Source organism: Pseudomonadales bacterium (assembly GCA_024234215.1).
In the GTDB taxonomy this organism is placed as follows: Bacteria; Pseudomonadota; Gammaproteobacteria; order Pseudomonadales; family UBA5862; genus JACKOQ01.
In genome coordinates this window covers 1-114,519 of sequence record JACKOQ010000003.1, presented here as the reverse complement: position 1 = coordinate 114,519, position 114,519 = coordinate 1, and the positions used below count along the sequence as shown (strand labels likewise).

106 protein-coding genes and 4 tRNA genes (1 of these 110 only partly in view) are annotated in these 114,519 nt (G+C 61.6%); 71 read left to right on the top strand and 39 right to left on the bottom strand.

Features of this window, described 5'->3' with window-relative positions:
* The 7 genes from H7A13_07300 to hda all read left to right on the top strand — a co-directional run.
* On the top strand, window positions 1–455 hold the 3' portion of the coding sequence (locus H7A13_07300) for a L,D-transpeptidase (GenBank protein MCP5333148.1). Its footprint begins 25 nt before the window's first position; only the last 455 of its 480 coding nucleotides appear in the window; its start codon lies beyond the left edge, outside the window; it ends in the stop codon at window positions 453–455.
* A gap of 49 nt (window positions 456–504) precedes the next feature.
* The gene (nagZ, locus tag H7A13_07295) at window positions 505–1,518 is read left to right on the top strand and encodes a beta-N-acetylhexosaminidase (protein ID MCP5333147.1); all 1,014 of its coding nucleotides are present in this window, start codon (window positions 505–507) and stop codon (window positions 1,516–1,518) included.
* 25 nt (window positions 1,519–1,543) lie between these two features.
* Window positions 1,544–2,086: a hypoxanthine-guanine phosphoribosyltransferase gene (locus H7A13_07290; GenBank protein MCP5333146.1), complete on the top strand. Its 543-nt coding sequence runs from the start codon at window positions 1,544–1,546 to the stop codon at window positions 2,084–2,086.
* Window positions 2,083–3,048 (top strand): radical SAM protein, encoded by a 966-nt coding sequence (locus H7A13_07285; GenBank protein MCP5333145.1) that lies wholly within the window; start codon window positions 2,083–2,085, stop codon window positions 3,046–3,048. The genes H7A13_07290 and H7A13_07285 overlap by 4 nt, the downstream gene beginning before the upstream one ends.
* Before the next feature lie 34 nt (window positions 3,049–3,082).
* Window positions 3,083–4,222 (top strand): DUF2066 domain-containing protein, encoded by a 1,140-nt coding sequence (locus tag H7A13_07280; GenBank protein ID MCP5333144.1) that lies wholly within the window; start codon window positions 3,083–3,085, stop codon window positions 4,220–4,222.
* 99 nt (window positions 4,223–4,321) lie between these two features.
* Entirely contained in the window at window positions 4,322–4,840 is a 519-nt protein-coding gene (locus H7A13_07275; GenBank protein MCP5333143.1) for a CDP-alcohol phosphatidyltransferase family protein, read from the top strand.
* Complete coding sequence (hda, locus tag H7A13_07270) at window positions 4,818–5,537, top strand: DnaA regulatory inactivator Hda (GenBank protein ID MCP5333142.1); 720 nt, start codon at window positions 4,818–4,820, stop codon at window positions 5,535–5,537. Before H7A13_07275 ends, hda begins: the two co-directional genes overlap by 23 nt.
* A 45-nt stretch (window positions 5,538–5,582) precedes the next feature.
* On the opposite strand, the gene H7A13_07265 is transcribed toward hda, so the two are convergent.
* The 7 genes from H7A13_07265 to asnB all read right to left on the bottom strand — a co-directional run bounded on the left by H7A13_07265 (window position 5,583) and on the right by asnB (window position 14,471).
* Entirely contained in the window at window positions 5,583–6,818 is a 1,236-nt protein-coding gene (locus tag H7A13_07265) for an acyl-CoA dehydrogenase family protein (protein MCP5333141.1), read from the bottom strand.
* Window positions 6,819–6,846: 28 nt separating this feature from the next.
* Window positions 6,847–7,959 (bottom strand): acyl-CoA/acyl-ACP dehydrogenase, encoded by a 1,113-nt coding sequence (locus H7A13_07260; GenBank protein MCP5333140.1) that lies wholly within the window; start codon window positions 7,957–7,959, stop codon window positions 6,847–6,849.
* A 346-nt stretch (window positions 7,960–8,305) separates the two neighbouring features.
* Entirely contained in the window at window positions 8,306–9,415 is a 1,110-nt protein-coding gene (locus H7A13_07255; GenBank protein MCP5333139.1) for an OmpA family protein, read from the bottom strand.
* Window positions 9,416–9,550: 135 nt separating this feature from the next.
* The gene (locus tag H7A13_07250) at window positions 9,551–10,747 is read right to left on the bottom strand and encodes a hypothetical protein (GenBank protein ID MCP5333138.1); all 1,197 of its coding nucleotides are present in this window, start codon (window positions 10,745–10,747) and stop codon (window positions 9,551–9,553) included.
* A gap of 98 nt (window positions 10,748–10,845) precedes the next feature.
* Complete coding sequence (locus H7A13_07245) at window positions 10,846–11,502, bottom strand: sulfotransferase family 2 domain-containing protein (protein MCP5333137.1); 657 nt, start codon at window positions 11,500–11,502, stop codon at window positions 10,846–10,848.
* A 21-nt stretch (window positions 11,503–11,523) separates the two neighbouring features.
* Window positions 11,524–12,585 carry a glycosyltransferase gene (locus tag H7A13_07240; GenBank protein ID MCP5333136.1) on the bottom strand — a complete coding sequence of 354 codons (1,062 nt, stop codon included), beginning with the start codon at window positions 12,583–12,585 and terminating at the stop codon, window positions 11,524–11,526.
* A 68-nt stretch (window positions 12,586–12,653) separates the two neighbouring features.
* Window positions 12,654–14,471: an asparagine synthase (glutamine-hydrolyzing) gene (asnB, locus tag H7A13_07235; GenBank protein MCP5333135.1), complete on the bottom strand. Its 1,818-nt coding sequence runs from the start codon at window positions 14,469–14,471 to the stop codon at window positions 12,654–12,656.
* Window positions 14,472–14,561: 90 nt separating this feature from the next.
* Between asnB and waaC the strand changes: the two genes are divergently transcribed.
* The 9 genes from waaC to H7A13_07190 all read left to right on the top strand — a co-directional run bounded on the left by waaC (window position 14,562) and on the right by H7A13_07190 (window position 24,140).
* Window positions 14,562–15,608 carry a lipopolysaccharide heptosyltransferase I gene (waaC, locus tag H7A13_07230; protein MCP5333134.1) on the top strand — a complete coding sequence of 349 codons (1,047 nt, stop codon included), beginning with the start codon at window positions 14,562–14,564 and terminating at the stop codon, window positions 15,606–15,608.
* Window positions 15,605–16,702 (top strand): glycosyltransferase, encoded by a 1,098-nt coding sequence (locus H7A13_07225; protein MCP5333133.1) that lies wholly within the window; start codon window positions 15,605–15,607, stop codon window positions 16,700–16,702. Before waaC ends, H7A13_07225 begins: the two co-directional genes overlap by 4 nt.
* Entirely contained in the window at window positions 16,695–17,765 is a 1,071-nt protein-coding gene (locus tag H7A13_07220) for a glycosyltransferase (GenBank protein ID MCP5333132.1), read from the top strand. The genes H7A13_07225 and H7A13_07220 overlap by 8 nt, the downstream gene beginning before the upstream one ends.
* 24 nt (window positions 17,766–17,789) lie before the next feature.
* Complete coding sequence (locus tag H7A13_07215) at window positions 17,790–18,524, top strand: polysaccharide deacetylase family protein (GenBank protein ID MCP5333131.1); 735 nt, start codon at window positions 17,790–17,792, stop codon at window positions 18,522–18,524.
* Window positions 18,525–18,573: 49 nt separating this feature from the next.
* Window positions 18,574–19,095: a PaaI family thioesterase gene (locus H7A13_07210; protein MCP5333130.1), complete on the top strand. Its 522-nt coding sequence runs from the start codon at window positions 18,574–18,576 to the stop codon at window positions 19,093–19,095.
* On the top strand, window positions 19,088–19,510 hold the full coding sequence (locus H7A13_07205) for a PaaI family thioesterase (protein MCP5333129.1): 423 nt from the start codon (window positions 19,088–19,090) through the stop codon (window positions 19,508–19,510). The genes H7A13_07210 and H7A13_07205 overlap by 8 nt, the downstream gene beginning before the upstream one ends.
* Before the next feature lie 93 nt (window positions 19,511–19,603).
* Complete coding sequence (locus tag H7A13_07200; GenBank protein ID MCP5333128.1) at window positions 19,604–22,126, top strand: DNA translocase FtsK 4TM domain-containing protein; 2,523 nt, start codon at window positions 19,604–19,606, stop codon at window positions 22,124–22,126.
* Window position 22,127: 1 nt separating this feature from the next.
* Window positions 22,128–22,787, top strand: coding sequence for an outer membrane lipoprotein chaperone LolA (gene lolA / locus H7A13_07195; protein MCP5333127.1), 660 nt, complete (start codon window positions 22,128–22,130; stop codon window positions 22,785–22,787).
* Between the two features lie 36 nt (window positions 22,788–22,823).
* Window positions 22,824–24,140, top strand: a complete 1,317-nt coding sequence (locus H7A13_07190; protein MCP5333126.1) for a replication-associated recombination protein A — start codon at window positions 22,824–22,826, stop codon at window positions 24,138–24,140.
* A gap of 31 nt (window positions 24,141–24,171) precedes the next feature.
* Here the strand turns inward: H7A13_07190 and H7A13_07185 are convergent, their stop codons facing one another.
* Window positions 24,172–26,862 carry a response regulator gene (locus H7A13_07185; GenBank protein MCP5333125.1) on the bottom strand — a complete coding sequence of 897 codons (2,691 nt, stop codon included), beginning with the start codon at window positions 26,860–26,862 and terminating at the stop codon, window positions 24,172–24,174.
* A gap of 96 nt (window positions 26,863–26,958) precedes the next feature.
* On the opposite strand from H7A13_07185, the gene cysM reads away from it, so the two are divergent.
* The 13 genes from cysM (at window position 26,959) to H7A13_07120 (ending at window position 44,433) form a co-directional block, all read left to right on the top strand.
* A complete protein-coding gene (gene cysM, locus H7A13_07180) occupies window positions 26,959–27,852 on the top strand; it encodes a cysteine synthase CysM (GenBank protein MCP5333124.1) in 894 nt (297 codons plus the stop codon).
* A gap of 58 nt (window positions 27,853–27,910) precedes the next feature.
* Complete coding sequence (gene rlmD / locus H7A13_07175) at window positions 27,911–29,245, top strand: 23S rRNA (uracil(1939)-C(5))-methyltransferase RlmD (GenBank protein MCP5333123.1); 1,335 nt, start codon at window positions 27,911–27,913, stop codon at window positions 29,243–29,245.
* A gap of 65 nt (window positions 29,246–29,310) precedes the next feature.
* A complete protein-coding gene (gene relA, locus H7A13_07170) occupies window positions 29,311–31,569 on the top strand; it encodes a GTP diphosphokinase (protein ID MCP5333122.1) in 2,259 nt (752 codons plus the stop codon).
* A gap of 212 nt (window positions 31,570–31,781) precedes the next feature.
* Window positions 31,782–33,005 (top strand): acetamidase/formamidase family protein, encoded by a 1,224-nt coding sequence (locus tag H7A13_07165; GenBank protein ID MCP5333121.1) that lies wholly within the window; start codon window positions 31,782–31,784, stop codon window positions 33,003–33,005.
* Between the two features lie 13 nt (window positions 33,006–33,018).
* A complete protein-coding gene (locus H7A13_07160) occupies window positions 33,019–33,369 on the top strand; it encodes a zinc ribbon domain-containing protein (protein MCP5333120.1) in 351 nt (116 codons plus the stop codon).
* Between the two features lie 57 nt (window positions 33,370–33,426).
* Window positions 33,427–34,671, top strand: a complete 1,245-nt coding sequence (gene urtA / locus H7A13_07155) for an urea ABC transporter substrate-binding protein (GenBank protein ID MCP5333119.1) — start codon at window positions 33,427–33,429, stop codon at window positions 34,669–34,671.
* 196 nt (window positions 34,672–34,867) lie between these two features.
* On the top strand, window positions 34,868–35,785 hold the full coding sequence (urtB, locus tag H7A13_07150; GenBank protein ID MCP5333118.1) for an urea ABC transporter permease subunit UrtB: 918 nt from the start codon (window positions 34,868–34,870) through the stop codon (window positions 35,783–35,785).
* A gap of 13 nt (window positions 35,786–35,798) precedes the next feature.
* Window positions 35,799–36,956: an urea ABC transporter permease subunit UrtC gene (gene urtC / locus H7A13_07145; protein MCP5333117.1), complete on the top strand. Its 1,158-nt coding sequence runs from the start codon at window positions 35,799–35,801 to the stop codon at window positions 36,954–36,956.
* Window positions 36,953–37,696, top strand: coding sequence for an urea ABC transporter ATP-binding protein UrtD (gene urtD, locus H7A13_07140; protein MCP5333116.1), 744 nt, complete (start codon window positions 36,953–36,955; stop codon window positions 37,694–37,696). Before urtC ends, urtD begins: the two co-directional genes overlap by 4 nt.
* A gap of 46 nt (window positions 37,697–37,742) precedes the next feature.
* Window positions 37,743–38,432 (top strand): urea ABC transporter ATP-binding subunit UrtE, encoded by a 690-nt coding sequence (gene urtE / locus H7A13_07135; GenBank protein ID MCP5333115.1) that lies wholly within the window; start codon window positions 37,743–37,745, stop codon window positions 38,430–38,432.
* Window positions 38,433–38,537: 105 nt separating this feature from the next.
* Entirely contained in the window at window positions 38,538–41,960 is a 3,423-nt protein-coding gene (locus H7A13_07130) for a response regulator (GenBank protein MCP5333114.1), read from the top strand.
* 4 nt (window positions 41,961–41,964) lie between these two features.
* Window positions 41,965–42,912, top strand: a complete 948-nt coding sequence (locus H7A13_07125; protein MCP5333113.1) for a response regulator transcription factor — start codon at window positions 41,965–41,967, stop codon at window positions 42,910–42,912.
* 123 nt (window positions 42,913–43,035) lie between these two features.
* Window positions 43,036–44,433, top strand: a complete 1,398-nt coding sequence (locus H7A13_07120) for an HDOD domain-containing protein (GenBank protein ID MCP5333112.1) — start codon at window positions 43,036–43,038, stop codon at window positions 44,431–44,433.
* Between the two features lie 2 nt (window positions 44,434–44,435).
* On the opposite strand, the gene rnhB is transcribed toward H7A13_07120, so the two are convergent.
* Both rnhB and H7A13_07110 read right to left on the bottom strand, forming a co-directional pair.
* Complete coding sequence (gene rnhB, locus H7A13_07115) at window positions 44,436–45,068, bottom strand: ribonuclease HII (GenBank protein MCP5333111.1); 633 nt, start codon at window positions 45,066–45,068, stop codon at window positions 44,436–44,438.
* A complete protein-coding gene (locus H7A13_07110) occupies window positions 45,068–45,592 on the bottom strand; it encodes a TlpA family protein disulfide reductase (protein MCP5333110.1) in 525 nt (174 codons plus the stop codon). The genes rnhB and H7A13_07110 overlap by 1 nt, the downstream gene beginning before the upstream one ends.
* Here H7A13_07110 and H7A13_07105 point away from each other — a divergent pair.
* On the top strand, window positions 45,591–47,189 hold the full coding sequence (locus tag H7A13_07105; protein ID MCP5333109.1) for a hypothetical protein: 1,599 nt from the start codon (window positions 45,591–45,593) through the stop codon (window positions 47,187–47,189). The two genes, H7A13_07110 and H7A13_07105, sit on opposite strands and share 2 nt — an antisense overlap.
* A gap of 8 nt (window positions 47,190–47,197) precedes the next feature.
* On the opposite strand, the gene H7A13_07100 is transcribed toward H7A13_07105, so the two are convergent.
* Both H7A13_07100 and H7A13_07095 read right to left on the bottom strand, forming a co-directional pair.
* Window positions 47,198–48,613, bottom strand: coding sequence for a VWA domain-containing protein (locus tag H7A13_07100; protein MCP5333108.1), 1,416 nt, complete (start codon window positions 48,611–48,613; stop codon window positions 47,198–47,200).
* A 3-nt stretch (window positions 48,614–48,616) separates the two neighbouring features.
* The gene (locus H7A13_07095; GenBank protein MCP5333107.1) at window positions 48,617–49,576 is read right to left on the bottom strand and encodes a MoxR family ATPase; all 960 of its coding nucleotides are present in this window, start codon (window positions 49,574–49,576) and stop codon (window positions 48,617–48,619) included.
* 299 nt (window positions 49,577–49,875) lie between these two features.
* On the opposite strand from H7A13_07095, the gene H7A13_07090 reads away from it, so the two are divergent.
* The 11 genes from H7A13_07090 (at window position 49,876) to H7A13_07040 (ending at window position 62,038) form a co-directional block, all read left to right on the top strand.
* Window positions 49,876–51,423, top strand: a complete 1,548-nt coding sequence (locus H7A13_07090; GenBank protein ID MCP5333106.1) for an acyl-CoA synthetase — start codon at window positions 49,876–49,878, stop codon at window positions 51,421–51,423.
* Window positions 51,424–51,461: 38 nt separating this feature from the next.
* Window positions 51,462–52,154, top strand: coding sequence for an NnrU protein (locus H7A13_07085; GenBank protein ID MCP5333105.1), 693 nt, complete (start codon window positions 51,462–51,464; stop codon window positions 52,152–52,154).
* A 147-nt stretch (window positions 52,155–52,301) separates the two neighbouring features.
* On the top strand, window positions 52,302–53,063 hold the full coding sequence (locus H7A13_07080) for a complement resistance protein TraT (GenBank protein ID MCP5333104.1): 762 nt from the start codon (window positions 52,302–52,304) through the stop codon (window positions 53,061–53,063).
* 281 nt (window positions 53,064–53,344) lie between these two features.
* Window positions 53,345–53,429, top strand: a tRNA-Leu gene (locus H7A13_07075).
* Between the two features lie 43 nt (window positions 53,430–53,472).
* Complete coding sequence (locus H7A13_07070) at window positions 53,473–54,804, top strand: trigger factor (protein ID MCP5333103.1); 1,332 nt, start codon at window positions 53,473–53,475, stop codon at window positions 54,802–54,804.
* Window positions 54,805–54,892: 88 nt separating this feature from the next.
* Window positions 54,893–55,510, top strand: coding sequence for an ATP-dependent Clp endopeptidase proteolytic subunit ClpP (gene clpP / locus H7A13_07065; protein MCP5333102.1), 618 nt, complete (start codon window positions 54,893–54,895; stop codon window positions 55,508–55,510).
* A gap of 76 nt (window positions 55,511–55,586) precedes the next feature.
* Entirely contained in the window at window positions 55,587–56,873 is a 1,287-nt protein-coding gene (clpX, locus tag H7A13_07060) for an ATP-dependent Clp protease ATP-binding subunit ClpX (protein ID MCP5333101.1), read from the top strand.
* Between the two features lie 110 nt (window positions 56,874–56,983).
* Window positions 56,984–59,407, top strand: coding sequence for an endopeptidase La (gene lon, locus H7A13_07055; GenBank protein ID MCP5333100.1), 2,424 nt, complete (start codon window positions 56,984–56,986; stop codon window positions 59,405–59,407).
* A gap of 56 nt (window positions 59,408–59,463) precedes the next feature.
* On the top strand, window positions 59,464–59,742 hold the full coding sequence (locus tag H7A13_07050) for an HU family DNA-binding protein (protein MCP5333099.1): 279 nt from the start codon (window positions 59,464–59,466) through the stop codon (window positions 59,740–59,742).
* Window positions 59,743–59,788: 46 nt separating this feature from the next.
* Window positions 59,789–61,675: a SurA N-terminal domain-containing protein gene (locus H7A13_07045; GenBank protein ID MCP5333098.1), complete on the top strand. Its 1,887-nt coding sequence runs from the start codon at window positions 59,789–59,791 to the stop codon at window positions 61,673–61,675.
* Window positions 61,676–61,759: 84 nt separating this feature from the next.
* Complete coding sequence (locus tag H7A13_07040) at window positions 61,760–62,038, top strand: hypothetical protein (GenBank protein MCP5333097.1); 279 nt, start codon at window positions 61,760–61,762, stop codon at window positions 62,036–62,038.
* Between the two features lie 209 nt (window positions 62,039–62,247).
* Here the strand turns inward: H7A13_07040 and H7A13_07035 are convergent, their stop codons facing one another.
* From H7A13_07035 to H7A13_07000, 8 genes are all read right to left on the bottom strand, one after another.
* Entirely contained in the window at window positions 62,248–63,312 is a 1,065-nt protein-coding gene (locus H7A13_07035) for an alpha-hydroxy-acid oxidizing protein (protein MCP5333096.1), read from the bottom strand.
* 1 nt (window position 63,313) lies between these two features.
* Complete coding sequence (locus H7A13_07030; protein MCP5333095.1) at window positions 63,314–64,000, bottom strand: Fe2+-dependent dioxygenase; 687 nt, start codon at window positions 63,998–64,000, stop codon at window positions 63,314–63,316.
* A gap of 15 nt (window positions 64,001–64,015) precedes the next feature.
* Window positions 64,016–66,250 carry a TonB-dependent siderophore receptor gene (locus tag H7A13_07025; GenBank protein ID MCP5333094.1) on the bottom strand — a complete coding sequence of 745 codons (2,235 nt, stop codon included), beginning with the start codon at window positions 66,248–66,250 and terminating at the stop codon, window positions 64,016–64,018.
* 78 nt (window positions 66,251–66,328) lie between these two features.
* Window positions 66,329–66,748 (bottom strand): biopolymer transporter ExbD, encoded by a 420-nt coding sequence (locus H7A13_07020; protein MCP5333093.1) that lies wholly within the window; start codon window positions 66,746–66,748, stop codon window positions 66,329–66,331.
* A 9-nt stretch (window positions 66,749–66,757) separates the two neighbouring features.
* Window positions 66,758–67,519 carry a MotA/TolQ/ExbB proton channel family protein gene (locus tag H7A13_07015; GenBank protein ID MCP5333092.1) on the bottom strand — a complete coding sequence of 254 codons (762 nt, stop codon included), beginning with the start codon at window positions 67,517–67,519 and terminating at the stop codon, window positions 66,758–66,760.
* Window positions 67,520–67,521: 2 nt separating this feature from the next.
* A complete protein-coding gene (locus H7A13_07010; protein ID MCP5333091.1) occupies window positions 67,522–68,211 on the bottom strand; it encodes an energy transducer TonB in 690 nt (229 codons plus the stop codon).
* 46 nt (window positions 68,212–68,257) lie between these two features.
* The gene (locus H7A13_07005; GenBank protein MCP5333090.1) at window positions 68,258–68,446 is read right to left on the bottom strand and encodes a hemin uptake protein HemP; all 189 of its coding nucleotides are present in this window, start codon (window positions 68,444–68,446) and stop codon (window positions 68,258–68,260) included.
* A 253-nt stretch (window positions 68,447–68,699) separates the two neighbouring features.
* A complete protein-coding gene (locus tag H7A13_07000) occupies window positions 68,700–69,497 on the bottom strand; it encodes a dioxygenase (GenBank protein ID MCP5333089.1) in 798 nt (265 codons plus the stop codon).
* Between the two features lie 288 nt (window positions 69,498–69,785).
* On the opposite strand from H7A13_07000, the gene H7A13_06995 reads away from it, so the two are divergent.
* Together H7A13_06995 and H7A13_06990 are read left to right on the top strand one after the other, a co-directional pair.
* Complete coding sequence (locus tag H7A13_06995; protein ID MCP5333088.1) at window positions 69,786–70,955, top strand: thiolase domain-containing protein; 1,170 nt, start codon at window positions 69,786–69,788, stop codon at window positions 70,953–70,955.
* 2 nt (window positions 70,956–70,957) lie between these two features.
* On the top strand, window positions 70,958–71,344 hold the full coding sequence (locus H7A13_06990; GenBank protein ID MCP5333087.1) for a Zn-ribbon domain-containing OB-fold protein: 387 nt from the start codon (window positions 70,958–70,960) through the stop codon (window positions 71,342–71,344).
* A 59-nt stretch (window positions 71,345–71,403) separates the two neighbouring features.
* Here H7A13_06990 and H7A13_06985 read toward each other — a convergent pair whose 3' ends face one another.
* On the bottom strand, window positions 71,404–71,877 hold the full coding sequence (locus H7A13_06985; GenBank protein ID MCP5333086.1) for a two pore domain potassium channel family protein: 474 nt from the start codon (window positions 71,875–71,877) through the stop codon (window positions 71,404–71,406).
* A 291-nt stretch (window positions 71,878–72,168) separates the two neighbouring features.
* Window positions 72,169–72,945, bottom strand: coding sequence for a DUF4239 domain-containing protein (locus H7A13_06980; protein ID MCP5333085.1), 777 nt, complete (start codon window positions 72,943–72,945; stop codon window positions 72,169–72,171).
* A gap of 881 nt (window positions 72,946–73,826) precedes the next feature.
* Here H7A13_06980 and H7A13_06975 point away from each other — a divergent pair.
* Together H7A13_06975 and H7A13_06970 are read left to right on the top strand one after the other, a co-directional pair.
* A complete protein-coding gene (locus tag H7A13_06975; GenBank protein ID MCP5333084.1) occupies window positions 73,827–74,432 on the top strand; it encodes a hypothetical protein in 606 nt (201 codons plus the stop codon).
* 88 nt (window positions 74,433–74,520) lie between these two features.
* Window positions 74,521–75,036 carry a DUF1993 domain-containing protein gene (locus H7A13_06970; protein MCP5333083.1) on the top strand — a complete coding sequence of 172 codons (516 nt, stop codon included), beginning with the start codon at window positions 74,521–74,523 and terminating at the stop codon, window positions 75,034–75,036.
* Between the two features lie 777 nt (window positions 75,037–75,813).
* On the opposite strand, the gene H7A13_06965 is transcribed toward H7A13_06970, so the two are convergent.
* The 5 genes from H7A13_06965 to H7A13_06945 are packed head-to-tail and all read right to left on the bottom strand — an operon-like array spanning window position 75,814 to window position 80,463.
* Window positions 75,814–76,887, bottom strand: coding sequence for an MBL fold metallo-hydrolase (locus H7A13_06965; GenBank protein ID MCP5333082.1), 1,074 nt, complete (start codon window positions 76,885–76,887; stop codon window positions 75,814–75,816).
* A gap of 8 nt (window positions 76,888–76,895) precedes the next feature.
* Window positions 76,896–77,591 (bottom strand): 50S ribosomal protein L11 methyltransferase, encoded by a 696-nt coding sequence (locus H7A13_06960; GenBank protein MCP5333081.1) that lies wholly within the window; start codon window positions 77,589–77,591, stop codon window positions 76,896–76,898.
* Window positions 77,588–78,256 carry an LUD domain-containing protein gene (locus tag H7A13_06955; protein ID MCP5333080.1) on the bottom strand — a complete coding sequence of 223 codons (669 nt, stop codon included), beginning with the start codon at window positions 78,254–78,256 and terminating at the stop codon, window positions 77,588–77,590. The genes H7A13_06960 and H7A13_06955 overlap by 4 nt, the downstream gene beginning before the upstream one ends.
* A complete protein-coding gene (locus tag H7A13_06950; GenBank protein ID MCP5333079.1) occupies window positions 78,249–79,688 on the bottom strand; it encodes an iron-sulfur cluster-binding protein in 1,440 nt (479 codons plus the stop codon). Before H7A13_06950 ends, H7A13_06955 begins: the two co-directional genes overlap by 8 nt.
* A gap of 4 nt (window positions 79,689–79,692) precedes the next feature.
* A complete protein-coding gene (locus H7A13_06945; GenBank protein ID MCP5333078.1) occupies window positions 79,693–80,463 on the bottom strand; it encodes a (Fe-S)-binding protein in 771 nt (256 codons plus the stop codon).
* Between the two features lie 153 nt (window positions 80,464–80,616).
* Between H7A13_06945 and H7A13_06940 the strand changes: the two genes are divergently transcribed.
* The 4 genes from H7A13_06940 to H7A13_06925 all read left to right on the top strand — a co-directional run bounded on the left by H7A13_06940 (window position 80,617) and on the right by H7A13_06925 (window position 81,593).
* Window positions 80,617–80,693, top strand: a tRNA-Pro gene (locus H7A13_06940).
* Window positions 80,694–80,719: 26 nt separating this feature from the next.
* Window positions 80,720–80,796, top strand: a tRNA-Arg gene (locus tag H7A13_06935).
* 19 nt (window positions 80,797–80,815) lie between these two features.
* Window positions 80,816–80,891: transfer RNA gene (locus H7A13_06930), tRNA-His, on the top strand.
* Window positions 80,892–80,933: 42 nt separating this feature from the next.
* Complete coding sequence (locus H7A13_06925; GenBank protein MCP5333077.1) at window positions 80,934–81,593, top strand: tRNA-(ms[2]io[6]A)-hydroxylase; 660 nt, start codon at window positions 80,934–80,936, stop codon at window positions 81,591–81,593.
* Here the strand turns inward: H7A13_06925 and H7A13_06920 are convergent.
* Together H7A13_06920 and H7A13_06915 are read right to left on the bottom strand one after the other, a co-directional pair.
* On the bottom strand, window positions 81,560–82,288 hold the full coding sequence (locus H7A13_06920) for a UDP-2,3-diacylglucosamine diphosphatase (protein ID MCP5333076.1): 729 nt from the start codon (window positions 82,286–82,288) through the stop codon (window positions 81,560–81,562). The two genes, H7A13_06925 and H7A13_06920, sit on opposite strands and share 34 nt — an antisense overlap.
* A gap of 8 nt (window positions 82,289–82,296) precedes the next feature.
* Complete coding sequence (locus tag H7A13_06915; protein ID MCP5333075.1) at window positions 82,297–82,797, bottom strand: peptidyl-prolyl cis-trans isomerase; 501 nt, start codon at window positions 82,795–82,797, stop codon at window positions 82,297–82,299.
* A 130-nt stretch (window positions 82,798–82,927) separates the two neighbouring features.
* On the opposite strand from H7A13_06915, the gene H7A13_06910 reads away from it, so the two are divergent.
* Window positions 82,928–84,307 (top strand): cysteine--tRNA ligase, encoded by a 1,380-nt coding sequence (locus tag H7A13_06910; GenBank protein ID MCP5333074.1) that lies wholly within the window; start codon window positions 82,928–82,930, stop codon window positions 84,305–84,307.
* A 3-nt stretch (window positions 84,308–84,310) separates the two neighbouring features.
* On the opposite strand, the gene queG is transcribed toward H7A13_06910, so the two are convergent.
* Complete coding sequence (gene queG / locus H7A13_06905; protein ID MCP5333073.1) at window positions 84,311–85,399, bottom strand: tRNA epoxyqueuosine(34) reductase QueG; 1,089 nt, start codon at window positions 85,397–85,399, stop codon at window positions 84,311–84,313.
* Window positions 85,400–85,444: 45 nt separating this feature from the next.
* On the opposite strand from queG, the gene H7A13_06900 reads away from it, so the two are divergent.
* The 3 genes from H7A13_06900 to H7A13_06890 are packed head-to-tail and all read left to right on the top strand — an operon-like array spanning window position 85,445 to window position 88,884.
* Window positions 85,445–86,971, top strand: coding sequence for an NAD(P)H-hydrate dehydratase (locus H7A13_06900; GenBank protein ID MCP5333072.1), 1,527 nt, complete (start codon window positions 85,445–85,447; stop codon window positions 86,969–86,971).
* Between the two features lie 12 nt (window positions 86,972–86,983).
* Window positions 86,984–87,496, top strand: a complete 513-nt coding sequence (tsaE, locus tag H7A13_06895; GenBank protein MCP5333071.1) for a tRNA (adenosine(37)-N6)-threonylcarbamoyltransferase complex ATPase subunit type 1 TsaE — start codon at window positions 86,984–86,986, stop codon at window positions 87,494–87,496.
* Window positions 87,430–88,884: an N-acetylmuramoyl-L-alanine amidase gene (locus H7A13_06890; GenBank protein ID MCP5333070.1), complete on the top strand. Its 1,455-nt coding sequence runs from the start codon at window positions 87,430–87,432 to the stop codon at window positions 88,882–88,884. The genes tsaE and H7A13_06890 overlap by 67 nt, the downstream gene beginning before the upstream one ends.
* Before the next feature lie 34 nt (window positions 88,885–88,918).
* On the opposite strand, the gene H7A13_06885 is transcribed toward H7A13_06890, so the two are convergent.
* From H7A13_06885 to H7A13_06875, 3 genes are all read right to left on the bottom strand, one after another.
* Window positions 88,919–89,584 (bottom strand): cytochrome b/b6 domain-containing protein, encoded by a 666-nt coding sequence (locus H7A13_06885; protein MCP5333069.1) that lies wholly within the window; start codon window positions 89,582–89,584, stop codon window positions 88,919–88,921.
* Window positions 89,585–89,714: 130 nt separating this feature from the next.
* A complete protein-coding gene (locus H7A13_06880; protein ID MCP5333068.1) occupies window positions 89,715–90,314 on the bottom strand; it encodes a YIP1 family protein in 600 nt (199 codons plus the stop codon).
* Between the two features lie 126 nt (window positions 90,315–90,440).
* Window positions 90,441–91,805, bottom strand: a complete 1,365-nt coding sequence (locus H7A13_06875; protein ID MCP5333067.1) for a DedA family protein — start codon at window positions 91,803–91,805, stop codon at window positions 90,441–90,443.
* Between the two features lie 156 nt (window positions 91,806–91,961).
* On the opposite strand from H7A13_06875, the gene H7A13_06870 reads away from it, so the two are divergent.
* The 9 genes from H7A13_06870 to H7A13_06830 all read left to right on the top strand — a co-directional run bounded on the left by H7A13_06870 (window position 91,962) and on the right by H7A13_06830 (window position 101,022).
* Window positions 91,962–93,200, top strand: coding sequence for a glutamate-5-semialdehyde dehydrogenase (locus tag H7A13_06870; protein ID MCP5333066.1), 1,239 nt, complete (start codon window positions 91,962–91,964; stop codon window positions 93,198–93,200).
* Entirely contained in the window at window positions 93,197–93,901 is a 705-nt protein-coding gene (gene nadD / locus H7A13_06865) for a nicotinate-nucleotide adenylyltransferase (protein MCP5333065.1), read from the top strand. The genes H7A13_06870 and nadD overlap by 4 nt, the downstream gene beginning before the upstream one ends.
* The gene (gene rsfS, locus H7A13_06860) at window positions 93,891–94,235 is read left to right on the top strand and encodes a ribosome silencing factor (GenBank protein ID MCP5333064.1); all 345 of its coding nucleotides are present in this window, start codon (window positions 93,891–93,893) and stop codon (window positions 94,233–94,235) included. The genes nadD and rsfS overlap by 11 nt, the downstream gene beginning before the upstream one ends.
* Before the next feature lie 6 nt (window positions 94,236–94,241).
* On the top strand, window positions 94,242–94,709 hold the full coding sequence (rlmH, locus tag H7A13_06855) for a 23S rRNA (pseudouridine(1915)-N(3))-methyltransferase RlmH (GenBank protein ID MCP5333063.1): 468 nt from the start codon (window positions 94,242–94,244) through the stop codon (window positions 94,707–94,709).
* Between the two features lie 6 nt (window positions 94,710–94,715).
* A complete protein-coding gene (gene mrdA, locus H7A13_06850) occupies window positions 94,716–96,560 on the top strand; it encodes a penicillin-binding protein 2 (GenBank protein MCP5333062.1) in 1,845 nt (614 codons plus the stop codon).
* Window positions 96,557–97,684 (top strand): rod shape-determining protein RodA, encoded by a 1,128-nt coding sequence (gene rodA, locus H7A13_06845; protein ID MCP5333061.1) that lies wholly within the window; start codon window positions 96,557–96,559, stop codon window positions 97,682–97,684. Before mrdA ends, rodA begins: the two co-directional genes overlap by 4 nt.
* Before the next feature lie 82 nt (window positions 97,685–97,766).
* Window positions 97,767–98,738 carry a lytic murein transglycosylase B gene (gene mltB / locus H7A13_06840; protein MCP5333060.1) on the top strand — a complete coding sequence of 324 codons (972 nt, stop codon included), beginning with the start codon at window positions 97,767–97,769 and terminating at the stop codon, window positions 98,736–98,738.
* Window positions 98,739–99,647, top strand: coding sequence for a septal ring lytic transglycosylase RlpA family protein (locus H7A13_06835; GenBank protein ID MCP5333059.1), 909 nt, complete (start codon window positions 98,739–98,741; stop codon window positions 99,645–99,647).
* 211 nt (window positions 99,648–99,858) lie between these two features.
* Window positions 99,859–101,022, top strand: coding sequence for a D-alanyl-D-alanine carboxypeptidase (locus tag H7A13_06830; GenBank protein MCP5333058.1), 1,164 nt, complete (start codon window positions 99,859–99,861; stop codon window positions 101,020–101,022).
* A gap of 27 nt (window positions 101,023–101,049) precedes the next feature.
* Here H7A13_06830 and H7A13_06825 read toward each other — a convergent pair whose 3' ends face one another.
* Window positions 101,050–101,853 carry a dienelactone hydrolase family protein gene (locus H7A13_06825; protein ID MCP5333057.1) on the bottom strand — a complete coding sequence of 268 codons (804 nt, stop codon included), beginning with the start codon at window positions 101,851–101,853 and terminating at the stop codon, window positions 101,050–101,052.
* Between the two features lie 68 nt (window positions 101,854–101,921).
* Window positions 101,922–103,085, bottom strand: a complete 1,164-nt coding sequence (locus tag H7A13_06820) for an acyl-CoA dehydrogenase family protein (GenBank protein MCP5333056.1) — start codon at window positions 103,083–103,085, stop codon at window positions 101,922–101,924.
* A gap of 112 nt (window positions 103,086–103,197) precedes the next feature.
* Between H7A13_06820 and H7A13_06815 the strand changes: the two genes are divergently transcribed.
* The 5 genes from H7A13_06815 (at window position 103,198) to H7A13_06795 (ending at window position 107,029) form a co-directional block, all read left to right on the top strand.
* Window positions 103,198–104,748, top strand: coding sequence for a CHAD domain-containing protein (locus H7A13_06815; protein MCP5333055.1), 1,551 nt, complete (start codon window positions 103,198–103,200; stop codon window positions 104,746–104,748).
* Between the two features lie 4 nt (window positions 104,749–104,752).
* The gene (locus tag H7A13_06810; GenBank protein MCP5333054.1) at window positions 104,753–105,508 is read left to right on the top strand and encodes an AAA family ATPase; all 756 of its coding nucleotides are present in this window, start codon (window positions 104,753–104,755) and stop codon (window positions 105,506–105,508) included.
* A gap of 193 nt (window positions 105,509–105,701) precedes the next feature.
* Complete coding sequence (locus H7A13_06805; protein ID MCP5333053.1) at window positions 105,702–106,220, top strand: HNH endonuclease; 519 nt, start codon at window positions 105,702–105,704, stop codon at window positions 106,218–106,220.
* A gap of 39 nt (window positions 106,221–106,259) precedes the next feature.
* A complete protein-coding gene (locus H7A13_06800) occupies window positions 106,260–106,649 on the top strand; it encodes an STAS/SEC14 domain-containing protein (GenBank protein ID MCP5333052.1) in 390 nt (129 codons plus the stop codon).
* Window positions 106,646–107,029: a hypothetical protein gene (locus H7A13_06795; GenBank protein MCP5333051.1), complete on the top strand. Its 384-nt coding sequence runs from the start codon at window positions 106,646–106,648 to the stop codon at window positions 107,027–107,029. Before H7A13_06800 ends, H7A13_06795 begins: the two co-directional genes overlap by 4 nt.
* A gap of 46 nt (window positions 107,030–107,075) precedes the next feature.
* Here the strand turns inward: H7A13_06795 and H7A13_06790 are convergent, their stop codons facing one another.
* Together H7A13_06790 and H7A13_06785 are read right to left on the bottom strand one after the other, a co-directional pair.
* Window positions 107,076–108,254 (bottom strand): VWA domain-containing protein, encoded by a 1,179-nt coding sequence (locus H7A13_06790; GenBank protein MCP5333050.1) that lies wholly within the window; start codon window positions 108,252–108,254, stop codon window positions 107,076–107,078.
* 3 nt (window positions 108,255–108,257) lie between these two features.
* Window positions 108,258–109,106, bottom strand: coding sequence for a MoxR family ATPase (locus H7A13_06785; GenBank protein MCP5333049.1), 849 nt, complete (start codon window positions 109,104–109,106; stop codon window positions 108,258–108,260).
* Window positions 109,107–109,280: 174 nt separating this feature from the next.
* Here H7A13_06785 and H7A13_06780 point away from each other — a divergent pair, with 174 nt between their 5' ends.
* Window positions 109,281–110,336, top strand: coding sequence for an NAD(P)/FAD-dependent oxidoreductase (locus tag H7A13_06780; protein MCP5333048.1), 1,056 nt, complete (start codon window positions 109,281–109,283; stop codon window positions 110,334–110,336).
* Window positions 110,337–110,368: 32 nt separating this feature from the next.
* Here the strand turns inward: H7A13_06780 and rimK are convergent, their stop codons facing one another.
* The gene (gene rimK, locus H7A13_06775; protein MCP5333047.1) at window positions 110,369–111,274 is read right to left on the bottom strand and encodes a 30S ribosomal protein S6--L-glutamate ligase; all 906 of its coding nucleotides are present in this window, start codon (window positions 111,272–111,274) and stop codon (window positions 110,369–110,371) included.
* Between the two features lie 20 nt (window positions 111,275–111,294).
* Window positions 111,295–111,858, bottom strand: coding sequence for an ATP-dependent zinc protease (locus tag H7A13_06770; protein MCP5333046.1), 564 nt, complete (start codon window positions 111,856–111,858; stop codon window positions 111,295–111,297).
* A 123-nt stretch (window positions 111,859–111,981) separates the two neighbouring features.
* On the opposite strand from H7A13_06770, the gene H7A13_06765 reads away from it, so the two are divergent.
* From H7A13_06765 to H7A13_06755, 3 genes are all read left to right on the top strand, one after another.
* Window positions 111,982–113,136: a cation:proton antiporter gene (locus H7A13_06765; protein MCP5333045.1), complete on the top strand. Its 1,155-nt coding sequence runs from the start codon at window positions 111,982–111,984 to the stop codon at window positions 113,134–113,136.
* 11 nt (window positions 113,137–113,147) lie between these two features.
* Window positions 113,148–114,224 carry a magnesium/cobalt transporter CorA gene (gene corA, locus H7A13_06760; protein MCP5333044.1) on the top strand — a complete coding sequence of 359 codons (1,077 nt, stop codon included), beginning with the start codon at window positions 113,148–113,150 and terminating at the stop codon, window positions 114,222–114,224.
* Window positions 114,221–114,519: hypothetical protein (locus H7A13_06755; protein MCP5333043.1), on the top strand; the 299-nt coding region annotated here is incomplete at its 3' end. The genes corA and H7A13_06755, both read left to right, overlap by 4 nt.

Genomic DNA, 114,519 nt, shown 5'->3' with positions numbered 1-114,519 from the left:
GGCAGCTGCTCGATCTGCTCGATGAGCATGGCGGTGTGCAGCGCAGCTTCGCCATCTCATCGAGTGCGCGTGGCGCGGGTGAACTGGTCAACAGCCAGAAGACGCCACGCGGGTTGCACCGCATCCGTGCCAAGATCGGTACTGGCGTGCCGGTGGGTGGCGTGTTTGTCGGTCGCCGGTATACTGGCGAGATTTACACACCAAAGCTGGCGGCCCGTTTTCCTGAGCGCGACTGGATACTGAGCCGCATCCTCTGGCTGTGTGGCTGCGAGCCAGGCCGCAACCGTTTCGGCAATGTCGACAGCGCGCGCCGTTACATCTATATCCATGGCACCCCAGACAGCGAGCCGATGGGCGTCGCCCGTTCGCACGGCTGCATTCGCATGCGCAACAGTGAGTTGCTCTGGGTCTATGAGCAGGTGGCGGTGGGGAGCCGGGTTTTGATCGAGGAGTAGCAGTTTGCCCAACAGTTCTGACAACCATTCTGCGGCATTGGGCCCGGTGATGCTCGATGTGGCCGGTTCCGTGTTGAGCGACCGTGAGCGAGAGCGGCTGCGCCATCCACAGGTGGCAGGTGTGATCCTGTTCAGCAAGAATCATGTGAACAGATCACAACTCGTTGAATTGATTGATGAGATACGGTCGATTCGTGCAGATCTGCTGCTGGCGGTCGATCAGGAAGGCGGACGCATCCAGCGGTTCGGCAGCACACTGACCGATCTGCCGGCCGCCGGCTGGTTTGGCAGACACTATCTTCAGCAGCCCGCCGAGACACTGCTGCTGTTGCGTGAAAGCGCCTTTCTGACCGGCCATGAGCTGGCGGAATTGGGGTTTGATTTCAGTTTTGCGCCGGTGGTCGATCTCGACTACGGTCGCAGTGCGGTGATTGGCAGTCGAGCCTATCACCGTGATCCTGAACTGGTCACCGTGCTGGCCAGCGCCTGGATCGATGGCATGCGACAGGTCGGCATGGCGGCCGTGGGCAAGCACTTTCCCGGGCATGGCTGGGTCAGTGCCGACTCCCATCTCGAACTGCCGGAAGATGAGCGGCCGTTGTCCGACATCATCAGGCAGGACCTGTTCCCCTATGCCAGACTGATCGACCAGTTGGATGCGATCATGCCGGCGCATGTGCGCTATCCGGCGGTCGATCCATTGCCGGCGGGCTTCTCGGCGTTCTGGCTGCGGCAATTGCTGCGTGAGCGGCTCGGTTTCGAGGGTGTCATCATCAGCGATGATCTGTCGATGCAGGGTGCGGTAGGGATGGGTGACCTGATCGGTCGTGCCAACGCGGCCCTCGAGGCGGGTTGCGAGCTGCTGCTGCTCTGCAACTGCGGTGACGAGGTCGATCCACTGCTGCGGCACCTGGAGCAGCAGCGATTCCAGGGCTCCACACGTCTTGGACGGTTGCGTCGCGCCGGCATCGCTGCTGCTGCCGAACAGCAGCAGCGAGTGCTGGCAGCACGCGAAGCCCTGGACCGACTCCGATTGCAACAGCGCATCAACAACGGCGCCTGAGCGCACGTCACGAGACTCAAACTCCATGAATGCCGCAGAGCGTTATGAAGAGATCCTCGCCAGCGCGCAGTGTCTGTACAGCACTGCCGAGGTGGAGGCCGCCATCGTCGAGATGGCGCGGCAGATCACTGCACGGATCGGTGCGACCAATCCGGTGGTCTGCTCCGTTCTGACCGGAGGCATCGTGCTGACCGGCAAGCTGATCACCCAGTTGCCTTTCGCGCTGGAGCTCGACTACCTGCATCTGAGCCGTTACCAGAACCGCACCGAGGGTGGCCTGTTGCAATGGAAAGCGAGACCGACCATCGATTGCACCGGGCGGACGGTGCTGCTGGTCGATGACATCCTCGACGAAGGCACCACCCTGCAGGCGGCAGTCGAGCATTTTCGGCAGATGGGCGCGGTCGACGTGCTGACCGCCGTGCTGATCAACAAGCGCCATCAGCGCAAACATGGTCTGCAGGTGGCCGATTTCGTCGGTCTGGAGACCGAAGACCGCTATCTGTTCGGCTACGGACTCGACTACCATGGCTACTTCCGCAATGTGCCGGGTATCTATGGGCTATGATCGTTGACCGTCAGGGGCGTCGCTTTCGCAAACTGCGGCTCAGCCTGACGGCGGCCTGCAACTACACCTGCATCTACTGCGTTCCGCATGGCAAGCGGCTGATCAAACGCGCCGATGAGCTCGAATCGGCCCAGTTCATCCGCGCCGTGCGGTTGCTGCAACTCGCCACCGGCATCGAAGCGGTGCGCATCACCGGTGGTGAACCGCTGGTCTCCCCACAACTCGAACCGGTCTTGCAGGGAATTGCCCGGCTCGGTCTGACCGATCTTTCCCTGACCACCAATGGCCAACTGCTGACCGACCGGCTGCCCGTGCTGCTGGCGGCAGGCATCCGGCGGATCAACGTCAGCCTTGACACCCTCGATCCATTGGCATTTCGTACCATCAGCCGAGCGGGCGACCTGCCGGCCGTGCTGGCTGGCATCGAGGCCGCGCGCGCGGCGGGCATGGCGGTGCGGGTCAACATGGTGCCGATGCGGCGACGCAACCATGACCAGATCGTGCCGCTGCTCGATTATTGTCTCGAACGGGGCATCGAACTGCGCTACATCGAGCTGATGCGGATGGGCCATCTGCTCAACAGCCCCGACTTTGCAGCCGATTTCGTCTCGATGGACAGCCTGCTCGACCTGATCGGCAAGCGCCATCCGTTCCAGCGCACCGATGCGCCACACGATTCCACCGCCGTGCGTTTCGAAGTGCCTGGCCGCGGAACCTTTGGCATCATCCCCAATGAAAGCGAACCCTTCTGCCGCGCCTGCACCCGGTTGCGGCTCTCATCCGACGGCTGGATCTACGGCTGCCTGAGCAACAGCCGCCGCCACCGCATCAACCCCATTCTGGAACAGCCCGATCACGTCGCCCTGCCGGCGCTGCAACGGCTGCTGACCGACGCGCTGGCCGACAAACAGGATCAGGCCTTTCAGGGCGGGGTCACCATCATGAAGCTGGTCGGCGGCTAGCTGGCCGCGCTGGGCGCGATGATCAAAATCGCGGGTGAGCGCGTATAATCGGCCGATGCACGACCTTGCCCCTTCTGTTTCTGCAAGAATCATTCACCTCTGGCGTTGCCTGCTGCTTGCGCTGTTCTGTACGGTGTTCAGCCGTCATGGTGTGGCTGTCGACCTGCCTGACCCCTATCTGGCGCGAGTCGAAGTGGCGGATCAGTCCACTCAGGCGCGCGATTCGGCCTTGCAGAGGGCACTGCGCGAGGTGCTGATCCGCCTCTCGGGTGATCAGCAGGTGGTGGCACTGCCTGCGGTGAAGGAGGTGCTGAGCAAGGCCGACAGCCTGCTCGATCAGTATGGTTACGACCGGGCGCCGGCACTTGCCCCGGATGGACCGGCGCGACTGCTGCTGGAAGCACGTTTCAGGCCAGAGGCGATCATGGCGCTGCTGCGTGAGGCCAACGCCCTCTATTGGGCGCCCAACCGTCCGCAACTGTTGATCTGGAGCGTGCTGGAACAGAACCAGGAGCGTCGTCTGCTCAATGCCAGCGAGATGCAGGCGCTGTTGCCGGCACTGTTTACTGCAGCACAACAGCGTGGCGTGCCGCTGCTCTTTCCATTGAATGATCTGGAAGATGCCACAGCCCTGCCACTGGATCAGCTCTGGCTGCTCAATGGCGAGGCGATCACTGCCGCTTCGCTGCGCTACCATCCCGACGGTGTGCTGGCGGGCCGCATCGAGCAACGGCCCGATGGGCGCTGGCAGGCACGCTGGTGGTTTGACGACAACGGTGAGCGCTGGCAGCTCGATCTCGATGCCGATGCGCTCGATGCCCTGGCGGCAGGGGCCATTGATCAGGTGGCCAACAACTGGGCCAGCCGTCATGCGGTCCGGCTGGGGGCGAGTGCGGAGCAGCTCGAGCTGGAGATCACCGAGGTCAATACTCTCGCCCGCTACGCTGCGGTGATGTCGCACCTGCAAAAACTGCCGTGGGCGCGCCGGGTGACACTGGTCGGCGTCAGCGGGCCGATGTTGCGCTTCAGTCTGGTGAGCGATGTCGACCGCAGTCAGTCGCAGCAGTTGCTGCAACTGGATGGCAAACTGGAACAACAGAGCCAGCCGGTGGCCGATGCGCCGCCCGGCGTGGTGCCGACCACAGCGCTGCGCTACCGCTGGCGTGGTGGCTGATTGCTCACTGCCATATGGGCAGCGCATCGCTGCTCGCTGATCACTGAAAGCTGCGGAGATGGCTGAGTGTTGAGACAGCTTCCCAACCTGATCACCCTGATGCGCATCGTGCTGGTGCTGCCGGTGGGTGTCAGCGTGATCCGTGAACAGTACCAGCAGGCATTCTGGCTCTTCGCGTTGGCCGGTTTTTCGGATGGAGTCGATGGTCTGCTGGCGCGGCTGTTCGACTGGCGGAGCCGTTTCGGTGCCATCGCCGATCCGGTTGCCGACAAACTGCTGCTGGTCACCACCTTTGTTGCCGGTGCCGTCAGCGGCGTCTGGCCGTGGTGGTTGATGGCCGTGGTGCTGATACGCGATCTGGTGATCTTCAGCGGTTCCGTTGCCTACCATCTTCTGGTGGGCCCCTATCAGATGGCGCCCACCTGGCTGGGCAAACTTTGTACCTTCTCCCAGATCGGCGTGGTCTTGCTGCTGTTGCAGGGCCGCTTCTGGCTGCCGCTGCCGCCATGGAGTCAGAGCCTGATGGTCGCCTTCGTCGCCTTGGTGAGCATCGTCAGTGGTCTCCACTATGTGCTGGTGTGGAGTCGAAAGTACCGTGAGCAACGTTTTGGAAAGTGAACCACGACAGCTGGCGTTGGGCATTGCACCGCGTTTCGAGGCCACCTTCGACCACTATCTTCCGGGCGAAAATGGATTGATTCTGGCGCTGCTGCATGAGGCGGTGGTGGCTGAAGCGCGCTCGCCGAGGCTGGTCTACCTGTGGGGGGAGCCGGGTTGCGGACGCAGCCATCTGCTGCAGGCCAGTTGCCATCTTGCCGCCGAGTTGGGCCGCGATTTCTTCTATCTGCCCTTGACCGCCGATCTTGGCGCACCGCCGCGCAGTTTCGTCGAACTGGCGGCCGCCGAGCTGCTCTGCCTCGATGACATCGATCAGGTCGCTGGCGATCCGCAGTGGGAGGAGGCGCTCTTTCACCTGCTGAACCGCCTGCGGCAGAACGGTCACACCCTGCTGGCCACTGCGTGCAATGTACCGACCGGCATCGGACTGAAGTTGCCTGATCTCTCATCGAGGCTGGCCGCCGGCGTCACCGTACAGCTTCAGCCGCTGAACGAAGCCGACAGACGTCGGTTGATGAAGCAGCAGGCGGAGCGCAAGGGGTTGGCGCTGAGTGATGAGGCGGTCGAATTCATTCTGCGGCGCAGCCCGCGCGGGCTGAGTGATCTGACGGCGCTGCTGGAGCGGCTCGATCAGCAGGCGTGGGTCGAACAGCGTCGACTGACGATTCCCTTCATCAAACAGACGATGAACTGGTGAGCAGTCACCGCGCGCCGAGACGCGCGGTGACTGCATCAGGGCGAATCAACCTTTTCCGCTCGGGATCTGGTTGAAGGGGAGCTCCTTGTCGGTGCGCACATCCTGCGGCAATCCAAGCACCCGTTCGGCGATGATGTTGCGCAGCACCTCGTCGGAACCGCCGGCAATCCGTCCGGAGGGTGATTGCATGAAGGTCTGCTGGAACTGCGCATCGAACGGCGCGATGGTCGAGTCGGTGATGATGCCGGCCATGTCCATCAGCTCCATGCCGAAGGCGGCCAGATCCTGCGACTTGAAGGCACCGACCAGCTTGCCGATCGAATTTTCCGGTCCTGGCACCTCGCCGCGCGACATCGCCGAGATGGAGCGGAAGCGGGTGAACTTCAGTCCGCTCGACTTGCAGTACCAGTCGGCCAGCTTGGCACGGACCGCGCCATCCTCGATGGCGGGACGGCCATTGATCTGCACGCCCTTGGCCAGATCGAGCAGCTCGGCCACATCGACCCCCTGCCGTTCGCCGACTGCGACCCGTTCGTTCATCAAGGTGGTGAGGGCCACCTGCCAGCCCTGACCGATCTTGCCGAGGCGCTGGCTGTCGGGGATGCGCACGTTGGTGAAGAAGACTTCATTGAAGCCGGAGTTGCCGGTGATCTGCTTGACTGGGCGAATCTCGACACCGGGCGACTTCATGTCGACGATGAAGTAGGTGAGACCCTTGTGCTTGGCGACCGAGGGGTCGTGCCGGGTGACCAGAATGCCCCAGTCGCTGTAGTGGGCGCCGGAGGTCCAGATTTTCTGGCCGTTGATGATCCAGTCATCGCCATCGCGTTCGGCACGGGTGCGGATGCCGGCGAGGTCGGAGCCGGCGACCGGTTCGCTGAAGAGCTGGCACCAGATCTTCTCGGCCTTGACCATCTTGGGCAGGTGCTCACGCTTGATCTCTTCGCTGGCCCAGGTCATCAGCGTCGGTCCCGCCATGCCGAGGCCAATGGTGAAGAATCCCTTGGGCACCAGATATTGCGACTCCTCCTGATCCCAGATCACCCGCTCGATGGCGCTGGCATCCTGACCACCGTACTCCTTCGGCCAGTGCAGGCAGGCCCAGCCATTGTCATGCAAGGTGCGCTGCCACTTCTTGGCCAGTTCGACCGCTTCGGCTTCACTTTTCACCAGTCGCTGCCAATTGTCTCGCGGACCCTTCTTGCGTTCGGCGTGGGCGTCGAGAAAGGCGCGGGCCTTGGCACGGAATTGGGCTTCTTCTGGGCTGTCTTTGAAATCCATCTGTCTATCCTCTTGATTATTCTGTTCTTTATGCGGCTTGTCCGGCGGTCAGCGCCTGGATCAGTTTCTCTTCCCAGCGGTTCTGGCTACCAATCACCAGGCTCAGCAGCTTGGCGCGGCGGTAGAACATGTGGCAGTCGAACTCCCAGGTGAAGCCCATTCCACCATGGATCTGAATGTTTTCGCGGGCGCACTCATACATGGCCTTGGTGGCGCTGACGCGGGCGGTGGCGGCGGCCAGTGGCAGCTCCGGCGCATTGGTCGAGAGGGCCCAGGCGCCGTAGTAGCCGTTGGAACGGGCCAGTTCGAGCGCCACGTACATGTCGGCCATCTTGTGCTTGAGCGCCTGGAAGCTCGCAATCGGTCGGCCGAAGGCATAGCGGCCCATCGCATATTCGCGGGCCTGGTGCAGTGCCTGCTCGGCACCGCCGATCTGTTCGAAGGCATAGAGCACGGCGGCACGGTTGAAAACCTGATCGAGCAGTCGGGCACCAGCACCCTCCTGACCCAGCAGGGTGGCCGGAGTGTCGTTGAAGACCAGGTGGGCCTGCGAGCGGGTGGGGTCGAGGGTCTTCAGCGTGGTGCGTTTTACCGAAGGATCGGTCAGATCGACCAGGCAGAGGCTGGCACCTTGGCCACTCTTGGCGATGACGACGGCGAAGTCGGCGATGTCACCGTCGATCACCGGAATCTTTGCACCGTTGAGCTTGCCATTGCTGTAGCTGACGCTGTAGCTGGCAGGATCGGGGTTGCCCGGACCCTCCGCCACCGCGAAGGTGCCGATCAGTTCGCCAGCCGCCAGCTTGGGCAGGTAGTGCTCCTTCTGTCGCTGGGAACCGGCCAGCAGCAGCGCCTCGGTGGCGACATAGACCGAAGAGGAGAAGGGGATCGGTGCCAGCGCCCGGCCGACCTCCTCGGCGACGACGCAGAGTTCGAGATGGCCGAGCCCCAGACCGCCGAACTCCTCGGGAATGGCGGTCGAGGTCCAGCCCATCGAAGCGACCTGGTTCCACAGATCGCGGTGGAAAGGCTGATCCGATTCGAGAATCTTGCGCACATCACGCAGTGTGCAGCGGTCGGTCAGAAACTTGTTGGCCTGCTGCTTGAGCAGCTTCTGGTCGTCGGAAAATTCGAAATTCATGCTGAGAACTCCTGTGCGGACGGGAAAGGGAAGTGCCGCCAGCATCATGTGCCGAGCAGCGCCATGCACACCATTGCAGGAGTGGTGACGAAGTTCGCACGGTGATTGATCTGGATGCAACCCCTCCCGTGGCGGTTTATTGTTATCCCGGTAGGGCAGCCCATGGTACACAGTCGACGAAAAGTCTGGCAAGCATCGGCTGGATAAGCCTTGCGGGTACGGTGAACGTTCGGCACCACACCGTTTTCACCAGCCATCAAAAGAGAAAGCCCCGATCATGGATCGGGGCTTTCTCATCGCCGGCACACCCCTGGTTGGATCTCAGGGGTGGTTGTCGAGCGTGCGATCAATCCTTGATGCGCAGCTCGACGCGGCGGTTCTTGGTACGGCCTTCGTCGCTGCCATTGTCGGCCACCGGCTGCTCTTCGCCATAGCCAGCCGAGGTCAGACGCGCCGCGTCGACACCCTGAGCGATCAGATAGTCACGCACGCTCTTGGCGCGCGCCTGCGACAGCTTCATGTTGTAGGTGTTGCTGCCGACCGCATCGGTGTGACCGGCGACCTCAACCTTCTTGCCGGGGGTCTTGTTCAGAGCGGCCGCGGCCTGGTCGAGAATGATCTTCGATTCGCTGGTCAGCTTGGCGCTGTTGAATTCGAAGTTCACATCCTTCAGCAGCAGCACCTGGGCGACCAGACAGCCAGTGGAGTCGACCTTGGCGCCCGCCGGGGTACCGGGGCACTGGTCAAGGCGGTCGACGACGCCGTCACCGTCGGAGTCGGTGTCAACGACAGGAGGGGGTGGTGGCGGCGTCGGTTCGGCAACCGGCTCGGCGGCCGGTGCCGGCTTGCTGCCCAGGGGAATGGTCAGACCGATGCCGGCGAAGGTGTCCCAGCGGGTTTTGCTGCCGCGATCTCCTCCGGTAAAACTTTCGCCTTCAAGGCCGTCATCCACAGCACGGGTGCGCAACTCGGTGCGGATGGCGGTGCCGTTGTCCATCACCTGCCACAGAATGCCGGCACCGAAGTTGAAGGCAAAATCGGTGGAGGATTGGCCGACGGTCGGTGCAGCGGGATAGGCGCCGCTGCTCTTGACCGCGCCGGCACCGACCAGCAGGTAGGGGGCGATTGAAGAGCGGTTGAAGAAGTAGAGCGCATCAAGGCCGAGGCCGGTCTGCTTCAGATCCTTGCCGGTGCTGCTCTCACGGTCGAACTTGCCGTAGTCGAGATAGCCTTCGACATTGATGGAGTCGCTCAGCGCCTTGCCGATCTGGATCTGACCAGCATAGTCACTGTCATAGCTGCGCCCGCTGTCGAGCATGGCTCGGTAGATGGTGGGCGAGATATAGATGCGGTCATCGGCGGCATGGCTGGGCAGGGTGGCGAGGGCCGTGGCGGCGCACACTGCTCCGGCGCTGACCCATGCGAGTTTGCTCGTTCTGTTCTTCGTTTTGGACATTGTGGGTATCCCTGGTAGTTGTTTTGCCCTGGGGGAGTCAGGCAGGCGGCATTATAGTGTCTCAATGCGCGATCGCAAAAAACTGACTGCTGGCAAGCGGTTGAGCGGGTTGTTGAGTGACCGTCCAGCGGCTGTTCAGCGCTGCTCGACAGCGTCGGTGGGGATCTCAGCAGCGCTGGATTCGCTGGCCGAAACGGGTGGTGCGAGGCTGTTCAGGTTGCCCTCCTCGCCCTGCGTGGTTTCGATCGATTCCACATTCGTCTCGCTGCTCGTCTCAACCGGATCATAAGCCACCTTGATCCAGCTGCGCTGGCGCCAGCCCACCGAGTCGATCAGATCGAGCACGCTGAGCGTGGTGCCGGCGGGAATGACCCGAATCGCCCCGGCCAGCCGATAGAAGGGCGGTTGCGGAGGGTCGCGTCTGAGATAGGCCTCGGCTGCAAGGGTCACGGCTGCGCTGCCGGTCTGGCGGAACTGCTCGATCAGCCTCTGTTGATCCCGCCTGGGGCCCAGTGAGATCCAGCCCAGGCTGCCGCACAGCGGTGAGCGGTTCTGGGCCAATGTCAGTTGTGCGCGCTGTTCTCCGGCGGCGGCGACATGCAGCAGGCAGCGGCTCAACAGCGTGATGTCATGCTGATTGACATGGGTGCAGTTGTAGGCGGGATGGTCCACATCGACCTCTGGCTGAAACCAGAACCGGCGCTGCAGGGCAAGGATGTCGCCGCTGGCGCCCACGACCACCCGCCGGTTCATTTTGGGTATGGGTGGCGACAGCACCTTGTAGGAAGGATTGAAGGCGTAGGCGCTGACGCCGTCGAACACCATCGAGACATGCAGAGCCAGTCCACCGCCGAGCGAATGGCCGGTGGCGATCAGTTCGACGGTCGGATACTGCTGGCGGATGGCGGCAACCAGCGTATCGGCCAGCGCATACTGGCTGTTGAGCAGGTTGCCGAACAGCCAGTCATACAGCGAGGTGGTGCCGCGAAAGGCAATGACCAGTTTGTGTGGCTGACCCTGCTCTGCCCCGATGGCGTAGAGCTTGGCCTGCAGACCGCGCCCGGGGTCAAAAAAAGCACGTTCACTGACCGTTTCAGGCAGTTTGAAACGTCCCGCACCGGGCGGGTCATAGGCATTGGCAGCCAGCATCGCCTGGAGCCAGGATTCGCTGGCGGTTCGATAGTAGCCCTCGTCGTAGTCGCGACCGATGGTGAGGTAGGGTTGGGTGCCGAGCACCCCCTTGCAGCTGTTCGGGTGGCCGGCTGAGCAGCCGAACAGCATCAGCAGCAGTGCCAGCAGCGGCAGTCGGAGCAGGTTCTGGATGCGGTTCAAGGGCGTGATGGTGCGGACAATAGAACGGTTGTGACCCGCAGTGGCCGGCAAAAGTTCCCCAGCCGGTTGGGTAGACGCTTCGAGTGACCTAAAAGTGTCTATGGGTCAAAGCGATAGTGCAGGCGTTCGATGTCGAGCCGGAAATGTTCGGCCACCTGTTCCGCCAGTGCGTCGCTGTAGTAGCTGCGGTAGTCGCGGCGGTCGGTGGCCTTGCGCTTGTGTGGCAGCCGCGGCGGCGTGATGCCGATGCGTTGGCAGGCCTGTTCGAAATCGGCGTCGAACCGCTCGTAGCGGCCAATGAAGTCGACGATCAGCCGACCATGCAGGTCGACCAGGTAGTCGCTTTGCAGCTCGATCGAGGTGTCGAGGTGGTACTGGTAGGGCCGCTGCGGATCGAGCTTGAAGCGGATGAACTCCTCGAAGCTGGTGACATGGGTCAGCAACTGGGGGCGTTCGCGCTGCAGATGGTGGTAGGAGCTGACCTGCAGATCCCAGGGGTTGCGGACGAAGGCGAACTTGAACAGTCGCTGGTAGAGCTCGCGCGGCAGCATCTCCTGTGCCGCGATCGCCTTGGCGTGTCGTGGCAGCTTGCAGGCGAGTTCATGGTTGAACAGTGCACTGAGCCGGCTGCAGAGCCACATCGGGTAGTACTTCGGATCCTGCCAGCGCAGCCGGTCGAGGGCGTCGCGCACACTGGTGCCGCCGGTCTTGGCGATGTGCACGAACAGAAAGTTGTAACGGTGGCTGAGCAGCATGTCGGGTGAGTGCGTGTGGGGTCAAACCGTGGCGTCGGGCGATTCTACACCGAGCGCCTGCAGGTAACGCAGCGTGCTGAGCGCCAGGCTGTATTCGGCGACCGCCTGTTGCAGTTGTGCGGCCGGAGGTGGCTGGTCGAGCACCGTGGCCATTGCCTCGGCGAGCCGTTCGGCATCACCGACCGGCACCAGCGGGCCATGCCGGCCGCCGGCCAGAATCTCGCGGGGACCACTCTCGCAGTCGGTGGCCACCACCGGCGTGCCGAGCCCCATCGCCTCGACCAGCACATTGGGCGAGCCCTCCCAGGCCGACGAGAGCACGAAGAGTCGGGCGCGCGCCAGCGCGGCATAGGGGTTGGCGGTGAAGCCAGGCAGATCGACCCACTCGGTCAGTCCCAGCTCGCTGATCAGCGCCTGCAGTTGTGGACGATCCTTGCCCTCGCCAAAGATCAGCAGACGGCTGGGGTGGGTGGCCCGCAGCCGGGCGAAGGCGCGAATCAGCGTGGAAAAATCCTTCTGTCGGGTGAGACGGCCGATGCCGACGATCACCGGCAGGGCGGGGTCATCGAGCCAAGGGTGGCTGGCCGGTTCGGCGGCACGCTCGCTGATCTCCGGGAACAGCGTGGGGTTGCGGATCACCCGCACGCGGTCGGCGGTGAGGCCGGTGAGATGACGGGTGTCCGCGGCCACCCCCTCGGAGACCGCCACCACCCGGTCGGCATGGCGGTAGCTGCGGGCCATCTGGCGTTGCCGCCACCACAGCCGCAGAGGATGCTTGCCCTTCATCGACTGTTCGAGGTGGGTGCCGAGCCGGATCACCAGCGGAATGTCGCCACGACCGGCCAGTCGGCGGGCCAGAATCGCCACGCGGTTGGCGCGGTCCTTGGCCGCCAGCAGCGCGCGCGGCGGCGTCCGCCGCAGATAGCACAGCAGAAAGGGGATCGCCTGCCAGGTGTGACGTGCGCCGCTGTGGATGACCCGCACGCCTGCGGGTACGGCAAAGTGCTCGCCATGGCCCTTGATCACCAGCAGATCGACCGGATGGCCGCGTTCGGCGATGCCACGGGCCAGCAGCGTCATCATCCGCTCGACGCCACCGTTGCCGGAGTAGGAGAGAAAGAGCGCCACCGGACGGTCGTGATCGGTCTGACTCATTCGAGCCACTCCAGGGTGTTTTCGGCCGGGGCGGGCAGGGTGCCGGGGGCGTCGATGAAGAGCCGGTGCCAGAGGGCGAATTGCAGCAGCGAGAAGAGTTCCCGACTCACCGGCGCGCCCTGCTGGCGCGCCTTGATCAGCGCGCTCACCCCCTGCGGGTCGAACCACTCCCGCACGGCAGCGTTGCGCGGCAACCGCTCGGCCATCCGCTCCAGCAGTGCACCCTGCAGCCACTCGCCGACCGGTACATGAAAGCCGCGCTTTTTGCGTTGCAACAGCTCGGTCGGCAGGCAGCTCTCGGCCCAGCGTTTGAGAAAGCGCTTGCCGCCGCTGGCGTCGATCTTGAGTGAATCGGGCAGCATCAGGCCGAACTCCACGATGCGGTGGTCGAGAAAAGGCACCCGACCCTCGACGCCGAAGGCCATCAGCATGCGGTCGGCCTTGACCAGCAAGTTGTCGGGCAGGGCAGTGGTCAGATCGACATACTGACGGCGCATCAGGTCGCTCCAGTGGGCCGGGGTCCGTTGCCAGGCGGCAATGAAGGGGGCGCGCATGGCCGCGTGGGCCTGTTTCAGTTCGGCGCCGAACAGCCGTCGGCTCCAGCGTGCATGCCACTGACCGGTGGTGCGAAAGCCGCCGGAACCGGGACGCGCAAGCTGCTTGAGCCAGCGTTCGGCGGCCTTGGGGCGGTAGCGACCGTAGCCGGCAAAGACCTCGTCGCCCCCCTCGCCGCTGAAGATCACCTTGAGCTCGGCGCCGGCCGCCTGCGCCAGATGGGCGGTCGGCAGCGAGGCGTAGTCGCGCATCAGGTCGTCCGCGGCCCAGACGGTGTGGGGCAGGCGGGCAAAGAGTTCGGCGCCGCTCAGCCGCAAGGCGCTGTGGCGGGTGTTGAACTGCCGCGCCAATTCGCTGGCCTGATCGAGCTCATCGACACCGTTGCCTTCGCTGAAACCGACCGAGTAGGTGCGGGGCGGCTCGTCGCGCAACCGCGTGAGCATCGCCAGCAGAACCGACGAGTCGACACCGCCGGAGAGAAACAGCCCGAACGGCACATCCGAACGCATGTGCTCGACCATCACCTGACGAAAGAGCTGATCGAACTCCTCGCGGGCCTCATCGAAGCCGATCTGCCGCGGCGTCAGCGTGGTGGGTGACCAGTAGCGGTGGTGGTGCAGTTGCAGCCTGGCATCGATTTCGATCAGCTCGCCGGGCAGCACGCGCTTGATGCCTTCGACGATGGTGTCGCGGCCGCTGTTGAACTGGTTCTGCAGGAATTGCAGCAGCGCCGGGGCGTGGATGGCCGGCGCATGTGGCAGCAGCGGCAGCAGCGCCTTCAGCTCCGAGGCGAAGATGACCCGATCGGGCAGTTCGGCGTAGTAGAGCGGCTTGATGCCGAGACGGTCACGCCCCAGATAGAGGCTGCGCCGGCGGCCATCGTGGAGGGCGAAGGCGAACATGCCGTTGATCGGCGCCAGAAAGTCGCGGCCATGGCAGGCATAGCTGTGTAGCAGGGTTTCGCAGTCCGAGGCGGTGCTGAAGTGGCAGCCAGCCGCCCGCAGCGGGGCGCGCAGCTCCAGATAGTTGTAGATCTCGCCATTGGCGATCAGCGCGGTGTCGTTGCGCGGGTCGAACAGCGGTTGATGGCCGCCCCCCAGGTCGATGATCGACAGTCGCGTGTGCAGGAGGCCAAGGTTTTCCTTGATATACTGGCCTTCGTCATCCGGCCCCCGGTGTCGAAGCAACGGGGCGACCGCCGCCAGTTCGCGCTGCTCGACCCGCGCTTCCCGTTTGATGATTCCAGCGATTCCGCACATGGTCCGACTCAAGGAAAAAAAGCCCCTGATGGTAGAGAGTGCCCTTTGGCCGGTCAAGGCAACCCGTGTCGTGGGGCCCGTTGCGCCACGATGAGCCGCCGCATCCTGATCATTCGCTTGAGCGCGATCGGCGACATCGTGATGGCCTCGCCGCTGATTCCGGCACTGCGGGCAGCCCATCCCGATGGCTGGCTGGCCTGGATGGTCGAGGAGGGAATGGAGTCGCTGATCGAGGCCCATCCCCAGCTCGATGAAGTGATCATCTGGCCCCGACGGCGCTGGCAGCGGCTGTGGCGCGAGGATCGGCGGAACTGGTGGCGCGAGGTCCGCGCCTTCGTGCGCCGGTTGCGTGGCAGCCGCTTCGATCTGGTGCTCGATGCCCAGGGGTTGCTGAAGAGCGCCGCCTGGGCTTGGCTGAGCGGTGCACCGCGACGAATCGGTCTCAACTCCCGCGAGGGCAGCCGCTGGCTGATGCAGCAGGTGGTGCATGAGCTGGATGACCATCCGGGCATGTCGTCGGAGTATCGACGGCTGGCGCAGTTTCTCGGTCTGTCGACCGACGACTTTCACCCCTCGATCGCACTGACCGAAGCCGACCGGGCGCGGGTGCTCGAAATGGTGGGAAGCGAACGGGCCGCGCGCGGTTACGCGGTGGCCGCTCCCTTCACCACCCGGCCGCAAAAGCATTGGCCGCAGGCGCATTGGCGGCAGTGGATCGATCTGCTGGCCGAGCAGACTGGTTTGCCGACGCTGCTGCTGGGTGGACCGGGCGACCGGGCGGCGGCGCAGCAGATCAGTGCCGGCTGTCGCCATGCGCCGATCGATCTGGTCGGCCAGTTGACGCTGCGTCAATCGGCAGCGGCCATCGCTTCGGCGCGGTTGCTGGTCGGTGTCGACACCGGGCTCACCCACATGGGCGCTGGCTTCCGGGTGCCGACGGTGGCGCTCTTTGGTTCGACGCGCCCCTATCTCGATGCCGGCCTGCCCGGTTTTCGGGTGATCTACCATGCGCTGGCCTGTTCGCCCTGTCGTCGCCACCCCACCTGTGCCGGCCGCTTCGACTGCCTCGGCGGCATCGCGCCGGCCGAGGTCTGGGAGGTGGCGCGGCAGGTGATGGCAGAAGAGGCGGCCCGATGAAGGTGCTCCATGTCGAAACCGGCATGCAGATCTATGGTGGTGGGCGGCAGGTGCTCTATCTGCTCGAAGGGTTGCAGGCGCGCGGCGTCGACAACCTGCTGGTGACGCCGCGCGGTGCGGCCATCGCCGAAGCGGCCCGTGAGCTGGGGGTACCGGTTCGCGAACTGCCGATGCGGGGCGATCTGGACATCGCCTTCGTCTGGCGGTTGCGCCAGCTTCTGCGGCAGGCACAGCCCGACCTGCTCCATCTGCACAGCCGGCGCGGGGCCGACCTGTGGGGTGGACTGGCTGGCCGCTGGGCCGGGGTGCCGGTGGTGCTGTCAAGGCGGGTCGACAATCCGGAACCGCGCTGGTGGGTGGCCTGCAAGTACCGGCTCTACAGCCGGGTGGTGACCATCTCGCAGGGCATTGCCGAGGTGCTGAAGCGCGAGGGGGTGCCTGTCGAACAGATCAGCGTCGTGCCGAGCGCAGTCGACACCCGCCGGTTTCATCCGGGCGCCACGGCGTTGCCGGCGGAACTCGGTCTTGCGCTGCCGCAGGGGGCGCCGGTGGCCGCAATGGTGGCGCAGTTCATCGCGCGCAAGGGGCATGAACTGCTGCTGGAGGCGCTCGAGAGGTTGCCCGAGCACTGTGCGCGGTTGCAGGTTCTGCTGTTCGGTCAGGGTCCGCTGCGTGAGCAGATTGCCCAGCAGATCAGCGAACGCGGCTTGCAGCAGCGGGTCCATCTGTTGGGTTTCCATCCTGCGCTGGAGCGCATCCTGCCGGCGGTGGACTTTCTGATCCATCCGGCGCTGATGGAAGGGTTGGGGGTGTCGCTGCTCGAAGCCGGTGCTGCCGGCACGCCAGCCATCGCCTCGCGCGCCGGTGGCATGCCGGAGATGGTGATCGATGGCGAGACCGGTCTGCTGATCGAGCCGGGTGACGTCGATGGGTTGGCCGTGGCGATCACCCGATTGACCGAGAGTGACAACCTGCGTCAACGGCTGGGTCGGCGTGCGCGCGAATGGGTGGAAGAGCGCTTTTCACTGACGGCGATGATCGATGGAAATTTCAAGGTTTATCAAGAGATCATGAGTGGTTTGAAAGGTGGTTGATTCACTGCATCTGGTGGGCAGCAGCAAGCTGGGTGGTGCCGAACGCTTCGTGTTGCGGCTGGTGCGCGCGCTCTGCGATGCCGGCCATGACGCACGGTTGATCATCAAGCGCGGTTCACAACTGGCCGAGGTGGCGGCGCCGCCGGCACTGGCGGAGCTGTCGTTTCGCAATGTGCGTGATCCGCTGGCCAAGTGGGAGACCCGGCGCGCGATTCGCCGCACCGATGCCGCCATCGTCCAGACCTATCTCGGTCGCGCCACCCGGCTGACGCGATTGCCACTGGGGCGTCAGCCGCTGCACATCGCCCGTCTCGGCGGTTACTACAAGCTCGATGGCTACCGCCATGCCCACGCCTGGATCGGCAACACCCGTGGCATCTGCGACTACCTGGTGCGCAACGGCTTTCCTGCCAGCCGGGTCCATCAGATCGGCAACTTCGTCGAGTTGCCACGCGCCTCCCCGGCCGAAACCTTGCAACGGCTGCGGGCGCAGTGGAGCGGAGATCCCGCTGCGCTGCTGCTGGTCGCGGTGGGACGGCTGGTGCCGGTCAAGGGGCTCGATCAACTGCTGACGGCCTTTGCCCGGCTGCCGGCCACGCTGGCTGGGCGGCGCCTGGAGCTGCTGCTGGTGGGTGATGGTCCGCTGCGCGAGCCGTTGCAACGGCAGGCCGAGGCGCTCGGGGTGGCGGAGCGGGTGCGCTGGACCGGCTGGCAGACCCAGCCCGATCCCTTCTACGAGCTGGCCGATCTGGTGGTCTTTCCGTCGCAGGAGCGCGAGACCTTCGGCAATGTCATCATCGAGAGCTGGGCGCACGGCAAGCCGCTGGTCACCTCGCTGTCGCGCGGCGCGCAGGAGTTGACCCGGCATGGCGAGACCGCCTGGCAGGTGCCCTGCGGCGATGCCGTTGCGCTGGCCGACGGCATTCTGGAGCTGCTGCGCGACCCCGGGCTGCGTGCCGGGCTGGCCGAGCGTGGTCGAACGCAGCTGCTGGCGCATCACACCGAGGCGCAAATCATCGGCCAATACCTTGAGCTGTACAAAAAACTTGCCGGTGGAGGCTGAGTGGCCCACTCGATCACGCTGCTGATGTACCACCAGGTCGGGGCGTTCGCGCCGATGGCGCGGCACCGCTCGACCTATTGCGACCATCGGCGGTTCGCGGCGCAGATGGCCTGGCTCAAACGGTGGCGCTACCAGGTGCTGACGCTCGATCAGGCAGTCGCGGCACTGGCGGGACAGAGGCCGTTGCCAGCGCGCGCGGTGGTATTGACCTTCGACGATGGCTACCTCAACTTCTACCAATATGCCTATCCGCAGCTGCGGCGCCATGGTTTTCCGGCGACCGTCTACCTGCTTTCCGACTACATTGGTCGCACGGCGGACTGGTTCGCTGCCGACGGTCGCGACTGTCCGCCGCTGCTCGATCGGGCACGGATCATCGAGATGGGAGACCACGGCATCCAGTTCGGCTCGCACGGTGTCAGCCACCACAAACTGGCTGAACTGGATCCGCAAGAGGCAGCGCAGGAGCTGGTGCAGAGCAAGAGCGCGCTCGAGGCACTGCTCGAGAGGCCGATCGACCACTTCTGCTACCCCTATGGCAGCCACAGCCCGACGGTGGTCGAGCAGGCGCGGCAGGCGGGTTATCGCACGGCGGTCACCTGCGTGCGCGCGGCGGCGCGACCGGGTTGGGACTGGCTGCAACTGCCGCGCAAGGCGATCTCCTATGGCGACACCCTGGCCGGTTTCGCCTTCAAACTGGCGTTCAAGAATGAGCCCAAGGGACGGCTGCCGGGCTTTGCCGAGGTTGGCATCGATTAAGCCGGTATAATCATTCAGTATCCAGTCAGCAGTCAGGAGATGCACGAAGATGACAGAGCTCGACAAACTGGGAGAGCAGCTGCTCGACCCGGCCTTCATCAAGCTGGCGCAGCGGCAGTTCGCCAAAAGCCATCCCGGATTTCAGGAGCTCGGCATCGAGGTGGTGTCGATCGGTGAGGGGCGCGCCTCGATGCGGTTGCCCTATGACCCGAAGTTCATCGGTGACCGCAACAGCGGCTCGCTGCATGGCGGCATCATCACCACCTTGATGGACACCCTCTGTGGCCTCTGCGTGATGGCGACCCTGCGCACGCCGACGCCAATCGCCACCCTTGACCTGCGCATGGATTACCTGCGGCCGACCCGGCGAGGCCTCGACATCATTGCCGAGGCGGAGTGTTACAGCCGCACCAAGAGCGTCGCCTTCGTGCGCGGCTTCGCCCTGCAGGGCGACGAGCGTGAGCCGGTGGCCCACTGCAACGCCTCCTTCATGCTCAACACCAAGGGGGCGAACTTCCCGACCAGCAACTTCTCCAGCATCCACACCGATGCGGAGGCCGGCCATGGCTGACTCCTTTTCATTTCTGCTGGATCAGCACAGTGCCGATCAACTGATCAAGTCGATCCCCTATGCCGATTACCTCGGCATCCGCATCGAGCAGGACATCAACGGCCAGATCATCTATCGGCTGCCCTTTGCCGAAAAGCACATCGGCAATCCGATGATCCGGGCGATCCATGGCGGGGTGCTGGCCGGTTTCATGGAGTGTGCGGCCACGCTGGCGGTGATCGGCATCATCGCCCATGACCACCTGCCCAAGTGTGTCAACATGACGGTGGAGTATCTTAAGAGCACGCGTCCGCAGGACACCTTTGCCCGGGTCAGCATCAACAACCCGGGACGGCGGGTGGTGCATCTGACGGTCTCCTGCTGGCAGGAAGAGCGGCCGGTCAGTCAGGCCCATTTCCGTTTTCTGGCGACCTGAGGGCCTCATCAGAATTCATTTCGCTTTAATTTGTTTTTCCATTATTATGATTTAAAAGTATATTTTTAAAATTTACAGTTTCGACTTTACTCGATGCCGACACCGATCAGCAAAAAACCGACCCCAAGCCCGCAAAAGTCCGTCGGTGGCCGCGCCAAGAGGCCGTCCGGGCAGAGTGAAGTGGGTGAAGTGGATGGCGCATCCCGTACCGAGCTGATTGCCGCCCACTGGAGCAAGGGCGCACGCGAGCTGGGGGCCATCATGTTGGCCTGCGCGGCGCTCTACCTCGCCATTGCTCTGCTCAGCCACAACCAGAACGATCCGGGCTGGTCGCACACCGGCAACAGCAAAGAGGTGCTCAATGTTGCCGGTCTGGCCGGTGCGATGCTTGCCGACATCGCGCTGACCTTTCTGGGTTATCTGGCTGGCCTGTTGCCGATTCTGCTGGGAATCAAGGTGGTTTCGCTGGTCAGGCGTCCGGCACTGCAACCGCTGCGGCCGGCGCTGGTGGCGGTCAGGGCCGGCGGACTGCTGCTGACACTGCTGGCGGCGGCGCCGCTGGTGACCCTCTATGTCGCCGCGCCCAAGGCGGGCTGGACCGGCGGCAGCGGTGGCATTCTCGGCATGGCGATCGTCGAGGCAGCCCTGCCGATCTTCAGTGTCGTCGGCAGCACCCTGCTCTGGCTGATGCTGCTGGCGATCGGCATCACCCTGTTCAGTGGACTCTCCTGGTTCTGGCTGTTCGATCAGCTGGGGGCAGCTCTGATCAGATTGTCGACCGCGTTCGGCCGTGCGCTGGCCGCGCTGCCGGGCCGGTTGCGCCCGGCGCCCCGCGCGGCCACGGCAGCGGATTCGCTGAAAAATGACCCGCTGTTCGGCTCGCTCGATGAGCTGCCCGAGTTCACCTTGACGCCAAGATCCAAGGCCGAGAAACGGGCCAGAAAGCCGGTGCCACCGACTCCGACAGCTGTCAAAACCCAGTCTGCACCGCTCAACGCCGAGGTTTCCACGGTCGCCGACAATGTGGTGCAGATCAGCCAGGCGGCCGAGCGCAAGGCCAGAAAGAGTGCGGTGCTGGCCGATGTCGCCACGGCGGGCGATGAAGCGCTGCCGTCGCTGCAACTGCTCGACCCGCCCAGTGCGCAGCCGCTGACCTTCTATACGCCCGAATCGCTCGAGCGCACCTCGCGTCAGCTCGAAGAGAAGCTGCGTGACTTCGGCATCATTGTCGAGGTGGTCGGTGTCGAACCGGGCCCGGTGATCACCCGTTACGAGATCCAGCTGGCGCCCGGCATCAAGGCCAGCCGCATCACCAACCTGGCCCGGGATCTGGCCCGCTCATTGACAGTGATGAGCGTGCGCGTGGTCGAGGTGATCCCCGGCAAGGCGGTGGTCGGCATCGAGATTCCCAACGAAAAGCGCAAGGTGGTGCGGCTGCGCGAAGTGCTCGATACCTCCATCTACGCCGCCCTGGAATCACCGGTGGCGCTGGCGCTGGGCCATGACACCAGTGGTGTGCCGGTGGTGGTCGATCTGGCGCGGATGCCGCACCTGCTGGTGGCGGGCACCACCGGCTCCGGCAAGTCGGTCGGGGTCAACGCGATGCTGCTCAGCATGCTCTTCAAGGCCACGCCGCAGGAGCTGCGGATGATCATGATCGACCCGAAGATGCTGGAGCTGTCGATCTACAACGGCATTCCGCACCTGCTGGCGCCAGTGATCACCGACATGAGCGATGCCGCCAATGGCCTCACCTGGTGCGTGGCCGAGATGGAGCGACGCTATCGGCTGATGACCCAGCTCGGCGTGCGCAACCTGACCGGCTTCAACCAGAAGATCAGGGAGGCCGCCGCGGCCGGGCAACCGATCGCCGATCCGCTGTGGCAGCCCAACCCCACCGGACGGCTGTTCGACGAGGATCCGGAACAGCCGCCGGCGCTCCAGCCGCTGCCCTACATCGTGGTGGTCATCGATGAGTTCGCCGACATGATCATGATCGTCGGCAAGAAGGTCGAGCAGCTGATCGCCCGCATTGCCCAGAAGGCGCGGGCGGCCGGCATCCATCTGATTCTGGCCACCCAGCGGCCCTCGGTCGATGTGATCACCGGGCTGATCAAGGCCAACATCCCGACCCGCATCGCCTTTCAGGTCTCGTCGAAGATCGATTCGCGCACCATCATCGACCAGAGTGGCGCCGAACAGCTGCTGGGCCATGGTGACATGCTCTACCTGCCGGCCGGTACCAGCCTGCCGATGCGGGTCCATGGTGCTTTCGTTGCCGACGATGAAGTACACCGGGTGGTGGAAGAGTGGCGGCGGCGCGGCACGCCCGACTACCTTGACGAGATCATCAATGGCATTGCTGGCGGTGAGGGTGATGGCGGCGGCGAGGGGGAGCGCGAGGAGAGCGCCGAGCAGGATCCGCTCTACGACCAGGCGGTTGCCTTCGTCACCCGCAGTCGCAAGGCCTCGATCTCCGCCGTGCAGCGGCAGTTGCGCATCGGCTACAACCGTGCCGCCCGCATGATCGAAGCGATGGAGGAGGCCGGCGTGGTGAGCCGGGCCGACGTCAATCAGAACCGCAAAGTGTTGGCGCCACCGCCAGCTGGAGAGTGAAATGGAGATGTCGAGCGCAGGTTGGAGTGGTGCATGGCTGCGCTGTCTCTTCGGTTTGTGGATGTTGTGGCCGCTCTGCGCCAGCGCACAGGAGGTGGCCGATGAGCTCAGTCGACTTTTGCGTCGCAACCAGACCCTGAGCGCCGACTTCAACCAGGAGGTGACCGATGGCAAGGGGCGCCGGCTGCATGAGACCCATGGACACTTCTGGATCAAGCGGCCGCAACTGTTCCGCTGGGAGGTGGCCCCGCCCTATGCCCAGTTGATCGTCTGCGATGGCAAGACGCTCTGGCAATATGATCCTGAATTGAGCCAGGTGGTGATCAAACCCTTCGATGCCCGACTGGCGGAGACCCCGGCGCTGCTGCTCAGCGGGGACACGGCGCGAATCGTCGAGGGATTCCGCGTCACTGCCAGCGATGTGACGCTGGGATCACAATCGGGCCGCCGCTTCGAACTGACGCCCAAGGCCGCGGACAGCCTGGTGTCGCAGATCGAGCTGTTCTTTGCCGGCAACCAGCTCACCGGCATGACCCTGCGCGACAGCCTGGGGCAGAACACCCGGCTGCGCTTCTTCGCGCTCACCGTCAACGGCGTGATCGAAGCCGACAAGTTCAGCTTCGAGCCACCGGCCGGCGTTGACATCATCCGCGACCAATGAGCTGACAGCCGCCGTCGATCGGTGCAGGAGGCATTCATGTCCGAGATTCCAGCGCAGCGGGATCGGGGCTATGTACCGCTGGCCGAGCAGTTGCGGCCAGCAACGCTCGATGAAGTGATCGGCCAGAGTCACCTGCTTGCGCCGGGCAAACCGCTGCGGCTGCTGTTCGAGTCGGGCAAGCCGCACTCGATGATCCTGTGGGGACCGCCGGGTGTCGGCAAGACCACGCTGGCCCGGCTGATCGCCAGCGCCTTCGACTGTCAGTTCATCGCGCTGTCGGCAGTCTTTGCCGGCGTCAAAGAGATTCGTCAGGCCGTGGAGCAGGCGCGTGAGTCGCGGCAGCAGGAGGGGCGGCCGACGCTGCTCTTCATCGATGAGATCCACCGTTTCAACAAGGCACAGCAGGATGCGCTGCTGCCATTCATCGAGTCGGGCCTGCTCATCTTCATTGGTGCCACCACCGAGAATCCGTCGTTCGAGGTCAACGCGGCGCTGCTGTCGCGGGCCCAGGTCCATCCGCTCAAGCCGCTGACCAGCGATGAGCTGCGCCAGTTGCTGCAACGGGCATGGCAGCGGGCCCTGGCGCCGCTGCAATTCGATGAAGCCGCCAGCGAACGGCTGGTCGACAGTGCCGATGGCGACGCGCGCCGGCTGCTCAATCTGCTCGAGCAGATCAGCCATGCGGCAGCCGTGACCGGCCACGAACGGGTCGATGCCGCACTGGTCGAGGCGGCGCTGAGCACGGGACCACGGCGCTTCGACAAGGGCGGCGACCACTTCTACGACCAGATCTCGGCGCTGCACAAGTCGGTGCGCGGTTCCCATCCCGATGCCGCGCTCTACTGGCTGACCCGCATGCTCGATGGTGGCGCCGACCCCCACTATCTGGCCCGGCGCATCCTGCGCATGGCATGGGAGGACATTGGCCTGGCCGATCCGCGGGCGATCCAGATCGCCCGGGACGCCGCCGAAACCTACGCGCGACTCGGCTCGCCGGAAGGGGAGCTGGCACTGGCGCAGGCCGTGCTCTATCTGGCGCTGGCCCCCAAGAGCAATGCCGGCTATCTGGCCTACCAGCAGGCGGTGCGGTTCGTCGGTCAGGACCAGTCACGCCCGGTGCCGCTCCATCTGCGCAATGCCCCGACGCCGCTGATGAAGCAGCTCGGCCATGGCAAGGCCTACCGTTATGCGCATGACGAGCCCGATGCCTATGCAGCCGGAGAGTCCTACCTGCCCGAGGGCATGAGTGAACCGCAGTGGTACCGGCCGGTGTCGAGGGGGCTGGAGATCAAGCTGGCCGAGAAGCTGGCCTGGCTCCGGCAGAGAGACGCGGCACGGCGGGAGGAGCAGTGAGTGGTTTGGACCGGTGCCGTTGCGTGCGGGCTCAGCCGCCGCTGGCCATGGTCGGCAGCGAGGTGTGCGAGCGCTGCCAGTCGAGCAGTGCGTCGATCTCGCTGTCGATCTGTGCCATCAACCTTGGCAACTCTGCCGTGTGGCTCTGCTTGAGCGCGGCCTCGGCGGCGCGCAATGCCATCCTGAGTGCCGGCACCCCGCAGTAACAGCAGGCGCCGTGCAGCCGATGGACCGCTTCGAGCAGGGCGGTCAGGTCGCCCTGCGACAACAGCGCCGAGAAACGTTGCTGCTCGGCCGTCAGTGAATCGATCAACTGGTTCAGCAACCGTTCGGCCAGCTCTGGCTGATTGCCGGCCAGCCGGATGGCCTCTTCACGGTCGACCACCCCATTGGCGGGAGCGATCGGCAATGGCTGCTGGATCCAGCGCGACAACAATGCACGCAGCGCGCGCTCGTCGATGGGTTTGAGCAGGGCGTCGTCGATGCCGGCCTGGCTCAGGGCGTGGCGCTCCTCGTCGAGCAGGTGGGCCGAGACCACGATGATCGGCAGTCGCGGATCCTTGGCCAGCGGCAGCGTGCGCAGCTGCCGCGCGGTTTCGATGCCATCGATGCCCGGCATGCGCAGGTCGAGCAGCACCAGATCGAAGCGGGTATGGCTGACCAGTGCGATGGCTTCGGCGCCGCTGCTGGCGAGCTCCACCTCGGCGCCGAGCTGCTGCAGCAGCAGTTCGAGCAGACGCAGATTGGTCTCGTTGTCATCCACGGCCAGGATGCGCGGTGCTGCTGTCGCGGGTGGCTGGATGGGTTGACTGCCACGCAGTTGCAGCAGTGACTGGGCCAGTTTGCGGCTCTGTGCCGGCTTGTCGAGGATCAGCATGGCCGGGTCGTTGAACGGCAGGGCATCACCGCTGCGCAGTGCCTGACAGGAGAGCACCAGCAGCGGACCGGCATGGTGGCGGCGCACCTGGCTGCGCAGCGCGGCAATGGTGTCGGGGTGACAGGGCGGGGTGATGCCGAGCAGCACGGCGAACCAGTGCTGCTGCGTCAACGCGGCCATGAATGAGTCGGCCTGTTCATGCCGCTGTGGTTGCAGTCCGAGGGCTTCGAGCTGTGCGGCGATGGCCGTGCAACTGGCGGCGAGGGTGTCGAACAGCAGCACCGGTTCGCCGTTGAAAGGGAGCTGTGCGGCCTTGAAGCTGGTCGGCAAGCCATAGGTGACCGGCAGCGTGAACCAGAAGCAGCTTCCCTGCGCGGAGCTCTGCTCCAGGCCGATGGCCCCCTCCATCTGCTCGACCAGTTGCTTGGCGATGATCAGCCCGAGGCCAGCGCCGCCATGGGTCGGGCTCTGCTGCTGGAAAGCCTCGAAGATGCGCTGCTGCTGTTCGGGCTCGATGCCGATGCCGGTGTCGATCACCCGCACCCGCAGCAGTGCGCCCTGCGCATCCGACTGCTCGACCCGCACCTCGATCACCACACTGCCGGCCGGAGTGAACTTGATCGCATTGCCGACCAGGTTGGTCAGCACCTGTTTGAGCCGCAACGGGTCGCCGACCAGATGAACCGGCACATCGGCATGGATCAGCGGCACCAGTTCGAGCGGCTTGTCGAAGGTGTGGGTGGCCAGCAGCAGCAGCGTCTCTTCGATCAGCTCGCGCAGATTGAACGGCACGCGGTCCAGCACCAGCTTGTTGGCCTCGATCTTGGAGAAGTCGAGGATGTCGTTGATGATCGCCAGCAGGTCGCTGCTGGAGCGCTGGATCACCTGCAGGTAGTCGCGTTGTGCTTCGTTCAGCGGCGATTTGAGCAGCAGGTTGGCAAAGCCGATGATGCCGTTGAGCGGGGTGCGCAACTCATGGCTGGTGTCGGCCAGAAAGCGGGTCTTGGCCAGACTCGCCTTCTGCGATTCCCGCCGTGCCAGGTCGAGCTCGATGTTCTGGATCTCGACGGTCTCCAATGTCTGCCGCAGATCGCGGGTCGACTGCTCGATGGCCTGCTGGGTTTCGTCCCGCATCTGGGCGAGCCGTTCCCCCAGGTGCTCGACCTGCTGGTTGATCTGCAGGAATTCACGGGGTGCACGCCGGGAGAGCGGCTCGACCGGCTGTCCGGCAGCGAGCCGCTCGGCATTGACCATCAACTGTTGCAGCGGCCGCAACAGCCGGCGCGTCGTGACCAGCGTGATCAGCAGGCCGAGCAGCAGCGCCGCAACGGTGGTTGTCACCAGATAGAAGACCACCTGATACTGCGCCAGACGGGTCGGCAGCCGGCTGAACTCCAACACCAGCCAGCCGCTGGGCTGCTCGACATTGCCCAGCGGCAACGACAACCGCAGCAGGTCATCCTGCTGCTGCTGCTCCAGGTGGTTCGACAGCGTGAGCGGCAGGCCACTGCGGTCGGCACTCAGTGGCACGCCGGCCTGAATCCAGGGCTGGCGCTCGGCATTGAACAGATGCAGCGCGCGCAGATGGTCGTCGCTCAACGCATCGCCGGCCAACCGCTGCAACTGGGCCGGATCGGGTTGGCGCAGCAGCAGCTGATAGCGTCCGGCCAGCTCATGCAGCAGCGATTCGGCATGGCGCTGCAGATTCGTCTCCAGCTCATCGAAACGCTGTGCCAGTCCGAACAGCGCCAGCGCCACGCAGACGGTCAGGATCGGCGCGAGCACCAGGGTCAGCAGCAGTGCCTGGACAGTGACGGAGCGAGGTGGGCGGGGCGATGGGCGCATCTGTGTCGGTCACATTCTCTTACCGAGCGGTGGCAGGGAGTTTATCCTATGCGGCTGCGGGCGCGCAGTCGTTCACATTTTCAGTAAGGCAATCAGATGCAGCCAGAGATTCCCACCATCGAAAACCTGATTGGCAACACCCCGCTGATCCGTCTGCAGCGGCTGCCGGGCGCCAGCTCGAACCTGGTGCTGGCCAAGCTGGAGGGACAGAATCCGGCCGGTTCGGTGAAGGACCGGCCGGCGCTTGGCATGATCAACCGTGCCGAGGCGCGTGGCGAGATCCGCCCCGGTGACACGCTGATCGAGGCCACCAGCGGCAACACCGGCATCGCGCTGGCGATGGTGGCGGCGATCAAGGGCTACCGGATGGTGCTGATCATGCCGGACAACATGAGCGATGAGCGCAAGCAGTCGATGACCGCCTACGGTGCCGAGCTGATTCTGGTCAGTCGCGAGGCGGGCATGGAGGGCGCGCGCGACCTGGCCGAACAGATGGCCGCGGCCGGCGAAGGGGTGGTGCTCAACCAGTTTGCCAACCTCGACAACCCCGAAGCCCACTACTGTGGCACCGGGCCGGAGATCTGGCGGCAGACCGAAGGCCGCATCACCCATTTCGTCAGCGCCATGGGCACCACCGGCACCATCATGGGGGTGTCACGCTATCTGAAGGAGCGTGCCCCGGCGGTGCAGATCATTGGTCTGCAGCCGAGAGAAGGGGCCAGCATCCCCGGCATTCGCCGCTGGCCACCGGCCTATCTGCCGAAGATCTTCGACCGCCACCGCGTCGATCGGGTGATCGACATGGATGAGGAGAGCGCCCGCGACATGACTCGCCGCCTGGCACGCGAAGAGGGGCTCTGCTGTGGTGTCTCCTCCGGGGCCGCCGTGGCTGCCGCGCTGCAAATCAGTGCGGAGGTCGAGCATGCCGTGATCGTCACCATCATCTGTGACCGGGGCGACCGCTACCTGTCGACCGGTCTGTTCGGCTGACTGCCGCCGGAATACGCGACCAGACCGAAACTTCCGCCACCACGCGACCGCACACTGCATGACCCGCCGTTCCAACACCAGGGCCGCGCCCGAACTGCTCGAACTGACGATCGACTCGCTGAGCCATGAGGGGCGTGGCATTGCCCGCCACCATGGCAAGCTGCTGTTCGTCGACAACGGCCTGCCGGGCGAGCGGGTGCGGGCACGCATCCTGGCCCGCCATGCCCGCTACAACGAGGCCGTGGCCGAGGCCATCGTCGAGGCGGCGGCGGAGCGGCGTGAGCCACCCTGCCCGCACACATTGCGCTGCGGCGGATGCAGTTTGCAGCACGTTGATCCAGCGGCGCAGATCAGCTGGAAACAGCAGGTGCTGGCAGAGCAGTTGCACCATTTCGGCGGTCTGGCGCCACAGCAGTGGCTGCCGCCGCTCAGCGGTCCGACACTCGGCTACCGGCGGCGGGCGCGGCTGAGTGCCCGCTTCGTCCACAAGCGCGGCACGCTGATGCTCGGCTTTCGTGAGCGCAACAGCCATTTCGTCACCGAGATCGAACATTGCCAGGTGCTCGATCCCCGCATCGACCGGCAGTTGCCGGCGCTGACGATGCTGCTCGGGCAACTCGAGGCCCGCACCATCATTCCCCAGGTCGAGGTCTCCTGTGGCGATGACCGGGTCGCGCTGGTGCTGCGCCATCTGCAACCGCTCGGCGCGGCGGATCTCGAGGCGTTGACGCACCATGCCCGCGAGCAGGAGGTCGATCTCTATCTGCAACCGGGGGGTGTCGAGCAGCTGATCAAGCTCTGGCCGCAGGATGGAGCGCCGTGGCTCGAGTATGCGCTGCCTGACTTTGCGCTGACGCTGCGCTTTCATCCCCTGGATTTCATCCAGGTCAACCCCACCATCAACCGCGCGATGGTCGATCAGGCGCTGGCACTGCTGCAACCGACCCGCGATGATCGACTGCTCGACCTCTTCTGTGGCCTGGGCAACTTCACCCTGCCGCTGGCACGGCGGGCCGGCAGTGTCGTCGGTGTCGAGGGCAGCGCCACGCTGGTCGAGCGCGGCGAGCAGAATGCGCGGTTGAACGGACTCGACAACGTCCAGTTCCATGCGGCCAACCTCGATGATCCGGCCTGGACGCAGGCGCCATGGGCCCGGCAGACGTTCACCCAGGCACTGCTCGATCCGCCGCGCTCGGGGGCCGAGGCCGTGGTGAGTCAGATCGGCCGACTGCGGGTCGAGCGGCTACTCTATGTCTCCTGCAATCCGGCCACGCTGGCGCGCGATGCCGGCATCCTGAAGCAGCAGGGTTATCGATTGACCCATGCCGGCGTGATGGATATGTTCCCCCACACCCGTCATGTCGAGTCGATGGCACTGTTCGTGCCTGGCTGAGCCGACGCGGCACAAGAGAGTCGAACAAAGACCCATTCGTCAGCGGAAGAAGATGCCCATTCATCATGGTTAAAGTGCGAGACGACCACCCGGTCACGGCTGAAGGCGAGATCGATCTGCAATCCTGGTACAGCGGCCTCGAGCAGTTCGTGCCGCAGCTTGCCCGTGAGCCGGTGATGCGGGCGGCGCGCCGGGTGCAGCAGATCGAGCAGCTCGACCCTTCGCCACCGGAGTACCGTGCCCACAACTATGACTGCCTGCAGATGGGGCTGGAGATGGCACGGCTGGTTGCTGAGATGCATCTGGATCAGGATTCGATCATCGCCGCCATCCTCTACCGTGCCGTGCGTCGCGACAAGCTGCCGATCGCCCAACTGGAACAGGAGTTTGGCGACAAGATCGGCAAGCTGGTCAGAGGGGTGCAGAGCATGGCGGCCATCAGCGCCGCGGCCACCAGCAACGACACCGTCTTTGGCAAGAATCAGGACCAGGTCAGGAATGTCCGTGCCATGCTGGTGGCGGTCATCGATGATGTGCGGGTGCTGCTGCTGAAGCTGGCCGAACGCACCTGCGCCATTCGTGCTGTCAAGGGGTTCGATGCGGCGCGCCAGCAACGGCTGGCCCGCGAGGTGTTCGACCTCTATGTGCCGATGGCGCACCGCCTCGGGGTCGGGCACATCGAATGGGAGCTGGAGGATCTGTCGTTCCGCTACCTCGAACCCGAAGCCTACCAGTCGATCGCCCGTCTGCTCGACGAGCGGCGGCGCGACCGCGACGACTACATCCAGCTGGTCACCGAACAGCTCCGGCAAGAGATGCACAACGCCGGCGTGGCCGCGCAGATCTACGGCCGTTCGAAACACATCTACAGCATCTGGCGCAAGATGCAGAAGAAGGGGCTCGACTTCTCGCAGATCTTCGACGTGCGCGCAGTGCGGATACTGGTGCCGACGGTGCGCGACTGCTACACCACCCTCGGGGTGGTGCACAGCCTGTGGAAGCACATCCCCAACGAGTTCGACGACTACATCGCCAACCCCAAGGAGAATGGCTACCGCTCGCTGCACACCGCGGTCATCGGGCCGCAGGGACGGGTGGTCGAGGTGCAGATTCGCACCGAAGAGATGCACGAAGAGGCGGAGTACGGCGTCTGCGCCCACTGGCTGTACAAGGATCCGGGCAAGGCACGCAAGTCGAAGGACTACGAAGAGAAGATCGCCTGGCTGCAACAGGCCCTCGAATGGCACGAGGAGATGGGCGGGCTCGGCAACATCGCCGAGCACCTGCGCAGTTACGAGCGGCAGGAGCGCATCTACGTCTTCACCCCCGACGACCATGTGGTCAGCCTGCCGCACAACGCGACGCCGGTCGATTTTGCCTACCACGTCCATACCGAGGTGGGGAACAGTTGCCGGGGCGCCAAGGTCAACGGTCGCATCGTGCCGCTGAACCATCCGTTGCAGACCGGCGACCGGGTGGAGATCCTGCGCGGGCCGCACAGCCGGCCCAGCCGCGACTGGCTCAACTCCAGCCTGCAGTACATCCGCACCGCGCGCGCGCGCGCCAAGGTGCAGCAGTGGTTCCGCCAGCAGAACCGCGAGCAGAACATCCTCGATGGCCGCAACTTGCTCGAAAAGGAGTTCCAGCGGCTGGCGATCACTGGCATCGAGCCGCAGCAACTGGCCGATGAGGTCAATCTCAAGAGCATCGACGACGTCCATGCCGACCTCGGTTTGGGCCGGTTGCGGCTGAGTCAACTGCTCAACGCTGCGCAGCGGATCGAAAACCGCACTGCGCAGCGGGCGCAGATGGAGCTGCTGCCCACGACACTGGCCCGTGCCGCGCGCAGCGAGGCGACGCTGGCCAAGGATGCAGTGGCGATTCAGGGTGTCGGCAACCTGCTGACCCAGTTTGCCAGCTGCTGCAAGCCGGTGCCGGGCGATGCCATCACCGGCTTCATCACCCGCGGACGGGGCGTCAGCATTCACCGTGCCGACTGCAACAACATCCTGCAGCTCGAGGACAATGAGCCGGGACGCATCATCGCGGTGGACTGGAGTGGTCGCACTGCGCAGATCTATCCGGTCGACATCCTGATCGAAGCCTATGACCGCTCCGGGCTGCTGCGCGACATCACCACCGTGCTGGCGCGTGATTCGATCAACGTCATCGCGGTCAACACGCTGTCGCACAAGGAGAGCGGCACCGCCACCATGCGGCTGACCATCGAGGTGACCAGCTTCGATGAGCTGGGCAAGGTGCTGGCGCGCATCAATCAGCTCTCCAACGTCATCGAGGCGCGTCGCTTCACGGCCCCGGCCTGACCTTCCGCTCGGCCGCGTGACAGCGGTCGAGCGGATTTCTCCGCATCTTCCCGCCGACTGCCCTCATCCTGGCGTCACCGCGCCGCCTCGCTCTACGCAATCCGACGTATTCAGAACGGCCCTGGCGGCTTGCTAGTCTCGCGCCATGACAAATCTCGCTGACCAGCGATTTTGTCATCGACAGCAAATCGCCAACTCGAGGAGGCCGCTGCATGAAAACGCTTGTGAAGCTGGATTTGGATAAAAAGCCCTGGGAGCAGGATGGTCAGATCCACAACCGCTGGCACTGTGACCTGCCAATGATCGCCATGGTCAAGCCGGGTGATGAGTTCCGTGTCGAGTGCATGGACTGGACCGGCGGGCAGATTGGCAACAACGACAGCGCCAACGACATTCGCGATGTCGATCTGCTGCAGGTCCACTACCTGAGCGGACCCATTGGTGTCGAAGGGGCCGAGCCGGGAGATCTGATGGTGGTCGACATCCTCGATGTGGGGACCTTCGACCATTCGCAGTGGGGGTTCAATGCACTGTTCTCCAGGCAGAACGGCGGCGGGTTTCTCACCGACCACTTTCCCGAGGCGCGCAAGTCGATCTGGGATTTCCACGGCATCTACACCACCTCGCGCCATGTGCCCAATGTGAAGTTCGCCGGCATCATGCATCCGGGTCTGATCGGCTGTCTGCCCTCGCGGGCGTTGCTGGAGAACTGGAACAGACGCGAGGCCGCGCTGATCGCCACCGATCCGAACCGGGTGCCGGCGCTCGCCCTGCCGCCCGATGCGCAGGCCGCGGTGATGGGACGGATGCAGGGCGATGCCGCCAAGAGTGCTGCCGGCGAAGCAGCGCGCACCGTGCCTCCGCGTGACCATGGCGGCAACTGCGACATCAAGAATCTGACCAAGGGATCGCGGGTCTACTTTCCGGTCTACGTGAAGGATGGTGGCCTGTCGATGGGTGATCTGCACTTCTCCCAGGGCGATGGCGAGATCACCTTCTGTGGCGCGATCGAGATGGCGGGCTATCTCGACATCAAGGTGAGCCTGATCAAGGAGGGGGTGAAAAAGTACGGGATCAAGAATCCGCTGTTCCAGCCCAGTCCGCTGACCCCGGCTTACCGCGATTACCTCATCTTCGAGGGCATCTCGGTCGACGAGCACAACACCCAGCACTACCTCGACGTCACGGTCGCCTATCGGCAGGCCTGCCTGAATGCCATCGAGTACCTGAAGAAGTTCGGCTACAGCGGTGCCCAGGCGCTGTCGATTCTCGGCACGGCGCCGGTGGAGGGGCACATCAGCGGGGTGGTGGACATCCCCAACGCCTGCGCCACGCTGTGGCTGCCGACCGAGATCTTCGATTTCGATCTCAAGCCCAATGCCGATGGCCCGCAGAAGAGGGTGCTGCCCGGCATCGACATGGCCGTTGCGTCCTGAGGAGGGTGAGGCCATGCCGATCTACGAATACCGCTGCGAACAGTGTGGACCCTTTACCGCACTGCGCAGGTTGAGCGAGTTCGAACAGCCAGCCCACTGCGACGGCTGCGGCGCCCTGAGCGCGCGCATTCCATCGCTGCCGCGTCTGGCACTGGTGGGCCACGCCGTCCGGGTCGCCCATGAACGCAACGAGAGATCAGTCCATGAGCCGGCGCAGCTGCGGCGATCCGGCTGCGGTTGCAGTGGTGTGCACCACTGCCAATCGACGCGGGGCAAACCGGCTGCGGCCACCACCGTGCAGGGTGGCACGCCATTGCAGGGCCAGACCCGCAAGACGGCACGACCCTGGATGCTCGGACATTGAGTCTTGAGTGACGTGAACGATGAAACTTTTCCAATGCTCCACACGAGGATGAAGTCGATGAAAAAACTCAATCGAGGTCGATGGGTCGAGGGTGCGGCGACAGTAACCAGGAGTCTGCTCGCCGCCGGGGTGCTGATCGGATCGGCGCTGGCGTCCGCTCCGCCGACCGCGCAGGTCAACACCACTGGCCTTGCGGTGACCGACAGCAGCGTCAAGGTCGGCATTCTGCATTCGGCGACCGGCACCATGGCCATCAGTGAGACCGGTTCGATCCAGGCCGAGAAGCTGGCGATCGCGCAGATCAACGCCATGGGCGGCGTGCTCGGCCGCAAGATCGAGGTGATTCAGGAAGATGGCGCCAGTGACTGGCCGACCTTCGCCGAAAAGTCGAAGAAGCTGCTGGTCAATGACAAGGTGGCGGCCGTGTTCGGCTGCTGGACTTCGGCATCGCGCAAGGCGGCGCTGCCGGTGTTCGAGAAGGAGAATGGCCTGCTGTTCTATCCGACTTTCTATGAAGGTCTGGAGCAGTCGAAGAATGTCTTCTACACCGGCCAGGAGGCCACCCAGCAGATTCTGGCCGGCCTCGACTGGATCGCGAAGGAGAAGGGTGCCAAGAGCTTCTACCTGATCGGTTCGGACTACATCTGGCCGCGCACCTCGATGAAGATCGCCCGCAAGCACATCGAGCAGAAGCTGGGTGGCAAGGTGGTGGGCGAGGAGTACATCGCGCTGGGAGACACCCAGTTCGGCTCGGTGATCAACAAGATCAAGCTGAAGAAGCCGGATGTCATCTATGCCGCGGTGGTCGGTGGCAGCAATGTCGCCTGGTTCAAGCAGTTGAACGCGGCGGGCCTGAACTCCGGCAAACAGACCATGCTCACCATCTCGGTCACCGAGGATGAAGTGCTTGGCATCGGCGGTGAGAACCTCGCGGGTTTCTATTCGGCGATGAAGTACTTTCAGAGCCTGAAGAACCCCAACAATGAGCAGTTCGTTGCCGAATTCAAGAAGATGTGGGGTCCGAACTCGGTGATCGGCGATGTCACCCAGGCCGCCTATCTCGGTCCATGGCTGTGGAAGGCCGCGGTCGAGCGTGCCGGCAGTTTCGATGTCGACAAGGCGGCGGCGGCCTTGCCCGGCTACGAGATGACCACGGCGCCCGAGGGCTATGTGAAGGTGGAGTCCAACCACCACCTCTCCAGCAAGCTGCGCATCGGGCAGTGGCGTGCGGATGGCCAGGCCGATGTGGTCTACGAATCCGACCTGATCGCGCCCGATCCCTTCCCCAAGGGCTATCAATAGAGCCGTTCCGGGTTCACGGCGCCACTGCTGCTGCCGTGAACCCGGATTGCCGCGTGATTCAGGCGCCATTGGTGACTGCGTGATCGAGAGATGCAGGCGACAGCCGACCAGGCAACTCGATCGATTCGACCGCCGCGTCCTGCCGTCGGCCGGATGCGCATCAAAGGGCAGGGTGCACCCATCCGGAGGTTCGACCATGTTTGAGTATTCGATGGCCGAAATCGGCAACATCGTGGTGATGCAGGGTTTTTCCGGTCTCAGTCTGTTCAGCGTGCTGCTGCTGATGGCGCTGGGTCTGGCGATCATCTTTGGCCAGATGGGCGTGATCAACATGGCGCATGGCGAGTTCATGGCGCTGGGGGCCTACACCACGGTGCTCTTTTCCCGCTTCGCCGTCAGCCATGAACTGGTGAGCCACTACTTCGTCTTTGCGATCGCCGCGGCCTTCGTGGTCGCCTTCGTGGTGGGTTACCTGATCGAGTATGGAATGATCCGGCACCTCTACAAGCGGCCGCTCGACACCCTGCTCGCCACCTGGGGGCTCAGTCTGGTGATGCAGCAGTGCTTCCGTTCCGGTTTTGGCGCCAAGGAGGTGAGTGCCACCCTGCCGGAGTGGCTGCTCGGATCGTTCAAGCCGACCCCCGACATCGACATTCCGATCAACGGAGTCTTCGTCATGGTGCTGGCACTGGTGGTCACCGTGGGTGTCGGTCTGTTCATGTTTCGCTCACGCTGGGGGCTGCGGATGCGGGCCACGGTGCAGAACCGGGTCATGGCGGATGCCGTGGGCATCAACACCCGCAAGGTCGATCGGGTCACCTTCGCGCTGGGTTGCGGCATTGCCGGCGTGGCGGGTGCTGCCTTCACCACCATCGCCTCGACCGGGCCGACCACTGGCTCGCTCTACATCGTCGACAGCTTCATGGTGGTGGTGTTCGGCGGCGCCGCCAGTCTGCTCGGCACCATCACTTCGGCGTTCGGCATTGCCCAGGCGCAGTCGATCCTGCAGTTCTTCATGACCAGTTCGATGGGCAAGGTGGCCACCCTGATGGTCATCGTCGGCATTCTGATGTTGCGCCCGGAAGGGCTGTTTGCATCCAAGCTGCGCAAATAGGAGGAATCGGATCATGACATCATATTTCAGTCGATTGCTCGGTGGCCGAGAGGGGGCCATTGGCCTGGCCCTGCTGGCGGCGCTGCTGCTGATGGTGCTGCCGCTGTCACTCGATCTGTTTCGTCTTGGCCTGGTCGGCAAGTACATCACCTATGCCTTTGTCGCGGTCAGCCTGGTGCTGCTGTGGGGCAATGGCGGCATTCTCAGTCTGGGGCAGGGGGTGTTCTTCGGGCTGGGCGGCTACTGCATGGCGATGTTCCTGAAGCTGGAGGCGTCCGACCCGGTCAGCACTGCGATTCAGAGCACGCCGGGCATCCCCGACTTCATGGACTGGAACCAGTTGACCGCGCTGCCCTGGTTCTGGGAGCCGTTCAAGAGTCTGTCGTTCACGATCGTGGCGATTCTGCTGGTGCCGACGCTGTTCGCCTTTGTGATCGGCTTCGCCATGTTCAAGCGCCGGGTGGGGGGGGTCTACTTCGCCATCATCACCCAGGCGGTGGCGCTGATCCTCAGCATTCTGATCGTCGGCCAGCAGGGTTACACCGGCGGCGTCAATGGCATCACCGATCTGAAGACCCTGCATGGCTGGGACATCCGGACCGACAGTGCCAAGTACATCCTCTATTACGTCAGCGCACTGCTGCTGCTCGGCTGCATCCTGCTGTCGCGCGGCATTCTCGGCAGCAAGTTCGGCATGCTGCTGCTGGCGATGCGCGACAAGGAGGAGCGGGTGCGCTTTTCGGGCTATGACGTCTCCGATTTCAAGATCTTCATCTTCTGTGTCTCGGCGATGATCTCGGCCATCGGTGGCGCAATGTTCACGCTGCAGGTCGGATTCATGTCGCCCTCGTTCGTCGGCATCGTGCCTTCGATCGAGATGGTGATCTTCGCCGCCGTGGGTGGCCGCATGTCGTTGATCGGCGCGGTCTACGGCACGCTGCTGGTGAACTTCGGCAAGACCATGTTCTCGGAGACCTATCCCGAGCTCTGGCTGTTCCTGATGGGTGGGCTGTTCATCGCGGTGGTGATGTTCTTTCCCAACGGACTGGCGGGCATCTATCAGAAATATGCCAAAAGAAGCGGCCTGTTGCGGCGGATGATGCAGCCGGCGACGAACGGCTCCTGCGCAAGAATTTCGAGCGAATCGAAAAAAATGGGGGCAAGGACATGAGCAATACCGACTTTGTGCTGGCGGTCGAGGATCTGACGGTCTCCTTCGATGGCTTCAAGGCTGTCGACGCGCTGACGATGTATGTCGACAAGAACGAGCTGCGGGTGGTGATCGGTCCCAACGGCGCCGGCAAGACCACGCTGCTCGACCTGATCTGCGGCAAGACCCGGTCGACCTCGGGATCGATCAAGTTCAACAACCAGGAGCTGACCAAGCTGTCGGAGCATGAGATCGTCCGGTCCGGTGTCGGACGCAAATTCCAGACGCCATCGATCTACGAAAACCTGACGGTCTACCAGAACCTCGAGGTCTCCTTTCCCCAGGGGCGCACGGTGTTCGGCAGTCTGTTCTTCAGACGCAGTGCCGAGGTGGCCAGGCGGGTGCGCAGTGTGGCGGAGGAGATCTTTCTGGATGAGCAACTGGAGATGGAGGCGGCCCTGCTGAGCCATGGCCAGAAGCAGTGGCTGGAGATCGGCATGCTGTTGATGCAGGAGCCGGAGCTGCTGATGCTCGACGAGCCGGTGGCCGGCATGAGCGCCAAGGAGCGGGACCAGACTGCCGATCTGCTCAAGCGCATCTGCCGGAACCGTTCGGTGATCGTCATCGAACATGACATGGAGTTCGTCGAGAGAATCGCCCACAAGGTGACGGTGCTGCATCAGGGCCGGATTCTCGCCGAAGGCACGATGGAGAAGGTGCAGGCCGACGACAGGGTGATCGAGGTCTATCTCGGCCACTGAGGCGCGATATGTCGATGGGTTTCAGCATTCAATTCAGGAGCGTCACATGTTCGAAGTCGAAAACCTTGAGGTCAGCTACGGTCAGAGTCGTGTCATCCACGGCATCAGTTTCAGGGCGGAAAAAAACGAAACCCTCGCCATCATGGGCCGCAACGGCATGGGCAAGACCACGCTGTTCAAGTCGCTGATGGGCATTCTGCCCAGCTCCAGCAGCAAGGCAGTGGTCGATGGCGAGAATCTGCAGGGCATCGAGAGCCATCAACGTGTTGCCCGGGGGCTGGCCTATGTGCCGCAGGGTCGGATGATCTTTCCGGGGCTGACCGTCGAAGAGAACATCCAGACCGGTCTGGAGAAATCGAACAGCCGCCGGATTCCCGATGAGATCTTCGCGCTGTTTCCGGTGCTGTTCGACATGCGTCATCGCAAGGGGGGCAACCTCTCCGGCGGACAGCAGCAGCAACTGGCGATTGCCCGGGCATTGGTCACCGAACCCAAGGTTTTGCTGCTGGATGAACCAACCGAGGGCATTCAGCCGTCGATCATCAAGGAGATCGCCAGGGTGCTCAACGAGATTCGCCGGCTGCGCGAGATCACCATCATCGTTTCCGAGCAGGTGTTGAGCTTCACGCTGGAGGTCGCCGATCGCATCATCGTCATCGACAAGGGCCGCTTCATCCATGAAGACCGGCGCGATCAGGTCGATGCCGCCCGAATCAAGGGCTATCTCTCGGTCTGACTGGAGTGACGAATGTCGTCGATTGAGCTGCGCCAGCGTGACCTGCTGCATGGTTTGCGCATGAATCTTGCCTGAGCCGTGCAGGCAACGGATGAATGGGCAGCGATGTCGAGCAGTATCAATCCGATTCTTGAGGCAGAGGGTACGCAGGCGCCACTGCGCATCGTCAAGATCCGCCGTGATTACAACACCTGGGTCGCCAACGAGACGCTGGAAGATTATGCCCTGCGCTTCACACCGCATGCATTTCGCAAGTGGTCGATCTTTCGCGTCTCCAACACCGCCTTCGGCGCGATTTCGTTTCTGGTGCTCGAAGCCATCGGCGGCACCCTGGTGCTCAACTACGGCTTCACCAACACCCTGTGGGCCACGCTGGCGGTCAGCCTGATCATCTTTCTGACCGCTCTGCCGATCGGTCACTACGCGGCCCGTTACGGGCTGGACATGGATCTGCTGACCCGTGGCGCCGGTTTTGGCTACATCGGCTCGACGATCTCCTCGTTCGTCTATGCCTCCTTCACCTTCATTCTGTTCGCGCTCGAAGCCGCCATCATGGCCTACGCGCTCGAACTCGGTTTTGGACTGCCGCTTCAGCTCGGCTACCTGCTCTGCGCACTGGTGATCGTGCCACTGGTCGCCTTTGGCGTGACCTTCATCAGCCGTGTGCAGATGATCACCCAGCCGATCTGGCTGTTGCTGATGGTGCTGCCGTTCATCTTCATTCTCTATCGCCAACCCGAGGTCGTTGGCGATTTCATGAAATTCTCCGGCAGGCTGGGGGAGGGGCGTGAATTTGACCCGCAACTGTTTGGTGCGGCGATGGCGCTCGGCATGGCACTGATTCCGCAGATCGGTGAGCAGGTCGATTTTCTGCGGTTCATGCCAGAGCGAACCCGTGAGAATCGCTGGCGCTGGCACCTTGGTGTGCTGATGGCCGGACCCGGGTGGATACTCCCGGGCATGGCCAAGATGCTGGCCGGTGCGCTGCTGGCCTATATGGCGCTGCTGGCGGGTCGATCGGCCGAGGAGGCGGTCAATCCCAACCAGATGTACCTGATCGCCTTTGGCCAGATGTTTTCGAATCCCGATCTGGTGCTGGCGGTGACGGTTTTTTTCGTCGTGCTGTCGCAGATCAAGATTAACATGACCAATGCCTATGCCGGTTCGCTGGCCTGGTCGAACTTCTTTGCCCGCCTGACCCACAGTCATCCGGGACGGGTGGTCTGGCTGCTGTTCAATATCGTGATCGCCATCATGCTGATGGAGCTGAATGTGTTTCAGGCGCTCGAACAGGTGCTTGGACTCTATTCGAATGTGGCGATTTCGTGGATCACCGCCGTGGTGGCCGATCTGGTCATCAACAAGCCACTGCGGTTGAGTCCGCCGGGCATCGAATTCCGTCGTGCCTACCTGTTCGACATCAATCCGGTCGGTGTCGGCGCGATGCTGATTGCCTCCACGCTGTCGGTGCTGGCATTTCTGGGCCTGTTCGGCCTGGAGGTTCAGCCATTCTCCTCATTCATCGCACTGATCACGGCGCTGCTTGCCGCCCCGCTGCTCGCCTGGTTGACGCAAGGGCGCTATTACATCGCCCGTGAACCGGTCCGCTACGGTGCAGCGGCGCCGACCCGGCAGTGCGTGCTGTGCGAGAAGAGTTACGAAGTCGAGGACATGGCGCATTGCCCTGCCTATCAGGGGGCGATCTGCTCGCTCTGCTGTTGCCTGGATGCGCGCTGCAATGACCTCTGCAAGCCCGATGCGCGCATTGGTCGACAGTGGGAAGCAGCGATGCAGCGGCTGCTGCCCAAGTCGCTGTGGCGCTATCTCAACAGCAGCATGGGGCACTATCTGCTGCTGATGGGCATCACCCTGTCACTGTTGGCGGCCCTGTTCGGATTGATCTATCTGCATGAGTCACTGAGTCTGGCGGGCGCGGCCGAGGAGATTCTGCCCCGGCTCGGGCTGGGTTATCTCAAGGCCTTTGCCGCGCTGGTGCTGGCCAGCGGCATCATCGTCTGGTGGCTGGTGCTGACCTCACAAAGCCGCACCGTCGCCCAGCAGGAGTCGAACCGGCAGACCAGTCTGTTGCAGCGCGAAATCATGCTGCACCGTCAGACCGACGCCGAGTTGCAGCAGGCACGCTGGGTGGCCGAACAGGCCAATCAGGCCAAGAGCCGCTACATCACCGGCATCAGCCATGAGCTGCGCACACCACTCAACAGCATTCTGGGTTATGCCCAGCTGCTCGACAACGATGTGACGCTCCACGACAGCACACAGCAGGCGATCCGGGTCATCCGGCGCAGCGGTGAACATCTGCTGTCGCTGATCGAGGGCACCCTGGACATCGCACGCATCGAGGCCGGAAAACTCACCTTCGACATCAAACCTTTGAAGTTTCCGGAATTCATCCGCCAGATCGTCAGCATGTTCGAATTGCAGGCCCGCAACAAAGGGCTGACCTTCGACCATCAGATTTCCGGTGAGTTGCCGGCCGTGGTCAGAGCAGACCACAAGCGGCTCAGCCAGATTCTGATCAATATCCTCGGCAATGCCGTCAAGTTCACCCAGCAGGGCGGCGTGAGCTTCCGCGTTCGCCATGCGCGGGAGATGGTCCAGTTCGAGATCGAGGACAGTGGTCCGGGCATTCCCCCCGATGAACTGGAGCAGGTCTTCGAACCCTTTCTGCGCGGCAGCGCCGCCCATGGCATTGGCGGCACCGGACTGGGACTGACGATCAGCAAGCTGCTGACCGAATTGATGGGTGGTGAACTGCGGGTCGACAGCAGACCGAATCGGGGCACCACCTTTGGCATCCGGCTGTTCCTGCCGCAAGTCAGACAGACCCAGGAGCTGGAGTCGGTTGTCATGGCCAGGCGAACGGGCTATCAGGGCGCCCGGCGCCGGGTGCTGGTGGTCGACAACGAACCGGTCGATCGCAGACTGCTGAGCGACATCCTGCAACCTCTGGGTTTCGTGGTGGCCGAAGCAGCGACTGGCCATGATTGCCTGCGGATTCTTCCCCGGTTCAACCCCGACCTGGTGCTGATGGACCTGGCCATGCCGGCCATGGATGGCTGGGAGACCAGTTACCTGATCCGCAAGATGCATCGATCCGATCTGCACATCGGCATCGTTTCGGCCAATGCCTTCGACAAGGGCATGGAGAACATGGCTGGCATCACTGCGGCCGACTTCATTTTCAAGCCGGTCAATGTGCAGGAGTTGCTGGGATGGATCGGCGAACGCCTCGGCCTGCAGTGGATCACCGAGGGCGAACCGCCCGGAACGGTCGTCGAAACGAGCGGATTGACTCACGACGCGGTGGTTCCTGCCCAGGAGCAGCTCGATGAGCTGCTGGCTCTGGTCAGGATCGGCCATCTGCGTGGCATCACCCGCAAGCTCGACGAGCTCATGGCGGCCGACGACCGCCATGACAGCTTTGTCAGATGCTGCAAGGAGATGGTGCAGCAGTTCCAGTTGGAAGCGCTGAAGCACTTCATCAAAAAGAGACTGGCGGGTGAGTGAGTCGATGATCATGCGAAATGCCAACACGGTTCTGATCGTCGATGACGTGCCGGACAACCTTGCCGTGCTGCACGATGCGCTCGATGAGTCCGGTTTTACCGTGCTGGTGGCGGTCAATGGCGAGAGCGCACTCAGCAGCGCGGTGGAAGCCCAGCCGGACATCATTCTGCTCGATGCGCTGATGCCGAGCATGGATGGTTTCGAGGTCTGTCGACGACTGAAAGCCGATCTGCGCACCCAGCACATTCCGGTGATCTTCATGACGGGGCTGACCGAATCCGAACATGTGGTCAACGGCTTTGTTGCAGGGGGTGTCGACTATGTCACCAAGCCGATACGCATCAGCGAAGTGCTGGCGCGCATTGCCACCCATTTGCACACCGCGCACTCCATTCAACAGATGCGCGGGGTGCTGGATGCGTTCGGTCAGGCGGCCATCGCCGTGTTGCCGCACTCAGGCAGGATCATCTGGCAGACACCGCTGGCCAGAATTCTGTTGCACAAATATTTGGGTGTTTCGAGCGATGAGTGCTCGGCCACGCCTCCCGAACCGCTGCTGAAATGGTTGATGAAGCTGTCGAGACGAGGGTCGCTCAAGTGTGGGATGGATTCCACACCACAACCTTTGACCATCGTGCAACCCTGTGGGCGGCTGCGCTTCATTCCGACCGACCTGAGCAGCGACGAACAGTGGACCCTCCTGCTGCGCGAAGAGTCGGACGTGGTGCAGATCGACGCGCTGATCGCGCGTTTCCACCTGACCCGTCGGGAGTCCGAAGTGCTCTGCTGGGTCATCAAGGGCAAGACCGATCGGGATATAGGCCAGATTCTGGGAACCAGTCACAGAACGGTCAACAAACATCTGGAGCATCTCTTCATCAAATTGGGGGTCGAGACACGCACTGCCGCAGCCGCCGTCGCGGTGCAGGGACTGCATGGCGTGGGCCGCTGACGGGACGAATTTCTGCAATGGTGGAAATCGGGGCTTCGTCGGTTTTGTGCCCCGCATCACGTCTGCTTTGCATGGAGCGCTCTATACTTTGTCCATTCAGGCAATTATTACAGGGAGTTTGTGGTGATCGCGCTGCGACTGAAACAGTTTCTGGATGAGCAGGCCGTTTCCTATCGGCTGATCGAGCAGCCGCAGGGCCGTTCGATGGAAGAGGTGGCCAGGCTGGCCCTGATCGACCCGGTGCTGGTGGCACGGGCCGAGCTGTTTTTCGATGGCACGACCCTGTTGATGGTGGTCTCTCCGCTGACTTATCAGATCGACATGCAGCGACTCGACCGGCTGGTCGGACGTCCGTTGACTGCACTGTCACCGCGCAATTCCGAACGGTTCTTTCCTGACTGCGAACCGGGATGCTATCCGGCGCTGGGTGCCAGCTATGGCCTGCCCGTGGTCATGGATGCCTTTCTGGCGCGGTTTCCCAAGGTGTACATCGCCACGGGCCACCATACGGGTCTGATCGAACTCGAAGGGGATCAGTTTCGTCGGCTGCATGGTGCGGTGCTGGAAGGAGATTTCACCCTCAAGCCGGCGCGTGTGGCGCCGGAGCCGACGGAGAGTGAAGCGGCTCCGATCGATCATGAGCGACTCAAGCGCAAGATCGAACGCAGCGGACGGTTGCCAGCCATGCCGGATCTGGCACTGCGCATCCTGCAACTGGTGCGCGACCCGGAGTTCTCCACCGCCGAACTGGGGCGGCTGGTCGCTCAGGATCCCGCCATCTCCGCCCAGGTGATGAAGACCGCCTCTGCTTCGGCCTATGCCTATCAGGGCAAGATCAACAGCATCGATGTCGCCATCGTGCGGGTGTTGGGCTACCGGATGGTGACCCACATTGCGGTCGGCATGGCGGTCTCCAGAAGTTTTCGCATTCCCGAGGAGGGGCCGCTCGGGCTGAAAAGATTCTGGCTGCGGGCGATCTTCTGCGCCACCGCCTGTCAGATGATTGCACAACGATTGCCGAAGACGCTGGGTGTCGACGCCGGGCTGGCCTACCTCACGGGGCTGCTGCATCAGTTCGGCCTGCTGATGCTGGGCCATCTGTTTCTGCCTGAGCTGCGCATGCTTGGCAAACTGGCCGAAGTCTCGCCCGAGGAGCCGCTCCATCAGTTGGAACGGCGCATTCTCAGTGAAGGGCTGGGTGCCGACGCGCTGCGGCTTGGCCATGCCCGTCTGGGCGCATGGATGCTGCAAATGTGGAACATGCCCGCCGAACTGCAGGCGGTGGTCGCCCACTACGAAGCGCGTGACTATGCCGGCGAACATGCGCTCTACCATGCAACCCTGCTGCTGGCTACCGACATGTTTTCCGCGCATCTGCTGGGGCACGAGCAGCTCGGCCCGGCATCGACCGCGCCGCTGGCACGGCTCGGTCTTTCGTCGCAGCAGATCAACGACATCCACAGCTCGATGCTCGATCAGATCACGCTGATCGAAGAGCTCGGCGCGGCCCTCGCCGCCTGAATTCAGGGTGATTCAGCGCCTGTTTCAAGCAATCGCCTGACGGGTGCATAGGAGCGCCGATGGATCGGCGTGGGGCCCAACCGCTGCAGGGCGGCTAGATGGGCAGCGGTGGGATAACCCTTGTGCCGCGCCAGGCCATAACCTGGATAGTACTGATCGAGCTGGCGCATCTCGCGGTCACGCGTCACCTTGGCCAGAATCGAGGCCGCCATGATCGCCGGAATCAGACGATCTCCCTGAACGACTGCTTCACCTTGGCAACAGAGCTGCCCGGGCAGCCGGTTGCCATCGATCAGCGCCAGTGTCGGTGCGGGATCGAGCAGTGCCACCGCCCGCGCCAGACCGATCATGCGGGCGTGAAGGATGTTGTGACGATCAATCTCCTCGACCGTGACCCGTGCCACCGCGAAGGCGATGGCATGGCGCCCGATCTGTTCGGCGAGCTGTTCGCGACGCTGTTCGCTCAGTCGCTTGGAGTCATCGAGACCGGACAGTGGCTGGTCGGGGTCGAGAATCACCGCAGCGGCAAACAGGTCGCCACACAGCGGTCCGGCACCGGCTTCATCGGCGCCGGCGATCCGGGCGGCCGCATGGCCCTGCAGCAGCGTTTCGAGTCTCGATGGCGGTTGGGGCATCAGGGCGTTGCGCTGGCCTTGGCGAGGGCGGCCTCGATCGATGCCACGTTCTGTGGCCCCAGCAATTGAATGGTCTGACGGCGGTCGGGCGAGATCAGATAGGTGACCGGCAGCACGGTCGGACGCTGGTAGCCGAACTGCTGGATCGGGTCGGTGCGCAGCACGCGGAATTCGATGCCGATCGCCTGCGCCTGTTTACGCAGTTCGTCATCGGCGAGCTGGTCAAAGTTGACGGCGAAGAGCGCCAACTGGTCGCTGCGCTCTTTGGCCAACTGGTTCAGCTGAGGCATCTCTTCGCGGCAGGGCGCACACCAGCTTGCCCAGTAGTTGATCAGCAGCCACTGGCTTGCGTGATCGCTGAAACGGCCGCTGCGGCCGTTGGCGTCGACAAAATCGGGCTGCATACCGCAGCCGACGAGCAGAAGTGCGGTCAGCAGCAGAAGGCGGAGAGGCCAGCAAAGCCGCTGACGAGTGACTATAGTTGAATGACCCAATGCCTTTCGCATCCTCTTCAGACCGCCCATGAACCACATCACCCAAGCAAGCCCCACTGCCGCGCTGCAACTGACTGTTCCGCTGCTGATCTGGGGCAGCCATGATAACACGCTCGATCTGACCCAACTGATGCGCCAGCTCGATGATCCGGCCGGGCGTCAGCCAGAGCGGCTGATGAGTGATGTCTTCGATCTGGTCAGACGGTCCAACCGCATCCCGATGGAAGATCAAAGCCGTGCATTGTTGCTCGACTGCGCTGGCCGTTGTCAGCAGTTTCTGCTGGTGCAGTACCGCGCAGCCAGACGGCAGATTGGTATGGCCGCAAGCAGCAATGATGGGCAGTCCGAGCGGTTGCTGCGGCTGACTGAAGAGCTTGGTTTTGGCTACAAGCGGTTGCTGCTGTCACAGATCGAAACCTTCGCGCCGGTTGAACAGCAGGCAGTGACATTGCGCGGTGCGATCACCGCGCTGAGTCAGCAGTTTCTGCTCTGCCTCGATCTGCGCCGCGCTCGCTCCAAGAGCCTGTGGGGGGAGTTCCACCGACTGTTTCACCATGCCGAGCGGATCAAGGTCGAGAACCGTCAGTTCAGGGAGGTCGACGGTGCTGCGGGCACCAATCTGCATGGCCTTTACCTGCGCACTGTGCTGACCTTCGCCGCTGATCCCTATGCGCTGCCGGCAAATGAGCACTGGCTGCTGCAATCCTATCTGGCCCGCTGGTGCAGCCTGGTGCGCCTGGATCCTGCCATGCAGCCCCCTTCATTCAGTCAGTCCAGCCGGATGGCGGTCGATCTGCGCGGGCTGGAGATCGGCCCGCTGCTCGAGCAGGTGCAGCAGCACCGTTTTCAGCTCGCTGCCGGCGAACAGTCCGTGCAGGCGCTCGGTTTCGAGGCACAGGTTTCGACCGATCAGGCGCTGCGGCTACTCGACCACCTGCTCGAGCGCTGGACACAGAAACGGCAACGTGGCGCCGAACGGCATGCCTGCCAGACGACGGTGACGCTGACAGTTGGCTTCATGTCGATCTATCGCTGTCTGCGTGGGAGTGTGACCGGTCAGCAAGAGACTTCGACGCAGTTGCAGTTCGATGCGGTCATGGAGAATGAAAGCGACGGCGGGGCCGCATTGCGGTTGCCAACCGACTACCGGGGTACCCTGCCGGCAGTCGGCGAGCTGGTGCTGCTGGCCAAGCGCGACGGCTTTGACCCGGTGCGGCCGATGCTGGGCTGGGTGCGCTGGCAGCAACGCAGTCCGCGTGGCGAGATCAGTTTTGGCATGGAGTATCTGCACAGCACGACCCAGCCAGTCGAGCTCGATCAGTTCGATGGCAGCACACTCTCGGCCTCGCAGCGTCCGGCGCTGCTGCTGGTGCGGGCACCCGGAGAGTCACTGCCATTCAGCCTGATCGCCCAGCCGCACATCTACCGCTCTGATCGCACCGTGCGACTGGCTTTTGTGCAGCGGATCGAGACGCAGCAGGCGGTGGCCGGACGGATGATCGCCCGCAGCGGCAGTTGTGACCACTTTCAGCTGGAGGGTGATCTCGATGTCGATTCAACCTTGCCGGACGAGGTGATCGAGATTGATTACGATCCCTTTCCGTTCAACCTCGGTTCCCTCTCCTGAATGGCGTGTCAGCCAGCCAGCGAGTGCTTGAGGATGTTGTCGACCAGCCCTTCGAGCTGCTTGATGGTGTTGGCTTCCTTGACCAGGTGACAGAACGGACGGTACTTGCCGATGACTGAATCGCCCGTGTTCCAGCTTATCTGAGGTTCCGGGTTGAGCCAGATCACCCGCTTGGCGCGCTGATAGATCAGTTTCATCACATCCAGGCGCGGTTCGCCATAGTTGTTGCGGGCATCTCCCAGAATGATCACGGTGCTGCGGTGGTCGATGTTGCGCAGATTGTCGGAGTTTTCGATGCGGTTCTGCTTCAGGTCGCGCAGCATCTGACCATAGTCGGTCGAGCCGCCGCCGGCCTCCTTGAGCGCCAGTTCGATGGCCTGCTCGACCGGATGCTCCTTGAAGATGTCGTTGACATCGACCAGATGGCTCGAGAAGGCAAAACTGTCGATCTGCATCAGCACGTCGTTCAGGCTGTAGAGAAACAGCAGCAGAAAGCGCGCATAGGCGCTCACCGACCCGGAGACATCGCAGATGCAGACGATGCGCGGCCGTTCGAGGTTCTTGGTCTTCCAGTAGGTTTCGAACATCACCCCGTCGTAGGCCACGTTGCGGCGCATGGTCTTGCGAAAATCGAGCACCCCGCGCTGGGTCTGCTTGCGCTTCTTGGCATGGGTGTCGCTCAGCTTCTTCGCCAACCGGCGAACGATCTCGTGCATGCGGTGAAAGTCGCGCCGTTCGATGTTCGACAGCCGGGTGTTCATCAGGAACTCTTCGCGCAGCCGCTTGCTGGTGCCGCTGCCGTAGAGTGAAAGTTGCTGCTCGACGAAGCTGCGCACCTCTTCGAGCAGCAGTTTGCGCACCTGACGCAGCAGCGCGGCCTGCGCCTTGCCGCGCGGACAGGTGGTGTTGGCCAGCTCGGCGATCTCTTGGTTGATCTCCTGCATCCCCATCTCCTTGAGGATCTTCTGGGTGTAGATCCCCTTCTGGGTGAAGAGCCAGATGTCGGTGACGCCCACCGAGCGGGCAGCACGCTTCATCTCATTGGCAAGGGCGACCCGGTTGCGCTCCATCACCATCTTCACCAGTTCGGACTTGCCCTCGTAGTGGCTGGCAACCTGCTCTTCGGCGGATTGGCCAGGGGGTTGGCTTTCGTTCGCCGGCGCCTTGGCGGGGCTGGCGGAACTGGCGGACTCCTCACCCTGCTGAAAGCTGTTGAAGGTGAAGAACTCATCGAAGCAGTCGTTGAAACGGGCCTTCTCATCGACGCTCTTGGCCAGGGTGACCGAGAGCGCCAGCTTCAGGATTTCGCGGTCGTCAAAGCCGATCAGCTCGGCCGTGCGACTGGCCTCGATGCTTTCAGCCGCCGAGATGGTGATGTCGTGGCTGCGAACGGCCTTGAAGAAATCCTGAAGCATCTGTTGCACGGCTTATCCTCCGGTCTTGGCCATGGGTTGCTCGCTGTCGGCGATCAGTGCATCGAGCTGCTCGTTGACCGCTTCGATGTCATCCTGGAACTTGAGAATGGTGTTGAGCGTCTCCTGAACCAGCTTGGGTTCGAGCGATTCGGCATGCATCAGCACCAGCACCCGTGCCCAGTCGATGGTCTCGCTGATCGAGGGCAGCTTCTTCAGATCGAGCGCCCGCACCTGGTGAACAAAGCTGACCAAGTGCTCACGCAGCCGCTCGGAGAGGCCCGGGACCCGGCTTTCGAGAATCCGCCGCTCCAGCTCGGGTTCGGGGTAGGGGATGCTCAGGTGCAGGCAGCGCCGCTTCAGTGCATCGCTCATCTCCCGGTTGTTGTTGCTGGTCAGAAAGACGATCGGCTTGACGCGGGCCTCGATGGTGCCGATCTCGGGGATCGACACTTGGAAGTCGGAGAGCACTTCGAGCAGAAAGGCCTCGAATTCATGGTCGGACTTGTCGATCTCATCCACCAGCAGCACGCAGCCGCGCTCTTCGTGCAGCGCTTTGAACAGCGGTCGCGGTTCGAGAAACTCCTCGGAGAAGAACAGGTCGTCCTGTTGGCGCAGCTTGCCCATCGCCTCGGCCAGCGAGTGGGTGGTGCCGAGCAGTTCATTCAACTTGTCCTTCAGCAATTGCGTGTAGAGCAGTTGCTTGCCGTACTTCCACTCATAGAGTGCCTTGGACTCATCCAGCCCCTCATAGCACTGCAGGCGGATCAGCGGCACATCGAGGATCGACGCAGTGGTTTTGGCCAGCTCGGTCTTGCCGACGCCAGCGGGGCCTTCGACCAGAATCGGTTTGTGCAGATTGAAGGCGATGTAGATGGCGGTGGCGATCTCGCGGTTGCAGATGTAGCCCGCGTTGGAAAATTCACGCTCGATTTCGGCAACCGAGGTGAAGCGTTGGTCGTGCAGCTCTTTCATGAAACATCCTGTGGTTGAGGAAAGTGGCCGCAACCAGCCACCAGCAAAGTTTTTGATTGTCACCGATCCGCTTCGGTCATGGCAATGTCAAATTTGCTTTGCGTAAAGCCTGACTCTCAAACGGCGCAAGGGTCGCCTCGGGCAAGACTATTTGGTAGGCTCGGCCTGCCTGACAACAGCGATAAAAACAGGCTGATCGAGGATGCCCCCCGCGGGTGTGGCATCACACTTCCGGAAGTTGCCGGGCCGTGCTGCATGGTTCGGCAGGGAGGTGCATCATCCATCAGGGAGTGAACATGATGACTTTGCACAACTTCTGGCATTGGGCCGAGCAGACTCCTGCGCGCACCGCAGTCATCGGGCCAGACGGTCGACAACTCACCTTTGCCGAACTCGATGCCCGCGTCAACCAGCTCTCTCATGGGTTGCGGGCACTGGGTTACCGCCGTGGCGATGCGGTGGCGGTGGTGATTCCCAATGGCATCGAATGGCTGGAGATCTTTCTTGCCACGCTTCAGAGCGGACTCTACATGGTGGCGCTCAACCACCATCTGGTCGGTGCCGAACTCGCTTACATCATCGACAACTGCGATGCGCGTGCCCTGATCGGGCATCGCCGTTATGGCGAGGCGCTTGCGGCTGCCGTCGAGTCGCTCGATTTCGATCCGGCGCAGCGATTCGGCATCGGTGGGTTGCCGGGCTTTCACGACTATGAAAGCCTGTTGGCAGGGCAGCCCATCACGCCACCGGCCGAACGGACCTCTGGCGCGCTGATGCTCTACACCTCGGGCACCACCGGCAAACCCAAGGGGGTCCGGCGCAAATTGCCCGAAGAGTCGCCTGAAGAGGTGGCCTTCAAGTCATCCTTTCTCTGCCTGCTGTTCAATGGCAGCGTCGGCAGCGGTTCTCATCTGGTGCAGGGACCGCTCTACCACTCCGGACCGAGTGGCTTCGGCATGGCGGCGCTGCAGGCCGGACAGAGTCTGGTCATCATGGACAAATGGACGGCCGAAGCGGTGTTGGCGCTGATCGACCGTCACCGCATCACCGCCACCCACCTGGTGCCCACCCACTTCGAACGGTTGCTCGATCTGCCCGAAGCGGTGCGGGCGCGTTATGACCTCTCCTGTCTGACCCATGTGGTTCATGCGGCGGCACCCTGTCCGGTGGGCAGCAAGCAGCGGATGATCGACTGGTGGGGACCGGTCATCCACGAACTCTATGGCGCAACCGAAGGGGGTGGCACCTCCTGCTCCTCGCAGGAGTGGCTGCAGCGGCCAGGCACGGTTGGCAAGGCCTGGCCCGTGTCGCAGGTGAAGATTCTCGATGAGTCCGGCTGCGAGCTGCCGGCGGGTACACCGGGTCTGATCTACATGAGTACAGCCATTGCCCAGTTCGAGTACCACAAGGACAGCGAAAAGACGCAGCGCAGTCGCCGTGGAGAACTTTTCACCACCGGTGACATTGGCTATCTGGATGAGGAGGGCTACCTCTTTCTTTGCGATCGTCAATCCGACATGGTGATCTCCGGCGGGGTCAATATCTATCCAGCTGAGATCGAAGGCGCGCTGCTGCAGCACCCCAAGGTGCGCGATGTCGCTGTTTTTGGCGTGCCTGATCCGCAATGGGGCGAAGCGATCAAGGCGGTGATCGAATTGAGCGACGGGGCCGAACCGGGCGAGCGGCTCACCGATGAGTTGAAACAGTTTCTTGAAGGGCGTCTGGCCCGTTACAAATGGCCGAAGTCATTCGATTATGTGAGCACACTGCCGCGCACCGAAACCGGCAAATTGATGAAGCGCACACTGCGTGAACCCTATTGGGCCGGTCTCGAGCGCAAGGTGTAACCGCAGCGTGCGCGCCATTCATTGATGAGGAGTGCATCATGGAAAACGCCGAATTCATCCCGCTGGCGCTGGCTGGCGTTTCCTTTGTCGCTGCACATCTGCTGCCATCGAGTCTGGCGCTGCGCCCGCATCTTGTGCGGATATTGGGCGAGAACGGCTATCTTGCCGCCTACACACTGTTTGCGCTCGCCACCTTCGGCTGGCTCTGCCATGCCTACGTGCAGGCGCCGCACACGGTGATGCTGTGGAATCCCGGCGTTTTGCGGTTCTTGCCGCTGCTGTTGATGCCGGTCGCGTTGTGGTTCATCGTCTGCGGTGTCAGCGGTCCCAACCCCAGCAGCGTCAGGCAGGAGCAGAAGCTTGCCGAGGCCGAAGTGGCCAGCGGCATGTTGCGCATCACCCGCCATCCGGTGCAGTGGGGCATCGCCCTGTTCGCTCTCGGCCACCTGCTGGCCAATGCAGACCTTGCCGCGCTGCTCTTCTTTGGTGCCTTGCTGTTGCTGGCCACGCTGGGCATGTACCATATCGATCAACGCAAGGCGGCCACCCTGGGCGAGCCTTGGCAGCGGTTTGTCGCAGTGACCTCCCTGCTCCCATTGGGTGCGGTTCTGGCCGGGCGCAACCGTTTTGTGATCAGTGAGTTGGGTGGATGGCGGCTGCTGTTTGCCGGAGCACTCTATCTGATCCTGCTTCTCGCCCACCCTTGGGTGATCGGGGTTTCACCTTTTTAGCCCAAACCGGGAACAGTCGAGGAGACTGAAGGTCGAAGGCCTGTCGAGCGTCCATCCAGCGATGCGCAAGTCTCCGCAACAGGGCTGATCGGGCCGCTGCACCGCGCTCTTCGCATCGCATCTCATCCCCAGCGAGCAGCAACAGTCATGAATGCATCTCTCAGTCGATTTTCTGCCTTTTTTTCACGGGAATTGGCAGGAGCTCTGCTGATCCTCTTCACCCTGTTTCTGCAGGGCTGTGGTGCCGGCTACACCGCAGTCAAAAAGCGCGATCTGGTGACGCAGACCAAGATGAGTGACTCCATCTTTCTCGATCCGGTCGCACCCGAAAAACGGGTGGTGTTTGTCGAGATTCGCAACACCACCGATCAGCAGTTGCAGGTCGAGCAAGCGGTACGGCAACGGCTGAGCGCACGGGGTTATCGCCTGACCGACAATCCGGATGAAGCCACCTTCCTGTTGCAGGCCAACATCCTGCAGGTGGGGCGTTCCGACCTGCGCGGTTCGTCCGACGCCATCTCCTCCGGCTTCGGCGGTGCGGTGGCCGGTGCGGTATTGGCCAGCGCCACCGGCAGCAGCAACCGTGAAGCGGCAGGTGTTGGCGTGCTGGCTGGAGCAGCCAGTGTTCTGAGTGATGCGATGGTCGATGACGTGCTTTACACCATCGTCACCGATCTGCAGATTCGCCAGCGGTTGGCAGCAGGAGAGCAGGTTTCGCAGCAGCAGTCGACCACGCTGAAGCAGGGCACCAGCACCGAGCTGAAGGAGTCCGTGACCCCCGCGCCCACCCAGTGGAAGAGCTATCGTACACGCATCGTCAGCAGCGCCAACCAGGCAAACCTGAAGCTTGAGACCGCGTTGCCGGCGCTCGAGGCCGGACTGGTTCAGGCACTGGGCGGGCTCTTTTGATGAGACTCCAGATGCGGCCGTGCAAAGACGAGTCGCGCAGGAGCAGGTGTCTGCACACTTGCGGTTCGCTCTTGAAATGGTGTGTACGCGGGACCATATTCTTGTGAGCGGTCATCGATTGTGAGAGACTCAAAAAAAGCTGTCATCCGGGCGGGCAGGCCGTTCGGAGCGGCCTGATGGGTGCTGCTGATTGAACTCGCGTGCCGACCCACGCCGGACACCGTCCGGGAGTTCGACTGCCACGGTTTCCTTGCTCCATGCCATAGGCCCGGATGTCCATCGCGAAAGTGGCGGAACTGGTAGACGCGCTGGATTTAGGTTCCAGTGTCGTAAGACGTGAGAGTTCGAGTCTCTCCTTTCGCACCAAAAAATCTTTGCTACGATTCAATCTGTCACATGAGGTTTAGGTATGCAGGTTTCTGTTGAGGCTGTTTCTGTTCTGGGACGTCGACTCACCATTGATGTTCCGGTCGAGCGCATCGAGACTGAAGTCAGTGCTCGTCTGCTCAAGGCAGCCAGAACCATGCGTCTTGACGGCTTTCGGCCTGGCAAAGTACCGCTCAAACTGGTTCGCGAACGCATTGGTGAAGGGGTCCGTTCCGAAGTGCTGGGCGACGTGATCAACGACAGCCTGAACAAGGCGATCGTCGATCAGAACCTAATTCCGGCCGGGCGTCCGATGGTTGAGGCGATCGATACAGAGCAGCCGCAAGACCTGCGGTTTGTCGCGACCTTCGAGATCTACCCAACCGTTGATCTTGCCGATTTTTCAGTGCTGAATGTCCAGCGCCTCAGCGCAGAGGTGACCGAGGCCGACGTGGACAAGATGATAGAGACCATCCGCAAGAGCAATGCGGACTGGACTTCCGTCCAGCGTGCTGCGGCCAATGGTGACCAGTTGACAGTCGATTTCGAGGGTTTTGTCGATGGCGAACCGCTGGAGGGGGGCAGCGCCAGCGGTGCCAAGATCGTTCTGGGGTCACAGCGGATGATTCCCGGTTTCGAGGATGGGCTGATCGGCGCCGAAGTCGGTGCAGAGCGAACCCTTGACCTCAAGTTTCCCGAGCCCTACCACAACGCGGCCGTGGCTGGAAAGGATGCAAGGTTCAAGGTCAAGGTGCAGGAGATCGAAGAGCAGACGCTGCCAGAAATCGGCAAGGCGCTGTTCGAACGGGTCGAATTTGATGGCGACAGTGTTGAAGCGTTCCGGGCCGAAGTGCGCAGCAACATGGAGCGCGAAATGAACGCTGCGCTGCGCAGAATCACCAAACAGCGAGTGATGAAAGCACTCGAAGAGGCGCACTCATTCGACTTGCCAGGCGCCTTGGTCGGCAGCGAAATCCAGCAAATGCGGCATCAGTTGCTGGAGCAAATGGGTCATCGGCATGGGCACGACTGCGACCATGACCATGAAAGCGATTTCCCCAGCGAAATTTTTGCCGAACGCGCCCAGCAGCGGGTCAAAAGAGGGCTGATTCTGGCCGAAATCATCAAGGGCGTGCCGATCAAGAGTGATCCAAGCCGGGTGCGACTGTTTGTAGAGGAGCTGGCTTCCAGCTATCGGGAGCCAGAGCGGGTGGTTGAGTGGTACTATCAGAACCCGGAGATGATTTCATCGATCGAAGCCTTGGTTCTTGAAGATCAGGCAATCGACCATGTGTTGGCGAACACGCAGGTGTCCGATGAAGCGACAACCTACGAAGCAATCATTCGAGAGGCGTCCGAAGCCGCGAATGGCTAAAGCGCTACATGCGGTGGCCACAACGGGTAAGTGTGAGCCGCCGATATCCTGGCAATGATCACGGTTTTGCAAAGTTGAGAAACAGAAGATGATTGAAAATGTTGGCTTGGTCCCGATGGTAGTCGAGCAATCCGCGCGCGGCGAGCGGGCCTATGACATCTACTCCAGGTTGCTCAAGGAGAGGGTGATTTTTCTGGTGGGTCCCGTCGAGGACCACATGGCCAATCTCATCGTGGCGCAGTTGCTGTTTCTCGAATCAGAAAATCCGGACAAGGACATTCACCTCTACATCAACTCTCCGGGTGGATCGGTGACGGCCGGACTCTCCATCTATGACACCATGCAGTTCATCAAGCCCGATGTCAGCACCATGTGCATAGGGCAGGCTGCAAGCATGGGTGCATTGCTGCTGTCGGGCGGTGCGGAAGGAAAGCGCTACTGCCTGCCACATTCGCGCATGATGATCCATCAACCCTTGGGCGGATTCCAGGGGCAGGCTTCCGACATTGAAATCCATGCGCGCGAAATTCTTCTGGTACGAGACCGGTTGAACAAGATTCTTGCAAGGCATACCAAACAGGACCTGGAAACCATTGCAAGAGATACGGACAGAGACAATTTCATGAGCGCGATCGAAGCGGTCAGTTACGGACTCATCGACCAGGTTCTTGAGCACCGGGTCGATTCATTGAAATCAGAAAAATGAGTTTGCAAGCCAGCCATTGCATGGCGAGCAAAGAATGGATTTATATCGGCCGATTTTTTTGAGCTAGGATATACCCATGGTTGATGAGCGCAACGGCAGGGGCGATGAGGGCGGCAAGCTGCTTTATTGCTCTTTTTGCGGGAAGAGCCAGCATGAAGTTCGAAAACTGATTGCTGGACCTTCAGTTTTTATCTGCGATGAGTGCGTCGATCTTTGCAACGATATCATTCGTGAAGAGATCGAGGAGAGCAGCAATGAGTCCAGCGCTGAAAAGCTTCCAACTCCAAGAGACATCAAAAAGACCCTGGACGAATATGTAATTGGTCAGTCTTTGGCAAAGAAAATCCTTTCGGTCGCGGTCTACAATCATTACAAGCGGCTTGGCCACAACCCAAAGGGGAAAGACGATGTTGAGCTCGCAAAAAGCAATATTTTGCTGATGGGGCCAACTGGAAGCGGGAAAACGCTTCTTGCTGAGACATTGGCGCGTCTGTTGAATGTTCCATTCACGATTGCCGATGCAACGACCCTGACCGAAGCAGGTTATGTTGGAGAAGATGTAGAGAACATCATTCAGAAGCTCCTGCAAAAATGTGACTATGATGTCGAGCGGGCTCAGCGAGGCATCGTATACATCGACGAAATCGACAAAATCTCGCGAAAATCGGACAATCCATCGATTACGCGCGATGTCTCCGGTGAAGGCGTTCAGCAGGCATTGCTCAAGCTGATAGAAGGAACAGTGGCTTCGGTACCACCGCAAGGTGGGCGTAAGCATCCGCAGCAGGAATTCCTCCAGGTTGATACATCGAATATCCTGTTCATCTGCGGGGGTGCATTTTCCGGGCTCGACAAAGTCATTCGTGATCGCTCAGAGAAGAGTGGAATCGGGTTTTCAGCATCGGTAAAGAGCAAGGAAGACAAGAAAAATGTTGGAGAAACCCTCAAGAAGGTCGAGCCGGACGATCTGGTCAAGTATGGCTTGATTCCTGAGTTTGTCGGACGATTGCCGATCATTGCAACGCTCGAAGAGCTCGATGAAGCTGCCCTGATCAAGATTCTTACTGAGCCGAGAAATGCCTTGACCAAGCAGTATGCAAAACTTTTTGACATGGAGCATGTTGAACTGGACTTCCGCGAAGATGCGCTTAGAGCCGTGGCCAAAAAGGCCATGGAACGCAAGACAGGCGCAAGAGGATTGAGATCGATCCTTGAATCCATCCTGCTGGAGACCATGTATAATCTGCCGTCAATGAAAGGTGTCAAAAAAGTGGTCATCGATGAGAATGTTGTCGTTGATGAGTCCGAACCAATATTGCTTTATGAAAATCTGGAACAACAGCGTGCTGCTCCAGATCAGTAAGGGATGAATAGAGAAAAAGTGGGGACGGATGTCCCCCTTTTTTTGTTATAAAGGTCAAAAAAAGATCTGTGGTTTAATTGAGCTTGATGATTGACTGTGGGGATAGATAGATGAAATCCGACCAGGAAGATACTTTGATTCCAGTGCTGCCTTTGCGCGATGTGGTGGTCTATCCGGGAATGGTTATTCCGCTGTTTGTCGGAAGGGCGCGTTCAATCAAGGCGCTGGAGGCGGCAGCTGCTTCAGAAGACAAAAAAATTCTTCTGGTTGCGCAGAGAAACCCATCGATCGATGAGCCAGAGGAAGATGATGTTTATCGATTCGGAACAGTATCGACAGTACTGCAATCGATAAAACTCCCTGATGGAACGATGAAAGTTCTTGTTGAAGGGGAGCAGCGAAGCGAAATAAAAAGCTTCATGAAGGCTGTTGACTTTTTTTCCGCGGTCTCTTCCCAGCGCTATCCGAAAGAGATCTCTCCGCGGACTGAAGAGCTATTTCGGAAATCGCTCTTGGAGCAGTTTGATCGCTACGCACAGGTGAACAAAAAAATCCCCGCGGAGGTGACAAGTTCGTTGGCGGATATTTCGGAAGTCGGGCGTTTGTCTGACGCTATTGCCGCACATATTTCTCTGGAGCTCAATCAGAAACAGGAACTTCTTGAGCTGGTTGAATTGAGCGAAAGGATAGAACAGTTGATGGCGATCATGGAGGCAGAAATTGATCTCCAGAAGATCGACAAAAAGATAAAAACACGCGTCAAGCAGCAGATGGAGAAAAGCCAAAGAGAGTATTATCTCAATGAACAGATGAAAGCCATCCAGAAAGAGATGGGAGAGCTCGAGAATTCCGTCAGCGAGATCGAGCAGTTGGAGAAGAGAGTCTCCGCTGCAAAAATGCCTGCTTATGCGCGAGAAAAGGTTAAAAGCGAGCTGAATAAACTCAGATCGATGTCACCGATGTCGGCAGAGGCATCGGTTGTTCGTGGTTATATCGACTGGATGATAAACATTCCATGGAGCAAAAGAAGCAAGGTTACAAATGATCTGGGTGCTGCGCGTAACGTCCTGGATCACGACCATTATGGCCTCGACGAAGTCAAGCGGCGGATCCTGGAGTTTTTGGCAGTGCAAAAGCGCGTCCGCTCATTAAAAGGGCCGGTACTCTGCCTTGTTGGTCCGCCAGGCGTCGGAAAGACTTCGCTAGGAGAATCGATTGCACGAGCCACAAATCGTAAATTCGTGCGAATGGCATTGGGTGGAGTCAGAGATGAAGCAGAAATACGAGGTCATCGCCGTACCTATGTCGGCTCCATGCCGGGAAAACTATTGCAAAAGATGGTGAAGGCTGGCGTTAAGAACCCGCTCTTTATGCTGGATGAAATTGACAAGATGGGAATGGACTATCGCGGCGACCCTGCCTCGGCTCTGCTTGAGGTTCTTGACCCGGAGCAAAATCACCTTTTCAATGATCATTATATCGAAGTCGATTATGATCTTTCTGAAGTGATGTTCATATGTACCTCTAACAGCATGAATATTCCGCCGGCATTGCTGGATAGAATGGAGATTATTCAGCTTCCGGGTTACACAGAAGAAGAGAAAATCAGCATTGCTGAGCGCCATCTGTTGCCGAAACAGATGAAGGCGAGTGGGCTCAAAGCGAATGAATTGACGATTACAACGGCAGGATTAAAGGAGATCATTCGCCACTATACGCGTGAAGCGGGCGTAAGGAGCCTTGAGCGGCAGATCGCGAAAATTTGTCGCAAGGTCATTTATGAGAGTGCAATTTCAACAGAGAAGAGAGATCCAACCAAGCTTGATGCTGACGGCGTGGAGCATTTTCTTGGGGTGCAAAAATTCCGTTTTGGTCGAGCTGAAGAAAAGGATCAAATTGGCCAAGTGAGCGGTCTGGCCTGGACCCAAGTGGGTGGAGAAATTCTGACCATTGAAGCTGCGTCTGTTCCTGGGAAGGGAAAACAGCTCTATACAGGCTCTTTGGGCGATGTCATGCAAGAGTCGATACAGGCTGCTTTCACCGTTGTCAGAAGCAGAGCCAAGGCATTTGGAATTTCCGAAGATTTCTACGAAAAGTGCGATGTGCATATCCACGTTCCGGAAGGGGCAACACCCAAAGATGGTCCCAGTGCGGGAATAGGGATGTGTGTGGCGCTGGTTTCAGTTTTGACAACCATTCCGGTTCGCGCGGATGTGGCGATGACGGGTGAGATCACCTTGCGAGGACAGGTGCTTGCCATTGGAGGGCTCAAGGAAAAACTCCTGGCTGCGCACAGAGCTGGGATCCGTACAGTTATCATACCTTTTGACAATCAGAAGGACTTGAAAGAAATTCCGGATAATATCAAGTCCGAGTTGGAGGTCAGGCCGGTACGGTGGATCGATGAAGTTTTGCAAATTGCATTGACGAGGCAGCCATTGCCCTTGTCCAATGAAAATAGAGAGGATGAAATTCAGGATCCGGTAATTAAAAAGGCGAAGAGGGTGGATAAGAAAGCGATCAGGCCACATTGATTTCTGTCTTGTGTTGCGGACGTTACACCGCTGTAAAGCTATGAAGAGTTGTATGTATGAATAAATCTGTTCTAATTGATTCGGTTGCCGTGGCTGCTGGGGTTTCCAAAGCGGCAGCTTTCAGAACTCTGGATGCGATGACAGAGCTGCTCGCAGAGAAGCTGAGAAACGGTGAGCAAGTAACGTTGCCCGAATTTGGTGTTTTCAAGGTCGGGCGCCGAATGAAAAGCGAGGAAATTGATCCAGAAATGCACGAATCATGTTATTTTCAATCGAAGAATATCCCATCATTCAAGGTGAGTAGAGAACTTAAAAATATATTGAGTTCTCGATAGTCGATTTTGATCATATAATCCTAATTATTTTTGAAGCGATTTGGTTATGTTGCAGAATATCAGAGACGGCTTGAGCGGAATTGTCTCGAAAGCAATAGTCGGATTCATTGTATTGACCTTTGTGTTTTTTGGCATTGAGACCTTGGTGCAGTATAAGTCGGAGTCCGTGATTGCGACTGTGAATGGATTGGATATTCCTGAGAGCACTTTCAGGCATGCTGTTGAACTTGAAAAAAGAAATATAATCTATCGAAACCAAGGGGTCGTTCCAAAGATTGATGAGGCCGTGCTTGCTTCGCAGGTTCTTGACAAATTGATTGATATAAAGCTTCTTTCTGGTTATGCGGAGGGTTTGTCTGTTGCTGCGCCAAAACCGCAAATTGATCAATTGATCACTGCTCAAGCAGAGTTTCAAGTTAATGGAAAATTTGATCCGGCGGTTTTCAAGCAGGTGATTGAGAGCTCCGGTTTTACTCCGCAGCGTTATTATGAAAATCTCAAGACCGATTTCGTTCTGAATCAACTGAGTCAAGCGTACCTTTATAGTAGCTTTCAGTCAAAAAATGATTGGCAGGATGTGGCGGCGCTCGTACAGCAGCGCCGCTCATTTTCGACTCTGGATATCCCGATCGAACGCTTTTTCAAAGATATTGATAAAGATGACCCAGCCATAAAGAGCTATTATGAGGCTCACTCGGATCAGTTCAAAACTGATGAGGCAGTTACAGTTGAATATATTGAGTTGACGATTGATCAGGCAATGAGGGAAGTTGAAATATCGAATGATGAAGTGAAAGCGCGTTACGAGAAGGAAGTCGAGACACTTTCTGCGAGGAAGCGCTTGCATGCAGCGCATATCCTGGTCCGTGCTTCGTCAGAAAATGATCTGAATGCAAAAACGAAGATCGATAAGATCAATGAAGAACTGCGCAGCGGTGCTGATTTTTCAGAACTTGCAAAAAAATACTCTGAAGATAAAGGCAGTGCTGGAAATGGTGGTGATGTGGGATCAACGGATGGAAGCGTCTTTCCGCCTGAATTTGAGCATGCTCTGCAAAATCTTCAGGTGGGAGAAATCTCTTCACCAATCAAAACCGAGGTTGGCTATCACCTGATCCGCCTGCTCGAAAAGAGTGATTCGAAAATTCCGAAACTGGATGAACTTGCGAGCAGTCTGCATACAGAATTGAGCAGGGAACGTGCACGACTCATTCTGAGGGAGAAAGTGGAAAATCTGTCGACTGTGGTTTTTGAGTCTCCTGATTTGGATGAACCAGCGGTTCGGTTCGGGCTTTCAAAGCAAGTGGCGGGTCCCTTTGGAAGGGATCATGGGGAAGGAATCGCTGCCAATCTCAAGGTGCGAGAGCAGGCATTTTCTGAGGCGGTGCTGTCATCTGGACAAAACAGCGAGGTGATAGAGCTTGATGAGGGACACTATGTGGCACTTCGCGTGTTGCGCCACGATCCACAGCGTCAATTGAGTTTGAATGAAGCAGCAGAGAAAATTCGTAATATTGTCTCAAGAGAAGCTGCAAGGACACATGCGGAAAACGTGGCGAAAAAGTCCATTGACGAGTTGCGCTCAGGAAAACCCATTGATGAAGTGGCCAAGAACGCGGGTTTGAAATTTAGGCACTATTCGAAGGTGCTGAGAAGTGGTGGTCAAGACCTTGATCCACAACTTCTTCAATCGGTTTTTCGTGCGGAAATTCCAGTTTCAGGTAGTGTAGAGATCGGCTCAGCGATGCTCGGTGATGGCGATCAAGTCGTTTTTTTGCTGACCGAGGTGATATCGGGAACTCATGATGAATTGACAGCTGAACAGCAAGCCCAGTTGGTGAATTTTTTGGCGTTTGGATCTGGAAAACGTGATTTCTCTTCTGTTCAAAGACAGCTCAAGACCCAGGCTGATATCGTGAAAAACAACTTTTGACCTGGCAGATCGCTTTTAGATATTTGTTTTCCACATAGAAAAATGTGATCCGGTATCAAATCACACGCTACATGGGAGATGGCAATGAACGATTTGCCTATGGCTGGGGAGTGGTACTGTATTATCGGTCAGGAAGAGCCTTTTCAAGTGGTGGCCATTGACGAAGAGAGTGGCCTGGTCGAAGTTCAGCATCTCGATGGCGATATCGAAGAGTATGAGATCGAAGAGTGGGAGGCTCTTGATCTGGAGGAGATCGAGCCTCCGGAAGACAGCTCTGCGCCTTACGATAACTATTCTTATGATGAAGACGAGGAGGGAGAGGAGATTCCAGACGGATTCTCTTTGTTAGGTGAGGAGGAATGAGCTTTTCATTTGAGAGTATAGATGTCGCGGTCTGTCGCATCCCGGACAATCATATAGACCCACGCAGGTATCCGTTGCTCATGGCGCGCTCGATAATGTATGGCGTGATCGATGAACTCGAAGCCGGGAGGCGGAGCGTGTCAACCTTTTTTCAACGGATCGGCGCTTTTTTTATGTGACAACTTTGGGTGGCTCGACGCTGACTTTTCTCAAGGGACAACCGCGCGATCGGCCAGGCAGTGTGGTCCAATCTCACTGAGCTGGGCGCAGCCAGTCAATGCCATGGTCATCTCCAATTCGTCGCGCAGCAGCCGCACCGCATGGGCAACACCCAGGGCGCCATTGCAGGCGAGTCCCCAGATGAAAGGGCGTCCGATCAGCACTGCGGTGGCGCCGAGCGCGAGGGCGATGAAGAGGTCGTGGCCACTGCGGATGCCGCTGTCGAACAAGATCGGCATACGTCCGGCGATGCGCGCGCTGATTGCCGGCAGCAGGTCGATGCTGGCCGGCGCACCATCGAGCACCCGTCCACCATGGTTCGATACGATGATGCCGTCGCAGCCGAGATTCAGCGCCTGATCGGCATCGTCCGGATGGGTGATGCCCTTGAGCAGCAGTGGCAGTTTGGTCTGCTGACGCAGCCAGGTGACATCGTTCCAGGTGGGGGCCTGTTTCATCCAGCCATCGAACACCCGGCTCAAAGCCGGATCGACTGGCTCCGGTGGTGCGACCGCATCGAGGTTGACGGCGCTGACCCCATTGGGCAGTTGCAAGCTGCTGCGTTTGATCGGGGCGTCGATGGTCAGCACCACGACCGAAAAACCCGCGGCGCTGGCCCGCTGCAGCAAGCGCAGCGTCCGTTCCCGGTTGCCCTGCCAGTAGAGCTGGAACCAGGGGCGGCCCTGTTCGCCGTGACCGGCTTTGGCGATCTGCTCAAAGGGTTGGCTGGCCAGACTGCTGACCAGCATCTGTCCACCTTGGGCAGTGGCGGCCAGGGCACTGGCACACTCCCCATCGGCATGGAACAGCCTCTGGTAGGCGATGGGTGCGAGCAGAATCGGATGGTCCAACTGCTGGCCGTAGAGTTGCAGCCGGGTGTGGCCACCGCTCAGATCACGCAGTGGGCGTGGCCACAGTCGAACCGCCGCCAGCGCGCGCGCATTGGCGTCGATGGCCTGATCACTGCTGCCCTCCTGCAAATAACGCCAGAGCGGTTCGCCAAGACGGGCCCGCGCCAACGGCAAGTAGTCGCAGAGCCGCTCGATGGCTGACACTTCAGCTCTCCGCCCAGCGGCGCAGCAGGTTGTGGTAGAGGCCGGTCAGCCTGACGACGGCATCTGACTCCCCCATCTCGCTGCGCAGTGTCAGCAAGGCCATGTCCATCTCATAGAGCAGGCGGCGCTGGCCAGGGTCGCGCACCATGCTCTGGATGAACAGAAAACAGGCGAGTCTCTCACCGCGCGTGACGGCCGAAACCGCATGGATCGACGAAGAGGGGTAGAGCAGCAGGCTGCCGGCCTCGAGCTTGAAACCGTGGTTGCCGAAGGTGTCCTCGATGGTCAGTACGCCGCCGTCGTACTGTTCGGGATCGGACAGAAACAGCGTGGCCGACAGATCGGCGCGCAGATAGTGGCCAGGCTGCTGCGCAATGCGCTGCATGGCGTTGTCGGTGTGAAAACCATAGCTGTTGGTGAGATCGCCATAGCGGTTGAACAGCGGTGGCAGAATCTTCAGTGGCAGTGCCGCAGTGAAAAACAGCGGATTGCGGGTGAGCGCATTCAGCACGATCTGGCGCAGTGCCGGCAACTGTTCGGCCCCTTCGGACAGTTGCTGGTTGTTCTTGGTCACTGCTGCCTGGATGCCGGCGGTTTCGAGCCCGCTGCGCCAGTGGGCGCGCTCCAGCAGATCGCGTGAGGTGGCCAGCTCATCGGCGGTCAACAGGTTGTCGATGGTGATGAGCATGGCCGCCTGATCCGCTCAGAACTTGAGCTCGCCAGTCAGAATGGCGATGCGCCGTGTGCCCGGAACCGTGAACGCGCCGTTGTCATAGAGGGCATCATAGTAGAGCTGATTGAACAGGTTCTTGACATTGAGCCGTGCCGACCAGCGTGGCTGTTCGTAGGAGAGCATCAGATCCCAGCGCGCATAGGCCGGTGCCGTGTTGGGGTTGAACTTGCTGCTGCCGGGCAGGGTCGGAATCGCACCGGTACCGCTTGGATTGTAACCGTAGCGCTCCCCCTTCGCCTCGACCCCACCGCCGATCTTCCATTGCGGCGTCAACTTGTAGCTGCTCCACAGGTTGAAGGTGTAGGGCGGGGTGTTGCGTGGCCGTTTGCCGGCATAGGCCGGGTTGGCCACGGTGATCGCTCCGGTGGTGGCATTCACGTTTTCGGCCACTTCCAGAATTTCGGCCTCCATCAGCGCCAGCCCCGAGAAGATCTCCCAGCGCTCATTGATGCGGCCGGCCGCTTCGAGTTCGAGGCCGCGGGTGCGTCGTTCCTTGGTCAGGATGGCCGCTGTCGATTCGAGATCGGTGTTGCGCTCCCACTCCTTGGTGGCTTCGTACAGGGCGGCGCGAAAGGCCAGATCACCCTCGAACCAGAGCCATTTGCTGCCAAGTTCGACCACTTCGCTGCGTTCGGCCGGCAGTGGGGTCACGGTGAGTTGATAAAGGTCGGCGGTCGGGCTGAACGAATCACTCCAGCTCAGATAGTAGTGATTTTCGGTGGTCGGGTGAAACGAAAGCGCGCTGCGATAGCTGTTTTCCCCATAGGCGAGCGAAGGTGAGGTCTGACTGCTGTAATCGGCATCCATCTCATCGCGGCGAACGCCGAGGGTGAACTTCCACTGCGGGATGAATTCGACCGTGTCCTGGGCATAGAACGCATAGGAGTCCGAGTCGAAATTGACCGGCGCGGCGGTTGGATTGGGGTCATAGGGGCGGTAGTAGGGCGGGTTGCCGGCAGTGGTGCCGCCGAGGTTGCGCAACGTGGTGCGATGGCTGTTCTCATTGAGGTATTCGACACCGGTCAGGAACAGATGCGTCATGCCCAGTGCACTGAAGGCGGTGCTGTAGTCCGATTGCAGCGTGACGGTCTCATAGTCGGCGGTGCGGGTCGGACCGCCATTGGCCACGCTGCCATTGAGCACCAGCGCCTGCGGATTGGGCGGGGAGGTCAGGCTCGGCGTGCGTGCCCAGTAGCTGCGTTCGTAGTCGGCCAGCCGCAGTTGCGTGCGCAACTGGCTGTCGGGTGAGAAGCGGTACTCGTTCACCAGGGTGGTGATCTGAGTGTTGCTCTCATCGAAGGTGGCATCGGTGCCCCAGAAGGTTTCGGCCGAGAAAGCCTTGGTCGGCTTGCGCGTGATCGGATCGAACGGAATTCCGTAATCGGGATTGTCGTTGATCTTCAGCCAGTAGTGGTTGATCCAGAACTGGTTGTCGCTGTAGAGATTGAGCCCGAGACTGAGGCCGACCCCTTCGCGGTCGATCTCCGGTTCATTGCCAGTGGTCGGATTGCTGCGCCAACTGCCCTCGTTGCGCTGCATCAGGTTGACCCGCAGTGCCGCGTCTTCGCTGAGCGGCTTGTTCAGGTCGGCGGTCGCCTCGCGGTAGTTCTCGCCACCGACACTGCCGGTGAGCTCATACTGCGCCTTGCGCAGCGGCGTCTTGCTGACCTGATTGATGACGCCACCGGCTTGGCCGCGGCCGAACAGCATCGCCCCGGCGCCGCGCAGCACATCGATCTGCTCGTAGTTGAAGGTCTCGCGGTTGTACTGCGCGGTGTCGCGAATGCCATCGAGATACATGTCACCAAAGGTGTAGAAACCGCGCAGGTTCATGTTGTCGCCCGAACGACCACCTTCGGCGGCGTTGAAGGTGAGGCCCGACACGTTGCGCAGCGCCTCGCGCAGCGAACCAACCTGCTGCTCCTCCATCAGGCTGTTGGTGATGGTGGTGACAGCCTGCGGAATTTCGTGTGGATCTTGCAGGAGCTTGCCGACACGGGTGGCCGTGGCGCGGTAACCATCGGGCTGTTCGACCGCCGCCTCCACATTGACCGTGGATAACTGCTGCGCCGTTTCAGCGGCCTTGTCGTCGACAGCCATGGCCGACAGGCTGGCCATGCCGGCCAGCATCATCGCGCCAAGCGGCAGCAGCGGTACCGTGGCCGGGTTTCGCTCCAGCTCGGTTTTTTTCTCAATGTAGCTCATAGAGGACTCCTCGATGGACAGTGTGCTGGCTGGCTCGAGGCATCTCTGGCTGGCTGCGATGGGTGGAATGAAGCGGTTTCACTGGCGCCTGGGTTCGGTGACGAAGGCGATTCGGTTCAATCCATGCTGGGCGGCGGTCGACATGACCTCCGCAACCTTCTCGTAGGCAGTGGTGCGCTCGGCACGCAGATGCAACTCCGGCTGTGGCGAGCGCGCGGCGGCAGCCTGCAACCGCAGGTCGAGCTCCTGCGCGGCGATGGCTTCACCATTCCAGAACAGCTGTCCAGCGCCATCGATGGCCAGCTGGATGTTCTCCGGGGGCGTCAGTGTCGGTGTGGAGGATGCCTTGGGCAGATCGACCTTGACCGAGTGGGTCAGCAGTGGTGCGGTGACGATGAAGATCACCAGCAGCACCAGCATGATGTCGATCAGCGGAATCATGTTGATCTCGGCAAGTGCCGAATCGCCATCTTCCTCGAAGGGTGAAGCGGAGTGCATGGGCTGTCTCTATGGACCGGTCTGCACACGCAGCGTGTGAATTGCCGGCTGGTTCGCGACCGATGCGGACCCGGTGGCTGCTTCGCCGCGGATGCCCATGCCAGTGGCGAACAGGTTGAAGATGTCATCGGCAAAACCATTCAGCGCCGTGACACTGTTGCGATTGGCACGGGTGAAGACGTTGTAGGCCACTGCGGCGGGAATGGCGACGGCAAGGCCGATGGCGGTCATGATCAGTGCCTCGCCGACCGGTCCGGCCACCTTGTCCAGGGTGCCCTGACCGGTGATGCCAATGGCCAGCAGGGCGTGGTAGATGCCCCACACCGTCCCGAACAGGCCGACGAAGGGCGCGGACGAAGCGACGGTGGCGAGAAAGGTCTGTCCCTGCTCCATGCGGCTTTTGCTCTGGGCAATGCTGCGTTTCAACGCCCTGATCAGAAACTCGTCCGGCGCGCCACCGCTGATCAGGCGAGCAGCCTCGCCTGATCTTTTGCACTGATCGACGGCGGCAAAGCCATGTTTCAGCAGATGTGAAAAGGGTTCGTCGCTGCCGCTTCCGTCGCAGAGCCGGGTCAGGGTATCCAGATTTTCGGCCTGCCAGAAATGGTCGAGAAAGGTCCGGCCTCTGCGCTGCATTGCCAGCAACCGCACCGTTTTGGTCACGATCAGATACCAGCTGCCGATCGACATCAGCGTCATCAGCAGCAGGATGAAACGAGCAACGACATCACTGTTGGCAACGAAGTGAACAAAGCCGAGAGAATTTTCCATGCTCAACCCTTGAGTGAGAAAACGATCGGTACCAGAACCGTTGCGGCGACCTTCTGCTCCCCCAGGCGGGCTGGTACGAACTTCCAGCGCCGCACGGTTTGCAACGCGATGGTGTCGAGCCGTGGATGGCCGCTGCTGGTGTGGAGTTCAACCTCGCGCGCCAGACCACGCTCATCCACCTGCACACGCAGCAACACTCGCCCCTGTTCACCCAGTCGGCGCGAAATGCTGGGGTAGGCCGGCTTGGGATTGTCGAGATAGTCGGCGTCGAAACGCGGCTCCGTCAGTTCGGATTTTGCAGCCGGCGGGATGGCAATCGGCGGTGACGGAGGTGTGGCTTCGGCGGGCACAGTCGCCACCGGAGCGGTTTCCGCCACTGCCGGGGTCTCACTGGGTGCAGCGACCTGGCTCGGCTTCTGTGACGGCTTGACTCTGCTGACAACCTTTTTTGGTTGAGGCGGGGTGGGTTGCAGCTGGGGTTTGGGCGGCTCGATGGGCAGGGTCGGCGCGCTGATGGCCGGTTGAGGAAGCACCATGGGGGCCAACAGCGTGGCACTGAGCAGAACGGGCTGCACGGGAGGTATGGACGCGCGTGGCTGGCAGAGCACGAAGAGCACAGCCAGGTGCAGGGCCAGCACCACGATGAGACCTGTCATCGAAGGCCGTTGCCGAGGTTCATCCCGCCAGGACATTGCAAGGCTCGGATGGATCAGGTTCGTACCATTCATGGTGTCACTGCTATTTGGTCAGAATCAGCCGGTTCTGCCGCGTGACCCGCAACCGGTACGCATCCATGCCGTGGATGATCAACACTTCCGTCCCGCCGCCGAGCAGCGCCTCGCTGCTGATCGTGCGCAACGGCGAGGGTGCTGGTTGAGGCGTGACTGCGGCAGTCGGACGGTCTTGTGAAGAGGGTTCTGTTGCCATGGCTGGCCCTTATCGAGATCAACAACGTCGCCGAAGAGCGTGAACACAATGTGCACCCAATATAAACGAGAATCATTATTGAAAGCAAATGGAATCTGTTCACATCGATGAGTTTGGACGGAAATGTCCATCGCGCGCATCGACTTGATTGTCTCGGTCAGTTGCGGCTTCTGCGGCCGGGCTGGGTTGGCGCTCTGACTGAGCTGGAAGAACCGCTGAAATAGAGTCTGTTCAACCGCAGCGTCGATCGACCCTAGCCGAACTGGAAGGCCGATACGGTCACACCCAACACGCAGTCGGTGAAGATTTTGCGGCCGGGTTCCGCTTCGGCCGCGCCGGCCACCACCATCAACGGCAGCAGGTGCTCCTCGCGCGGATGGGCGGCACGGGCCGCCGGGGCCCTCCCCCAGTCGGCAAGCAGTTTCCAGCGTGTGGCGGGCTCGGCTTCGCAGGTTTGGCTCAGCCAACCATCGAACAGATCGGAAACCGGTTTGAACCGATCCCCGAAGCCGCGCATGTTGTGGTAGCTCATGCCGCTGCCGACCAGCAGAACCCCCTCCCGTCGCAGTGCGGCCAGTGCCCGGCCGGCGCACAAATGCTGTTCCGCATCGAGCGTGTCGCGCAGCGACAATTGCACGATCGGCAGATCGGCCTCGGGCAGGATCAATTTGAAGGGAATGAAGACGCCGTGGTCGAAACCACGTTTGGCATCGGCGGCCGTGGGCAGCGCCGCCAGGTCGAGCAGTGTCTGGATGCGTTGCGCCAGGGCAGGAGCGCCTGGAGCAGGATAGTCGAGCTGGTAGGTGTGCGGTGGAAAGCCGTAATAGTCATAGATCAGTTCCGGCTGGCTGCCGCGGGTGACGGTGAAGGCGGGTGCTTCCCAATGGCCAGAAATCACCACCACCGCCGTGGGTCGAAATGGCAGGGTGCCGATCAGGTCCTTCAGCCAGGCGGCCATGCGGTGCCAAGTGTCGGCAGGGCCCATGGTCCACTCCATGAAGAAGCAGGGGCCGCCGCCATGGGGAATATAGAGGGTTGGCAGCGTCTGCATGGTCGAATGGCGCTCTTGAATCTTTGCGGTGGGAACAGGCAGAAAAAGGGAGATGCAATGATACAATCACAAAACACGACCGGTTCGCCAGCGTGGTGAGCGATCCTGGTGGCGTCAGAGCGCTGTTGGCAGCGCGGCATGGCACGGCACGGGGTTCTCGCTTTCTGACCTTGGGTCCGGGTATCGGTTCTCTCCAGCTCTTGTGATCGCAGTGGATGAGCATGGATGAGATCGAACCTGGACGTGGGGTTCATCCAATAAAAGCCATAAATGAGGAGTGATCACTCGATGAGTATCAAGGGGAAAGCCTATATCGCGGGGGTTTACGAACACCCCGGTCGGAATCTGCCCGACAAGTCTCTCGCTCAGATCCATGCCGAACTCTGCAAGGGTGCGCTCGAGGACGCCGGTCTGACCAAGGCGGACGTCGACGGCTTCTTTTGCGCCGGAGACACCCCGGGCCTTGGCGCGATCTCGATCGCCGATTACATGGGGCTCGATCTCAAATACACCGACACCACCGAGACTGGTGGTTCGTCCTACGTCTGCCACGTCGGTCACGCGGCTGCGGCCATCGCCGCCGGCAAATGCAGCGTTGCACTGGTGACGCTGGCCGGCAAGCCCCGCTCCGAAAAAATGGCAGTGGGCACCGGCATGCGCCTGGGTGCGAAGGATGCGCCCGAGATCGGTTTCGAAAACATCTACTGGCCCAACACCACCAACATGTATGGCATGGCCGCCATGCGCCATATGCATGAATTTGGCACCACCAGCGAGCAGTTGGCCTGGATCAAGGTGGCTGCCTCGCACCATGCGCAGTGGAACGAACATGCCCTGTTGCGTGATGTCGTCACGGTCGAGGATGTGCTCAACTCGCCGATCATCAGCGATCCGCTGCACCGTCTCGACTGTTGCGTCATCACCGATGGCGGCGGTGCCATGGTGATCGTCAGCCCGGAAATCGCCAAAAGCCTGAAGCGTCACAGCGTCAAGGTGCTGGGACATGGTGAAGCACCCAAGCACATCAGCGGTGGCCGGGTTGATCTCACCTTCACCGGCGCCCGCTGGAGTGGCCCGCGCGCCTTCGAAGAGGCCGGTGTCACCCCGCGCGACATCAAGTACGCCTCCATCTACGATTCGTTCACCATCACCGTGCTCGAAACGCTTGAAGACCTCGGCTTCTGCGAAAAAGGGCAGGGTGGCAAGTTCGTCAGCGATGGCAACCTGATCTCCGGCGTCGGCAAGTTGCCGTTCAACACCGATGGCGGCGGTCTGTGCAACAACCATCCGGCCAACCGCGGTGGCATCACCAAGGTGATCGAGGCCGTGCGCCAGCTGCGCGGCGAAGCGCATCCCAAGGTGCAGGTCAAGAACTGTGACATCGCGCTGGCCCATGGCACCGGCGGATCGATTGGCACCCGCATGGGCAGTGCAACCGTTATTCTTGGGAGCGAATAATAATGAGCGAGATGAAATACGAAGCCCCGGTCGTCAATCAGGAGACCGAGCATTTCTGGAATGCCACCAAAAACGGCACCTTTCTGCTGAAGAAGTGCAACGACTGTGGCAAGTTCCACTACTACCCGCGGTCGCTGTGCCCCTACTGCTTCAGTGACAAGACGGTCTGGGTCGAGTCGAAGGGCGCTGGTACCCTCTACACCTACAGTGTGATGCGCCGTGCGCCGATTCCCTACTGTCTGGCCTACATCACGCTCGATGAAGGCCCGACGATGATGTCGCACATCGTCGACAGCAATTTTGATGACATTGCCATCGGCAAGCGCGTCAAGCTGGTGATGAAGCCCACCGCAGGTGAAGAGAAGCTGCCCTGCTTCGCACTGGCCTGATTGGGTCAATCGCGGTAAAAGCCCGGCCATGTGCCGGGCTTTTTTTGCTTGAGCGTTCGCTATTTGCCACCTTTGTGTCGACCGTGGTCCGACCAGAAGCGCTCCATCATCAGGTAGGTGAACGAGGCGCTCCAGCCGATCATGACCAGCCCGGTCAGAGCCTCCACACCGGCGATCAGTCGCAGATACTGCAGCGGATAGACATCACCGAAACCGAGCGAGGTGTAGGTGACCGCAGAAAAATAGACGAAATCGTAGATCTGTTTCGGCGCATCGCCGCCGAACTCACCCAGGCCGAAGTGGCCGCTCAAAAAGTGGTAGACGATGGCAAACAGCCAGACGCTGATGCTGTGTGCGAGAAAGATGCCGAAGATCACCACCAGAATGCGCAATCGGGGGCGGATTCGCAGGCGCGGCAGCAATGCGGAGGTCAGCCGCATCGCTTCGTAGTGGATCAGTACCGTGATGAAGACCAGCAGCGCGGCGATGGACATCGACAGCAGAAAATGCAGACCGCTCGTGAGATTTTCCATTCTTGGCACACATTGGGATGAAGCGGGCCATTATAAAGAGAGTAGTCATGCTCCGTATGCGCAAAGATGAGGTTCGATCACCGTGTCACGGCGTCGTCAGATGGTGCAATTGCTCCAGATCGAATGGCGGCTCCAGGCGGGCATTGATGCCTTTGGCTTGCCAGTCACTCTCCGGCCGATCAGAGCAGGGAAAAACGGGGAAACAGGATCGAAAAGGAAACGCGCTCAGACTCGATCATCGGCTTTTGGCTGGCGGACGGGCAAACAGTTTTTGGCGCACGCAATGCAAACTCACCGCATGGTTTTCCGGAGTTCGGCAAGAATGTGGTCTGTCGCGTCAACGCGGATCATGCCCTGGCGTGGAAACTCAAGATCGAGGATCACATAAAAGGTGAGAGACAGGGTTGCGGCCAGAATCAGCAATGGAGTCCAGTTTCGCGTCTTGGTCGCGCTCGTGACGTAGCCGACAAGCAGGGAACTGACGAGGCTCAAGCCTGCGAGCAGAACAAAGATGACGCGTGGCGGATGATTCTCCGTTGCCATGACTCTGGTCGTCGTGATGTCGAACATCTCGTTCAACGCGGGGAGCAGGACCTTCGCCGCATTCCCGGAGGCATCTCGTTGGCTCGCAGATATGGCCATCGCCCAGATCCGTGCCTGCAAAGCCGTTGCGTCGGATGATCGTGCTTGAGTGGCAGTCGCGTCCTCAGGGTGCCGATGACTCTCTACCCGATCGTCAAGATAGCGACGAAACAACTGCCGCATTTCCGGCTGCGCGTCGCTCGGCAGCAGGTCGATCCGCAGGTAGGCCGTTCCGATCGCGTTGGCTTCTTCGGTGACCAAGTGTCGTCGGACTTCAAATCTCGATGCGGCACCCGAGAATGTGAAGGCCAGGAGCAGGCCGAGCAAGCCGAATACCGCGGCTTCGGCCGGTCCGGCACTGGTCGCGGCGCCGTCCGGGTCGCGCATCAGTCGCATTCTGCCAACGGACCTGCCCGCTTCAAAAAGCGTCAGCATGCCAAGGAACAGACCGGCCGCAGAAAGTGAAGCGATGAATGTCAGCGTCATGTTTGATTGCCATATATGAAATAAAACGAAATCAAATATGAATATCAGTTTCGAACGGGGTTGTCACGAAGGGCGGTTTCAAGCTTCAAGTGCAACAGTTGAAGAAATTGAATTGGAGTCAGACCACGGTTTCCTGGTTTCCGCTCCGTTTTGGCAGAAAACCGTAACGGGAAACCGTGGTCTGTCCCCAAAATACGGGATGTGGGCCGTACCTCATCCAGCAGCTTCGGCTTGGATGCCCCGCCGGAGGCGTGGTCGACAATCATTTTGGGGTGTACTACCACGTTTGACATGACGCTTAACCTCGGTATAGCCTTGCCCGGCAAAATATTAGACACCCGCAAGGTGTAAAACAAGCCACCTTTTGGGGTGTCCATTTATAGTTGGGCATGCAAATAAGGAGGGAACGATAAATGCCCAGAACCGGAGCTCTAAGCGCTATTTGTCTTACTTTCGCAATGGTTTACAGTACTGCCGCGTTCGCTTATGACCCAATCGACTGTTTGAACGATGTCACCAAAATAGACCCTGAGATCAATATCGGGTCGGGGACTGAGCTTTGCTCCGGAGCATGGACGCCCGAGCCCGCAAAGTGCTATGGACTCATTTCCAAAATAGATGAAGGCATTATTCGCGGCATCGCCGTTGAACTCTGCGCCGGTTCGGTAAATTCGGAAAAGACCATTGCTTGCTACGTTAAGGCGGGCACAGAAATAAAATTGAATCGCGGTCTCTCAACGACATTGTGTAGCGCAAGAAAAAGTAAGAACTAGTGCATGCCCAACATGGCGCTCAACCTCGCTCCCTTTGGTCGCTGGACGCTGCGCGATAAAGCCGCGCAGCGCCGGTTAGCTCTACGTTAGACATCAGGGGAAGATTCGATGGGGCTCTACGTAAACTCCGTATCTGAGATCCCGCTCTCAGAGTCACGCTCTTACTACATCTATGTGCTCGACTACTACAACTGGGATGAGCCAATCTCAAACACCCTGAAAGCAAACGCTGAGCGAATCGCAACGTTCTGCTCTCAGAATGACGCTGTCATGGTCAAAGGTCTTCCGGATAGTCATTTCGGCTCCGAAGTTCTTTCTTGGGTAAAGATAAATGGTCAGAATCCAGGCATGGTGCTACCAGCACTTCTTATAACAACAATTCATCCTCAATACTTCATTAATTCGCAAGACCCAGGGCCGCTTGAGGAAAAACCAGAGAATCGGAAGCCATTTGAGGAGATCAAAGATTCTCTTATTTTTCTTAAGATCAGAGACATATGCAAAAGCCCAAACGATGTGGTCGTGCTCTTAGAGAAGATCTTTCATGACATCAAGCAAGGCCATGCGATCAAAGACTTCACCATAGTTCGAGAGCAGCGCAAGGGTGAGCATGGCGCTATCGTCGATGCATTGATTCTCGAACCTAATTTCGCTGGACTTGGTATTGACATCAAGAAGTTGGTCAATTGGGCAAGAGGTAGGGGTGCGGGCTGATGTTTAACAATTCATTCAAGCCGACGCCGCTTCGCGGCGCGGCTTAATTCAGGCGTTAGGCATCATGAGAGAACTGAGAGAGGGCCGAATGGGACGCACAGAAATTGCCGACATCAAGCGCATATTCGAAACGCGCCTAGAAACACTTGCTCACATACTCGATGTAGCGGAGAAGCATCTTTCCGATATTGATGTGTCGCTGCTGGAACGATTAGCGCCTGACATGTTCCCTTTGGGAACCCAAATTGCCTTTGCATGCAACCAACCCCTTGGCTTTACCCAGTGGTGTTCCGGCCTACCTACGGAGAACTTGGACCCTACTGTATCGTCAATTACTATCGCTCGCTCCTATATAGCGCAAACCAGAGCGCTACTTCGGACGGTCGACGTAAGCGATTCGAAGTTGGACGAGGTCAAGCACACATCGCTTGGGCCGGGACTATACTGCGAGACAACCGCGCGACTGTACGTGAGCGATTATCTGCTCCCTAATTTCTACTTCCATATCACCACGACATACGCGATCTTTAGAAAGCTAGGCGTCCCGCTCGGCAAGGCGGACTTCATGGCCTTCCTAATGCCTCATGTGAGGCAGGAGCGGTGAGGCCTAACCAACGCTTCGAGCTGACGCCTCCGCGCTACGCGCTCCAGCGCAGCTCAAGCCCACGTTAGCGCGCAAAGGAGAGTACGAGAATGCTGATGTGTGATAAGGGAGCAAGCATTAGTGCTGGCTCTGGAAGAGAATCGGGGACAGACCACGGTTTCCCATTCTTGATCAAGGCGCTTTCCAAACTGCGATATTGAATGAACCATGGTCTGTCGCCATTTCCGCGCTCTGATTTCTCTTTTTCCGGTGCGATCATCGGCCGCACGAGGTGAGCGGCAAGCAAAGGGCGTGCAGCCAAGGATAACAAGCCTCAGCCTGCCGCCACCTCGTCCTGCCACTGGTACTGGGCCAAGTCAACCGCAACTGGTCGCCCGGTTGCAGCGCGGTGACGCCGGCTGGCGTGCCGGTCAGCAAGAATCGGGCAAGAATCGGGGACAGACCCAATACTGTTCACTTAGAGAAATCCAGCCTAGTAGAGCCAACGGAGATCACCTGCGGAGCGGAGGTGGCGGGAATTGGGGACAGACCACGGTTTCCTGGTTTCCGCTCCGTTTTGGCAGAAAACCGTAACGGGAAACCGTGGTCTGTCCCCAATTCTTTGCAATTCTTTGGGTCTGTCCCCAATTCTTTGTGTCCCCAATTCTTTGCAATTCTCCTTGGAAGACGAAATTTCGGGGGAAGCTCAATCCGTTTCAGCTGGGATCGATACGCCAAAGAAAGCGGTCGTCTTTTCGGTGCATTGCTGCACGATGCCGCGTTGCTCGACTCCGCCGTTCAATCCCTGAACCCACCCACCACGCTGAAGCCACGCGAGCGCCAGCGCAGCATGCCGCCAGCCAGGTTGGCCGCCTGATCGATGCCGGCGCGGCGCAGGATGACGGTGGCCTGGGCCGACCGTCCGCCGGCGCGGCAGACGGTGACTACCGGCGTGTTGCGGTCGATCTCGGCAACCCGCTCGGCCAGTTGACCGAGCGGAATCGAGCGGGCACCGGGAATGTGGCCGAGTGGACCGGTGAATTCATCGGGTTCGCGCACGTCGATGATCTGCACGGCGCGCAGATGCTCTTCGAGCCACTGCGGGTCGATCTCCCAGATGCCGCTGAAGGTGTAGAGCAGTGGCGCCCAGGTCGGGCCCTGGTCCGGCGCGCTGTCATCTTGCGGCCGGCCGCAGCGCAGGTTGGCCGGCACGGCGATGTCGATCTGTCGGGGATGGGGCAGGCCGAGGTTGTGCATGTAGCCGACGAAGTCATCTTCGCTGATGTGGCCGCCCAGTCGTGGGTTGAACTGTCGCTCTTCGGCGACGGTGGTGACGGTGATGCCGCGGTAGTCGTGGGCGGGGTAGAGCAGGGTGGTGTCGGGCAGCGAGAAGATCTGGGTCTTGATCGAGCGGTACATGGTCCGGGCATCGCCCTGCTGGAAGTCGGTGCGGCCACAGCCTCGCACCAGCAGTGCATCGCCGGTGAAGGCCATGCGTTCGTCATCGAGCACATAGGTCAGGCAGCCGTCGGTGTGGCCGGGGGTCTCACGAACCGAGACGAAGCGGCTGCCGAAGCGGATCTGGTCGCCATGTCGCAGTGGGCGGTCGGCCCCCTCGACGCCGCTGTGGGCGCTGATGCCGATCTGGGCGCCGGTCTGCTGCTTGAACAGCCAGGCGGCGGTGACATGGTCGGCATGACAGTGGGTGTCGATGACCTGCACCAGCCGCAGGCCGAGTTCATCGAGCAGCGCGCGGTCGCGGCGGTACTGCTCGAACACCGGGTCGATCAGGATCGCCTCACCGGCGGTGCTGTCGCCCAGCAGGTAGCTGTAGGTCGAGGATTCCTGGTCGAACAGTTGTCTGAAGATCAGCATTGGCGTCATCCCCTTGTGACGGCTGGAGTTGAGTGGCCGACGCCAGCGCGCTGATGGCGATAGAGGCGCACCCGGTTGAAGTCGGCGAAGCTGTCGACATCGGGCCAGGGCGGCACTTCGAGTTGGTCGATCAGCTCAAACCCGGCGGTGGGCGGCTGCTTGAAGCGCGAATCGGCCAGCAGCAACGCTTCGCCAAGCTGCATCAGCCGTGGAAAGAGCGCATGGTTCTGCAGGTCGTAGAGCACATCGGCGGCAGTCACCAGATCGATCGGCTCCGGCAGTTCATCGAGGGTGGTGATCGGTTCGACCGCGACGCCGTTGAACTCGGCATTGGTGCGGATCGCCAGCTGCGCCAGCGGATCGATGTCGCAGGCATAGACCCGTGCGGCGCCGGCCAGGGCGGCGGCGATGGCGACGACGCCGGAGCCGGCACCGAAGTCGAGCACCCGCTTGCCCCGCGCCCAGTGCGGTTGTTGCAGAATGAAGTGGGCCAGCGCATGGCCGCTGGCCCAGCAGAGCGTCCAGTAGGGCGGTTCATCCATCAGGCCCTGGGCGATCTCCGGCGCCAGCCCCTCGCTCAGCCACTGGTCGTCGAGCAGATAGAGGCCGATGTCTCGGCAGAGCGGCGGGCGGCAGAGGGTGATGCGGCCGCCGGGCAGCAGGTGCTGAATCTGCCGGGTCAGGGCGTCGTGCAGACTCATGGCGACTCCAGCAGCAGAAGGTGCAGGCGGATCGGACCGTGGGCGCCCATCTGCATGCTCATGCCGATGTCGGCACTGCGTGACGGGCCGGTGATCCAGTTGAGGCTGCGTGGCATCGTGCCGAGTTCGGCGCGCACCTTGCGCCACAGGCTCTCGTAGCAGTCGACGATCTGTTCACTGCGCAGCAGCACCAGATGGCTGTCGGGCAGGTAGCCGCTGCCGATCGGCAGTTCGGCGCCGGAGCGCAGCACCACGCTGCCGGTCTCGGCCATGGCGGCAAAGCAGCCGGTCAGGCAGGCGGCATCGCCGTTGCGCGCCGGGCGTTGCAGCAGTGCAAAGGGCAGTGGCTGGGGTCCGAGCAGGGCGGCCAGGCCCGATTCGGGCACGGTCAGCGCGGCGGGCAACTGATGCTGGCGCAGGTATGCCTCGATGGCGGCGGGCAGTTCATCCAGGTTGCCGAGCCGCTGCACCGAGGCCAGTGCTGCTTCGGCCTTGGTGACGAAGCGTTCCAGCAGTGCGGCGCCGTTGAGGCGGGTCTGTGCCGGAATCAGATTGGGCTGGGGTGCGGCCAGTGCCGCTTCGAGCGGCTGCTGCTGCGCTGGTGCCAGCGCATCGCGGCCCAGACTGCGGCGGATGTTGGTCAGAATCTGTAAACGGTCAGACATCGGACGCTCCTCGGCCGCGGTTCTGTTTGGCCTCCCACGAGGCAAAGAAGGTCTGCTGTTGTGGCGCCGGCAGGTCGCGCCAGGCCAGCCAGCCGCGGCCGAGTGGCAGGCGGCGCAGATAGCCCTGCCGGCGGCCCAGGCGGTTCAGCAGCTTGACACTGAGCGAGGTGAGCAGCCGGTAGAGCGGCGGATGGCGCGCCACCCAGCTCCAGAGCGACAGGCCGAAGCGGAACGACAGCGGTTCGAGCTGGCGCTCGAAACCCTGCTCGCGCCAGTGGCGCATCAGCTTGGGCAGCGGGATTCTGACCGGGCAGACCTCTTCGCACTTGCCGCAGAAGGTCGAGGCATTCGGCAGGCGATGGGCCCGTTCGAGGCCCACCAGTGCCGGCGTCAGCACGGCGCCCATCGGGCCGGGGTAGACCGAGCCGTAGGCCTGCCCGCCAATTTCGCCGTAGACCGGGCAGTGGTTCATGCAGGCCCCGCAGCGGATGCAGCGCAGCATTTCCTTCAGTTCGCTGCCGAGCATCTGGCTGCGGCCGTTGTCGACCAGCACCAGATAGAAGGCCTCGGGACCGTCGGTGTCGCCACTGCGTTTGGCGCCGGTGAAAAAGGTGGTGTAGACCGCGCACTCCTGGCCGGTGGCCGAACGGGTCAGCAGCCGCAGCAGGGTCGAGGCATCCTCCAGCGTCGGCACCACCTTGTCGATGCCGGCCACCACCACGTGGACCCGTGGCAGCACGGCGGTCAGGTCACCATTGCCCTCGTTGGTGACGATCATCGCGCTGCCCTGTTCGGCGATCAGAAAGTTGGCGCCGGTGATGCCCATGTCGGCTTCGAGAAAATGCTTGCGCAGCACGGTACGCGCCTCGCGCATCATCTGCGGAATTTCGGTGGTGCGCGCTTCGAAGCCGTGGGCACGGTGATGCTGGTGGAAGGTGTCGGCCACCTGATCGACGGTGAGGTGAATCGCCGGCCCGACGATGTGGCTGGGGGCTTCGTCGCGCAGTTGCAGCACATATTCGCCGAGGTCGGTCTCCTTGACCTGGATGCCGGCGGCCTCCAGGCGGGCATTGAGGTCGATCTCCTCGGTCATCATCGACTTGCCCTTGGTGACGTTGCGCACGCCGTGGCGTCGGCAGAGGTCGAGGATGGTCTGACTGGCCGCCGCGGCATCGACCGCCCAGCAGACCTCACCGCCGGCCGCCTTGACCTGCTGCTCGAGCCGTTCGAGATAGAAATCGAGATGGTTCAGCGTGTGATTTTTGATCGCCACGGCCTGGTCACGCAATTGGTCGAACTCCGGCAGTTCGGCCATGGCGCGGCTGCGGGTGAACGACAGGCCGAAGCGCAGCAGGCTGAGCGACTGGCGGAGCTGCGTGTCATCGAGCGCCCGGCCGATCAGGTTGTCGAACTCATGGCTGTGGTTCTGCATCCTCTTACTCCGGTTGCGGTTGGCCGATGGCCGGCCGATGCAGTTGGTCGGCCAGCACCTCGGCAAAATGACGGCACTCCAGCGCGACACCTTCGCGCCGCACCTTGCCGGCGATGTTGAGCAGGCAGCCCAGATCGCCTGCCAGCAGCAGCGGCGCGGTCGAGGCCACGGCGGCCTCGACCTTGTGGCTCACCATCTGGTTGGAAATGGTGTCGAACTTGTTGCAGAAGGTGCCTCCAAAACCGCAGCAGACCTCTGCGTTCGGCATCTCGACCAGGGTCGCACCGCGCTCGGCCAGCAGTTGTCGTGGCTGCGTGCGAATGCCCAGTTCGCGCAGGCCGGCGCAGCTGTCGTGATAGGTGAAGGTGGGCGCGCCATCCAGCGGCGGTGGACGATAGCCGCGCACTTCGACCAGAAACTGCGACAGTTCGTGGCAGCTCTGCTGTCGCTGTAGTGCCTGCTGGTGACGCGGATCATCCTCGGCAAACAGATCCGGAAACTGTCTCCACATGCCGATGCAGGAGCCGGAGGGGGCCACCACATGGTCGTAGCCGGCAAAGGCCTCCAGCAGCTGGCTGGCCAGCCGGCGTGCGGTGCGGCGGTCGCCGGCATTGAACGCTGGTTGACCGCAGCAGGTCTGTGCGCTGGGCACCTCGACCCGGCAACCGGCGGCTTCGAGCAGTTCGATTGCGGCATGGGCCACGCTGGGGCGGAACAGGTCGACCAGACAGGTGACGAAGAGCGCCACCGTCGGGGTGTCGGGGGGTGTTGTCATCGATGTCAGCCTCAAATTGCCGCTGGTCAGCGGCTATCCTCCCACTGTGCAGATGGCAAGTCGATCGGGTTGACGCTGTTTTGTCCGGCATTGACGCAACAGGGGTCGCTGCGTATGATTCGCGCTCTTCAACGATCGGCAAGCGTTGAGTTTCGGGGTATAGCGCAGTCTGGTAGCGCGCCTGCTTTGGGAGCAGGATGTCGGGAGTTCAAATCTCTCTACCCCGACCAATTTTCCGCAGAGGTCCGTGTCAGGAGCGCCTGTAGCTCAATCGGATAGAGCAACGGCCTTCTAAGCCGTAGGTTGCAGGTTCGATTCCTGCCGGGCGTGCCACGCGGATTGCAGTTCTATGGTGGGCGTAGCTCAGTTGGTAGAGCACAGGATTGTGATTCCTGTGGTCGTGGGTTCAATCCCCATCGCCCACCCCATTTTCCACCTCAGATCGCCTTCGTCATTGCTCAATCGCTGGAATGGCTTTGGAAAAGCGCAGCAGCCAGATCGATCGGATCAACCGTTGGCTCCACTGTCCGACCCCGCAACGCTGGATCGATGCCGCCACCGGGCAGCTCGACCTTCTGCTGATCGACCATGCCAACTGCGAAAAGAAAGCCGCTTCGAGCGCGCTCAATCTGCTGTTCCGTTATGTCGAGCATCCGCAGCTGATGAGCAAGATGGCGCAGTTGGCACGTGAGGAGCTGCTGCACTTCGAACAGGTGCTGGCGCTGATGACGCAGCGTGGCATCCACTACCAGCATCTGCCGGCTGGTGACTATGCCGCACTGCTGCATCAGGGCGTGCGACGGCAGGAGCCGGGGCGACTGGTTGACCTGCTGATCGTGGGTGCGGTGATCGAAGCGCGCTCCTGCGAACGCTTTGCCCGCCTGGCCCCCCACCTCGATGCTGAGCTGGGCCACTTCTACCGTTCGCTGCTGCGTTCCGAGGCGCGGCACTATCAGGACTATCTCGATCTGGCCCGCCAGCATGCCGGCGAGCCGATCGAGGCGCGTGTCGAGGAGTTCCTGCAGCAGGAGCGTCGTCTGATCGAGCGTGAGTCAGCGCAATTGCGCTTTCACAGCGGTGTGCCACTGTCGCCGGATCAGGCGGTGATCGGGAAGTCGATCAGCCAGTAGCCCGACTCATCGAGCCGGGCGAACCAGCCCGAGCGCGCCCAGTCGCCCAATACCAGCCGCACTGCATCGCCATGCGCCAGCCGGAGCGGGTGGATGTCCGGCCGGTGGGTGTGGCCATGAATCAGCAAGCTGGCCCGATTCTCTTCCATCACCCTGACCACCTCGTCCGGTGAGACATCCATGATCTCGCTCGCCTTCTGCTGGTTGCGCTCTTGGCTGATCTGGTGGAGCTGGGCAGCGATGGCACGCCGCTCGGCCAGCGGTTTCTCCAGCGCCTGCCGCTGCCACTGCGGATCGCGCAGCAGCTGGCGAAACGCCATGTACTCCTGATCCTGGGTGCAGAAGCCGTCGCCGTGGGCCAGCAGCAGCGCATGGCCGTGCAGTTCGATCCGAACCGGGTCGGGCAGCAGGGTGGCGCCGGTGGTGCTGGCAAAACCGGCACCGATCAGAAAATCGCGATTGCCATGCAGAAAGAACAGGGCAACGCCGCGATCGTGCAGCCGCCGCAGGTCGTCGAGCACGGCCAGATAGAAGGGGTTGTCATCGTCATCGCCGACCCAGTCATCGAACAGGTCGCCCAGAATGTAGAGCGCTTCGGCCTGGCTCGCGGTCTCATCGAGAAAGCGCCGGAACGCCGCCGTTACGCTGGGGTTTTCCGGTTGCAGATGCAGGTCGGAGATGAAGAGGCTGGCCATCGGCCCGGTTATCCGACGATCTCGGCCCGCTCGATCAGCACCGCTTCGAGCGGCACATCGCCATGCATGCCCTTCATGCCGGTCTTGACCACCTTGATGGCATCGACCACCTCCAGACCTTCGGTCACCTTGCCGAAGACACAGTAGCCCCAGCCCTGTCGGGTCGGCGCGGTGTGGTCGAGAAAGGCGTTGTCGGTGACATTGATGAAGAACTGGGCGGTGGCGGAGTGCGGATCGCTGGTGCGGGCCATGGCGATGGTGCCACGCAGGTTTTTCAGTCCGTTGTTGGCTTCGTTGTCGACCGGATCGCGGGTCGGTTTCTGTTTCATCTCGGCATCCATGCCACCGCCCTGGATCATGAAGTTGTCGATCACCCGGTGGAACAGGGTGCCGTTGTAGAAGTCGCTTTTGACATAGTCGACGAAGTTGGCGACGGTCAGCGGTGCCGCTTCGGCATCGAGGGCCAGGGTGATCTGACCATGGTTGGTGTGCAGGACGACTTGGGTCATGGCAATGGTTCCGCGCAGATGGAGGGATTGACGTAAGTCGGCCGACGGCTGGGCGTCTGCCGGGCGCATGGAGTGCGACGAAGCCACGTATAATAACCGCCTACTTGTTACGCACCAACCTGGCCAACCGATGCACTTCACCCTCCACAATTCGCTGAGCGGGCACAAAGAGCCGTTCCAACCACTGCAACCGGGCAAGATCGGCCTCTATGTCTGCGGCATGACCGTCTATGACTACTGTCATCTGGGCCATGCCCGGGTGATGGTGGCCTTTGATGTGATCGTGCGTTACCTGCGCAGCATCGGTTACCAGGTGAGCTACATTCGCAACATCACCGATCTGGATGACAAGATCTTCGCCCGTGCCGCCGAAAATGGTGAACCCTTCACGGCGTTGACCGACCGCTTCATCACCGCGATGCATGAAGACGAGGCCGCGCTCGGCGTCCTGCCGGTCGACAGCGAGCCGCGCGCCACCCACCACATCGATCAGATCATCGCGCTGATCAACCGGCTGATCGAGCGGGGCTATGGCTATCTGGCCAGCAACGGCGATGTCTACTATCGGGTGCGCCGCTTTGCCGATTATGGCCGGCTGAGCAAGCGCAACCTCGAGGAGCTGCAGGTGGGTGCCCGCATCGAGGTGGGCGAGGCCAAGGAGGATCCGCTCGATTTCGCTCTGTGGAAGGCGGCCAAGCCGGGCGAAGCCAGTTGGGATTCGCCCTGGGGTGCCGGTCGTCCGGGCTGGCACATCGAATGTTCGGCGATGTCGATCTGCGCGCTGGGTGAGACTTTCGACATGCACGGTGGCGGGCCCGATCTGAAATTTCCGCACCATGAGAACGAGATTGCCCAGTCGGAAGGTGCGACTGGCAAGCCTTTTGCCCGCTACTGGCTGCATGTCGGTCCGGTGCGGGTCAATGACGAAAAGATGTCGAAATCGCTCGGCAATTTCTTCACCATCCGGCAGTTGCTGCAACAGCATCAGCCCGAGGTGATTCGCTATCTGCTGCTGGCCAGCCACTACCGCAGCCCGATCAACTACAGCGAAGAGTCGCTGCGCGGTGCGCGGCAGGCGCTGGAGCGCTTCTACACCGCGTTGCGCGGTCAATCGGTTGCAGCCGTGCTGACGATGGCCGACAACGACTATGCAGAACGTTTTCATGCCGCGATGCGCGACGACTTCAACACGCCCGAGGCGCTGGCGGTGTTGCACGAACTGACCCGGGCACTGAACCGCGCGGATGGCGAGAGCGCGACGGCGCTGGCCGCACAGTTGCGGCAGTTGGGCGGGTTGCTCGGTCTGTTGCAACAGCCGCCCGAGCAGTTCCTGCAAGGCAGCCCGCGTGATGGACTCGATGACGGCGAGATCAATGCGCTGGTCGAGGCGCGCAATCAGGCGCGGCACGCGCGCGACTGGCCGCTGGCCGATCAGCTTCGTGCCCAGCTCGAACAGGCGGGCATCCTGCTCGACGATGGCCGCGACGGCACCCAGTGGCGACGCGCCTGAGGTTCAGCGCTGCTGCTGTGCCAAGGCCCACTGGACATGTTCGCGCACCAGCGCGCTCGGATGATCGCTGCGCGCATTCAGTTGCTGGATGATCTGCTGCTGTAGCAACGGCGATGGGGTCTGGCGCAACAGGTTGCCGAGCGCAACCGCCAGATTGCGCAAGAAGCCGGCATGGCCGATCCGGCGCAACGGTGAACCTTCGCTGCGGGCCAGGTAGCTGGCCTCATCCCAGGCGAAGAGCTCGAGCAGCTGGGCCTGCTCCAGTCCATGGCGCGGCAGAAAGTCACGCTCGTTGGTGGGCCGCGCATAGCGGTTCCACGGGCAGACCAGCTGGCAGTCATCGCAGCCAAAGACCCGGTTGCCGATCAGTGGCCGCAATTCGAGCGGAATCGGACCCTTCGATTCGATGGTCAGATAGGAGATGCAGCGGCGCGCATCGAGCTGATAGGGTGCGCGAAAGGCTTGGGTCGGGCAGATGTCGAGGCAGGCACGACAGCTTCCGCAGTGGCCCTTGCCGGTGGGTGGGTCGAGCGGCAGCGGCAGGTTGGTGTAGATCTCGCCAAGAAAGAACCAGGAGCCGGCATGGCGGTTCAACAGCAGCGTGTTCTTGCCGATCCAGCCCAGCCCGGCCTGCACCGCCAGAGCCTTCTCCAGCACTGGCGCGCTGTCGACGAAGACCCGATAGTGGTGTGCCGGGATGGCGCTGCTGATCCGTTCCGCCAATTGGGCGAGCCGCTTGCGCATCAGCTTGTGGTAGTCGCGTCCCAGCGCATAGCGCGAGATGTAGGCCCGCTCCGGCTGCTGGAGTGTCTGTTGCAGCGCCACGCCGGGTGGCAGGTAGTCGAGCCGCAGCGAGATCACCCTCAGCGTGCCCGGCAGCAGTTCGGCCGGGCGACCGCGGCGGCTGCCGTGCTGGGCCATGTAGGCCATGTCGCCATGATCGCCGCGTTGCAGCCAGTCGAGCAGGTGCTGTTCATCTTCAGGCAGTTCGATGCCGGCGATGCCGACGGCCTGAAAACCGAGTTCAACGCCCCATGCCTTGATCCGGGCGGCAAGCTGATGGTAATCCTGAGGCAGGTCGGGTGGCTTCATTCGTTATAATTCTCGCCCCAACTGACTGCCAAAGCGAGCCTGCCGATGGTTGATCCGATCTCCTCATTCCGTGACACCCTGCCGACGCTGCTCTATACGGCAGCGCAGTCACGCCAGCTCGATCGGTTGGCACAGCAGCTTCCCGGCATCGATGGGTCGGTGTTGATGCGGCGCGCCGGCAGTGCCGCCTTCGATGTATTGCGCAGCCACTGGCCGCAGGCGCGGCGGCTTTTGATATTCTGCGGCGGCGGCAACAACGGTGGCGATGGGTATGTGCTGGCCGAACTGGCGCAGCGTGCGGGTTTCAGCGTCACCTTGGTGGCGTTGGTGGCAGCGGAACAGTTGCGGGGCGAAGCGTTGGTGGCCTGCCGCAACGCGGTGGCTGCCGGCGTCGAACCGTTGCCTTTCGCAGCGGAACGACTGGTCGACACGCAACATGATCTGCTCGTCGACGCGCTGTTGGGCACCGGCCTCAGCGGCGAGCCGCGCGCCGAGTATCGCGCGGTGATCGACTGGATCAACGCGAGCGCGCTGCAGGTGCTGGCACTGGACCTTCCTTCCGGACTCGATGCCGACACCGGCCGGGTGTGGGGCGCCGCCGTGCGCGCCGACCTGACCATTGCCTTCATCGCCGCCAAGCGGGGAATGTTGACCGGGGCGGGTCCTGACCACTGCGGCCTGCTCGGCTTCGCCGACCTCGAATTGCCTGGAGCGCTCCATCAGAAGCTGGAGAGCGAGCCGGTGCTGCGGCTCACATCGACCCTGTTGCCGCAGTGGCTACCGCGCCGGCCGCGCAGCGCCCACAAGGGGATGTTCGGCCATCTGCTGATCATCGGCGGCAACCATGGCTATGGCGGGGCGGTGTCGATCGCCGCCGAAGCGGCGCTGCGCGCCGGGGCCGGACTGGTGACGATTGCCACGCGCGGGGCGCACCTGAGTGCACTGCTGGCGCGGCGACCCGAGGCGATGGTGCGCGCGGTCGAATCGGGACAGGATCTGGAGCCGCTGCTGGCGCTGCCGACCGTGATCCTGCTGGGGCCGGGGCTGGGTCAGGATGCCTGGGCCGAGCAGATGGTACAGCGGGTGCTTGGCAGCGATCTGCCGTTGGTCGTCGATGCCGATGGGCTCAACCTGCTGGCGCGCCGCGCCACGCCTGTGCACCGCGAAAACTGGATCCTGACACCCCACCCGGGTGAAGCAGCGCGACTGCTCGGCTGCGACAGCCGCGAGGTGGAGGCCGACCGCTTTGCCGCCGTGCAGCAGCTGGCCGAACGTCATGGTGGTGTGGCGCTGCTGAAAGGGGCCGGCACCCTGGTGGCCAGCGCAGCGGTAGGTGGCGGGATTGCGCTCTGTGCCGCCGGCAACCCCGGCATGGCCAGTGGCGGCATGGGCGATCTGCTGAGCGGACTCATCGCCGCACTGTTGGCCCAGCAATTGTCGCTGGTCGATGCAGCGCGGGCCGGGGTGCTGCTCCATGCCATGGCCGGTGACGAAGCCGCCGGCGGCAACGAGCGTGGCCTGCTGGCCACCGATCTGCTGGCACCGCTGCGCCGGTGGGTCAATCCGCTCTGACGCAGGGTGCGCATGTCTGATTCAACCACCATTCTGACGTTGCTGCTGCCCGATGAAGCGGCAACGCTGCGATTGGGCGGGGTGCTTGCCGAGGTGGTCGCTGCGGGGATTCTGTTCCTGCGCGGTGATCTGGGCAGTGGCAAAACGACGCTGAGCCGCGGCCTGTTGCATGGCCTGGGGCATCAGGGCGCAGTCAAAAGTCCAACCTATACCTTGGTCGAACCCTATCTGCTGAGCGAACTGGCGCTCTATCATTTCGATCTCTATCGTCTTGCTGATGAAAAAGAGCTTGAATATCTTGGTGTTCGGGATTATTTTCGAGAAGATAGCTTATGTCTGATCGAATGGCCGGAGCGGGGTGAGCCCCTGTTGCCATCACCCGATCTTGAAATCAGGCTGAAATGGATCGAAAAGGGGCGCTGGTGCGAAATCGAGGGCTGTTCGGACAGGGGACGGATGTGGTTGGCGCAGTTGCGCTGCAATCCTGTGGTGCAGGCATTGGCCGTGGCCGCAGTCGACGACTGAGCCTGACAATCCGCTTCGGCTCACTGCTGTGCCTGCTGGTTTTTTTGCTGGCCCAGTCGGCATCGGGGGCAGCCATCCTCAAGAGTGCCAAGGTCGAAAACAGCGGAGAGAGCAGCCGTCTTCTGCTCGATTTTTCGGCCGGCGTCACCCACAAGTTTTTCACGCTGTCAGCACCGGATCGTCTGGTGATCGATCTGACCGAGACCCAGCTTGGCGCTGCCCTCGACCGGCTCGATCTGGCGGCGACGCCGATCGCCCGCATCCGCACCTCGCACCAGCCACGGAGCGCACGGCTGGTGTTTGACCTCAAACAGCGCACGCCGGTGCGGGTCTATCTGACTGCGACCGAGGGCGCAGCGACCCAGCAGCGGTTGGTGGTTGAGCTGGGCGCGCAGAAGAAGACGGCAAAGCCACCCTTGCCGGCCGCGGCTGCCACAGCCAGGTCAGCGAAACCACCTGTCGCCGAAAAACCGAGATCTCCGTCCGTCACCCAGCCGCCGCTCGTCAAGGGGAGTGCGAAGCCCAGCCCTGCAGCGTCGCAGTCAGCGCGGGTGACCGCAGTGGCGCCTAACGTCAAATCGGTGCAACAGCTCAACCACGAACGGCGAGATCTGGTGATCGCGATCGATGCCGGGCATGGCGGTGACGATCCAGGCGCGCTGGGACCGGGCGGGATCCGTGAAAAGGAGATCACGCTGGCCATCGCCAGGCAGTTGCATGGCCTGTTGAGTCAGGAACCTGGTTTCAAGCCGGTGCTGATCCGCAGTGGTGACCGTTTCGTGCCGCTGCGTCAACGCACCGAGATCGCCCGCAAGCACAAGGCCGATCTGTTCATTTCAATTCATGCCGACTCCTTTTCTGGCAGCGATGCGCGTGGCGGTTCGGTCTACACCCTGTCGCAGCGCGGGGCCAGCAGCGAGAGTGCGCGCTGGCTGGCCGATCAGGAGAACAAGGCCGATCTGATCGGCGGTGTCGGACTCGACCAGCGCGATGGTATGGTGGCGCAGGTGATTCTCGACCTCTACATGACCGCCACGCTCAACACCAGCAATGAACTGGCATCCGAACTGTTGCGCGGGTTGAACAAAGTTGGGCCGCTGCATCGGCAGCAAGTCGAAAAGGCGGGGTTCATGGTGCTGAAGTCGCCCGATATCCCGTCGGTGCTGGTCGAAACCGGCTTCATCTCCAATCCCAGCGAGGCGCGCCTGCTGAACACCCGGCAGCATCAACAGCGGCTGGCACAGAGCCTGCGTGGCGCCATTGTCTCTTACTACAGCCGCCGCCCGCCCGAGGGCACGATGCTGGCCTGGCGCAAACGGGGCGGCGATCTCTCCGCCAGCCCGGCGGTGGCGCAGAATGAGTCGAGCGAGCTGCCAGTTCGACGCTGAGCCTCTGTGACACGGGCTGCGTGTCGTTCTGGCATCAAAGTACCCGCAAGGCCAGCAGTTCGATCAGGGAAGGCAGCAGCACCAGCAGCAGAATCGCCACCCGGCGCCACAGTGACTTCCAGCCACGCGAACGGTGCAGGGTGATCATGATGCCGCCCAGCATCGAGCGACTCAGGTTGCGGCGATCGATCAGACTCTGGCCCAGCACGCCGACGACATGCAGCAGCACGAGCAGCAGACTGAACTGGGCCAGCAGTTCATGACTGCCTGCGAGCAGCCATTTGTGCCAGACCATGCCTGCGGGGAAAAAACCCATCAGCCATCCATAGCCATGGTCGAGGGCCAGCAGCGCCATGCCGGTGACACAGAGCAGCAGCAGGATGCTGAACAGGGCCAGAATGTTGAGTGCACCCAGTGGATGATGCCCGTGGTGCGGCAAGGGGCGCAGCGCCAGCAGGGCCGCGAGATGCGCCTTCACGGCCGTGGGCGTGATCCAGAGTTGATCGAGGGCGGCCGGGGTGGTGCTGAAGAGTCCGCCCAGCAGTCGCAGCCCGATCAGCAGCACGATCAGATGGCCGGCCAGCGCATGCAGCCAGAGCGCCTCCTCGCCGCTGAGATAAGCCAGCACGAAGCTGGCGGCCAGCAGCCAGTGGAGCAACCGGATCGGCCAGGGCCAGAGTCGATACTGTCGTTCTGACATGCGCGGGTTTCAAAGCCTGCTGGCTTGACCAGATGGTGTGGCTGTCGTGTCCGGGCGCAAACGATGCGTGGCTTCTGTCGATTCGAGATGCAGGGTGGATGCAGGCGTCCCTGCCTGCATGGCCGACTGTTCAGGAGACGAATTGCGGCGCGGCACCCATGCTCCAGAGAATCACCGTGGCGCCCATCAGTGCCACCACCATCACCAGGCCCACCGCGATCACCGCACTGGAAAAGAGTACGCCGCGCTCAGGTGAGATCTCCATCATGATCGGCGTGCCCTGATAGAGCAGATAGACGGTGTAGCCGATTGCAACAAGCCCCACCACCAGGTCGAACCAGAGCGCTGGATAGATGCCGAGTAGACCGCTCAGCAGCAACGGGGTGACGGTGTATCCGGCCAGCTTGAGGCTCCGGGCAAAGGAGGAGTTGGCGCCGTAGGTTTGCGCCATCCAGTGGATCAGGGCACCCAGCAGCATGACCATCGCCAGAATGGCGCCATAGAAGAGCAGCGCGATGATCAGTGCACTCTGGCTGGTGAGTTTGGTGGCCGGACCGCTGCCGATGCTCCAGCCAAAGGTGGTGGTGCCGATGTACCAGCACAGTGGCGGCAGCAGCGCCAGCCAGATCAGGTGGTTGAACAGATGGTGCAGCGGACTCTCGGTTTCGTCATGGATGGATTGCCATGCCTGATTGGGACGGGTGAAGATCTCGACGGTATGTGCCAGCAGCATTGGGGGTCTCCTCCTGAAGTCGTTATTTTCGATTGCCTGCGGTCTTGGCCAAGAGTACAAAACCGCTGATCATGATGCCATAGCCATTACAAAGATAATGGGCAAATGCGCGCTGGCGTTCGTTCACAGCCAGCCACTGCCGGCCATTCGCGCGGAGGCATGGCTCCAGTGCTGCAATAGATAGACCACGCTGATCATCAGGCTGGCACTGCTCCAGCTCCAGCCGGGCAGCGTGCCACGCAGGGCCAGCTCTTCATGATGGCGGTGGCAGAACAGCGTCATCAGGTTGGCGATCAGCAGACCGACCAGCAACTCCTTGATCACAGTGGTAAAGGGTGGAGCCTCGAAATAGAGCTGGCTGATGCCGAACAGGCTGATCAGCGCCGCCATGCCGGTGTAGATCACGAAGCGGTGGGGTGGCGTCCAGGATTGTGCGATCAGGTAGGCGGCAAAGCCAAGCGGTGCGGTCAGGGTTGCCAGCGGAAGCTGTCGGTTGGCCAATTGCAGCGTCAACAGCAGCAGTGCGAACCAGAAACCGAGTGCATGCCAGCCGCGCCGCGCCAGCAGCCAGATGGCGAGCAGGCCAGCCTGTCCGGCCAGGTGGGGGCGTTCAGCCAGCAGTTTGAGTGGCAGCAGCAGCAACGTGATGGCCGGATGGCGCAACGAGGAGAAAAAATCGGCCACGGCGCGGTCGTGACCGTTGAGCAGCACACCCTGGAGGGCGAACAGCATGGCCAGCAGCAGCGCCAGCGCCAGGCTGGCGAGCGGAAAAACGCCATCGGCGCGTCCGCCGCTGGCGCGCCAGCGCCAGAGCAGGGCACCGATCCTTGTCGATGTCAGTTGTCGTTGGCAGAAACGATAGAAGAGATGTCCCGGACTCAGTGCCAGATAGCCAAAGCGCAGTCCGTAGAGCGCTACAGAGCCGACCAGCAGCAGGACGATGCCCAGTTGCATGGCATCGGCGATCTGCGCCTCGCTCTGCTGCAGTGAGCTGCCGAGCAGATAGCCGGGCAGCAGATAGACGGGTGCCCACAGCAGCGCCGAGAACAGGTTGGTGAGAATGAAGCGCCCCACCGGCATGTCGAGCATCCCCGCCACCATCGGAATGAAGGGACGGATTGGTCCGACAAAACGGCCGAGCACGATGCTTTTACCGCCGTGGCGGTAAAAGAATGCCTCGCCATTGTCGATCCATTCGGGATGGCGGCGAAATGGCCCGAACTCACGAAGATGCTGATGAAAGTGATGACCGATCCAGAAGCTGATGCCATCGCCCAGAATCGCACCGATCATGCCTGCCAGCAGCAGCGGCGCGGCCTCGACCGTGCCGCTGCCGGCCAGTACGCTGATACCGATCAGCAGCACCACGCCGGGCACCAGCAGGCCGACGATGGCCAGCGACTCGGCCAGCGCAACGATGAAGATGGCGGCCAGGGTCCAGCCGGGGTGGCTCTGCAGCCAGGTCAGCAGGGTCTCGATCAAGGACATGGACTCCGGTTCATCGATGGTGCGACGCAGAATTGTAGCGAGTCGGGCCGCTCGTCGACATCGGGATGGCATTGGAACCACCCTGAGGCTTTCATTACAATGGGCGCTTCCCCCACTGATGATGTGCGTCAAATGAATCAACCGCTTGCACAGCAGATGCAGCAGATTGGCCTGCGCGCCCGCGAGGCTTCCCGCACGCTGGCACGCGCCAGCACCGGCGACAAGAACCGTGCCCTCATTGCCACCGCCGAGGCGCTGCAGCAGCACCGCACCACCTTGCTGCATGCCAACGGCCATGACCTCGAAGCAGCCCGGGCGCGCCAGCTCGAACCGGCGCTGATCGAGCGGCTGACGCTCAACGATGCCCGCATCGATGCGATGATCGAGAGTCTGCATCAGGTGGCGGCACTGGCCGATCCGGTCGGCGTCGTGACCGACCTGCGGCGCATGCCGAGCGGCATCGAGGTGGGGCGGATGCGGGTGCCGCTGGGGGTGATCGGCATCATCTACGAGTCAAGGCCCAGCGTGACCGCCGAGGCGGCCAGCCTTTGTCTGAAGTCGGGCAATGCCGCCATCCTGCGCGGCGGTTCGGAGTCGCACCACTCCAACCGTGTCATCGCCCAGGCGATCCAGCATGGCCTGGCGACTGCCCTGTTGCCGGACCATGCGATTCAGGTGCTGGAGAGCACCGACCGGGCGGCGGTGGGCCATCTGATCACGATGCCGGAGCATGTCGATGTGATCATTCCGCGCGGTGGCCGCGGCCTGATCGAACGCATCAGTCAGGAAGCACGCATTCCGGTGATCAAGCACCTCGATGGCATCTGCCACCTCTATGTCGATGCGCATGCCGACCTCGAGATGGCACTCAAGCTGGCGGTCAATGCCAAGACCCACCGCTATGGCGTCTGCAATGCGATGGAGACCCTGCTGGTCTGCGCTGCGGTGGCCGAACGCTTTCTGCCGCTGATCACCGATGCGCTGAAGGTGAAGGGGGTCGAACTGCGTGGTTGTACAGAGACCCGCCGTTGGGTGCCGGACTGCACGCCGGCCTGCGACGAGGATTGGATCACCGAGTACCTGGCGCCGATCCTGTCGATCCGGGTGGTGGCAGGGCTCGACGAGGCGATCGATCACATCAACCGCCATGGTTCGCACCACACCGACGGCATCATCACCCAGCGGCTCGACCATGCCCGTCGCTTCATCACCGAGGTCGACTCCAGCTCGGTGATGGTCAACGCCTCGACCCGTTTTGCCGACGGCTTCGAGTATGGCCTGGGCGCCGAAATCGGCATCTCCACCGACAAGCTCCATGCCCGTGGGCCGGTCGGGCTCGAGGGGTTGACCAGCCAGAAGTATGTGGTGCTGGGAGACGGCCACATTCGCCAATGAGTGGCCTGCTGGCGGAACAGCCCCGCAACCGCGCCGTTGGCTTCATGGGTGGCACCTTCGATCCGATCCACCATGGCCACCTGCGCTGCGCGCTGGAGATCAAGGAGCTGCTGGCGCTGGATGAGATGCGGCTGATTCCTTGTGGCGATCCCTATCACCGCTCGGCCGAGTCGCTGCCGGCTGCAGTGCGGGTTCAGCTGCTGGAAGCAGCGCTGGTCGGGAACCGGGCGCTCAGGATCGACAGGCGCGAACTGGCACGCACCGGTCCCAGCTACAGCCACGACACCTTGCTGTCGCTGCGCGGGGAACTGGGCGAACAGACAGCGCTCTGCATGGTGGTCGGCAGCGATGCCTACCAGGATCTCGATCGCTGGCACCGCTGGGAGACACTGCTCGATCTGGGCCATCTGCTGGTGATCGAGCGTCCTGGCTGGCAACCGCAGGAGCGGCCAGCGCTCAAGGCGCTGCGCGGCCGCTGTGAGACCGATCGCATCGATCGGCTGCGCAACAGGCCGGCCGGCGCGATGCTGTTTCTCTCGCTGCCTCGGCTCGAGATCTCCTCCACCCGCATCCGCGCCCTGATCGCCGCCGGGCGCTCTCCCGAGTATCTGCTGCCCGAAGCGGTCTGGCAGATGATTCGACAGCAGCAGCTGTATGGTTACCGATCCACCGACACGGACAATTCTCCCGATGAACGTTGAAACCCTGAAAGAGCGTCTGCTGACGGTGCTGGATGAGCGCAAGGCAGAGCAGATCGTCTGTCTCGATGTCCACGCGCTCACCTCGATCACCGACTGGATGATCATCGCGACCGGCACCTCGTCCCGGCACACCAAGGCGGTGGCCGAGTATCTGGTGCAGGAGGCCAAGAACCTCGGCCATCAACCCACCGGCGTCGAGGGGCTGCAATCGGGCGAGTGGGTGCTGGTCGATCTAGATCGGATCATCGTCCACATCATGCTGGCCGAAACCCGTCGTCTTTATGATCTGGAGCGGCTGTGGCGTCAGACACCGCTCATGCCAGCGCAAGATTGAGCATCGATGCGCATTCGCCTGCTGGCCGCGGGCAATCGCCCGCCGGCCTGGATCAAGAGCGGCTATGAAGAGTACATCTCCCGCCTGCGCCCCTACTGTCGCTTTGAGCTGATCGAGATTCCGCTGCCATCGCGCGGCAAATCATTGTCTGCGCAGCAGGCACGCCGGATCGAAGGCGAACGGATGCTGGCGGCCCTCGGCGAGCGTGACCGGCTGATTGCACTGGCCATCGAAGGTGAAGCCTGGAGCACTGCGCAGCTGAGCGCACGCCTCGGTGAGTGGGAGCGTGCCGGCGACCCTCTGGCGCTGGCGATCGGTGGACCGGATGGGCTCGATGACGCGCTGCTCGCTCGCGCCCAGCGACGCTGGTCACTTTCTGCGCTGACGCTGCCGCACCTGCTGGTGCGGGTGATCGTCACCGAGCAGCTCTATCGCGCCCATGCGCTGCGCGACAACCATCCTTACCACCGCTGAACCGCCATGTCGCCCAATCCGGTTTTCAAGGACCATGAGCAGGAGCGTCGGTTGGTGCAGCGCCGCCTGCTCTGGAGCGTGCTGCTGCTGCTGCTGTGCATGACACTTCTGCTGGGACGAATCTACACCCTGCAGGTGGTGAAGCATGAAGAGTTTCACACGCTGTCGGACAAGAACCGCATTCGCCTGCAACCGATTCCGCCGACCCGTGGCCTGATCTACGACCGCAATCAGCAGTTGCTGGCGCACAACAAGGCAAGCTTCAACCTGACGCTGGTCAAGGAGTCGATTGCAGACCTGCCGCAGACGCTCGATCGGCTCACCACCTTGCTGAAACTGACCGATGAGGAGCTGAACCGGTTCAGGAAACGGCTCGAACGCAGCCGCTCGTTCGATCTGGTTCCGCTGCGCGACAACCTGACCGAAGAGGAGATCGCCATTCTGGCGCTGGAGCGGCATCGCCTGCCGGGGGTCGAGGTGAGTGCGCAACTGGTGCGCCACTATCCGTTTGGGCCGCTGTTTGCCCATCCGCTCGGATATGTGGCCCGCATCAACGAGAGTGAGCTGAAGGAGGTCGATCCGGTCAATTACAGTGGCACCGAGTACATCGGCAAGGGAGGGGTCGAGCGGCAGAATGAAGCATTGCTGCATGGTCAGGTCGGCTATCAGAATGTCGAGATCGATGCCCGCGGCCGGGTGATCCGGGTGCTGAACAGCACCGCGGCGCAAAATGGGGCTGATCTCACCCTCTACCTCGACAGCCACATTCAGCAGGTGGCGGAAGAGGCGTTGACCGGTTGGCGTGGTGCGGCGGTCGCCATCGAAATCAGCAGTGGTGGCGTGCTGGCAATGGTGAGCACGCCCAGCTATGACCCCAACCTCTTCGTGACCGGCATCGATGCCCGGCGTTATGGCGAATTGCAGAAATCCACCGATCTGCCGCTGCTCAACCGCGCCGTACGCGGACGCTATCCGCCCGGTTCGACGGTCAAGCCGTTCGTGGCGCTGGCCGGCTTGCAGCATCAGGTGATCAATTTCGATTCGACGGTCGCTGATCCGGGCTGGTATCAATTGCCGGGCAACGAGCACAGATACCGCGACTGGAAAAAGTGGGGGCATGGCTACCGGGTCGGACTGCGTCAGGCGATCGTGGAGTCGTGCGACACCTTTTTTTATGATCTGGCTTATCGACTCAACATCGATCGGCTCTCCGACACGTTGGGCCGATTCGGCTTTGGCGCGCTGTCGGGGGCCGAATTTCCCGGTGAACTGCCGGGGATTCTGCCGAGCCGGGCCTGGAAACAGGCCAGATACCGGGCCAACTGGTTTCCAGGCGAGACCGTGATCACCGGCATTGGTCAGGGCTACATGACGGTGACGCCACTGCAGCTTGCCGCCGCCACTGCCACCTTGGCCAATCGCGGCGTCATGGTTCGACCACGTCTGGTCAAGTCGATCTCGCCAGTCGACAGTGCAGCGCTGCTGCCCAGCGCGCCGCCGCCGATCCAGTTGGCGCAGCGTGGCTACTGGGATTTCGTCATCGGCGCGATGGAGGGGGTGGTGCATGACCCCACTGGCACCGCCAAGCGGATCGCGGTGGACGCCCCTTACCGTATCGCCGGAAAATCGGGCACCGCCCAGGTGGTGGGCATCGCGCAGGACGAGGAGTATGACGCCGGCAAGATCTCCAAAAAGAACTGGGACCATGCTCTTTTCATCGCCTTTGCGCCAGCCGAAGCACCTCGGATCGCCGTGGCGGTGGTGGTCGAGAATGGCGGCAGCGGCAGCGGCACGGCGGCACCCATCGCCCGCCGCATTCTCGATGCCTATCTGTTGCCGAGACAACCATGAGTCAATCTGATTTCGTTCGCCGGTTGCCCGGTCTGGGTGAGCTCAGACAGGGCAAACCCTGGCTCAAGCGGCTGCATATCGATCCGCTGCTGCTGTTGCCGCTGCTGCTGTTGGCCGGTTATGGCCTGGTCGTGCTCTACAGTGCCGGTGGCGGCAGCCTCGATGCCATCGAACGGCAGGGAATGTCGCTGGGGTTGGCAGGCGTGTTGATGCTGATCGCCGCACAGATCGACGTCGCCATCCTGCGTCGCTGGGCGCTGGTGATCCATCTGGGGGGGACGGTCCTGCTGATCATCGTGCTGCTGGCGGGTGACGATGCCAAGGGGGCGACGCGCTGGATCGATCTGCAGGTGCTGCGGTTCCAGCCGGCGGAGATCATGAAGCTGGCGATGCCGCTGGCGGTCTGTCGCTACCTTGGTGACCACCATCTGCCGCCCACTCTCCCCACCGTTGCCGTGTCGATGGCGTTGATAGCGGTGCCTACACTGTTGATCGCCAAGCAGCCCGATCTGGGTTCGGCGCTGCTGATCGCCAGTTCGGGTCTCTATGCGCTCTTTCTGGCTGGCATCCGCTGGTTGTGGATTGCGCTTGCCGGCCTTGCAGGGGTGTTGCTCGCGCCGGCCCTGTGGTTCTTGCTGAGGGACTATCAGCGTCGACGCATCCTGACGCTGATCGATCCGGAGGCCGATCCGTTGGGGTCGAGCTGGAACATCATCCAGTCGAAGATCGCCATCGGCTCGGGTGGGCTCCACGGCAAGGGTTGGCTTGCCGGTACCCAGTCGCATCTCGATTTTCTGCCGGAAAGCCACACCGACTTCATCTTTGCGGTGCTGGCCGAGGAGTTTGGTCTGGTCGGCGTGTTGCTGCTGTTTGGCCTCTATTTGATAATTGTCGCCCGTGGTCTGTGGATCGCGGCCAAGGCACCCGATCTGTTTCAGCGTCTGCTTGCCGGTTCGATCACCCTGACCTTTTCTGTCTATGCCCTGGTCAATGTCGGCATGGTGAGTGGTGTTCTTCCCGTCGTCGGCGTGCCCTTGCCGCTGATCAGCCAGGGCGGCACTGCGCTGGTCACGCTGATGCTCGGCTTTGGCGTGTTGATGTCGATACAGACCCGTACACCTTGATCAATCGTTGGTAGATCCATTCATGCCCCTTGAATCTCCTTGCTTTCAGGCGCGCTGCATTCGCGCGCTCCGTATGCTGTCGATGACACTGTTGCTGTCTGGACATTGTGGTGCGCTTTGGGCAGCGGATTATCTGGAGCAGGTCGAAGTGCAGCAGTTCATCACCGAACTGGTCGAACATCACGACTTCTCTCGACCGGAGCTCGAAGCGCTGTTCAGCCAGGTGCAGCGGCAGCAGCGGGTGATCGATCTGATCTCGAAGCCGGCCGAAAAACGGCTCGAGTGGTTCGAGTATCGCCGCATCTTTCTCGATCAGGAGCGGATTCGGCAGGGCGTGCAGTTCTGGCGCGCCCATGCTGCCGAGCTGGCACGGGCCGAGAGTCAGTTCGGCGTCGAACCCCCAATGGTGGTGGCGATCATCGGCATCGAAACCCGTTATGGTCGCAACACTGGCACCACTCCGGTGCTGGATGCACTCACCACCTTGGCATTCGACTACCCACCCCGCAGCAAATTCTTCCGTCAGGAGCTGTTCAACTATCTGCTGCTGGCGCGCGAAGAGGGCAAGGATCCACGCTCGATCAAGGGCTCCTACGCGGGCGCCATGGGCTATGGCCAGTTCATGCCCAGCAGCTATCGCAACTATGCGGTCGATTTCGATGGCGATGGCAAACGCGACATCTGGAACAACCGCAGCGACGCGATCGGCAGTGTTGCCAGCTATTTCAACCGCCATGGCTGGCAGCACAATGCACCCGTGGTGATGACGGCACTGCCCAGCGCCGAGAATCCTGCCTTGGCGTTGAACGACACCAAAAAGCCGACCCTGTCGGTGGCGCAGTTGGCTGCTCAGGGAGTTCGTGCCCGTCAATGGGTCGAACCGGAGCGCAAGGCCGTGGCATTGCGGCTGCTGGGAGATGCAGGACCCGAATATTGGCTGGCTTTTGACAACTTTTACGTCATTACCCGTTACAATCAGAGCCAGTTGTATGCCATGGCTGCTCACCAGCTCAGTGAAGCAATCCGGCAGCACTACATTGCAGGAGCCGACTGAGTGCAGCAGAACAAAGCCATTCAACTGATCAGCCTGCTGATTTTCTCCACACTGCTGGTTGCCTGCGGCTCCCAGCCGAGAATTCCGCCCCCGCCGGGCACCAGCCGCATCGATATTCCGGTCACCGCACCTGCGGCTCCACCTGCCAGCGCGGAACCCTACAGCCCCCGTGGCAACCGCTCACCCTATCAGGTGTTCGGCCAGACCTACTATGTGCTGCCGACCGCCCAAGGCTATCAGGCCGAAGGGACTGCCTCCTGGTATGGCGAGCAGTTCCATGGTTTGCAGACATCGAATGGCGAAATCTACAACATGTACGCCCTGACCGCGGCGCACAAGAGCCTGCCGATTCCCTGCTATGCGCGCATCACCCATCTGGGCAATGGCCGTCAGGTGGTGGTGCGCGTCAATGACCGCGGCCCCTTCCATGATGACCGGCTGATCGACCTCTCCTACGGTGCGGCGCTCCAGCTCGGTTTTGCCGATGTGGGCTTGGCCCAGGTGCGCATCGAGGTGATCAACGCATCGGCGACACCGTTGAGTCCCACTGCAGCGGTCGTCGCATCGACACCGAAGCCCACCAGGGTTTCGGCGGAGAATGGAGTGCCTGCGGTCATCAAGCGCAAACCACCGGGATCGACGACCGCCGCGCGGTCTGCTGCCGAAGCTGGAGCGGGTCTCTACCTGCAGGCCGGCGCCTTCTCCAGGCGCGAAGCCGCCGCCGCGATGGTGGAGCGGTTGACGGATGTGGTGAAGCACCCGATCAGCATCAGCACGGCTGACACTGCCAAGCGGGAATCGCTGTTCCGGGTGCGCATTGGTCCGATTGCGTCACAGGATGAAGCGCAGCAGATACAGAGCCTGATCAGCAAGCATGGCATTGCCTCGAGTTTTGCCTTCCGGCAGTGAGCGGCCGTACAGTCGGCGCCATCGCCATTTCGCGGTAGAATCCCGACAGTTTGACCGCAGCGACATGTTGCCCGCTCAGCGACCAGCCGAGCAGCCGCGACTGAATTCGCGGGAGTGCCAGCCACTCCCGCATCCATGCACGATTTCATGACTCATACCCATGCCTGCTTCTGTTCATCGATTTGCTCCATTTTTTTTCATTCTGGTACTCATGTTGTCTGCTTCGACCGGTGCAGAACAGCCAGTGCCCACCCCCGCGCCCGTACCGGTGGCGGTGATTCCCGGACCGCCGGCGCTGACGGCCAGTGCCTATGTGATGATGGACGCCGACAGTGGTCGCATCCTCGCGGCGCAGAATGAAAACGAGCGGATGGCACCGGCCAGCCTGACCAAGATCCTCACCAGCTACATGGTGGCTGAAGAGCTGCAAAAGGGTCGGATTCGCGAAACCGATGAGGTCAACATCAGCATCAAGGCGTGGCAGATGGGTGGCTCGCGCATGTATGTCCGCGAAGGCACCAAGGTGCCGCTGCTCGATCTGCTGCGTGGCGTGGTGATCCAGTCCGGCAATGATGCCAGTGTGGCGTTGGCGGAGCATATCTCCGGCAGCGAAGAGGCCTTTGCCGAGGAGATGAACCGGATCGCCGCCAAGATCGGCATGAAGAGCAGCCACTTCGTCAATGCGACCGGCTGGCCCTCCCCCGACCACTACACCACTGCTTACGATCTTGCGCTGCTGGCGCGGGCGCTGGTCAAAAACCACCCGGAGCACTACAACCTCTACTCCGAGAAATATTTTCACTACAACAACATCAACCAGCCCAATCGCAACCGGCTGTTGTGGATCGACCCGTCGGTCGACGGCATCAAGACCGGTCACACCGAAGAGGCCGGTTACTGTCTGGTGGCTTCGGCCAAACGTGACAACATGCGACTGGTCACGGTGGTGCTCGGCACCAGCAGCGATCAGGCGCGCACCACGGAGAGCCAGAAGCTGCTCACCTATGGCTTCCGCTATTTTGAGACCCACAAGCTTTACAACGGTGGGGAGGCCTTGCAGCGGGCCCGCGTCTACGCAGGTGCACAGAACGAGGTGGAGCTGGGTCTGGCACAGGATCTCCACGTGACAGTGCCGCGTGGGCAATATGGGTCGCTGGCGGCCAGCCTGGAGATTCCCGGCATCATCAAGGCGCCGCTCGCGGCAGGGCAGAACCTCGGCAAGATCGTGCTGAAGCTGGGCGAGACACCGCTGCTGGAGCAGCCGCTGACCGTGATCAAGCCGGTGGAAGAGGGCGGCTGGTTCAAGCGTCTGCTGGATGCAGTCAGGCTGTTCTTTCTGCAGCTTTTCGGTGGAGACGGCGCGGGCAAATCATGACCCTGTGCCGGGACGACCTTTTCGCGCTCAGTCAGTCGCTCTGAGCCGTTCGCCGAAGAACGCCAGCACCCGATCGAGCGCCACCCGCGTCGGGTGGCCGGCCTCATCGACCAGGTCATTGGTCAGCACCGAGTGGGACTTGCCGGAGATGCCGTGAGGGTTGCCGGGGCCGGAGTCGATTTCGATCGCCTCGAAATGGTCACCCAGCTGCTCGCGCAGGCCATCGAATCTGGCCTGGGTGCAGATCGGATCGTGGCTGAAACGCAGCCCCAGCACACTCAACTGCTCCTGTTCGAGTCGATTTTTGACCTGACTCAGGCTGACTGGATCGATGTCGATGGCGCCCTTGCGGCGTTCGGTGATCGGAAAGGGCAGGGAGGGTTGACTCAGCACCGGTGCCAGCACGGCCGGTTCCAGCATCATGCCCAGGGCAAAGCCGCCGGTGAAGCACATGCCGAGCGCGCCGACCCCGGGACCGCCCAGCTCCTGATGCAGTGCCCGCGCCAGCGCCCGCAGTGGCGTGATGATCGGACTCGATTTGCCGAGGGCAAAGGCGGTGAACTCGCGGCGCACGCAGGCGCCCAGCATCGAGCGGAACAGGTAGCCGCCCGAAAGCGGCGCGCCCGGCACTCCGAACAGCCAGGGCAGGCAGACGGTGAAGCCGGCATCGGCCACCCGGTCGGCAAAAGCCTGAACCTGGGGGGTGATGCCAGGAATCTCGTGCATCACGATCACCCCCGGTCCTTGGCCACGCCGGTAGAAGCGCAGTGCGCTGTCGCCGAACTGCTGCTCGTGGAAGGCGTAACCCGGCAGCTGCGGAATGGTCGCCATCTGCTCTGCTCCGTACATGTGGGTGGTAATTGGTGGGCCGTGCCCGGTGCTGGCCTGGCGCGTGCGGCTCAACCCCGCCTGGGCTTGCCGAGCAGCCGGTCGGAGATGATGCGCTGCTGGATCTCGGAGGTACCCTCGAAGATCTTGGTCAGGCGGGCGTCACGCCAGTAGCGCTCGACCGCATGAAGCTTGGTGTAGCCGGCCCCGCCGAAGATCTGCAACGCTTCCGAAGTGACCCGCTCGGCCATCTCGGTGGCGAAATATTTGGCCATCGAGGCCTCCTGGTCGCAGCGACCACCACGGTCGATCTGGTCGCAGACGTGATACATCAACTGCCGTGCCGCCTCAATCTCGGTGGCCATCGTGGCCAGCTTGAAGCGGATCGCCTGGAATTCGCCGATCGGCCGGCCGAACTGCTCGCGCTGCTGTGCATACTTGAGCGCATCCTCGAGCGCGCCGCGCGCCAGGCCGATCGCCCGGGCGGCGGTGTGGGCGCGGGCGATTTCGAGTCCGCTGGCGGTCGAGGTGAAGGCTTCATCCTCATTGCCCATCTGGTACTCGACCGGCACCTTGCAGTCGTCGAAGCGCAGCTCCCAGGTCTTCCAGCCGAAGTAGCCGATCTTGGGAATCGGCGAACCCTGACAGCCCTGCGGCAACTCGCCGCGCGGCTTCTCGACGATGAAGCGGCCCAGTCCTTTCCACGGTGCCGTGGGGTCGCGCTCGCTGGTGCGGGCCAGCACACTGATGTAGTCGGCCCCATCGGCGAAGGTGCACCAGTACTTGTTGCCGGTGATGGACCAATGGTCGCCACGGCGCTCGGCACGGCAGGAGACGCCGGAGAGGTCGGAGCCGACATTGGGTTCCGAGAGCGCGGCGGCGGCCAGATATTCGCCGCGGGCCGCCTTGCGGGTCAGTTCGATGCGCTTCTCACGCGGCATGTTGCCGAGTCCCATCATGCCTCCGGAGCGGGCGATGATGCTGGCCACGCTCATCCAGCCACGTGCCAGCTCTTCGGCGATCAGGCAATATTCGAAGCAGCCAAGGCCCAGGCCGCCGAACTCCTCCTTGATGCGGATGCCGAAGTAGCCCATGTCGGCCATCTTCTGTCGCAGTTCCAGTGGAATGTCGCCCTGGATCGGGTCAAGCGCATTGGCGACCGGCAGCACCTCTTTCATGCTGAACTGCCGTGCGGTTTCCTGAATCATCAGCCGCTCTTCGCTCATGTAACCCATCGTTCATCTCCCTGTTATTGTGATGTCATCCGAGCTGCACAATCATAATCAAAGAGTTCTGCCGTGATCCATCATTCGGAGTGCCCGAGCGGTCGTGAGTCAAGGAAAAAACATGCAGGCCACTGCGTCGATCCATTACTGGATTGCACCATCCACCCGCAGTGACGAGATCGACAATCCACCACTGCCGAATGAGCTCCACCCTGGTTCACAGCGCGCCCGGCGCGGCGAACTCAAACTCTATGACAGCTTCGACTGGCGCCTCTGGTTCGGCGGGTTGGCGCTCTATCGTCTGGACGGGTGTTATCACCTGCTGCCGAGGAGCGGTTTCCGGCTCGACCTGGCTCGACCCGATGGCAGTGGTTATTCGCGGCCGATCAACTTCGCCGAGCAGTTCCGTGAGCCGGAGTTGAGGCAGCCAGTGCAGCGGATTCTCGCTCCGCGTGCGCTGATCGAGATCGCCTCTTTCCAGTGCCGAGAGCGGTCTGTTCAGGTCAGGAATGGTGATGACAAGGGGGTCGCCCTGCTGCACTGTTTCGAACTTTCCCATCCGTTGCCAGATGGCAGACAGGCGCGACTGGAGGGTCTCTGGATCGCACCCTGCACCGGCTATCAGCTCGAGCTGGAGATGATCGAGGCGACACTGCGGGCGGCGGGCTGGCAGCATGAAGTGCGCAATCCGCTGGAGCTTCTGCTGCCTGCCGCACAACAGCCGCGTCCGGAGCGCACCCGACCGCTGACCGACATGGTCGGCGAAGAGCCGGCGGATGACCTGCTGCGGCGTCTGCTCCTCGCCCAGTTGCGGGTGGTCAAGGAGCAGGAGGATGGCATCATCAAACAGATCGACAGCGAGTTCCTGCATGATTACCGTGTCGCGCTGCGCAAGGCCCGGTCGCTGTTGAGTCTGGCCAAACGGGTGTTTCCTGCCGCGATTCAGCAACGGGCCCGCCATGATTTTGCCGATCTGCAACGTCAGAGCAATCAGCTGCGCGATCTCGACGTCTGGCTGCTGCAACGGGAACATTTTCAGAAAATGGTGCCACCTCGTCTGCAAACCGGGTTCGAACAGCTTTTTGCCGAGCTTCAGGCGACCCGGAATCAGGCGCAGCGGCGGCTGCGACGCTTGCTGAATTCCAGTGCCCATCAACTGCGGATGCAGCAGTGGCTGTATGATCTGGCACAGCCGGGGCTCTGGGAGGAGCCTGCCGAGGTGAAGAGATCGGCGCGCACACTGATCGATCGGCAGATCCTGCGCCGCCATCGTCAGTTGCTCAAGGGTGCCCAGCGTTTCTCACAGCTGGATGACGAAGAGGTTCACAACTTGAGAATCGAAGTAAAAAAGCTGCGCTATCTACTTGAAATATTTTATGATTTCTATTCGCAGGAGCCCTGTGACTGGCTGCTCACCCACCTGCGCAAGGTGCAGGGCAGGCTCGGCGATTACAACGATCTGCAAGTACAGCAGACCCATCTGCAACACTTTGCCGAAACGCTGATCGTCGGGGAAAAATCCACCGGTGAGGTATTGCTTGCTGCCGGTGCCATCGTTGCCGGTCTCGAGCGTGAAAAACAGCAGGCGCGCAAGCGCATTGCAGAACCGCTGCACAGACTGGCGACACCCAATGGCCGGGCGCAGTTGCAGCGGTTGTTGAACGAGCAATGAATTGATGAAGGTCATCGCCTGTTACAGCATCAAGGGGGGTGTCGGCAAGACCGCCACGGCGGTCAACCTGGCCCATGCTGCCGCAACCAGCGGCTACCGCACGCTGCTGGTCGATCTCGATCCACAGGCGGCGGCGACCTTCTATTTTCGGATCAAGGCGCCCGAAGAGAAGAAGGTTCCGCGCTGGTTCAGGACGGGCCAGGATCTGCAACAGGCGATTCGTGGCAGCGACTACCCGCGTCTCGACCTGCTGCCGGCTGATCTGGGCTATCGCGACAGTGAGGCCATGCTGGCTGGCATGAAGCGCTCCGACAAACAGTTGCGCAAGCGGCTCAAGGAGGTGACCGATGGGTACGACATGGTGCTGATCGATTCGCCCGCCAACATCGGTCTGCTGTCGGAGAACATCTTTCGGGCGGCCGATGTGGTCCTTGTGCCGGTGATTCCCACCACCCTGTCGGAGCGCACCCTGCGGCTTCTGCTGCATTTCGTCGCGAAACAGAAGCTCGATGTCGATCGGCTGCTGCCGTTCTTCTCAATGGTGCAGCCTCACAAGCGACTGCATGCCGACACCATGGCACGCTTGCGTGCGGAGTTTCCGCAACTGCTGCAGAGCACCATTCCCTTCACCGTCGACATCGAGAACATGGGCGTGCTGCGCGAACCGGTGCTGGCCTATGCGCCGCGCCGTCCGGCCGGTGAAGCCTATCGCGCCCTGTGGCTCGAGCTGCTCGGGCGTCTCATTCCCCGGCAGGAGTGATGGCATTGCATCACCGCAGACAGTGGAGTAGCCTCGGAGCGGTCGAGCCGGGGTGTGGCGAAATCCTGTCGTCATCTTCATCGGCCATGGTGCACCGAATCCGTTGGTTGCTCAGGAGGAGGCATTGGCCCAATCGTCATCGCCAGTCCTGTCGGGTGAGCGAATTCTGCGGCTGAATCTGGCCGGGCAGCCGATCGAATGGCTGACTTGGCAGGAGGCGGTCTCATTGTATGCCCGTGATCTGGTGGGCTGGACGCTGGGCGAGGTGGTCTGCACCCTGCGCGGTGGAATCTCGCGCCTGAGCCAGCGCCGCAGTCGCCTCGAACTGCACAGCATCATCGCCTGCCGCGGCAAAATCCACGATCCATGCCAATATGAACCGCCGCTGACCAACCGTGGACTGTTCCGGCGCGACCAGAATCTCTGTCTCTACTGCGGCAAGTCGCTCTCCGATCGGCTGCTGACCCGCGATCACCTGGTGCCGACGTCCCGCGGCGGACGGGATGAGTGGACCAACGTGGTCACCGCCTGCCGCAGTTGCAATCAGGGCAAGGGCGATCGTCTGCTGCATGAGGCGCGCATGGAGCTGCTGGCGCTGCCCTATCGCCCCAACTGGGCAGAATATCTGGCACTCGAGAACAGCGGCCGGGTACGTGGTGACCAGATGGAATTTCTGCGCCGGCAGTTTTCACCGCACTGCCGCTTTGCCTGATCAACCCCGGGTGATCTTTGGGCGGAGTCGTTTTCAAAAATGGATGTTGAAATCGTTCTGAAAGAAAAATTTCTGCATGTCAGGGCGAGCGGACACTATTCGCTCGATGAGATGAACGCCATGAGCCGGGCGATGTTTGCCGCACTCCAGCAACATCCGCGGGCGAGCTGCCTGATCGATTGTAGCCAGGTGACCGGCTCGCCAACCCTGAACGAGCGGTTCGAATGGCCAAGGTTCACCGCGCGACTGATCGAAGACTTGCCAGCGATCCAGCGCCAGACCCGATTTGCCTTTGTCGCTTCGGAGCCTTTTCTCGATCCAGGGCGCTTTGGTGAAACCGTGGCCGTCAACCGGGGCGTGAACGTCGTGGCGACCGACAGTCTCGACGAGGCATTGCGCTGGCTGGGTGTCGAAACAGGAAGCGCATGAAAGTAGAGATCACCCCGAAAGAGCATTACCTGCATGTCAGGGCAGTTGGAGAGTTTTCAGTTGCCGGCATGAAGGCAATGAGTCTGGCCATCATCGCTGCGCTGGTCGAGCATTCAAGCTCGAAATGTCTGCTTGACTGTCGACAGGTGGTGGGTGCGCGGACGCTGGCCGAGCGTTTCTCTTGGATAGAGTTTGCTGCCGATGAGTCGAGCAAACTGCCGTTCGCTTCAAACCGGGCCCGCATTGCCTATGTCGGCGCCGCAAATCGGCTGGATCCTGGCCGTTTTGGAGAAACGGTCGCGATCAATCGGGGGTTGAATGTGATGGTGACCGACAGCCTCGACGAGGCGCTGCGCTGGCTCGATCTGCAGGCCGATTGAACGGCAACCACCCAATACTGGTGCAGACGCACATCGGCCGGATCAGCTACTTGCCGAGGTAGGAGACCCCTTCGTCAAGCCCGCGCAGCGTGAGCGGAAACATCCGCCCATCGAGCAGTTGATTGACCATCTGCACGCTGTTGGAGTAATCCCAGGTGTCCTGCGCCTGTGGGTTGAGCCAGATCACCCGCTCGTAGGTCTCGACGACGCGTTGCATCCAGGTGGCGCCGGACTCCTCGTTGTTGTGTTCGATGCTGCCGCCGATGTTGGTGATCTCGTAGGGGGCCATGGCGGCATCACCGACGAAAATCACCTTGTAGTCTGACGAGAACTTGTGCAGCAGATCCCAGGTGGCGGTGCGCTCATGCATCCGCCGGGTGTTGCTCTTCCACACCGATTCATAGATGAAGTTGTGGAAGTAGAAATACTCCAGATGTTTGAACTCGGTGCGTACCGCCGAGAACAGCCCTTCGCAGATTCGCACGTAGGGATCCATGGAGCCGCCGACGTCGAAGAAGATCAGCACCTTGACCGCGTTGTGCCGTTCGGGAACGAACTTGAGGTCGAGCAGGCCGCCACGCTTGGCGGTGGCATCGATGGTCTCATCGAGATCGAGCTCCACTTCGGCACCGCTGCGGGCGAACCTGCGCAGCCGGCGCAGCGCCATCTTGATGTCGCGGGTGCCCAGTTCGACGGTGTCGTCCAGATCCTTGAACTGACGGGTCTCCCACACCTTGGCGGCGCGGAAGTTGCGGTTTCCATCCTGGCCGATGCGAATTCCTTCCGGGTTGTAGCCCTGGGCGCCGAACGGCGAGGTGCCGCCGGTGCCGATCCACTTGTTGCCCCCCTCATGCCGCTCCTTCTGCTCTTCGAGTCGCTTCTTGAACTCCTCGATCAGTTTTTCCAGTCCGCCGAGCGACTCGATCTTCGCCCGCTCCTCGGGGGTCAGCGACTCCTCGAAGGCCTTGCGCAGCCACTCTTCGGGAATGAACGCGGCGATGATGCCCTCGAGGGTTTCGAGCCCCTTGAAGTAGCGGCCGAAGGCGACATCGAAACGGTCGAAATGGGTCTCGTCCTTCACCATGATCGCACGGCTCAGGTAGTAGAATTCATCGAGATCGCCATAGACCAGCCGGGCGCTCATCGCTTCGAGCAGATCCATGTATTCGCGCAGCGACACTGGAATGTTGCTGCGCTTCAAGGCCATGAAGAAGTCGATGAGCACGGCTCAGCCCCGGCTCTGGCGACGGTGCATGAAGGCCAGCCGTTCGAGCAGGTGCACATCCTGCTCATTCTTGACCAGTGCACCATAGAGCGGCGGGATGGCCTTGGCGGCATCCTTGTTCTTCAGCACCTCCTCGGGCATGTCGTCGGCCATCAGCAGCTTGAGCCAGTCGATCAGTTCGGAGGTCGAGGGTTTTTTCTTCAGTCCAGGCACGGTGCGCACATCGAAGAAAATTTCCAGGGCCTCTTTCACCAACTCCTGCTTGATCTCCGGGTAGTGCACCTTGACGATCTGGATCATCGTTTCACGGTCGGGGAAGGAGATGTAGTGGAAGAAGCAGCGGCGCAGAAAGGCGTCGGGCAGCTCTTTTTCGTTGTTGCTGGTGATGATCACGATCGGCCGCCTGCGTGCCACCACCCGCTGCTGGGTCTCGTAGACGTAGAACTCCATCCGGTCGAGTTCGAGCAGCAGGTCATTGGGAAATTCGATGTCGGCCTTGTCGATCTCATCGATCAGCAGCACCACCTGCTGGTCGGCGTCGAACGCCTCCCACAGCTTGCCCTTGACGATGTAGTTGGAGATGTCATGCACCCGCGCCTCACCCAGTTGCGAGTCGCGCAGCCGCGACACGGCGTCGTATTCATAGAGCCCCTGCTGCGCCTTGGTGGTCGATTTGATGTGCCATTTGATGATCGGCAGCTTGAGTGCCTCAGCCACCTCTTCGGCCAGCATGGTCTTGCCGGTACCGGGTTCACCCTTGATCAGCAGTGGGCGTTGCAGCCGGATGGCGGCGTTGACCGCCATCTGCAGATCCTTGGTGGCGACGTAGGATTGGGTGCCTTCGAAATTCATGGGCGATGTTCCCGTTCGTTGTGCAGGTGGATAGCTATTAACTTTTCGACTTTAAAGCAGATCATTGAGCCGGATCAATATGCCGGAGTGTTGAATCACGGTGGCAATTCTCCATACTGACGCCCTGCATTAACCCAAGGCGCACTCGCGCCCTGTTCAGGAGGTAGTTTGTCGATGTCGTCTCCCATTGAAACCGATGCCGTGATCGTTGGTGCCGGTCCCGTCGGTCTGTTTCAGGTGTTTGAACTCGGTCTGCTGGATATCCGTGCTCATGTCATCGAATCGCTGCCCCAGGTGGGTGGACAGTGCTCGGAGCTCTACCCCGACAAGCCGATCTATGACATTCCGGCGCTGCCGATCTGTGGCGCCCAGGAGTTGATCGACCGGCTGATGGAGCAGATCAGACCCTTTTCGCCGACCTTCCATTTGGGGCAGGAGGTCAACAAGGTGCAACAGCGTGAGGATGGCCGTTTCGATGTCGGCACCAGCGCTGGCACCCAGTTCATCGCCGGCAATGTGATCATCGCCGGTGGGGTCGGCTCGTTCCAGCCGGTGCAGGTCGAGGTGCCTGGCATCGACCGGCTGCTCGACCATTCGCTTTTCTATCGGGTGAAGGATCCTGCCCGGCACCATGGCAAGCGGCTGCTGGTGGTCGGCGGTGGCGATTCGGCGCTCGACTGGACCCTGAGCCTTTGCGACCAGGCGCAGTCGCTGACGTTGATTCACCGTCGCAACGAGTTTCGCGCCCAGCCCAACTCGGTCAATCAGATGCATGAACTCTGCGCGGCCGGCAAGATGAATTTCAAGGTGGCGGTGGTGGCCGATTTCGAGGCCGATGGCACCCAGCTGAAGCGGGTGGCGCTCAAAAGTGGGCAGGGCGAGCCGGAGTGGATCGAGTGTGACCACATTCTGGCACTGCTGGGGCTGACCCCGAATCTGGGCCCGATCGGGGAGTGGGGGCTGGAGATCGTCCGCAAGCAGGTGGTGGTCGACACCGAAAAGTTCCAGACCAATGTGCCGGGCATCTTCGCGGTGGGTGACATCAACAGCTATCCGGGCAAGAAAAAGCTGATTCTGAGCGGCTTTCACGAGACCGCGCTGGCTGCCTTTGCGATCAAGGAGCGGTTGCAGCCCGGCAAGAAGGTGCACCTGCAGTACACCACCACCAGCCCGGCGCTGCAGGAGCGGCTCGGGGTGCGTGGTGGCGACAGCGAGACGCCGGCCCAGTAAAGGAAAATGGCAGGGTCGGGGAGGGCGGTGCGCTATCCCTGACCCTGGGTCCCGGTCCGGTGGGGCCGGGCATGCCGTTCGACGAAGCCGATCATCATGCCGGCGATGTCGAGCCCGGTGGCCTGCTCTATCCCTTCGAGACCGGGAGAGGCGTTCACCTCCATCACCAGCGGGCCACGCCGGGCACGCAGAATGTCCACACCGCAGGTGTTGAGGCCGATGATCCGCGCCGACCTGATTGCCAGGGCGCGCTCTTCGTCGGTCAACTCGACCAGGGTGGCACGGCCGCCGCGGTGCAGGTTGGAGCGGAACTCGCCCGGTTTGGCCTGTCGCTTGATGGCCGCCACCACCTCGTCGCCGATCACGAAGCAGCGAATGTCGGCCCCTTCGGCCTCGGCGATGTACTCCTGCACCAGAATGTCGGTCTTCAGCCCCATGAAAGCCTGGATCAGGCTTTCGGCGGTCTGCTGGGTCTCGGCCAGCACCACCCCGATGCCTTGGGTTCCTTCGAGCAGCTTGATGATCAGTGGTGCACCGCCCACTTCGTCGAGCAGATCGTGAATGTCGTCCGGTGAGTGGGCGAAACCGGTCACTGGCAGCCCCACCCCTTCGCGTGCCAGCAGTTGCAGAGAACGCAGCTTGTCGCGTGCGCGGCTGATGGCCACCGATTCGTTGAGCGGATAGACCCCCATCACCTCGAATTGCCGCAGCACGGCTGCACCATAGAAGGTGACCGAAGCGCCGATTCGCGGGATCACCGCATCGAAGCCCTCCAGCGCCTCGGCCTTGTAGTGGATGCTCGGGCGCAGCGAGGTGATGTTCATGTAGCAGCGCAGCACATCGAGCACCCGCACCTCATGTCCACGCTGCTGGGCGGCCTCCACCAGTCGGCGTGTCGAATAGAGCGTGCGGTTGCGGGAGAGTATGGCGATTTTCATCAGCGTTGCCTTGCGGGAGGTCAGCCGCCGCGACCGAGCAGATAGGAGCGTGCCGGATCGACCGTGAACCGATCGACGATCGCGGTGCGCCCCAGCAACATGCAGAAGCGCATGCCCGGCCGGGCGGTCAGCGTGACTTCGATCGACCAGCGTCGCTCGGGAATCAGCAGTTCGGTGACGATCACATAGCGCAGTTCGCGATGGCCGCCGGAGTCGCTGACCCAGCGCCGGTCCACCACCTCGGCATCGCACTGCCGTTCGATCTGTCGATCGACCTGTGACGGATGGACGGTGAAGCGGACCCGGTTGGCGCCGCGTTGCGGGTAGGGTTCGATGGCCGAGGCGCGCAGTGCCGAGGTGCGGGCGCCGGTGTCGACCTTGGCCTTGATGCGGTCGATGCCCAGTTGGGGCAGGGCGATCCACTCGCGCCAGCCCACCTCGATGAGGCAGTTGCCGCCGTTTTCATGTTTCACCGGCCGATCTTCCTCTGCTGACTGAATCGGAAAGGGCTTCGCATGAACGGTGCAGGTGTCGCATGGTCTGATGCGTGTCGGGTAAGAAGCGCTGGATGGTGGTTGCTGCATCGAGAGTCCCTCTGTCGTCTGTTGCGCATCCGGCCCCCTCGTTTCGATGCGGTGCGGGCTAAAATAGCGCGAGTTTCAAAATTTGCCCATCTTTCGGCACTGAATAAGCCTGTAGAGCAGACCATGCATTCCGATCCCTTCATGCTGGCGCTGGTGGCCGCCGTGCTTGGCATCCTGCTGGTGGGGATGGCCTCACAACGGCTGAAGCAGCCGCATGTGGTCGGCTATCTGCTGGCAGGCGTCATGCTCGGGCCGGATGGTTTCGCTCTGGTGACGGCGCCGGCGATTCCCGAGCGCATGGGCGAGATCGGCGTGATGCTGCTGCTGTTCTTCGTCGGGCTCGAAGCAACACCCCGGCAACTCTTCGCCCACTGGCGCATCGCCCTGTTCGGTCCACTGCTGCAAAGCGCGGCGGCGCTGCTGCTGATCTGGCCGCTGGGTCTGTGGCTCGGCTGGAGTCTGACCCAGGTGCTGCTGTTCAGCTTCATCATCACGCTGAGCAGCACCGCCGTGGTGCTGAAGACGCTGGCCGACAGCGGTGAACTCGACAGCCGACTGGGCCGCCGGCTGGTCGGTATTCTGCTGATTCAGGACCTGGCCATCGTGCCGATGCTGATCATCCTGCGTTATGGGGCCGGTGCCGGATTGCAGCGGTTCGATCCGCTGTTGACGCTGGTGGGCGGCGTATTGCTGGTGTTGCTGCTTGGCTGGCTCTATGTCAGACCACGAATCGAAGTGCCGCTGCCGGGCTGGATTCGCGCTGACCCGGAGATGCAGGTGTTCGCCGCCCTGAGCTTTGCACTGGGCCTGGCGCTGCTGACCGGGTTGCTCAACCTCTCCACTGCGCTGGGGGCCTTTGTGGCCGGAATGCTGATCGGTGCCAGCCGCGACGCCGACTGGGTGCACCGCCATCTGGAGCCGTTCCGGGTGGTGTTCGTGGCGGCTTTCTTCGTTTCGATCGGCATGCTGGTCGATCTGGACCGGTTGCTGGAGCACCTCGGGCAGATTCTGCTGCTGGTGCTGGCACTGCTCGGCGTCAACACCTCGATCAATGCACTGCTGTTCCGGCTGTTCGGTGACACTGCCAAGCAGAGTTTGTATGCTGGCGCGCTGCTGGCTCAGGCTGGCGAATTCAGTTTCGTGCTCGCCGCCTTCGGTCGGGAGCAACAGATCATCGACGAATCAAACTACCAACTGGCGGTCGCGGTGATTGCGCTGTCGCTGCTGCTGAGTCCATTGTGGGTGCAGCTGATCCGGCGGCACACCGATCCACTCTGAAGAGATGGCCGATGGACTATTTCGACAAACAGTACCACCCGCCCGGCACGCCGCCCGGCACCCTGCCCCAGGATGAGTTCATCGTGGCCGCCGAGGTGCACTCCCGGTTGATCTGCTATGACGACGACCGTTTCGAGAAGAGCGAGGGCATTCGACTCGATGAAATCGAGCCCGGCAGCCATGATCCGCACCAGGTGCGCTGGCTGGCCATTCATGGTGCGGTGAGTGGCACACTGCTGCGCGAGTTGGGTGAGCGTTTCCAGTTGCATCCGCTGACGGTCGAGGACATGTTCAACCAGGGGCAGCGGCCCAAGGTGGAGCTCTTTCCCGGCTATCTGTTCGTGATTCTCCGGCAGCCGCTGATCATGGATGGAGCGATCACCATCGGTCAGGTGAGCCTGCTGCTGAAGGAGAATCTGCTGATCAGCGTGGTCAGTGGTGAGACCGATCCATTCGGTCCGGTTCATGAACGCCTCGAACATGCCATCGGCAAGATTCGCCAGCGTGGTGCCGACCATCTGCTCTACTGTCTGATCGACGCATTGATCGATCTGGGATTTCCGCTGCTGGAGTGGTTCAGCGAGCGGATCGAACGGCTCGAAGAGGAGGTGATTCACCTGCCGAGCCAGCAGACCCTGCGCGAACTGCACGCGCTGCGCCGTGAGCTGCTGCTGCTGCGACAGACGCTCTGGCCACAGCGTGAGCTGGTGGGCCGCCTGCTGCATGAGCAGGAGGAGTGGTTCCAGAGCGAGACTCAGCGTTTCATGCGCGACTGCCATGACCACATCATTCAGATCATGGAGCTGCTCGAGACCTACCGCGAGATGACCTCAGGCCTGCTGGAGCTCTATCTGTCGAGCAGCAATTACCGATTGAGCGAAGTGATGAAGGTGCTGACCATCATCGCCACGCTGTTCATTCCGCTCACTTTCATCGTCGGTGTCTATGGAATGAACTTTTCGGTGGGCGAGGGCCCCTGGTCGATGCCCGAGCTGCGCTGGCGCTACGGCTACCCGGTGCTGTGGCTGGTGATGCTCGCCATCACCGGCGGAATGTTGCTCTACTTCAAGCGCAAGAGGTGGTTTTGAAAGCTGAAGAGCATGACCTGCCCAGGCAGTGGTGGGGGGATTTCGCAGTTGCCGACGGCGAGAGCCTCTGTTGGCAGATCGGTCCGATGCAGTTGCAATGGGTGAACGCCGGTTCGCAGTGGCGCTGCGCCTACCGCCGGTTGGCCGATGTGGATGACGAGAGCACAGTGGGCTGGCAGCTCACCCGCGGTGATGCAACCCCTGCATTCGATGAGAATCCGCAGCGCTTTGTCTTCTCGCAGCCGATGCGTCACGCAACGGTGCTGCCGGCGCTGGCGGACCGATCGGTCATCAC

Coding starts and splice junctions, on each gene's coding strand:
- H7A13_06960 (MCP5333081.1), bottom strand. CDS start 77,591: ATGAGTCTGCACGACGCCCTGACCCGGCAGATTCAGCACCTGCTGCCC.
- H7A13_06915 (MCP5333075.1), bottom strand. CDS start 82,797: ATGACCCAAGTCGTCCTGCACACCAACCATGGTCAGATCACCCTGGCC.
- H7A13_07240 (MCP5333136.1), bottom strand. CDS start 12,585: ATGATGACGCTGCTGGCCCGTGGCATCGCCGAACGCGGCCATCCGGTC.
- H7A13_06870 (MCP5333066.1), top strand. CDS start 91,962: ATGCAGCAGATTGGCCTGCGCGCCCGCGAGGCTTCCCGCACGCTGGCA.
- H7A13_07130 (MCP5333114.1), top strand. CDS start 38,538: ATGTCGAGCAGTATCAATCCGATTCTTGAGGCAGAGGGTACGCAGGCG.
- H7A13_07225 (MCP5333133.1), top strand. CDS start 15,605: ATGAAGGTGCTCCATGTCGAAACCGGCATGCAGATCTATGGTGGTGGG.
- lon (MCP5333100.1), top strand. CDS start 56,984: ATGAAATCCGACCAGGAAGATACTTTGATTCCAGTGCTGCCTTTGCGC.
- H7A13_07245 (MCP5333137.1), bottom strand. CDS start 11,502: ATGCTGCTCAGCCACCGTTACAACTTTCTGTTCGTGCACATCGCCAAG.
- H7A13_07080 (MCP5333104.1), top strand. CDS start 52,302: ATGAATGCATCTCTCAGTCGATTTTCTGCCTTTTTTTCACGGGAATTG.
- H7A13_07285 (MCP5333145.1), top strand. CDS start 2,083: ATGATCGTTGACCGTCAGGGGCGTCGCTTTCGCAAACTGCGGCTCAGC.
- H7A13_06985 (MCP5333086.1), bottom strand. CDS start 71,877: ATGGAAAATCTCACGAGCGGTCTGCATTTTCTGCTGTCGATGTCCATC.
- nagZ (MCP5333147.1), top strand. CDS start 505: ATGCTCGATGTGGCCGGTTCCGTGTTGAGCGACCGTGAGCGAGAGCGG.
- urtE (MCP5333115.1), top strand. CDS start 37,743: ATGTTCGAAGTCGAAAACCTTGAGGTCAGCTACGGTCAGAGTCGTGTC.
- H7A13_06980 (MCP5333085.1), bottom strand. CDS start 72,945: ATGACGCTGACATTCATCGCTTCACTTTCTGCGGCCGGTCTGTTCCTT.
- H7A13_07265 (MCP5333141.1), bottom strand. CDS start 6,818: ATGGATTTCAAAGACAGCCCAGAAGAAGCCCAATTCCGTGCCAAGGCC.
- H7A13_06975 (MCP5333084.1), top strand. CDS start 73,827: ATGGGGCTCTACGTAAACTCCGTATCTGAGATCCCGCTCTCAGAGTCA.
- H7A13_07190 (MCP5333126.1), top strand. CDS start 22,824: ATGTCCGAGATTCCAGCGCAGCGGGATCGGGGCTATGTACCGCTGGCC.
- H7A13_06920 (MCP5333076.1), bottom strand. CDS start 82,288: ATGGCCAGCCTCTTCATCTCCGACCTGCATCTGCAACCGGAAAACCCC.
- rlmD (MCP5333123.1), top strand. CDS start 27,911: ATGACCCGCCGTTCCAACACCAGGGCCGCGCCCGAACTGCTCGAACTG.
- H7A13_07105 (MCP5333109.1), top strand. CDS start 45,591: ATGAACCACATCACCCAAGCAAGCCCCACTGCCGCGCTGCAACTGACT.
- H7A13_07255 (MCP5333139.1), bottom strand. CDS start 9,415: ATGTCCAAAACGAAGAACAGAACGAGCAAACTCGCATGGGTCAGCGCC.
- rodA (MCP5333061.1), top strand. CDS start 96,557: ATGAGTCAATCTGATTTCGTTCGCCGGTTGCCCGGTCTGGGTGAGCTC.
- H7A13_07215 (MCP5333131.1), top strand. CDS start 17,790: ATGTACCACCAGGTCGGGGCGTTCGCGCCGATGGCGCGGCACCGCTCG.
- H7A13_07000 (MCP5333089.1), bottom strand. CDS start 69,497: ATGCAGACGCTGCCAACCCTCTATATTCCCCATGGCGGCGGCCCCTGC.
- corA (MCP5333044.1), top strand. CDS start 113,148: ATGGACTATTTCGACAAACAGTACCACCCGCCCGGCACGCCGCCCGGC.
- cysM (MCP5333124.1), top strand. CDS start 26,959: ATGCAGCCAGAGATTCCCACCATCGAAAACCTGATTGGCAACACCCCG.
- lolA (MCP5333127.1), top strand. CDS start 22,128: ATGGAGATGTCGAGCGCAGGTTGGAGTGGTGCATGGCTGCGCTGTCTC.
- H7A13_06765 (MCP5333045.1), top strand. CDS start 111,982: ATGCATTCCGATCCCTTCATGCTGGCGCTGGTGGCCGCCGTGCTTGGC.
- H7A13_06780 (MCP5333048.1), top strand. CDS start 109,281: ATGTCGTCTCCCATTGAAACCGATGCCGTGATCGTTGGTGCCGGTCCC.
- H7A13_07185 (MCP5333125.1), bottom strand. CDS start 26,862: ATGCGCCCATCGCCCCGCCCACCTCGCTCCGTCACTGTCCAGGCACTG.
- H7A13_07160 (MCP5333120.1), top strand. CDS start 33,019: ATGCCGATCTACGAATACCGCTGCGAACAGTGTGGACCCTTTACCGCA.
- H7A13_06785 (MCP5333049.1), bottom strand. CDS start 109,106: ATGAATTTCGAAGGCACCCAATCCTACGTCGCCACCAAGGATCTGCAG.
- H7A13_07095 (MCP5333107.1), bottom strand. CDS start 49,576: ATGAAAGAGCTGCACGACCAACGCTTCACCTCGGTTGCCGAAATCGAG.
- H7A13_07040 (MCP5333097.1), top strand. CDS start 61,760: ATGAACGATTTGCCTATGGCTGGGGAGTGGTACTGTATTATCGGTCAG.
- H7A13_06945 (MCP5333078.1), bottom strand. CDS start 80,463: ATGACAACACCCCCCGACACCCCGACGGTGGCGCTCTTCGTCACCTGT.
- nadD (MCP5333065.1), top strand. CDS start 93,197: ATGAGTGGCCTGCTGGCGGAACAGCCCCGCAACCGCGCCGTTGGCTTC.
- urtB (MCP5333118.1), top strand. CDS start 34,868: ATGTTTGAGTATTCGATGGCCGAAATCGGCAACATCGTGGTGATGCAG.
- H7A13_07025 (MCP5333094.1), bottom strand. CDS start 66,250: ATGAGCTACATTGAGAAAAAAACCGAGCTGGAGCGAAACCCGGCCACG.
- urtD (MCP5333116.1), top strand. CDS start 36,953: ATGAGCAATACCGACTTTGTGCTGGCGGTCGAGGATCTGACGGTCTCC.
- urtC (MCP5333117.1), top strand. CDS start 35,799: ATGACATCATATTTCAGTCGATTGCTCGGTGGCCGAGAGGGGGCCATT.
- H7A13_07205 (MCP5333129.1), top strand. CDS start 19,088: ATGGCTGACTCCTTTTCATTTCTGCTGGATCAGCACAGTGCCGATCAA.
- H7A13_06910 (MCP5333074.1), top strand. CDS start 82,928: ATGCACTTCACCCTCCACAATTCGCTGAGCGGGCACAAAGAGCCGTTC.
- H7A13_06885 (MCP5333069.1), bottom strand. CDS start 89,584: ATGTCAGAACGACAGTATCGACTCTGGCCCTGGCCGATCCGGTTGCTC.
- rsfS (MCP5333064.1), top strand. CDS start 93,891: ATGAACGTTGAAACCCTGAAAGAGCGTCTGCTGACGGTGCTGGATGAG.
- H7A13_07290 (MCP5333146.1), top strand. CDS start 1,544: ATGAATGCCGCAGAGCGTTATGAAGAGATCCTCGCCAGCGCGCAGTGT.
- H7A13_07125 (MCP5333113.1), top strand. CDS start 41,965: ATGATCATGCGAAATGCCAACACGGTTCTGATCGTCGATGACGTGCCG.
- relA (MCP5333122.1), top strand. CDS start 29,311: ATGGTTAAAGTGCGAGACGACCACCCGGTCACGGCTGAAGGCGAGATC.
- H7A13_06900 (MCP5333072.1), top strand. CDS start 85,445: ATGGTTGATCCGATCTCCTCATTCCGTGACACCCTGCCGACGCTGCTC.
- asnB (MCP5333135.1), bottom strand. CDS start 14,471: ATGTGCGGAATCGCTGGAATCATCAAACGGGAAGCGCGGGTCGAGCAG.
- H7A13_06800 (MCP5333052.1), top strand. CDS start 106,260: ATGGATGTTGAAATCGTTCTGAAAGAAAAATTTCTGCATGTCAGGGCG.
- H7A13_07275 (MCP5333143.1), top strand. CDS start 4,322: ATGCGCATCGTGCTGGTGCTGCCGGTGGGTGTCAGCGTGATCCGTGAA.
- H7A13_07005 (MCP5333090.1), bottom strand. CDS start 68,446: ATGGCAACAGAACCCTCTTCACAAGACCGTCCGACTGCCGCAGTCACG.
- H7A13_07020 (MCP5333093.1), bottom strand. CDS start 66,748: ATGCACTCCGCTTCACCCTTCGAGGAAGATGGCGATTCGGCACTTGCC.
- mrdA (MCP5333062.1), top strand. CDS start 94,716: ATGTCGCCCAATCCGGTTTTCAAGGACCATGAGCAGGAGCGTCGGTTG.
- H7A13_06770 (MCP5333046.1), bottom strand. CDS start 111,858: ATGCAGCAACCACCATCCAGCGCTTCTTACCCGACACGCATCAGACCA.
- waaC (MCP5333134.1), top strand. CDS start 14,562: ATGAGCCGCCGCATCCTGATCATTCGCTTGAGCGCGATCGGCGACATC.
- H7A13_07045 (MCP5333098.1), top strand. CDS start 59,789: ATGTTGCAGAATATCAGAGACGGCTTGAGCGGAATTGTCTCGAAAGCA.
- H7A13_06925 (MCP5333077.1), top strand. CDS start 80,934: ATGGCTTTGGAAAAGCGCAGCAGCCAGATCGATCGGATCAACCGTTGG.
- H7A13_06990 (MCP5333087.1), top strand. CDS start 70,958: ATGAGCGAGATGAAATACGAAGCCCCGGTCGTCAATCAGGAGACCGAG.
- clpP (MCP5333102.1), top strand. CDS start 54,893: ATGATTGAAAATGTTGGCTTGGTCCCGATGGTAGTCGAGCAATCCGCG.
- H7A13_07085 (MCP5333105.1), top strand. CDS start 51,462: ATGGAAAACGCCGAATTCATCCCGCTGGCGCTGGCTGGCGTTTCCTTT.
- H7A13_07165 (MCP5333121.1), top strand. CDS start 31,782: ATGAAAACGCTTGTGAAGCTGGATTTGGATAAAAAGCCCTGGGAGCAG.
- rimK (MCP5333047.1), bottom strand. CDS start 111,274: ATGAAAATCGCCATACTCTCCCGCAACCGCACGCTCTATTCGACACGC.
- H7A13_06955 (MCP5333080.1), bottom strand. CDS start 78,256: ATGTCTGACCGTTTACAGATTCTGACCAACATCCGCCGCAGTCTGGGC.
- H7A13_07015 (MCP5333092.1), bottom strand. CDS start 67,519: ATGGAAAATTCTCTCGGCTTTGTTCACTTCGTTGCCAACAGTGATGTC.
- H7A13_07050 (MCP5333099.1), top strand. CDS start 59,464: ATGAATAAATCTGTTCTAATTGATTCGGTTGCCGTGGCTGCTGGGGTT.
- mltB (MCP5333060.1), top strand. CDS start 97,767: ATGACACTGTTGCTGTCTGGACATTGTGGTGCGCTTTGGGCAGCGGAT.
- H7A13_06970 (MCP5333083.1), top strand. CDS start 74,521: ATGGGACGCACAGAAATTGCCGACATCAAGCGCATATTCGAAACGCGC.
- clpX (MCP5333101.1), top strand. CDS start 55,587: ATGGTTGATGAGCGCAACGGCAGGGGCGATGAGGGCGGCAAGCTGCTT.
- H7A13_07210 (MCP5333130.1), top strand. CDS start 18,574: ATGACAGAGCTCGACAAACTGGGAGAGCAGCTGCTCGACCCGGCCTTC.
- H7A13_07070 (MCP5333103.1), top strand. CDS start 53,473: ATGCAGGTTTCTGTTGAGGCTGTTTCTGTTCTGGGACGTCGACTCACC.
- queG (MCP5333073.1), bottom strand. CDS start 85,399: ATGAAGCCACCCGACCTGCCTCAGGATTACCATCAGCTTGCCGCCCGG.
- rlmH (MCP5333063.1), top strand. CDS start 94,242: ATGCGCATTCGCCTGCTGGCCGCGGGCAATCGCCCGCCGGCCTGGATC.
- H7A13_06820 (MCP5333056.1), bottom strand. CDS start 103,085: ATGGGTTACATGAGCGAAGAGCGGCTGATGATTCAGGAAACCGCACGG.
- H7A13_06815 (MCP5333055.1), top strand. CDS start 103,198: ATGCAGGCCACTGCGTCGATCCATTACTGGATTGCACCATCCACCCGC.
- H7A13_06825 (MCP5333057.1), bottom strand. CDS start 101,853: ATGGCGACCATTCCGCAGCTGCCGGGTTACGCCTTCCACGAGCAGCAG.
- H7A13_07260 (MCP5333140.1), bottom strand. CDS start 7,959: ATGAATTTCGAATTTTCCGACGACCAGAAGCTGCTCAAGCAGCAGGCC.
- urtA (MCP5333119.1), top strand. CDS start 33,427: ATGAAAAAACTCAATCGAGGTCGATGGGTCGAGGGTGCGGCGACAGTA.
- H7A13_07010 (MCP5333091.1), bottom strand. CDS start 68,211: ATGTCCTGGCGGGATGAACCTCGGCAACGGCCTTCGATGACAGGTCTC.
- H7A13_06795 (MCP5333051.1), top strand. CDS start 106,646: ATGAAAGTAGAGATCACCCCGAAAGAGCATTACCTGCATGTCAGGGCA.
- H7A13_07090 (MCP5333106.1), top strand. CDS start 49,876: ATGACTTTGCACAACTTCTGGCATTGGGCCGAGCAGACTCCTGCGCGC.
- H7A13_06875 (MCP5333067.1), bottom strand. CDS start 91,805: ATGTCCTTGATCGAGACCCTGCTGACCTGGCTGCAGAGCCACCCCGGC.
- H7A13_07200 (MCP5333128.1), top strand. CDS start 19,604: ATGCCGACACCGATCAGCAAAAAACCGACCCCAAGCCCGCAAAAGTCC.
- H7A13_07030 (MCP5333095.1), bottom strand. CDS start 64,000: ATGCTCATCACCATCGACAACCTGTTGACCGCCGATGAGCTGGCCACC.
- H7A13_06830 (MCP5333058.1), top strand. CDS start 99,859: ATGTTGTCTGCTTCGACCGGTGCAGAACAGCCAGTGCCCACCCCCGCG.
- H7A13_06950 (MCP5333079.1), bottom strand. CDS start 79,688: ATGCAGAACCACAGCCATGAGTTCGACAACCTGATCGGCCGGGCGCTC.
- H7A13_07110 (MCP5333110.1), bottom strand. CDS start 45,592: ATGGGCGGTCTGAAGAGGATGCGAAAGGCATTGGGTCATTCAACTATA.
- H7A13_06995 (MCP5333088.1), top strand. CDS start 69,786: ATGAGTATCAAGGGGAAAGCCTATATCGCGGGGGTTTACGAACACCCC.
- H7A13_06810 (MCP5333054.1), top strand. CDS start 104,753: ATGAAGGTCATCGCCTGTTACAGCATCAAGGGGGGTGTCGGCAAGACC.
- rnhB (MCP5333111.1), bottom strand. CDS start 45,068: ATGCCCCAACCGCCATCGAGACTCGAAACGCTGCTGCAGGGCCATGCG.
- tsaE (MCP5333071.1), top strand. CDS start 86,984: ATGTCTGATTCAACCACCATTCTGACGTTGCTGCTGCCCGATGAAGCG.